This window comes from Buchnera aphidicola (Tetraneura ulmi) (genome assembly GCF_964058925.1).
Lineage (GTDB): Bacteria > Pseudomonadota > Gammaproteobacteria > Enterobacterales > Enterobacteriaceae > Buchnera_D > Buchnera_D aphidicola_B.
In genome coordinates this window covers 273,322-388,664 of sequence record NZ_OZ060366.1, presented here as the reverse complement: position 1 = coordinate 388,664, position 115,343 = coordinate 273,322, and the positions used below count along the sequence as shown (strand labels likewise).

Genomic DNA, 115,343 nt, shown 5'->3' with positions numbered 1-115,343 from the left:
TTCTGTTCTAAATCCTATTAATGTTCTACTAGATAATAAATAATCTAATCGTATTCTTCCATTTTTATGAATTGTCATATTTTTTAGTATTCCTTTTTTTTCTCCTATGAAGTTCATAACTACTCCTTGGTGTTTGTTTTCTATATCTAAAGTTACGTTTTCAAACGGTTCTTGTAGAACTCCATTTTTTCTTGAAAATATAACTTTAGGTCTAGAAACTTCTAATTCAAATCCTTCTCTACGCATGTTTTCAATTAGTATTGATAAATGCAATTCTCCTCTTCCATGTACGCAGAACGTATTAGAATTCTCTGTTTTTTCTATTTTTAAAGCAATATTATGTATTATTTCTTTTTTTAATCTTTTATAAATTTGATGAGATGTAATGTACTTTCCTTCTCTACCAGAAAAAGGAGATTTGTTTACTGAAAAATACATTTTAATTGTTGGTTTATCTATTTTTAATTTTGGTAATGGTTTTATTGTATTTATTTCACAAATAGTATCAGAAATGTTAATTTTTTCTAATCCTGTAATTGCTACTATTGATCCTGATAATGCAGAATCACAAGGAACTCGTTTTAAACCCATATAATTCAATACTTGTTGTATTTTTCCAGTTTTAATTAAACCGTTAGTATTAACTATGTTTACTTGTTGGTTGTTTTTTATTTTTCCTTGTTTTATTCTTCCAATTCCAATTATTCCAAGATAATTATCATAATCTAATTGAGAAATTTGCATTTGTAGTGTTTTATCATAATTTTTTTTGGGTGCTGGAACATTATTTATAATTGTTTCATATATTTCATTCATATTATTTTTTATTTTATCTAGATTTTTTCCAGAATTTCCTTGAATAGCAGAACAATAAATAATTGGAAAATCTAATTGTTTTTCATTTGCATCAAGTTCTATAAAAAGTTCGAATACTTGATCTATAACCCAATTTGGACGAGCATTATCTCTATCAATTTTGTTAATTATAACAATTGGATTTAATCCATATCCAAAAGCTTTTTTAGTAACAAATCTTGTTTGAGGCATAGGTCCTTCAGTAGCATCAACTATTAATAGAACTGAATCAACCATAGACAATACTCGTTCTACTTCTCCTCCAAAATCAGAGTGACCTGGAGTATCTACAATATTTATATGATATCCATTCCATTGAATTGCAGCATTTTTAGATAAAATAGTAATTCCTCTTTCTTTTTCTAATTCGTTAGAGTCTAGTATTCTTTCTTTTTTTTCTTCGTGTTCTTTAAAGGTACCAGCTTGTTGTAGCAATTTATCAATTAAAGTTGTTTTTCCATGATCTACATGGGCTACAATAGCTATATTTCTTAAATTTTGATTCATGATTAATAATAATCCTTTTTATTTTAGTAAAATTTTATTAAATAAGGTTGTTTTTGTTTTTTTTTGTATTATTATTTTACAATATTATAAATAGTTATTAACTAAAAAAAAACTTATTGATCAGTTTTTTTAAATTGTATTATAGTCTATTTTTTTATTAGGAGTTTTTTATTGTTTAAAAAATACCAAAATACTATTTTTTTAACTAGTGTAGTTAATGTAGGAAAGAAATATTTGTTTAAATATGGGAAAGAAGTTGCTTTTTTAGGTTTTTCCAATTCTGGAAAATCGAGTTTAATAAATTTTTTATCTAATAAAAACTTTTTATCTAGAACTAGTAACAAATTAGGTTGTACTAAATCAATTAATTTTTTTGAGATTTTTTCTGGATATCGTTTAGTAGATTTACCTGGATATGGTTATTCTAAATTGTCAAAAAAAGATAAAAAAAACATAAACAACTTAATTAGAATATATTTAAAACATAGTACTTGTTTAGTAGGTGTTTTACTTATTGTTGACATTAGACGTTTGTTGCGTGATCTTGATTTTTTAATGATCAATTATTTAATTAATAACAAAAAACGTTTTTTTATTATTTTAACTAAATCTGATAAATTAAAAAAATGTTTATTAAATAAACAATTATTAATTTTAAAAAAACAGATTTCTTGTTTTTTTTATAAAATTGATATAGTTATTATTTCTACTAAAAAAAAAGAAAATATTAAAGAACTTAAAAAAAGAATCAATAATTTTTTTTTAAATAATATTGCTAAATTAAAATAATTAATTCCATTTCTCTTTAATTTTAATAGGAAATTTTAATTTCCAACTATTTTTAAATATTTTATAAATTTTTTTTATTAATTTAATATACTCTTTTTTTAATTTAAAAAAAAATAATTCATCGTTTTTTTGAAAGAGTATTTTTATTTCTAAAGGATATTTTTTTTATAATTAGTTGATTAATATTTATTATTTCTATTTTTGGAATATTTGAAATTAATCCTTGTACTGGAAGATTTATGGTTTTTTTTTTGATTTTTGAATAGAATTATTTTTTGAATTGATGTTTTTGATATTAATTTTCCTTCCAGATAAGGTTTTTATGTATCTTATTTTTTTTTAATTATTTTTTTTTAAAATAGGTATTTTATTTATTTTTTTAAAGTATATTTTTTTGAATTTTTTTAGGCTAGTGTTTAATTCCATAGATAATCAAAAGTTAATAGTTTTATAAATTAAAAAAATTTATAGTTTTTGAGAATTTTTTTATTAAAATATTTTTTATTTTTTTAAATGTTTTAGAAGATATAAAAAGATGAAATTCTTTAATTTTTTAAAATTTTTAATTAGTTTTTTTTGTTATTTGATAAATTTTTAGTTATTTTTAATTTAATTTGAGAATAATTAGTTGAAAGAATATATTTTCTTTACTTTTGAAATAAAAAATTTTCTTATTTTTTTCTTCTTTATTTTTTATAGGAATTTTTTTTAGATTTAGAAATTCAGAAGAAATTTTTTTATTAATTATTACTATTTCAGTAATAAAAAGTATTTATTTTTTTTTTATTTATTAAATTTGTTAATTTTTAATATAGTTGGATTTTATTTTTTTAAAATTGGATGTTTTAAGATATTTTTTAGAAAAGGATTAATTTTAAATAGTTTTTTTAAAATTGATTCATGAATTGATATTTTTCATTTTTTTTTAATTGCGATTTTTTTTAATAAATATTTTATTTATTTGAAGAAAAATAAAATTTTTCTTTTTCTAATTTTTATATAATATTTCTTATATTTAGTATTTTTTATTTATTTAGTTGTTTTTCTAGTTTTTTTTTATCTATTGAATTTTTTTATTTCTATTTTAGCAATTACTAATATAATTAGAATATTAATTTTTTCAAATTTTTTATTTTTTTATTTTTTTTTAATAAAAAAGTTAATTTTTTTATATGATAAAAATTTTATTTTAGATTTTTTTTTAAAAATAGAAAATAAGTTAAAAATTTTTATTTTTTTAAATAATTTTTAAATTTATTTTCTTTAATTTATTAATTTAAAACTATATTTATTTTAAAAATGCATTAATTATGTTTTCCCAATTTTTAAATTCATATTTTTTTAATAATAAAGTTATTTTTTTTATATTTATATTTTTTAGCTTTAGTTCTTTTTTTTTTATTTTAATTGGAACATTGGTATTAATAGTAGCAAGTTTTTTAGATAGAAAAGCTTTTTTTTTATTATTTTTAATGATTTGTTCAATATTTTTTGATCTTTTTATTGGTAAATTAGATATTTTTTTAATATTTTTATATATTTCTTTTAAAGAATCAAAATTTTCTAATAATAATATTGCTGTTTTTTTTCCTATTCCTCTAATTCCAGGTATATTATCTGATTTATCTCCTATTAATCCTAAAAAATCACATATTTGTTTTGGAAAAACTCCGTATTTTTTTTTTATATCTATAATTCCGAGAATTGTTTTTTTTGTTCCGTCGATTATTTTTATTTTTTTAGATACTAATTGAGCCATGTCTTTATCTTTAGTGCTTATAAAAGTTGAATAATTTTTTTTTTCATACTTTTTGCTAAGTGTTCCAATGACGTCATCTGCTTCGAATTTAGAAATTACTACTACTGGAATTCCTAAATATTTAATAATATTTATTGTATTTGAAATTTGTTTTTGTAATGGTAAAGGCATTTTTTTTCTATTAGATTTATATTTTGAAAAAAGTATTTTTCTAAAATTTTTTGCAGGTGAGTCAAAAACAACAATCAAGTTTTTAGGATTATATAAAAAAAACATTTTAGAAAGCATATTAATAAATCCAAATATTGCTCCAGTAGGTTCTTCTTTTTTATTTTTAAAAGTAGGGAAAGTATAATAAAATTTATATAAATAATATGTACCGTCGATTATTATAATTTTTGATTTTTTCATTTTTTTATTAGATATTTAATTATGTTAGTATATTCTAAAATAAAATTTTTTATAGAATCAGTATTTAGAGATTCTGTTAAAATCAAATATTTTCCATTAATAATAATTTGAGGAACATAGGACAAATAAACTTTCTTTTTTTGTTTTTTGTTTTCAGAAATAGCATTTAGTACAGAATAACTCTTCCATAATTTATCGTATTCTTTGTTTGAAATTTTTGTTTTTTTTATAAATATTTTTTTTATTGTTTTAAAGTTTATTTCATTTTTTTTTTTATTCACGAATTCAAATATTGGTAAGATGATTTTTTTTTCTGCATGTATAAGTTTAGCTATAGACCACATATGAGTTAATATTTTTTCTTGTTTGTTTTTAAAAAATTCTAAATGATAAGAATTTATTTTTACATTGTTATTTAGATTTGAATAGAGATTTAGTTCTTTTTTTAATTGATAGCAATATCTACAATTAAAAGAAAAATATTCAGTTATAGTAGTAGCATTTTTTATTCGATGAGGAAGTTTAATATAATGTTTTCCTTCTATAAAAGTTTCTGAATTTACTTTACATGAATATATTAAAATAATAAAAAAAATTATTTTTTTCATAGTTTTCCTATATATAGTAATTATTAAAAAAGATATATTTTTTTTTATAACTATAAAGTTTAATTTCTTTTTATGTATATATATATTGAACAATAATAAATTAAAATGAAAAATTATCGTACTCCTATGATGAAACAGTATTTTCTATTTAAAAAAAAATACCCAAAAATGATTATTTTTTATCAAATGGGGGATTTTTATGAAGTATTTTTTGAAGACGCTAAAAAAGTATCTTCATTATTGAATATTACTTTAACTAAACGAGGTCATTCTTCGGATAATGATATACCTATGGCTGGAGTTCCTTGTTCAAATATTAATTTTTATTTGTTACAGTTAATTAAAAATGGGGAAAAAGTAGTAATTTGCGATCAAATAAAAAATTCTTTTACAAAATTTGGAATATTAGAACGAAAAGTAGTAAGGATAATTACTCCTGGAACTGTTTTAGATGAAGAATTACTAGATGGAAATAATGATGTTTTATTAGCTGCTTTATATCAAGAAAAAGATAGATTTTCTTATTCAACTTTAGATTTAAGTTCAGGAAGATTTAAAATTTTTGAATGCCAAAATTTTGAAAGTTTACAGTCAAAAATTGAATTAACTAATCCTAATGAATTATTGTATCCTGAAAATTCTAATATAAAAAAAATAATGAAAAATAGAAAAGGGTTAAATCCTAAGCCTATTTATTATTTTGATTCATTTGTTACAAAAAATCAATTAAAAATTCATTTTGGAAAAAAAAAACTAGAAGAATTTGGAATAAAAGATGAATTTTTTAATCTCAAATCAGCAGGTTGTTTATTTAAATATGTTCAATCTATGCATAATAATTCTATTATGTCACACGTTAGAAAAATAAAATTTATCAAAGATAACGAATATATTGAAATAAATTCCTCTACAATTAAAAATTTAGAAATTATAAAAAATGTTTTAGGAACAGGAGATAATTCTTTATTATCTACTTTAGATAAAACGTCTACTAAAATGGGTAGTAGAATGCTAAAACGATGGCTTTGTTTTCCAATTAGAGACATTTCTATAATAAAAAGTAGACAAAGTAGTATTTCAGATTTAAAAAATATTTTTTTAAAAATACAAAAATATTTATCTCAAATGGGAGATTTAGAAAGAATTGTAGGAAGAATTTCTTTAAAAATTGCTTTACCTAGAGATTTTATATTATTACGAAATTCAATAGAGTTGTTTCCTAAAATAAATTTTATTTTATTAAAAACTAAAAATGAAAATTTAAAAAAAATATTAAAAAAAATAACTTTTTTTCCTAATTTATATTTTTTGTTAAAAAAATGTATAAGTGATAATCCTTCTAATTCTATACGTCATGGAGGTGTTATTGCAGAAAATTATAATTCTGAATTAGACGAATTAAGAAAATTAAAATCCATGTCTGAAAGTTTATTGAAAAACATTGAATTAGAAGAAAAAAAAAGGTTAGGGATAGAATCTTTAAAAATAGGATTTAATAGTTTAATTGGTTATTTTATTCAAATTAATAAAAAATATTCAAATATTATCCCTTTATATTATGTTAAAAAACAATCGATTAAACATTCTAATCGATATACTTTCCCTTTATTACAAAAATATCAAAAAAGATTTTTAGAATCAGAAATTAGAATAATAGCTTTAGAAAAAATGTTATATGAAGAATTATTTGATCATATGCTTCCATATATAGTTGATTTGCAAAAAGCATATATAGCAATTTCTGAGTTAGATGTTTTAACAAATTTATCAGAACGATCAGTAACTTTAAATTATATTTGTCCTAAAGTTTCCAATAAAAATATTTTATTTATAAAAAATGGAAGACATCCAGTAATAGAAAATATAATTGGAGTAAATTTTGTTAAAAATAGTGTTAAATTTTGTAAAAATAAGAGAATATTTATTATTACTGGTCCTAATATGGGAGGAAAAAGTACGTATATGCGTCAAATAGCATTAATTTCTATATTAACCTGGATTGGAAGTTTTGTTCCTGCAGAGTCTGCTACTGTTGGAATTATTGATAAAATATTTACTAGGATTGGTGCTTCTGATAATTTATCTTATGGACAATCTACTTTTATGGTTGAAATTAAAGAAATGGTTAGCATACTAAATAATGCTACAAAAAATAGTTTAGTAATAATAGATGAGATAGGTAGAGGTACTTCAATAATTGACGGTTTTTCTTTAGCCTGGTCGTGTATAAAATATTTAATTGAAAAAATAAACTGTATGACTTTATTTTCTACGCATTATTTTAAAATAACAGAATTATCTAGTAAATATAATTCTATTGAAAATTTATTTTTTAAAGTTTTAAAAAAAAATAAAAAAACATTTTTTTTATATAAAGTTCAATCTGGAGTTTCTAATAAAAGTTATGGATTATTGGTATCTTCATTGGCTGGATTACCTAAATTGGTTATTAAAGAAGCAAAAAAAAAGATGAAAGAAATAGAAAGAAACGAAATAGCTCTTAAAAAAAGGTTAAAAATTATAAAAAATTTAGAATCGTTGATTCCAGAAAAAATCTCTCCGATTGAAGCATTAAATTATATTTTTAAGATTAAAAAAATGTTAAAAAAAAATATTTATACTTATGAGTAAGTATTTTTTAGATATTATTTTTTTAAAAGAATTGATTTTTTGATAAAAATTCAATATTTACTCAACTCTAAAATATTTTTTAATAATAAGATTAAATTATTTTTTATAAAGATTTTTATTTTTAATAAATTAAATTAATAATAAAATGTATAATGTAATTATATTTTTATAAATTTAAAATTGATTTTAATTTAATTAAATAATTTTAGATTATAAGATTTTTTTTATATTGATTTAAAATTTTTTATTTAAAAAAAAATAATATAAATTTAAAAGTTATAAATTTTTAATAATTTCAGTAAAAATGTAAAAAATTCTAATGAATAAAAAATATGTTCATGTTATATATATAAATTTTTAAATTTAAATATTAAAAATATTTTTATTAAAAAATAAAAAATTAAAATAGAAATAAATTATTTTTATAGTTAAAAAAAATTATTTTTATATTTTAAATCCATTGTATATATATAATATATTTTTATTTTAGCACTTAAAAGATAAATATTTTTTTAGAATTTTCGAAATTTTTTTTAATAATCAATCTATTTTTAAAATACATATTTTTAGATTTTTTTATAAATTTTTAAATTTTTTTTAAAATAAGTAGTTTAATTTTTATTAAAAATAAATAATGTTAGTTATATTTAAATATTACTAATTAAAATTATTTTTAAAATTCATATTAATATTAATTTTAAATTTTATAAATTATTAAAAAACGTTAATTTATATTCTTGTTAGTTTTATGGATTTTACTAACAAGAACAAATTTATAAAAATTAAGTTAATAAATATATTTTTAAATTATTCAATAAAGTTATTTTTTTTATATTTTTTTATTTCTTTAAGACCGAAAAATGGAGCTTTTTTAGTACCTATTTTTTCTTCAATTCTAATTAATTGATTGTATTTGGAAGTTCTTTCTGTACGACACATTGAACCAGTTTTAATTTGTCCTGCTGCAGTTCCAACAGATAGATCTGATATAAAAGTATCTTCTGTTTCTCCTGAACGATGAGAAATAATTGTTGTATATTTAAATTTTTTTGCAAGCTCTATAGTGGATAACGTTTCTGTTAAAGTTCCTATTTGATTTAATTTAATTAAAATTGAATTTCCGATATTTTTTTTAATCCCTTCTTTTAATATATTAGAATTTGTTACGAATAAATCATCTCCAACTAATTGTATATAATTTCCTAAAATTTTTGTTTGATAATAAAACCCATCCCAATCGGATTCGCTTTGACCATCTTCTATTGAAGTAATTGGATATTTATTTACAAGTTTTTCTAGGTAATGAGTAAACTCTTTTGAAGAAAAACTTTTTTGTTCTCCTAATAAATTATATTTTTTTTTAGTTTTGTCGTATAATTCTGAAGCTGCACAATCTATAGCAAATGTGACATCTTTTCCTAAAATATAATCTGTATTTTTGATAGCTTCTATAATTATTTTGAAAGCATCTTCATTAGAATTTAAATTAGGTGAAAATCCTCCTTCGTCACCTACTGATGTACTCATTCCTTTTTTTTCTAAAATAATTTTTAGATGATGGAAAATTTCAGATCCTATTTTTATTGCTTCTTTTATGTTTTTTGCTCCAATAGGCTGAATCATAAATTCTTGTAAGTCAATGTTATTATTTGCATGTTTACCTCCGTTGATGATATTTATCATAGGTAAAGGCATAGAATATACATTTTTTGTATGATTTAGTTCAGAAATATGCTGAAATAAAGGAATTTTTTTAAAGGATGAAGCAGCTTTTGCTGCAGCTAGAGAGACAGATAGAATAGTATTAGCTCCTAAATTGGATTTATTTTCTGTATTATCTAGTTGAATCATAGTTTTATCAATTTTTTTTTGTTCTCTACAATCCATTTTAGAAATTGCGTTGTTTATGGTTGAATTAACTATTTTTACAGCTTTTTTTACTCCTTTTCCTAAAAAGTATTTTTTATTATTGTCTCGTAGTTCTAAAGCTTCTCTAGAACCAGTTGAAGCCCCAGATGGTACGGAAGATATTCCAGTTTTTCCACATTCTAAATATACTTGAGATTCTATAGTAGGATATCCTCTAGAATCGATAATTTCTCTAGCAATTATTTTAGTTATTTTGGGCATTTTTTTTCCTAAATTTTGAAATTATTCTTTTTATTTAAAGAAAACGATTTTTTTACAAAATCAATAAATAGAGGATGTCCATTTTTTGGATTTGAATTAAATTCAGGATGAAATTGACAAGCTATAAACCATGAATGATTTTTGAGTTCAAATATTTCTATTGATTTATTTTTTTTTGATTTTCCTGATAACAGTAAATCATTATTTTCTATTTCTTTTAGTAGTTTTTTATTTATTTGATATCTATGTCTATATCGTTCAACTATTTGTTTTTTTTTATATATTTCATAAACTAAACTATTTTTCTTTAGTATACATAATTGTCCTCCTAATCTCATTGTTCCTCCAAAATTCATGGAATTCATTTCTATATTTTTTTCTTCATTTCTCATTTTATGAATGATTGGAAATTTACAGTTTTTATTAAATTCAGTAGAATCAGCTTCTTTAATTCCAATTACATTTCTTATAAATTCTATTAATGCTAAATGCATTCCTAAACAAATTCCAAAGTAAGGTAAATTATTTTCTCTAGCATATTTTATTGCTAATAATTTTCCATTAATTCCTCTATTACCAAACCCTCCTGGAATTAATATTCCATCGAGTTTTTTAAAAATTTTTGTTTTTTTATTGTCTATTTTTTCTGAATCAATTAATTTTATATTAACTGAAATTTTTGTTTTTATACCAGCGTGTCTTAGAGCTTCTATTATAGATTTATATGCATCTGGTAATTCAATATATTTCCCTATCATACCAATTTTTATTTTTTTATTCGTATTAGATTCTAAAAATACAACTTTTTTCCATATAGATAAATTAGCTTTAGGTACTTTTAGTTTAAAATAGTTACAAATATAATCATCCAATCCTTGTTTATTTAAAAAAATAGGAATTTTATAAATTGAATCAGTATCTTGTAAAGAAATTACTGCTTTTTTTATAATGTTACAAAAAAGTGCGATTTTTTCTTTTTCTTTTTTAGATATTTTTTTTTCTGATCGACAAATAAGAACGTCTGGTTGAATTCCAATTGATAACAACTGTTTCACAGAATGTTGAGTAGGTTTTGTTTTAATTTCTTTAGAAACTGAAATATAAGGTAGTAGTGTTAAATGAATGTACATTACATTCTTTCTTCTTAGATCAACAGCCATTTGTCTAATAGCTTCTAAAAATGGTAGTGATTCAATATCTCCAACGGTTCCACCAATTTCAATTATCGCAATTTTTTTATTTTTTGAACCCTCAATAATTCTATTTTTTATAGCATTTGTAATATGGGGAATTATTTGAATTGTTTCTCCTAAATAATCTCCTCGTCTTTCTTTTTCTAGAACTTCAGAGTATATACTACCGGTTGTAAAATTATTTTTTTTTGTCATCTTTGTAGTAATAAATCGTTCATAATGACCTAAGTCTAAATCTGTTTCAGAACCATCTTCAGTAACAAATACTTCTCCATGTTGTATTGGACTAATAGTTCCAGGATCAACATTTATATAAGGATCTAATTTTATAATTGTTACATCCAAATTTCTAGCTTCAAGAATAGCACCTAAGGATGCAGCGGCAATACCTTTCCCTAATGAAGAAACTACTCCACCAGTTATAAAAATATAGTTAGTTTTCATTCTAGATCGAAAAGACAAAAATTAATTGTCTAGTTAGTAATACGTTAGTTTATTTTTTTAGTTAGTTTAAATTAATGAGTTTTATATTAAAATTTTGTTAAATTAAATTTTAATAATGAAATTATAACATGTGTTTTTAATTTTTAATTTCTTAATTTTCATTTTTTTATTTTAAATATTTAAAATATTTTTTTAAAGTTTGTTTTTTAAAATTTTATTTTTTTCTTAAAGAAACAATTCTATTAAAAATCCATTTTTTTTTATTATAATTTTTTTTTTCAATACAGAAATATCCTATTCTTTCAAATTGATAGTTTTTATTATAAGGTATTTTAGATATATAAGAATCAATTAGACCATTTTTTACAATTATTGAATTTTTATTTATATAGGATAAAAAGTCTTTTTTTAGTTCAGGGTTTTTTATTGTAAATAATTTTTCATATAAAAAAAATTTGGATTTTAAAGATTTTTTTTTAGATACCCAATGTAATATACATTTTATTTTTTCATTTTTTGGGTTTCTTCCTAAAGTATTTTTATCATATTTACAGTATATAGAAATAATATTATTATTCTTATCTTTTTTAATTTTTGTTGCTTGTATTACATATGCATATCGTAATCGAATTTTTGTATTTAAAGTTAAACGTTTATATTTTTTATCTTCTCTTTCTGAAAAGTCTGATCTATCTATGTATATTTCTTTAAAGAAAAAGATTTCTCTGAATCCCATTTTTGGGTTTTTAGGATGATTAGGAATTCTTATTTTCTCAGTTTTATTATCTGGATAATTTTCAATGATTATTTTTATTGGATCTAATACTGCCATAATTCTAGGAGCTATATCATTTAATTCTTTTCTTATACAAGATTCTAAAAAAGAAAATTCGATTAGACTCTCTTGTTTTGTAATTCCTATTTTATTGCAAAAGTTTTTTATAGAAGAAGCAGTATATCCTCTGTTTCTAAGTCCTGAAATAGTTGCTAATCTAGGATCATTCCAATTTTTTACAATTTTTTTTTCAATGAGAATTTGGATTTTTCTTTTAGATAGAATTGAGTATTCTAATTGTAATCTAGAAAATTCATATTGTTTAGGTTTGTTTGAGACATTAATTTTTTTTAATATCCAATCGTATAAGAATTTATTATCTGAAAATTCTAATGTACATAATGAATGAGTAATTCCTTCTATTGAATCAGAAATACAATGACTAAAATCATAAGTAGGGTAAATTAACCATTTATTAGAAGTAAGTTGATTTTTTTTTTTAAAAATAATTCTATATAAAACAGGATCCCTCATAACAATTCGAGATGAATTCATATCTATTTTAGCTCTAAGACAAGCTTTTCCTGGTAAAAAAAGACCGTCTTTCATTTTTTTAAATAAATACAAATTTTTTTTTATTGTGTTATTTTTATAAGGACTGTCTTTCCCAGTTTTGGTAAGTGTACCTCTATATTCTTGAATTTGTTTTTTTGTTAATAAATCTACGTAGGCTAAATTTTTCTTAATGAGTTGAATAGCATATTCATATATTTTTTCAAAATAATTTGAAGTATAACGTGGTTCTTTATGCCATTTAAATCCTAGCCATTTAATATCTTTTTGTATAGATGTAATAAATTCTATTTTTTCTTTTTTTGGATTTGTATCGTCAAATCTAAGATTACAATATCCATTGTAATTTTTAGCAATTCCAAAATTTAAACAAATTGTTTTTGCATGACCAATGTGTAGGTATCCATTTGGTTCTGGAGGGAATCTCGTTCTTACAAATAGATATTTTTTATTTTTTAAATCTTTGTCAATTATTTTTTTTATAAAATTGTTTTGCATTTTTTTCATCTTTATTATTTTTTTTAAACTATTTAAATTTTAGTTTTTTATTGTAGTAAGAAATATTATTTTAATAAAAAAATATTTTTTTTAAAAGAAAATTATAAGTATGTTGATGATTTTTTAAAAATATACTACACTAATCATTGTTTATAAATATAATATTTTTTTTGTATTCGGCTATGTAGCTCAGTTGGTTAGAGCACAGCACTCATAACGCTGGGGTCATGGGTTCAAATCCCGTCATAGCCAGATATTTAAAAGTTTAAATTTATTAAAAATTGTAATTTGTATTTAAATTTTTTAGCGGGAGTGGCGGAATTGGTAAACGCACCAGATTTAGGATCTGGCATCGAAAGATTTGCGAGTTCAAGTCTCGCCTTCCGTAAAATTAAAGAATTTTAAAAAATTTTAAAATATTTGGGACATAGCCAAGAGGCAAGGCACCGGTTTTTGATACCGGCATCCCTGGTTCGAATCCAGGTGTCCCAGAAGAATTTTTTAAATTTTTTAGAATATTTATTAATTAAAATTAAAGTATTATTTTTTTTTTAATTTTTTTTATTATGAAAAACAATTTTTATTAAATTTCATAATTTTTTTTGTATTGGATAATGAATAATTATAAACTTAAAGAATTAGCTGCTAAATCTGCAATAAAGTATGTAATTCCAAATTCAATTATAGGAATTGGAACTGGAACAACAGTATCTTTTTTTATTAGATTTTTGAAAGAGATAAAACATTTAATTCAGGGTGCTGTTTCTAGTTCATTAACTTCTAGTAAACTTCTAAGAAAAATTGGTATTAAATTATTTGATTTAAATGATGTTAGTTCGTTATCCATATATGTTGATGGAGCTGATGAAATTAACCCTAAAATGCAAATGATAAAAGGCGGTGGGAATGCTTTAACAAAAGAAAAGATTATTGCTGCTGTTGCAAAAAAATTTATTTGTATTATTGATGAAAATAAACAAGTAAAAGTTTTAGGAAAGTTTCCTTTATCTATAGAAGTTATTCCAATGGCTTGTTCTTATGTAATTTCTGAATTAAATAAATTAGGTGGATTTAGTAAAAAAAGAAAAAATGTAATAACTGATAATGGAAATTACATTATAGAAGTACATAAATTGAAAATTTTGAATCCTATTTTAATGGAAGAAAAAATAAATTCAATTGCAGGTGTTGTAACTGTAGGGATTTTTGCTAAAAGACCTGCTGATATAGTTTTAATAGGAAGTAGTGATGGTTTAAAAACAAATATTAATTATTAAGAAAAAATAATTTTTTATAAATTTTTTATTTTTTAAAATTATTTTTTTAAATTATTATAAAAATATAAATTTAGATTTTTAAATTTAGATATTTTTTAAAAAAAATTTTAAAAATAAGTAAATAATTTTATTAATAATTTTAAAAATTTTGATAAGTATTAAATTTTTTGAATCGAAGATTTCAAGTTTAATAGTAAGAAAAATTGAATATAATTTTTTATATTTGATTCATCAATATACAAGTTGTAATAATAATTCCATGTAATAATTTAAAAGATATTTTTATATTTAAAAGTTAATTTTTTATTATTAAAAAGGTTTTTTTAAAGATTTTATTTTTTTAAAGAGGAACTAATCAGTTGTCTCGATATTTTTTTACTTCAGAATCTGTTTCTGAAGGTCATCCAGATAAAGTTGCAGATCAAATATCAGATGCGTTACTAGACGCTTTTTTAGCACAAGATCCAATTTCTAATATAGCTTGTGAAACTTATGTAAAAACTGGAATGGTTTTAGTAGGTGGAGAGATTAAAACTTTAGCTTCTATTGATATAGAAGAAGTTATACGAGATATAATACGGAAAATTGGTTATGTTAATTTAAATTCTGGTTTTGATGCAAATTCTTGCGCTATTTTAAATACTTTTGGAAAACAGTCTTTAGATATTAGTAAAGGTATTAATAGAAATTCTTTTAATCCATACGATCAAAGAGCAGGGGATCAAGGAATTGTTTTTGGATTTGCCACTGATGAAACAGATGTTTTTATGCCAGCTCCTATTTTATATGCACATAGATTAGTGGAAAAGCATGCTAAAATTAGAAAAAAGAATTTATTTTCTTGGTTACGACCAGATGCAAAAAGTCAAGTTACTTTTGAATACGATTCAGGTAAAATTATAGGAGTAGATACAGTAGTTTTTTCAACCCAACATTCTGAAATGGTTTCATATAAAGAAATTAGGGATTTTGTTATGGAAGAAATTATTTTTTCTATAATACCAAAAGAATGGATTAGTAAAAATACTAAATTTCATATTAATCCTTCAGGAAGATTTGTTATAGGAGGACCTTTAGGAGATTGTGGTTTAACTGGAAGAAAAATAATAGTTGATACTTATGGTGGAATGGCTAGACATGGTGGTGGTTCTTTTTCTGGTAAGGATCCTTCTAAAATTGATAGGTCAGCTGCTTATGCAGCACGTTATATAGCCAAGAATATTGTTGCTGCAGGAATTTCTAAGAAATGCGAAATACAATTATCTTATGCAATTGGTGTTTCTAACCCAATATCTATTATGGTTGATACATTTGGAACAGGAAAAATAAGTAATGAAAATTTAGTTAAAATGATTAAAGAAATTTTTGATTTAAGACCTTATGGAATAATTAAAATGCTTGATCTTTTAAAACCAATTTATTTAGAAACATCTGTTTATGGTCATTTTGGAAGATCTAAATTTCCATGGGAGAAAATAGACAAAATAAAAGATATAAAAAAAGTTAGTGAGAATTTAGATTTTTAAATAAAGTTATTTTTAATAAATTTTAATTTTTAATATTAAAAAATGAATCCTATTTATGTTTTTTTATAATTAAGAATGATTAAAAATTTGAAAATAAAATCCAAAATTATATTTTTAAAATATTTATTTTGGATTTTATTTTTTTTTGCATCTGGAAGGATTCGAACCTTCTACCTCTCGGTTCGTAGCCGAGTGCTCTATCCAACTGAGCTACAGATGCAGTTTTTTAAAATTTCTTTTTTTCGGTGAGAGAGGGATTCGAACCCTCGATGCCAATAATTAATTTCACATACTCCCTTAGCAGGGGAGCGCCTTAAGCCACTCGGCCATCTCACCTAATTAAATTATTAAAAAATAATTTTTATATAATATAAAAAAAATTGGTTTTTTTATTTTTTAATTATTTTAATAATTATATTTTTTAAATATATAATTTTTATTTTATAAAAATTATTTTTTATCTTACTTTTATTTTTATAAAAAATCAAATTATTTTTTTAATTAAAAATATTCATTTAATTTTAAATTTATATATGTAAAATATATTTTTTGTATAATTAATAAAAAACCGTTATCTTTAAATATCTTTAAAAAAAATGTTTTTTTAATGAATAAATATAATTTGTTATAATTAATTTAGTTTGTATAAAAAAATTATTAAATTTTTTTTCTACGTCTTACATTGCTAATAGCAAGACGTAGTTTTATGGGGTTTTTTATTTTTGAATTTTAGATTTTTTTTCAGCTTGGATTCGTTGGTATATTTCTTCTCGATGAACTGAAATTTCTTTTGGTGCATTAATACCTAATCTAACTTGATTACCTTTTACTCCAAGTACAGTTACAGTAATTTCGTCTCCGATTACAAGCGTTTCTCCAACTCTTCGAGTTAGAATCAACATTCTATTATACTCCTTGTATAATTATAAATTTATTTAGAAGTTGTATTTAGTTTATTTTAATTAATTTTTTATTAATATGTTAATAAATTAAATTTTGAGTATTTCAAGAATCCAATTTTGGATTTTATTTGATATTTTTTTTTGAATTTTTGTTTCAATTTTTTCTCCACCACCTTCTGCTAGTTTTTCTTTTCCTCCTCCTTTTATTCTAATGTAGGTTTTTATTTGTTTTATTATTTCAACGGAAGTTATTTTATTAGTTATCTTTTCGCTAATTCCAACTATAAAATTGGATTTTTTTTTATTGTTAGTAAATAAAATTATAATTGAATTTCCTAGTATGTTTTGTGTTTTTTTTAATAAAATTCTTAAAAAATGTGGAGTACAATTATTAATTGTTGTTATTAAAAAATTTATATTTTTTATTTTTTTTGAGATTTTTTTTATTTTATGAATTAATAATTTTAATTCTTTTATTTTTATTTTTTCTATTTCTTTTTCTTTTTTTTTATTTTTTTGAATTAATTTTAGAACTTTACTATATACTTCTAATTTATTAGATTTTAAAATTTTAGAAATTTGATTTAGTTGTTTTTCTTGTTGATTTATATATTTTAAAGCTTGTATACCTGTTTTTGCTTCGATTCTAATCGTATTAGAACCTATTTTTTTTTCGGATATAATTTTAAAAAATCCAATATTTCCTGTATATTTTGTATGAGTTCCATTACATAGTTCTATAGAAGTATTTTTTATAGATACAACTCGTACTATTTTTTTATATTTTTTTTCGAATAGATATACAGCTCCATTTTTTTTTGCTTTTTCTATCTTTTCAAGATTGGTTTTTATCTTTATATTTTTGGAAATAATAATATTTATTATTTCTTCTATATTTTCTCGAACATAATTTTTAAAACTTGTTTCTTCGAACAAAAAATCGAACCTCAAACGTTTGGAATTTATTGAAGATCCTTTTTGAAATGTTTTTTTTCCTATTTCTTTTCTAATTATAGAATGTAATAAATGTGTTGCAGTATGATTATTTTGTATTAAATTTCTGTTATTGGAATCAATTTCAGAAATGATTTTTTGTTCTATTTTTATAGTTCCAGAAATTAATTTCCCAACATGTGCTATAGAGTTATTGTATTTTTTTGTATCATTTACAATAAATATTGATTGATAATCATCTTCAGATTTTAAAATTCCTATATCTCCTGTTTGTCCAGATGATTCTGGAAAAAATGTAGTTTTATTTAAAAATATAATTCCTTGTTCTCCATTTTTAATCGAGTTTTTAAATTTTCCATTTATAATAATTTTTTTTACTATTGCGTTAGTACTAGTATCATTATATCCTTCAAATAAAGTATTTATTTCAACATTAAGATCGTTTAAATATTTTTTTTTAAATTTTTTGGATCTAAAAGACATAGATTTTTGTTTATCCATCTCTTTTTTAAAAGTAGAATAATCTAATTCTATTTTTTTTTCTTTACAAAAATCTTTTGTTAAATCAATTGGAAATCCAAATGTGTCGTATAATTTGAATGCAATTTTTCCAGATAAAACATTTGTATTTGAATTAATACTAGTTTCTAATAATTTTGTTCCTCTTTCGATAGTTTTATTAAATTTAATTTCTTCGTTTTTTATTATTTCTATAATTGTTTTTTCTTTTTCTTTAAAATTTTTTTTTTCTTCGTTTAAAGATTCAATTAATACTGAGGCTAATTTATGAAAAAACATTTTTTTTAGACCAGCAGTATGGGAATATCTTAAAGCTCTTCTAATAATTCTTCTTAATACATATCCTCTACCTTCATTGTCAGGTACAATGTTTTCAAAGATAAGAAATACAGTAGATCTAATATGGTCTGATATTACGTTTAATATTTGATTATTATTTAAATTTATTCCTATATTGAAATTTTTAATAGCTTTTTTTAAAAATTTAAAAATATCAGTATCATAATTATTATTTTTATTTTGTAAAACTCTCGTTATTCTTTCTAAACCCATTCCTGTATCTACAGATGTGGTAGATAATGGTGTTATTTTATTGTTAGTTTCTTGATTATATTGTATGAAAACAATATTCCAAATTTCAATTTGGTTCAATAAATCTCTTTTAAAGTTGAGATCAATATCTTCTAGATAATTTTTTTTTTGATTATAAAAAATTTCAGTAGAAGGACCACATGGTCCGTTTTCTCCCATTGTCCAAAAATTATCTGATAAAAACTGTGAATTTTTTTTGTTTTTTACTCGAATAATTTTATTTTTTTTTAAACCAATGATATTTAGCCAAATTTCATAGGTTTCTTCATCATTTTCGTGTATTGTCACCCATAATCTATTTTTATTTATTCCGTACCAATTAGAAGAAGTTAATAGTTCCCAAGCATATTTAATTGCTTCTTTTTTAAAATATTTTCCAAAACTAAAATTTCCCAACATTTCAAAAAAAGTATGATGTCTATCACTATATCCTACATTTTCTAAATCGTTTTTTTTACCTCCTGTTCTTAAACATTTTTGAACCGTTACTAATGGATCGTAAGTAACTTTTTGTTTTCCTAAAAAAAAATCTTTGAATTGATTCATTCCTGCATTAGTAAATAGTAAACTTGGATCATTTTTTGGTATTAACGGACTACCTGTAATTATTTTATGTCCTTTTTTTTTAAAAAAGTTAAGGAACATTTGTCGTATTTCATTAGATTTTTTGTTCATTGTTTTTTTTAAAAAACATATATTATTTAAATTTAGAAAAGAAAATAAAATTTTATTTTTTCATAAAATTTTTTTATTTAGTATTTTTTAAAAGATTATTAAATATATTTTTGTTATTAAATTTTACATCATAATTAACTATTGCAAGAAACATTTTTTTTATTTTTTTTAGTTTGAGAAATTAAATCAATTTTAAAATGAGAATTTTTCATTAAAGATAATGTTTTTTTTGCATATATTGTATCTGGATAATTTTTTAATATATCTTTTCCTCTATCGATTACTATTGGATATATTTTTTTTTTGTAATAAAATTGTAAAATGGTAAATTCATGTTTGGCTAATCTGTCTTTTATGTTTACTAGTTGTTGTTGACCTATTTTAGAATATGGGCTTTTAGGGTATACAGATATTAACTTTAAAAAACTCATAAGAGCTTGAATGCTATGAATAGGATCAGTTTCACAATTATTTATTTTAAATAATCCAAATAAAAAATTTTGATCAAGAGACATATGTGACAAAGCTTCTAAATAGAGAATATAATCCATATTTGGATTATATGGATATTTTTTTTTAAACTTATAAATTTCTTTTAGTGTAAAAAAAAAATCTTTGTTAATGAAATATGAATAAATTAAATATATTTTAATTTTTTCTATGATTTTTTTTTTAAATGGTTGTTTTTCTAATTTTTTTAATTTTTTTATTGTTTCATTTATTTTTTTTTGTTTTAGTTGCTTTTTAAGAATATGAAAATTAATTTTATTCTCTTCGAGAGAAAAATTTTTTTTTATATTAACATGAGCAAAAATGTTTGTTGAATATATAATTAATATTAAAAATATAATTTTTTTTTTCATTAGCATAATTTATTTAAAATGTAAAATTAATATTTTTTATTATATAAATAAAAAAAAGTTTATTTTTTTTAAAATAAGGATAAATTTATTGAAAAAAAATACAATTAAAGAGAAGTTAAAATTAAAAGGTATTGTTCCTAAATCATTAATTATTAAAAAACGATTGGATAAAGTTTTAGTACATTTGTTTAGTTTCTATTCTCGGTCTATTTTACAAAAATTGATATTAGATGGTAAAGTAATGATCAATAATAAGTTTGTATACAAACCTTCTCAAAGATTATTTGGAGGTGAAAAAATTGTTATTTTCCCTAAAAATATTAAAGATGTTCAACCAAAAGCAGAAGATATTAAAATAAATATTATCTATGAAGATGATGATATTTTAGTAATTGATAAGTCTTCTAATTTAGTAGTACATCCTTATCCAGGAAATAATAAGGGAACGTTATTAAATGCATTAATGTTTCATAATAAAAATATAAATTATGTACCTAGATGTGGAATTGTACATCGTTTAGATAAAAATACTACTGGATTAATGGTAGTAGCTAAAAATTTCCTTTCATATAATATATTAAAAAGATTAATTAAAAATAAAAAAATAAAAAGAGAGTATAGAGCTATAGTAAATGGTAAAGTCCTTACAGGAGGTACAGTAAATCAACCGATTAGAAGACATTTAATTAATAGAATGAAAATGATTGTTCATCCTAAAGGAAGAAAGTCTATTACACATTATCGAGTTATAGAAAAATTTAGATATCATACTTATTTAAAAATTTTTTTAGAAACTGGAAGAACACATCAAATTCGAGTTCATATGTTGCATGTTCATCATAGTATTTTAGGTGATCCAACTTATAAAAATAACAAAAATAATTTTTTTTTTAAAACTTCTGATAAATTAAAAAAAAAACTTTCAAAATTTCCAAGACAAGCTTTGCATGCAAGTAAATTGTCTTTTCTTCATCCTACAAAAAAAATAAATATGTCTTGTAAATCAAGATTACCAACAGACATGCAGAATATTTTAATGTGTTTAAGAAAAAATTAATTATTCTTAAATTAAAATGGTTAAATTTTGTTTTTATTTTTTTTAAATAATCTAATAGCAGCTGTTTTAATTGCCCAAATATAACCTTCTATGCCTAGTCCACTAATTGTACCAGAAGAAATATCAGAAAACCAGGAATGTGTTCTAAAAGTTTCTCTAGAATATATATTTGAAATATGTACTTCAATAAAAGGAATTTCTACAGAAATTAAACTATCTCTTATGGCTAAACTAGTATGAGTGAATGCAGCTGGATTGATTATTATATATTGGATTTTTTTTTTAGAAGCATGTATTTTCTCAATTATTTCGTGTTCAGCATTAGATTGAAAATGGGAGATATTTATATTTAGTTTTTTTGATTCTTTATTTAATAAGTCATTTAATTGACTTAAAGTAGTTTTTCCATAAATATTTGTTTCTCTAGTTCCTAACAAATTTAAGTTAGGTCCATTTAATATAAGAATATTAAACATATTTTTCATAACTTTTAGTTTTCCAGTTTTTATATTTAAAAAATATTAATAATATTTTTTAAAAAATGTTTTTATATTATATGATAAGTTTTTATAAAATTGCTTTTATAAAAAGAATTTTTAAAATAAAAATAAAAAAATGAATTTAAAAAAATATTGAAAACATTTTATTTTATTTTTTTTTAGAAATCAATTTATTATAATTTTTGTTTAAAATTCCTTACAAAAAAATAACTTAAAGTAGGTCTTTAATGATATTAGATTTAGTAAAAAATCAATTGTTAACAGAAAACGGAATTAAAACTGAAGAAATATTATCGTTTTTAAGTGATCTTTCTAATTATGGTTCTGAATATTCTGATTTATATTTTCAATCTAAATATTATGAAAATTGGTTATTAGAAGATGAAAAAATAAAAGAGGTAAAATACGATTTAGATCAAGGTGTTGGGATAAGATCAATAAATAAAGAAACAATTAGTTTTTCTTGTTGTAATGAAATAAGTAAAAAATCTTTAGAAAATCAAGTAAATATAGTAAATAGTATTTTTTTAGATAAAGAAGTTAAAAAAAAGGATTTTTTTTTTAAAAAACCTATAATTAATAGTATATATACGAAAAATAATCCCTTAAAAAATTATAAAAACGAAGAAAAAATAAATATTTTAAAAAATGTAAATAGTATAGCTAAAAAGATTAGTAAAAATGTTGTTAAAGTTTTCGTCAGTTTAACTGGTTCTTATGAATATGTATTAATAGCTTCTACTGATGGTGTACTAACAGCAGATATACGACCCTTAGTTCGATTTTTTATACATACTTTAGTTGAAAAAAACAGTAAAAGAGAAATTGGAATGAGTGGAGGTGGAGGACGATATGATTATAGTTTTTTTCTAAAAAAAAATAATTTTGGTTGTTCCAACTTAGAATATTTCATATCTGAATCGGTACGAATCGCATTAGTTAATCTAGATGCAAAAGAAGCTCCATCTGGTACTTTTCCAGTAGTTTTAGGAAGTGGTTGGCCAGGAGTACTTTTACACGAAGCAGTAGGACATGGTCTTGAAGGTGATTTTAATAGAAGAAAAACTTCTGTTTTCACTGGAAAATTAGGTAAAATAGTTTCTTCTCCATTATGTACTGTAATTGATGATGGAACAATTGAAAACAGAAGAGGTTCTTTAAATATAGACGATGAAGGAGTAGCTAGTCAACGTAATGTTTTAATTAAGAATGGTATTTTAGTTGGATATTTACAAGACAAATTTAATGCTCGTTTGATGAATACTGTATCTACTGGAAATGGTAGAAGAGAATCTTATGCTTTTTTACCTCTCCCGAGGATGACAAATACTTATATGTTACCTGGTAAATCTGATCCTAAAGATATAATTAATAGCGTCGATTATGGGTTGTATGCAACAAATTTCTCTGGAGGACAAGTAGATATTACTTCTGGTAATTTTGTATTTTCTAGTTCAGAGGCATATTTAATAAAAAAAGGAAAAATTATTCATCCTGTAAAAAATGCTACTTTGATTGGATCTGGTATAGATGTTATGAAATCAATTTCAATGATAGGAAATGATTTGAATATGGACTTAGGAATTGGAGTTTGTTTTAAGGATGGACAAGGAATTCCTGTTGGAGTAGGTCAACCTACTGTAAAAATAGAAAGATTGACTGTTGGAGGAACAAAAAAAACTTAAATAAAAAATTTTTGTAAAAATAAAAATATTTTTATATGTATAGTATTGCAGTCTAAATTTAAAATAGTAGACTGCAAGAGTATATTATTTATTTAATTTTTTTATTTTTTCATAGCTTTTTTCTTTTATTTTTGCTGATTTTCCGGTTCTATTCCTTAAATAATATAATTTTGATTTTTTAACGTCTCCTTTTCTAATTATAGAAATTTTTTCTATAATCGGAGAATGAGTTTGAAAAACTCGTTCTACACCTTCTCCATTAGAAATTTTACGAACACAAAATGAAGAGTTTAGTTGTCTGTTTTTTTTTGAAATAACTATTCCTTCAAAGGATTGAAGTCTTTTTTTGTTACTTTCTACTACCCAGATTTCTATTTTTAAATTATCTCCAGTACTGAAGTTAGGTATAGATTTATTTATTTGTTGATTTTCTATTAAAGCTATCAATTTATTCATATAAAATTTTTCCATAATGAAAAAATGTTCTTTTTTATTTATTTATTTTTTTTTTTAGATTATAAATATATTTTTTTTCTTCATTTGTTAACGAAATTTTTTTTATAATATTAGGATATTTTTCTAAAGTTTTTTTTAGAGCTTTTAATCTTCTCCATTTTTTTATTTTTTTATGATCACCTGATAATAAAATTTTTGGGACTGTTTTATTTTCTATGGTTTTAGGACGAGTATAGTTTGGATAATCTAGAATATTTTTATAAAAAGAATCTTTTTCAAAAGATTCTTTTTTTTTTAAAACTCCTGGATAAATTCTTGTTAACGCATCAATTAATACCATTGCTGCTAATTCACCACCGCTAATAATATAATTACCAATTGAATATTCTTCTTCTATTTCCATTTCTATTATTCTTTCGTCAATTCCTTTATATCTTCCACATATAAGAATAAAATTAGGTATTTTAGATAATTTTAAAATTTCATTTTGATTTAACATTTTTCCTTGAGGAGACAAATATATGATTTTTTTTTCTCCTTTAATAAGTGATTTAATATGTCTAATAGATTTCAATAGAGGAGGTGCGGTCATTACCATACCTACTCCACCTCCATAGGGTCTATCATCTATTGATTTTCTAGAATTTTTTGAGTAATTTCGTAAATTCCATACTTTAATTTTAATTATTTTTTTTTTTATTGCTCTAGAAATGAGTCCATATTGTTTAAAATTTTCAAACATTTCTGGAAAAATACTAATGATGTTTATCCACATAAATTAAATTCTTTATATTTTATATAATTAGATTAAGTTCCATTTTACTAATATTATTTTTTTTTGAATATTAACATTTTTAATTATTTTTTCTTCAATAAATGGAATAAGAATTTTTACTTCTTTTTTGTTTTTTTTTTTATGAGAATTTATAATTAAAACATCATTGTTTCCTGTTTCTATAATATTTACAACGATTCCTAAAATTTTTAAATTAATATTAAAAACAGTACAATTGAGAATATCTTTCCAGTAGTATTCTTTTTTTTTTTTATATGGTAGAAGTACTTTTTCTTCAACCATAATGAATTGGTTGATAATTTTTGTAGCTTCAGATCTATTATTTATTTCTATTATTTTAATTAAAAAATTTTTTTTATTTTTTTTCCATGTTTCTAAATTTAATAAATTTTGTTTTTTTTTTATAAACCAGGGTTGATAGTTAAAAATGTTTTTTTTTATTTCTGTAAAAGAATCAATTTTCATCCATCCTAAAATTCCATATACTGATTTTATTTTTCCTACAATGATTGAAGATTTTTTTTTAACATAATTTATTTTCATAATTAAATAAAGTAATTAAATATATTAATATTTTTTATTTTTTTTTATTTTTTTAATTTTTTTATTAAAAATTTGATTTTTTGGGACATTTGCGCTCCTTTTCTGATCCATTTTTTTAAATTATTTAAATTTACTGATAATTTTTTAGAATTATCTTTTTCAATAGGATTAAAAAACCCGATTTTTTCTATGAATCTTCCATTTCTGAAAAAACGGTTATCTGCTATAACAATTTTATAGAAAGGTTTCTTTTTACTACCATGTCTCGCTAAACGAATTTTAACCAAAATTTATTCCTTCTTGATTGTTTAATAAATTTTATTATACTTTATTTTGGTAAAATAAAATTTATTTTATTTAAAATTGAAAATTTTATAATTTTTTATTAGATAGATTAAATCATATTTTTTATATTATTTATAATTTGACTAAAACTTTTATTTTTTATTTTTTTCATCATTTTTTTTACTTCTTCAAATTGTTTTAATACTCTATTTACTTCGTATGTTTTTGTTCCTGATCCTTTGGAAATTCTTTTTTTTCTTGATCCTTTTATAATTTCTGGATTTCTTTTTTCTTTTTCAGTCATTGAACTAATTATCGATTCTATTTTTTTGAATGTTTTTTTATCAAAATTAGTATTCATTTTATTATTTAAAATATTTTTTCTACTAATTTTATTGATTAAATTAAATATTCCATCAAAATTTTTCATCTCTTTAATTTGTATTAAAAAATGATTTAAATCAAATTTTTTTTTACTTTGAATTGTTTTTTTTAAATTTTTTGATTTAGATAAATTAATTTTTTTTTCAATATCTTTTATAATTGATAAAGTAGTTTCCATTCCTAAAATTTTACAAGCCATTTTTTTTGGATTGAATAACTCAATATCATTTAATTTTTCTCCAGTTCCAATAAATTTTATAGCTTTTCCTACAATGTATTTTACTGATAATGCAGCGCCACCTCTAGCATCACTGTCAGTTTTTGTTAAAATAATTCCAGATAGTGGTATTGTTTCGTTGAATTTTTTAGCTACGTTAATTGAATCTTGACCCATCATTGAATCAACAACAAATAGAGTTTCATTTGGATTAATAGTTTGATGCATTTCTTTAATTTCAGAAATCATATATTCGTCAATATGTAATCTTCCTGCTGTATCTATTAAAATTAGATCATAGTTTTTTCTTTTTGCATAACTTATTGCAGATTTTGCAATTTCTATTGGTTTTTGTGTATTATTTGAAGGAAAAAAATCAATTTTTATTTGTAGTGATAAAATTTCTAGTTGTTTAATTGCAGCAGCTCGATAAACATCAGTAGATGTAATTAATATTTTTTTTTTTTTTTGTTTTTTAATAAATTTTCCAATTTTTCCTATAGTAGTAGTTTTTCCCACTCCTTGTTGTCCAACAAATAAAAATATATTCAATTTTTTTTTAGAAAAATCAAGTATATTATTTTTATCTTCCATAAAATTTATTAATTCGTTTTTAATTATCTTTAAAAATTCTTGTCCTGGAGTTAAATTATTATTAATATTTTTTCCAATTATTTTTTTTTTGCTAGATTTTATAAATTTTTTTATTACAGGAAAGGAAACGTCTGCTTCTAGAAAAGACTTTCTAATTTCTCTAAGTGTGTCTTCAATATTTTCTTCTGTAATTCTTCCTTTATTAGAAATATTTCTTATTGTTTTAGCTAGTCGTTGTGCAATTGAATTAAACATCATCGTCTCAAATATTATTAGTTAATAACTAAATTGTTAATAATTATTTTTTTATTATTTAGAAATAAATTATTGTTATAAAAAAAAATCGTTTGGATTTTATTTTATATAGAAGAAGGATAATAACCTAATATTTTAATTTTTTTTTTTTTTATTAATTTTGAAATTTTAAAAATAAAAAAATTTTTAACTTTTGAATTAATGTCATTTTTTAAAAAAAATTCAATAAAAAATATCTTTTGTTCATTATTTTTTATAGAAGGTCTAGCTTCTATGTTATTAATTAGCATGTTTTCTTTGTCAATATTTGAAATTATGTCAATGATGTAATTAGATTTTATATCATTTTTTAGTATTAGAATTAATTTATTATTTTCTTTAAAAGTTGTTTTTTTTTGTTTTCCTAAAATTATAAAAGTTGTAATATTTTTTTTTTTATTATTAATATTTTTTTTTAGTATATATAAATTATGTATTTTTTTTCCTAGTTTCCCTCCTATAGCAGCTATGTTTGTTTTTTTTTCTTGAGATATTTTTTTTAATGCTTCAGCACTACTATTTGTATGTTTAATTATCCAATTTTTGTTTTTTTTTAAAAATTCACTACATTGTTTAATGGGTTGGTAATGAGAATAAATGATTTTTATGTTCTCTATTTTACATTTTTCTTTAGTTAATAAATAATGATTTATTGAAAGTTTTATTTCGTTAATAATAGATAAATTGGTATTTTGTAATAAATCATATACTTCATGAATAGCACCTGAACAGGTATTGTATATTGGCAAAATAGAAAAATTATTTTCTATTTTATTGGTTGTTTTTTTTATTATTTGAAAAAAATTTTTGCATTTTTTCATTTTTAATTTTTCTGAATTATATTTGCAATATTTTATTGCAGCTTGATGTGAATAAGATCCTTGAGGGCCTAGAAAAAATATTTTTTGTAAGTTTAGATCTTTATTTTTTTTTGTTATACATTTTTGTAGAATTACTGATTCATTTATAATAATTTTAAATATTTTTTTTACGTATTTTGAATTTATTTGTTTTTTTATGGATAAATTAATAATTTTATCCATAACTTCTTTTTCTCTTTTTTTATCTTTGATTGGTTTATTATATTTTTGTTTATATAAAGCAATACTCTTTGATACAAAACATCTTTCTTTTAACAAAAGAATAATTTTTTTGTCAATTAGATCTATTTTACTTCTTAATTTTAAAAAAGACGATTCATGATTCATATGAATTACCTGTAAGATTGTTGATAGAAAGGATATGATTGATTTTTTTAAAAAAATAAGTTTAAGATTTATATTTTTTTTAAAATATTATTAATATTTTTTTATATCAAATATATTTTTTTAATTTTAATTTAATTTTTTTCATTTTGAATATTTCTTTGTATTTTGCTTCTAAAAAATATATCATATTTTTATATTGATTTAAAAATTGAAAATTATTTTTTAGTATAATTATCTGGATAATATTAGTATGAAAACTTATTCTGCAAAAATAACAGACATAAAGCGATCTTGGTATACAGTTGATGCTTGTGGAAAGATCTTAGGAAGATTGGCAACAAATTTATCAATTATATTACGTGGTAAACATAAAGTAGAATACACGCCTCATGTTGATACAGGAGATTTTTTAATAGTTTTAAATGCTAGTAAAGTTGTAGTTAGTGGGAAAAAGAATGTAAAAAAACTATATTTTCATTATACTGGTTATGCAGGTGGACTTAAAAAAATTACGTTTAAAGAAATGTTAATTAAAAACCCAGAAAAAATAATTAAAATTGCAGTAAAAGGAATGTTACCTAAAGGTCCATTAGGTAGAAAAATGTTAAGTAAATTAAAAATTTTTTCTGGTTCTAAACATGATCATGATGCTCAACAACCTAAAATATTAAATTTTTAGTGAAGGTAAAATAAAGTACTATGAAAAATAAAAAAAGTCATTACGGTACTGGCCGTAGGAAAACTTCTTCAGCAAGAGTTTTTCTTAGTTTAGGAAATGGAAATATTATTATTAATAATAAAACGTTAGAAAAATATTTTGGTAGAAAAACTTCTTGTATGATAGTTAAACAACCATTAAATATTATAAATTTGTTAGAAAAGTTTGATTTTTATATTACTGTTAAAGGAGGTGGGGTTTCTAGTCAAGCAGGAGCTATTAGACAAGGTATTACAAGATCGTTAATAAAATATGATAATTCTTTTAGAGTAATATTACGAAAATCAGGATTTGTTACTAGAGATTCCAGAGAAGTAGAAAGAAAAAAGGTGGGTTTACGAAAATCAAGAAAGAAACCACAATTTTCAAAAAGGTGATTATTATTGCTATGTTTCTATTATTTTTTTATTTATTAATTTTTTTAGTTATTTTTTTAAAACCCGGATTATTTTTTATTACCGGGTTCTTGAATATTTTTATTGTAATTTTTTTATTTTTATTCAAAAAAATATATTTCTCAAAATAAAAAATTAGTATTAAATTTTTATTCATCTTTTTTTGTTTTTTTATCTTTTTTTAAAAATTTTGATAAATTGATACATAAATTTTTAATTCCCTTTTTTTTTTTTACAGAAATAAAATAAATCTTCTCTTTTTGTTTTATTTTTTTGAAAATTTTTGTAATTTTATTTTTTAATTTTTCTTTTTCAACTAAATCAATTTTATTAAAAATTAACCATATTGTTTTTAAAAATATTTTTTTTTTATATTTTTTAATTTCTTTTAATATTATTTTTATGTTTTCTATTGGTTTAGAATTGTCATTTGGAGCTATATCCACGATATGTAAAATAATTTTACATCTTTCTAAATGTTTTAAAAATTTTAATCCTAATCCAATTCCATTTGAAGCACCTTTAATAATTCCAGGTATATCTGCTATAACAAATTTTGGTTGGTTTTTTACTTTTACAACTCCTAAAGTTGGTTTTAGAGTAGTAAATGGATAATTATCTACTTTTGGATTTGCTGCTGAAATAGATTTAATCAGTGAAGATTTTCCAGCATTAGGTAATCCTAATGTTCCAACATCAGCTAAAAGAATTAATTCTAATTTTATTTTTCTAGATTCCCCTTTTTTTCCCTTGGTATATTTTTTAGGTGTTCGATTGGTAGATGATTTAAATCTAGTATTACCAATTCCATGCCATCCTCCTTTAGCAATTAGAATTTTTTCACTTTTTTTCGTCATATCTAAAATTATTTCATCAGTATTAGAATTAATAATTCTAGTTCCTATAGGAACAAATATAGTTTTATCGGCTCCTTTTTTTCCTGAACAATTTTTAGATTTTCCATTTTCTCCATGATTTGCAAAAATTTTTTTTTTAAATCTAAAATCAACTAATGTGTTTATGTTTTTTGTTGTTTTTATCCAAATATTACCTCCATCTCCTCCATCACCTCCATCAGGACCTCCTTTTGGAATATATTTTTCTCTTCTAAAACTAATGCATCCGTTTCCTCCATTTCCTCCTATTACTTCAATAACAACTTCGTCAACGAATTTCATTTATTTCTCAATTTTTAAAATTAATTAATTATTTTTTTAATAATTATTTAAAACAGATTTTAAATACATGAAATATATTTTTTTTAATTATTTTCAATAATTTATAAAAATTTAAGAATCTACTTTTTTTCTATTATTTCAACATATGTTTTATTATTTATTCCTTTTTTACTAAATTTTACATATCCTTCTAATTTAGAAAATATTGTATGGTCTTTTCCACAACCTACGTTTTTTCCTGGATGAAATTTAGTTCCTCTTTGTTTAAGAATTATATTTCCAGGAAACACAAGTTCTCCTCCAAATTTTTTTATTCCTAGTCTTTTTGATTTTGAATCTCTTCCATTTCTACTAGAACCACCAGCTTTTTTATGTGCCATTTTTTTATCCCTTTATTTAGTTTTTAATAATTTCTGTTATTTTTACTTCAGTAAATTTTTGTCTATGTCCTTGTTGTTTTTTATAATGTTTTCTACGTTTAAATTTTATTATTTTTATTTTTTTATTTTTTTTTTGAGAAATTATAACACCTTTTACAATACAATTTTTTAAATAAGGCTTTCCTATATGAACACAATTGTTTGTATTTATCATCAATATTTGATTAAATTCAATTTTTTCTCCAGTTTTTTTTTCTATTTTTTCTGTTTTGATTGTTTTTCCTATATTTGCTTTGTATTGTTTATTTTTACAAACAAAAATTGCATACATGTTTATCTCCATAATAAGAGCTTATTTTTTATAAAGTTATTTTTTAAAATTAGTTTTTATTTTTTTTTTTTTTTTTTTTTTTTTTCCATTCTTTTTTTGTGTATGTTTCTATTGATACGGAATGAATATTCTTATTTGTAAAATATTTCATTAATGGAGAATAAATCATTTGTTGTTTTTTTACATCTGACATACCACAAAAAATGTCACTAATTGCTATTATTTCCATATAATCATTATTTCCGTTAACATAAATATCTTCTATTGATAAAGAATTTATTAGAATTGATTTTATTTTTTTAGTATCCATATTTGATTTTTAATTTATATTTTCTGTTTTTAAAATAATATTGTTGATGTAATTTTTTTTAAAATTAAACAGTTTATTAATTACTTTAATAGTAATTATTTAAATGTTAAAAATTAATATTTATTGATATAATTATTTTTTCATATATTTAAAATAAATATTACCATATTAGTATTTAAGATCTTTCATATCAAGTTTTTTATAAAAATTCAATTGCATTTTTAATTTAATCAAGTTAATTTCATAATTAATTTTTTTTAGGACATGTTTATTTGGATTTTTTGGTGTAGTTATTGTTTTTACTACATAAAATATATATATTTGTTCATTTTAGAAAATTTATTAAATTTAGTATTAGAAATACTAACTATTTTAAATAAATTTAGAATATTAATTAAATTTATATTTAAAAAAAGGTAATTTATAAATTATGAAAATTAATCATATTCCAATGACTGTATCTGGTCTTGAAAAATTACAAACAGAATTAAAATATTTGAAAAATAAAATACGACCAAAAATAATTTCTGAAATAGCAAAAGCAAGAGAATATGGAGATTTAAAGGAAAATGCAGAATATCACTCTGCTAGAGAAGAACAAAGTTTTTGTGAAGGTAGAATTAAAGAAATAGAAAACAAATTATCATATTCTCAAATAATAGATGTTACTAAAATTACAAATACAGGAAAAGTAATTTTTGGTGCAACAGTAACTGTTTTAAATTTAAAAATTAATAAAGAATTTACATATTGTATTGTAGGTGATGAAGAATCTGATTTAAAAAAAAATTTTATTTCTATAAATTCTCCAATAGCTAGAGGATTAATTGGAAAAAAAAAAGAAGAAGTTGTTTCTATTAAAACTCCTCGAGGAAATGTTGGATATAGAATTTTAGATATACAACATAAATAAGAATTTTTTTTGGTATTTAAAAAATAATTTTATGATTGTTAAAAAACGTTCTCATAGTTCAAAATTATGGTTATCTGAACATTTCAAAGATGAATATGTTAAAAAATCTCACAAAAAAAAATTGATTTCAAGAGCTTGGTTTAAATTACAAGAAATAGACAACAAAGAAAAATTATTTAAATTAGGAATGAATGTTTTAGACTTAGGATCTTCTCCTGGTAGTTGGTCAAAATATGCTTCTGAAAAAGTTGGAAAATTAGGAAAAGTTTTTTCTTGTGATATTATCCCTATGAATTTTATACCAAATGTCAATTTTATTCAGGGAGATTTAAGAAAAGCTAGCAATTTTAAAAAATTGTTATTATTAATAAAAAATACAAAAATTAATACAGTAATATCGGATATGTCGCCAAATACTAGCGGATGTTCATTAATTGATTTACCGAAAATATTTCATTTAGGAGGTATTTCTATTTCAATTTCAAAAGTAGTACTTTCAAATAATGGAAAACTTGTATTAAAAACGTTTCAGGGAACAGGATTTGATAAATTTTTAAAGAAAATTAGTGCTTTATTTCTAAATGTTAAAATTCGAAAACCTAATGCTTCAAGAGGTCGTTCTCGAGAAGTATTTATTGTAGCATCTAAGTTAAAAAAAAAATAAATTTTTTTTATGCTAATATTTAATACAAATTGTACTGTGAGGTTAATCCATTGAATGACATGGGTAAAAACCTGATCCTTTGGTTTTTTGTTGCTGTTGTATTGATTTCAATTTTTAATAACGTTAATTTTAATGAAGAAAAAATCAATATAAGAGATTATTCAACTTTTTTATCAGAAGTAAACCAAGATCAAGTTAATGAAGCACATATTGATGGTCAAAAAATTAGTGTAATTAGAAAAGATGGTGGTAAATATGTAACTATGATTCCAATTCATGATCCAAAATTATTGGATAATTTATTGATAAAAAAGGTTAAGACTGTTGGAAATTTTCCAATTGAACCTAGTTTATTAACTTCAATTTTTATATCTTGGTTTCCAATGTTATTGTTAATTGGATTATGGTTTTTTTTTATGAAACAAATGCAATTAGGAGGAGGTAAAGGAGCAATATCTTTTGGAAAAAGTAAAGCTAGAATGTTAGAAGAAAAGAATAATAAAACAAGTTTTTTGGATGTAGCTGGTTGTGATGAAGCTAAAGAAGAAGTTAAAGAATTAGTAGAATATTTAAAAGAACCTGCTAAATTTAAAAAATTAGGTGGAAAAATACCCAAAGGATTATTAATGGTAGGTCCACCTGGTACGGGAAAAACATTATTAGCTAAAGCAATTGCTGGAGAAGCCAAAGTTCCTTTTTTTACAATTTCAGGTTCTGATTTTGTAGAAATGTTTGTTGGAGTTGGAGCTTCTCGTGTAAGAGATATGTTTGAAAATTCTAGAAAATCAGCTCCTTGTATAATTTTTATTGATGAAATCGATGCTGTAGGAAGACATAGAGGGTCTGGTTTTGGAGGGGGACATGACGAAAGAGAACAAACTTTGAATCAGATGTTGGTAGAAATGGATGGGTTCGAAGATAATGAAGGGATTTTATTAGTTGCTGCAACTAATAGACCAGATGTTTTAGATCCAGCTTTGTTAAGACCGGGTCGTTTCGACAGACAAATTATAGTTCCATTACCCGATATACGTGGTAGAGAACAAATATTAAAAGTACATATGAAAAAAGTTCCATTAGATGAAAAAGTTATAGCAATGGTTATTGCTAGAGGTACTCCAGGTTTTTCTGGAGCTGATTTAGCTAATTTAGTAAATGAAGCAGCTTTATCTTCAGCAAGAAATAACAAATTAGTAGTATCTATGAAAGAATTGGAACAAGCTAAAGACAAAATTATCATGGGTAGTGAAAGAAGATCAATGGTTATGACTGATTTACAAAAGGAATCAACTGCATATCATGAAGCAGGTCATGTGATAGTTGGTCGTTTAGTACCAGATCACGATCCTGCACACAAAGTTACTATAATACCTAGAGGAAATGCATTAGGAGTAACTTTTTTTCTTCCAAAAGAAGATGTTTTGAGTATTAGTAAGAAAAAATTAGAAAGTCAAATATCAACTTTATATGGAGGAAGATTAGCAGAGGAAATTATTTATGGAATTGATTGTGTATCAACTGGTTCTTCTAATGATATAAAATTAGCAACTACTATTGCTAAAAATATGATTACTCAGTGGGGCTTTTCAGATAAATTAGGGCCTTTGTTATATACAGAAGAAGAAGGAGATACATTTTTAGAAAGAACTGCAAATAAATTTAAAAATATGTCTAATGAAACTGCAAAAATAATTGATGAAGAAGTTCGATTTTTAATAAAAAATAATTATAATAGATCTAAAAAAATATTAAAAGAAAATATAGACATATTGCATGCTATGAAAGACGCATTAATAAAATATGAAACTATAGATTCAGATCAAATAGATGACTTAATGAATCGAAAAGAAGTAAGATCTAATCTTAGGTAAAATATAAAAATGATAATTAAATATATTTTTAGTTTAATTATTTTTAATTAAAATAAATAGTATTATATATAATGGTCTTTATTTTTTAAAATACATTATTTTAGATAAAAATAAAATTATTGAAATAAGAAAAAATTAATTATTTTTTAAAATAATTTATTTTTAATTTGGAGAAAATTAATTTATGTACGATTTTTTTTTACAATTTTTTTTATTTCCTCATTTTTTTTAATTATTATGATTGTTTTTAATAACAATACGAATGATAGTTCTGTTTCATCTGCTGAATTAAATTCTCTAGAAAAGATGATATATCGAAATAGTACTAGTAATCATTTTTTAATAATGGTAACTGGATTGCTAGCCATTGTTTTTTTTGTTTCGTCTTTATTTCTATGCAGAATAATTACTTGTCATGAAACAAATAGTTTATTATCGAATTCGATAAGTGAAAAAAAAACTCCTAAATAATAATTTTTTTGGAAAATTTTTTTTAATTAAATTCATTTAGATCTTTCTTTTAGAACCGAGGTGGTGAAATAGGTAAACACGCTACTTTGAGGAAGTAGTGCTTACAATTTTATAAAAGCTTACGGGTTCAATTCCCGTCCTCGGTATAAAATTTTTTTTTAAAATTATTTTTCTATTTTCGAAAGTTTTTTTTTGATTAAAATTGTTTTAATTATATTTGAAATATTTTTCGAAAAGGGTTAAACATTAAAACCCCGAAATTCAATCGGGGTTTTTTATTGCTATAAAAAAATTAAAAGATATGAATTATTAGTATTTTTAATTTTGTTTTTAATATTAATTTTTTTTAAAATTTATAAAAATAGTATTTATTTTTTTTAAGTATTTAATTTAATTATTTCTAATAATCTCTTTTTTAATTTTAAATGGCTTTCAAAAGGTAATTTATTAATTTTCTTTTAAATTAATAGTAGAACTAATGATGTTGGAATTAGTATTTTTAAAATTGGTTAGTATCACTATTGATTAATTTAGAAAAATAAATCAAGGTTAATTAAAATGAAAAAAGACATTCTGTCTGTTGTAGAAGCTGTTTCAAATGAAAAATCCTTACCTAGAGAAAAAATTTTTGAAGCTTTAGAAATTGCATTAGCCACAGCAACAAAAAAAAAATATGAACGAGATGTGGATATTCGAGTTGATATAGATAGAAAAACTGGAAATTTTAGAACTTTTCGTCGTTGGATAGTGGTTAAAGACGTTTCTAACCCTACTCGAGAAATTACTTTTGAAGCAGCATATTTTTATGATAGTAAAGCTAATATTCATGATTATGTAGAAGATGAAATTAATTCAGTAGATTTTGATAGAATTACAACCCAAACAGCTAAACAAGTTATTGTACAGAAAGTTCGTGAAGCTGAAAGAGCTATGATAGTTGAAGAGTTTAAGGATCATATAGGGGAAATTCTAACAGGTATTGTAAAGAAAATAAATAGAGAAAGTATAATTTTAGATTTAGGAGATAATGCTGAAGCAATTCTAATAAAAGAAGACATGTTACCAAGAGAAAATTTTCGTCCAGGAGATCGTGTTCGTGGTATTTTATATCGTATTGCTCCAGATTCTAAAGGAGTGCAATTATTTATTAGCAGATCTAGAGATGAAATGCTAATTGGTTTGTTTAAAATTGAAGTTCCTGAAATAGGTGAAGAATTAATTGAAATAAAAGCAACTGCTAGAGATCCAGGTTCTAGAGCAAAAATTGCAGTAAAAACAAATGATAAAAGAATTGATCCAGTCGGTGCTTGTGTAGGAATGAGAGGTGCTAGAGTTCAAGCGGTTTCAAGTGAATTATACGGAGAAAGAATTGACATTGTATTGTGGGATGATAATGCACCTCAATTTGTTATTAATTCAATGTCTCCTGCTGAAGTGTCTTCTATTGTTGTAGATGAAGATAATCATACAATGGACATTGCAGTTGAAGTTAGTAACTTAGCACAATCAATTGGAAGAAATGGACAAAATGTTCGCTTAGCTTCACAGTTGACTGGTTGGGAGTTGAATGTGATGACTATAGAAGAATTAAATAATAAAAATGAGAAAGAATTTTTGGTAATAATAAATAATTTTAAAAAAAAATTGAATATTACAGAAAAGGTTGCAAAAATTTTAGTAAATGAAGGTTTTTCTAAAATAGAAGAATTAGTTTTAATTACTTCTAAAGATATTTTAAAAATAAAAGAAATCAATGAAGAAAAATTTTCTATAATACAGAAAAAAGCTCGATTAGCATTGATTAATTGTATAAGTAAGAAAAAAAACCCAACAGAAAAATTAATTTTAGATAAAAGAATTTTAGAATTAGAGGGTATGAACAAAATTATTGCTGTTAAGTTATTCAAAAGAAATATACATACAATTGAAAACTTAGCTGAACAAAGCATAGATGATTTAAAGGATATTAAATCCTTGAATTCTACAGAAGCAGGTAAATTAATTATGTTAGCTAGAAATGCTTGTTTTTGGTTTGATAAAAACATCGAAGTATAAAGGGAAATGGTATGATTGATAAAATAAAATTAAAAATTTTAGCAAATGAAATAAAAACTCCTATTGAAGTTTTAGTAAAAAAATTAAATACATGTGGAATAAAAAAAAAAAAAGATGATTTTATTACAGTTCAAGAGAAAAAATATTTTTTAAATTTTATAAATAAAAATAAAATTTTTGATAATGAAACTTTCACTTTACAAAAAAAAACTCGTAGTATAATAAATATTTCTAGTATAACAGGAAAAAAAAAAATTATTAAAGTAGAAACAAGAAAGAAACAAATGTATCTTAGAAGTGAATTACAAGAAAAATTAAATTTAAACATTAATTCTAATTTAAAAAATGTAGAAGAATATAAAATAGAAAAAAAAATAAAAGAAAAAAATATTAGAAAAAAAGATTTAAAAAAAAGATCTTTTTTAAAATTAAAAAATTCTAAAAAATACGATTCCTTACCTATTTTTTTAAAAAAAAATAAAATTACAACCGATAATTGTAAAAAAGAAGATATAATGATAGAAAACAATAAAAAAAATAAATTTTTCAAGAATTCTATTAAAATTAAAAAAAAGAAAAAAATTTTAAATAAAAATTTAAAAGATTTGAAAATAAATTCACAATCATTTTTAGAAAAAGACAATAATTCGGATAAAAATATTGAATTAAATAATTCAAAACAAAAAATGAATAATATTAATAAAAATAGTGTTTTAAATCCTAAAAAAAATGGAAAAGAAAAAAATGAAAAAATAAATTTTTCTATTTCTAAGAAAAAAAATAGAATTTTTAATCAAAAAAAAACTATTGTTTTACAACAAAAATTTAAAAAACCACTTTATACAGTAAATAAAGATGTAGTTATAAGAAATGAAATGACTGTTTCTGAATTAGCAAAAAAAATGGCGGTAAAGACTTCTGAAGTAATTAAAGCTATGGCTAAATTAGGTAAATTTTTTAGTAAAGAGCAATTTTTAAATAAAGAACTGTCACAGATTATTGCTGAAGAAATGGGCCATAAAGTTATTGTTAAATTTAAGAATAACTTTGAAGAAGAATTAATAAATAATTGTCTTAATTCAAATAAATTAAAAAAAAATAGACCACCAGTAGTAACAGTAATGGGCCATGTAGATCATGGAAAAACAACTTTATTAGATTATATTCGATCAACTAATACAGTTAAACAAGAATCAGGTGGTATAACTCAACATATTGGTGCTTATCATGTAAGTACTAAAAATAACAATTCAATTACTTTTTTGGATACTCCTGGACATTCGGCTTTTACAGCTATGCGAGCTAGAGGTGCGAATATTACTGATATTATAGTTTTAGTTGTTGCATTAGATGATGGTATTAAACCACAAACAATAGAAGCGATAAATCATGCTAAATTAGCTAAAGTTCCAGTAATAGTTGCAATTAATAAAATTGATAAAATAAATTCCAATAATGTTGAAGAAATAAAAAACCAATTAACGAATTATGGGATAGTTTCGGAAGATTGGGGTGGTGATAACATATTTATTAATATTTCTGCAAAAACAGGGAAAGGAATAAATGAATTACTCGATGCAATTTCACTACAGGCTGAAATGTTAGAATTACATACATTTATTGATGGAATGGCCACTGGAGTTGTTATTGAATCTTATTTAGATAAAGGTAGAGGTCCATTAGCTACAGTAATAATTAAAAATGGAAAATTAAAAAAAGGAGATGTAGTTTTATGTGGATTTGAATATGGGAAGATAAGAGCTATTTTGAATGAAAATAAAAAATTTATTAATTATATCAATGCTTCTATTCCAGTAGAAATATTAGGTTTATCAGGTGTTCCTATTGCAGGAGATTTATTAACAGTTGTTAAAAATGAAAAAATAGCTAGAGAAATTTCAACAAAGAGAAAAGAAAAAATTCGTTCTAAAAAATTTGAAATAAATAATAAAATAAATTTAGAAAATATATTCGAAAATATGAATAAAGAAAAACCAAAAGAATTAAATATTATTTTAAAGACCGATTGTCAAGGTTCGTTAGAGGCTATTAATGATAGTTTATTAAAAGAAAAATATATTAATGAAAATAGTGTAAAGTTAAATATAATTAGTTCTGGAGTAGGAGGAATTACTGAAACTGATGCTTCATTATCGATTGCATCTAATGCAATAATTTTAGGTTTTAATGTTCGTGCAGATTCTTCTGCTAATAGAATTATTAATTTAGAAAAGTTAGATGTACGATATTATTCAGTTATTTATGATTTATTAAATGAAGTTAAATCTTCTCTTATCGGAAAATTATCTCCTGAAATTAAGCAAAAAATAATTGGATCAGCAGAAGTTAGAAGTGTTTTTAAATCTCCTAAATATGGGAATATTGCTGGTTGTATGGTAATTAATGGAATTATCAAAAAAAATTCTCCAATTAGAGTATTAAGAAATAATATTGTTATATATACAGGAGAATTGGAATCTTTGCGTAGATTTAAAGAAGATGTAAATGAAATACGTAATAATATGGAATGTGGAATTGGAATTAAAAATTATTACGATGTTAGTATTAAAGATATAATTGAAGTATATGAATTAATTGAAGTTTAAAAATATAGATTTATATTCATTAACAATTAAGTAATAAAAAATATTTTAAATAGGAAATAATATTGAAAAAGAAACCATATAGAAATTTTCAATTATCAGAGGAGATGAGAAAAGAAATATCTAAAATTTTACAAATATATTGTAATGATTCTAGGATAAATAAATTAAATGTTAGCATAGTAGAAGTTTTAATAAATAAAGATTTTTCTATTGCTAAAGTGTTTTTTACTATTTTTAATGTATCGAATAAGGAAGAGGTAATAAAAATATTACAGAATTCTTCTAGTTATATTAAAAAAAAATTAGGAAAAAATCTTCTTTTTCGTATAGTTCCGAAGATAAAATTTATATATGATAGTTCTTTTATAGAAGGTATTAGAATTTCTAAAATAATAAATAAAGTTATTAAAAAAAATAAATGAATAGAAATTGAATAGGATTTCATTGTTATATGAATTTATCTAAAATAGTTAATAATGGAGTGTTATTATTGGATAAGCCAAAATTACATTCTTCCAATTCTGTTTTACAATACGTAAAGAAAATATTCAAAATTAAAAAAGCTGGCTATATTGGAACATTAGATCCGTTAGCAACAGGAATGTTACCTATATGTTTTGGTGAATCTACAAAATTTTTAAAATATTTATCAAATGCGAAAAAACGTTATTTAGTAATAGCTAAATTAGGTGTGCAAACTACAACTTTCGATTCGTTAGGAGAAGTCATAAAAAAAACTTCAATTATAAATATTAAAAAAGATTTTTTAAAAAGATGTTTAAAAAAATTTATAGGTAAAATAGAGCAAATTCCTCCCATGTATTCTGCTTTAAAACACAAAGGTATTCCTTTATATAAATATGCCCGTAAAGGAATTACAATATTTCGAAAGACTAGAAAAATTACAATCTATGAGTTAGACTACATCATACATAATAATAATTTTATTAAATTAAAAATTTTATGTTCTACAGGAACGTATGTTAGAACTCTTATAGATGATTTAGGAAAATTATTAGGATGTGGTGCTCATATAGTTTATTTGCGTAGATTAGAAGTTTCATTTTATTTAGAAAATCAACTAGTAAGTTTAAATATAATAAATAGAATTAAAAACTACTTTTATAGAAGTAATTCTTTGAGTTATTTAAATTTTTTTAGAAAAATAATTCTTCCTACAGATAGTCTATTATCTAATTTTCCTATATTTAAATTAAACGATTGTTTTTCTTTTGATTTTAGTTGTGGAAAAAAAATTAGTATTTTTATTAAAAAAAAAAATAAAACTAAATTAGTTAGAGTTTTAAAAAAAAGTAATAACAAATTTCTTGGAGTTGGGAAAATTCAAGAAAATAATCTTCTTATTCCAATAAGATTAATTTCTAGTTTTTAAAAATAATATATTAAACTATATAAGTTGATATTGATGAGGAATTCAATGAATTACGATTTAAAAAAAAAAAAAAAGATAATTAAAAAATTTGGAAAAAACGAATTAGATACAGGTGATACATCAGTACAGATAGCGTTATTGACTAATAAAATAAATTATTTACAAAAACATTTTAATTACCATAAAAAAGATCATTGTAGTCGTCGTGGACTGTTGAAAATGGTTTCTCATCGTCGTAAATTATTAGATTATTTAAAGGTAAAATATGTATCTAAATACATTTCTTTAATTGAAAATTTAGGGTTAAGACGATAAATTTATATTTTTTTTATAATTTAGAGGTTTTAAAAAAAATATTTAGATTTTTTTAAAGTATTTTTTTATATTATAAAAATAAAATTTTATTTTTTTTATTTAATGAAGAAGTTCGCTTTATCTTAAGGACGTTATTTTGTTTAATCCTATTGTACGTAAATTTAAGTATGGAGAACATACTGTTACTATAGAAACAGGAATTTTAGCTAGACAGGCAACTGCTGCTATCATGATAAATATGAATGATACATCTGTTTTGGTAACTGTAGTTGAAGAAAAAAAACAACAAATAAAAACTAATTATTTGCCATTGACTATCAGTTATCAAGAAAGAACATATGCAGCTGGAAAAATACCAGGTGGTTTTTTTAGAAGAGAAGGAAGACCTAGTGAAAATGAAATATTGATTGCTAGGCTTATTGATCGTCCTATTCGTCCTTTGTTTCCGAAGGGATTTTCTAATAACATACAAATTATAGCAACTGTAGTTTCGGTAAATCCTAAAGTTAATCCAGATATCGTAGCAATTATTGGAGCTTCAGCAGCTTTAAGTTTTTCTGGAATACCGTTTTTGGGTCCAATAGCAGCTTCTAGAGTAGCTTATATAGATAAAGAATATGTTTTGAATCCTACTATGGAAGAAATGAAAAATAGTAAACTAGATTTAGTATTATCAGGAACTAAAAAGGCCATATTAATGGTAGAAGCAGAATCAAATATGTTGAGTGAAGAAGAAATTTTAAATGCTATTTCATTCGGCCATAAAGCTCAACAAATTGTTATTGATAACATTTGTGCTCTATCTAATGAAAAAGAAAAAAAAAATTGGAATATGCAAGATTTTCAAATGAATTATTCTTTATATTTGAAAGTATCTTCATTAGTTGAAGGGAAAATTAGTGATGCTTATAAAATTTTAGAAAAGAAGAGTAGACATGATAAATTAAATATAATCAAATCAGAATTGATAGAAACATTGTGTAATGAAAATATTATAAATAATGAATTAGAAATAGAAAATTTATTTCAAGAGTTAGAAAAAAATATAGTAAGACATAAAATTTTAAAAAAAGGTACAAGAATAGATGGAAGAAAATTTAATGAAATACGAAAATTAGATGCTAGAATTGGTATTCTTCCAAGAACTCATGGATCAGCTTTATTTACTAGAGGAGAAACACAATCGTTAGTTACTACAACTTTAGGGACAGCTAGAGATGCTCAAAGTTTAGATGAGCTTCTTGGTGGAGATAGAACAGAAAATTTTCTTTTTCATTATAATTTTCCTCCCTATGCTGTAGGTGAAATAGGAGTTATAGGATCTCCTAAAAGAAGAGAAATAGGACATGGAAAACTTGCAAAAAAAAGTTTATCTGCAGTTATGCCTAGAATTGAAGAATTTCCATATACTATAAGAATAGTTTCTGAAATTACTGAATCAAATGGTTCTTCTTCAATGGCATCAGTATGTGGTGCTTCTTTAGCATTAATGGATGCAGGAGTTCCTATCAAATCTTCTGTTGCAGGAATAGCCATGGGGTTAATTAAAGAAGATGATAAATTTGTAATACTTTCTGATATTATAGGAGATGAAGACCATTTAGGAGACATGGATTTTAAAGTTGCTGGTGGAAGAGATGGAATAACTTCTTTACAAATGGACATGAAAATTGAAGGAATAAATATAAAAATAATTAGATTATCGTTATTACAAGCTAAAGTTTCTCGTTTGCATATACTAGATATTATGGAAAAAGTAATAAAATATCCAAAATTAGACATTTCAATTTTTGCTCCTAGAATTTATATATTAAAAATTAATCCAGAAAAGATAAAAGATTTGATAGGAAAGGGAGGTTCTGTTATTCGTATGTTGACTGAAGAAACTGGAACTACGATTGAGATTTCAGATGATGGAACAGTAAGAATATCATCTATAATAGAAAAAAAAGCAAAAAATGCTATTAGAAGAATAAAAGAAATTACAGCAGAAATTGAAGTTGGTACTATTTATTTAGGAAAAATAACAAGAATTGTTGATTTTGGAGTTTTTGTTTCTATTGGAATAGGGAAAGAAGGATTAGTTCACATATCTGAAATTTCAAAAAATAGAATAGGTAAGATTTCTGATTATCTTAAGGTTAATCAAAGAATATCTGTAAAGGTTTTAGAAATAGATAGACAAGGAAGGTTGCGATTAAGTATGAAAGAAACAATAAAAAAATAATTTTTTAAAAAAAATTGTTTTCTTTTTTAAATATTTATATTTATATATTAAAACATGTTTTTATGTATTTTTTTTATATTTCGTAAAAAATCTTTTTTAGAATAAATATATTTTATATTTATGAAAAAAATTTCTTTATGTATTGATTTTTTAATTTGTTTTTTAATTTTTTGTTTATTGCATAAAGATACGTGAATTGAGTGCGTAGATTATTTTTAATAATAAATTTTATATTTTTAGAATTATTTTTATGTTAAAAAAATAATTTTTATAAATATTTCCTAAAATAGATTTTTTATTTTTACATTCTTTAAATTTAAGCCAGTTGACATTTTCTAATGAGAATAAAAAAATATTTTTATAATAAATTATGTATACTGGCCTGAATTAACTTAAGAGGCACATGTACTACATGACTCGTACTGAAAAAATTACGTTTTCTGTTTTTAATTTTAAACCTTCGATTATGAAAGCATTGAATGAAATTGGTTATGTAAAACCTTCTCCGATTCAAAATGCTTGTATACCTTATCTTTTAGAAGGGAAAGATGTATTAGGAATGGCACAAACAGGTAGTGGTAAAACTGCTGCTTTTTCTTTGCCATTGTTGCAAAATATTAATTTATCTTTAAAATTCCCCCAAATTTTGGTTTTAACTCCTACAAGAGAATTAGCAATACAAGTTGCAGAAGCATTTTCGGTATTTTCAAAATATATAAACGGAATTAATGTTACTGCTTTATACGGAGGTCAAAGATATGAAGTGCAACTAAAATCTTTAAGAAATGGTTCTCAGATTGTTGTAGGTACACCAGGTAGATTATTAGATCATTTAAAAAGAGGTACATTGAACTTATCTAAATTACAAGGATTAGTTTTAGATGAAGCTGACGAAATGCTACGAATGGGTTTTATTGAAGACGTAGAATCAATTATGTCTAATATACCGAAAGATCATCAAACAGCACTTTTTTCTGCAACCATGCCTGAAATAATTCGTCGTATTTCGAGAAGATTTATGAAAAATCCTAAAGAAATAAAAATACAATCAAATATTACGACTAGACCTGATATTAAACAAAGTTATTGGATTGTATATGGAAGAAAGACAGATGGTTTAATTAGATTTTTAGAAGTGGAAGATTTTTCAGCAGTCATCATTTTTGTTCGTACAAAAAATGCAACTTTAGAAGTTTCTGAAGCATTAGAAAAAAATGGATATAATAGTGCTGCTTTAAATGGTGATATGAATCAAACATTAAGAGAACAAACCTTAGAACGTTTAAAAAATGGAAGATTAGATATTTTAATTGCAACTGATGTAGCAGCAAGAGGGTTGGATGTAGATAGAATCAGTTTCGTTATTAATTATGATATACCTATGGATGCTGAATCTTACGTACATAGAATTGGTCGTACTGGAAGAGCAGGAAGAACTGGAAGAGCTTTATTGTTTGTAGAACAAAGAGAACGTCGTTTATTACGTAATATTGAAAGGATTGTAAAATTAAATATTAAAGAAGTAAAATTACCAAATGTAGAATTATTAACTTCTTGTCGTTTAAAAAAATTTTCTGAAAAAGTAAAATTTCAATTAAAAAGTAAAGATTTAGAAGAATATAGTAAATTATTAGAAAAAATAAAGCCAGAGACGGATTTGAGTATCGAAAAATTAGCAGCAGCTTTGTTAAAAATGGCTCAGGGAGAAAGATCATTAATAGTAAAACCTGATCTTTTTATTAAAAATTTTCAAAATTTTTCTAATAAAAAAACATTTTTAAGGAATAAATTTAGTAATTCTATTTATTCTAAAAAATTTGGAAAAGAAAAAAGAAGCATTAATAATAACATGAATCTTTATAGATTAGAAGTAGGTAGAAATGATGGAATAGAAGTTCGTCATATTGTTGGAACAATTGCTAATGAAGGTAATATTAATAGTCGTAAGATAGGTAGTGTTAAAATTTTTCCTTCATTTTCTACGGTTGAATTACCAGTATTTTTATCTCAAGATTTTTTAAAATTATTTTCTAATACTCGTATATTAAATAAGTTAATAAATTTAAAATTGTTAAATGATATTAAATTTCGTAGTAATAAAAAAAAATATAGTTTTAATAATTTAAAAAACAAATCTAATACTAATCAGATTTATTCTAGAAAAAATTCTATTAATAATAGTAGGTTTTCAGTATCAACGAAACAATTTATTAATTCTAAAAAATCGATTATAGGAAAGAATAAAAATAGAATTCGTTCTTATCAAGAATAAAAAATAAATGTAATTATGAAATAATTTATTTTTAATTCTTTTAAGTTAATAAAAAAATAAACTATTTTCGTTTTGTTTTAGTATTTATTTAATGTGGTAGAAAATATTTCTACCACTGATTCTATTTTTTATAAGCCATAGCTTCAATTTCTATTTTTGAATTTTGTGGTAATGCAGATACTTCTACACAAGATCTTGTTGGAAAATTAGTTACAAAATTTTTAGTAAAAAAAGATTTATATATTTTATTTACTTTATTTATTTCTTTTATATTAGTAATGTAAATATTTATTTTTATAATATCTTTTATATCAAAATTTGATTTTTTTAGTATTATTTTAATTTTTTTTAATATTATTTTTGTTTGTTGACTTATATCTTCTGGAATTTTTTTTGAATCGATTTGATTTGGAATTTGACCAGATATTAATAAAAATTTTTCAATTAAAATTGATTGTGAATAAGGTCCTATTGGTTCAGGTACTTTTTTTTCTTTATTTTTATTTTTCATATTATTAAATTTAATTTACTAAAAATTAAAAGTACAAATTTGTTAATTTTTATTTAAAATAAAAATTAACATTGATTTTATTGTATGTAATTTATTTTCAGATTGTTCAAGAATAATTTTTTTATTTTTTCGAAATACTTTATCGGTAATTTCAATTCCATTTTTAAATCCAAATTTTTTCATAATTGTTTTTCCTAATTTTGTTTTTAGATCGTGTAAAGCAGGTAAACAATGTAAAACTCTTATTTTTGGATTTTTTGTTAATTCTAACATAGAATCATTTATTTGATATTTTTTTAGTGATAATATTTTTTCTTCCCATTTTTCTAACTTTTCATTCATAGAAACCCAAACATCTGTATATATAAAATCTACTTGATTAACTCCATCTGATATATTTTCGGTACATATAATATTTTTATTAAAAATATTATTTTTAATATTGTTGGTGTTTAAAAAAGAGAGATTTGGCCAATATTTTTTTGGAGCAACAATTCTTAATTTAAATCCTATTAAAATTGAAGCTTCAATTAGAGAATTACTAATATTATTTTTTGCATCTCCAACATATGCACAAATTATTTCTTCTATTTTTTTATTTTTAGGTAGGTTTTCTTGTATTGTAAGTAAATCAGCTAATAATTGAGTAGGATGAAATTTATTTGTAAGTGCGTTCAATACAGGTATTTTTGAAAATTTTGAAAAAGTTTCTATTGATTTTTGTTCATTTCCTCGAAATACGATTAGATCGTATAAATTACTTAATATTTCTGTAGTATCTTCTATTGATTCTTTATAGTTTAAATGAGTATCTTTTGGACCTAAATATGTAATATTTGCTCCTTGTTCAAATGATGCAACTTCAAAGGAACATCTAGTTCTAGTAGATTCTTTTTCAAAAATTAATACGATTTTTTTATTTTTTAAAAATTTTTTATTATTTTTTTTTTCTTTTTCTTTTTTTAGAAAAATAGAAAAATTAATTATTTTTTTAATTTCAGAAACAGAGTAGTCGGATAATTTTAAAAAGTTTTTTTTATATAAAGTATTCAAAAAATTCTTGCTCCTTTCATTATTTAAATATTTTTTTATTTTAGTTAATTCTTCTTTTTTAAAAGACATTTTTTTATTATACTAAAAAATAATTTATAGATTATATCTTTTTAATAAAAATTATTTAATTAAAACACAAAAAATGAGAAATTTATGAAATATTTTGTTAAAAATATAAATTTTAATAAAATTAAAACTGATTGTATTATACTTGGAATATTTAAAAATTCAAAAGAATCACTAAAAAATAAACATTTATCTGAATTAGATATTTTTTTAAATGGAAAGATTACAATTTTATCTAAAAGAGAAAATTTTTTTGGAAACTTTAATCAAACACTATTAATTAACAATTTCCATGACCTTTTTTTTAATAAAATATTATTAATAGGCTGTGGAAATGTCGAAAAATTTGATGATTTTCGTTATGAAAAAATTATAAAAAATAGTATTAAAGTACTAAATTCTATTGGTTCTTCAAGTATATTATTTTTTTTAAATGAATTAAATGTAAAAAACAGAAATATGTATTGGAAAATACGATTAGCTATAAAATATATAGAAGAAGAATTATATTTTTTTTCATATTTCAAAAAATCTTTAAAAAAAAAGAAAAATTTTGTTACTAAAATAATATTTAATAGTGTTTCTAAAAAGTATATTCCTAAAATATTACTTGCTATAAAACATGGAGTAGCAATTTCTGAAGGTATAAAAATATCAAAAGATATTAGTAATTTACCTGCAAACATATGTACTCCAATTTATTTATCTAATAAGTCTAGAGAATTATTTGAATTTGATGAATCTAAATTTTCTATAGAAGTTCTTACTGAATCAGATTTAAAAAAGAATGGTATGAATGCATATTTAGCAGTTGGATCTGGTTCTAAAAACAAGTCATTAATGACTATTATTAAATATAAAAACAGTGAAGAAAATAAAAAAAAACCAATTGTTTTGGTTGGTAAAGGGGTGACATTTGATTCTGGAGGAATATCTTTAAAACCTTCTAACAATATGCATCGAATGAAATATGATATGGCTGGAGCTGCTTCAATATATGGAATTTTATTTTCAGTTATGAAACTATCTTTACCAATTAATGTTATAGGAGTAATAGCTAGTTGTGAAAATATGTTGAGTGGTTGTTCTTTTCGTCCTGGAGATGTGTTAACTACTATGTCAAAAAAAACAGTAGAAGTATTAAATACTGATGCTGAAGGAAGATTATTATTATGTGATGTATTAACTTATGTAGAAAAATTTCAACCAGATTTAGTAATAGATATTGCAACTTTAACAGGAGCTTGTATTGTTGCTTTAGGAACAGAAATTACTGGTTTAATGAGTAATAATTCTAATTTATCAGAACAATTATTAGTTTCTGGCAAACAATCTAGAGATAAAGTATGGGAGTTGCCTATTTTAATAGAATCAAAAAAGGATTTGTACTCTAGTATTGCAGATATTGCAAATATTTCTAAAAAAGGAACAGGTGGAGCTATAACTGCAGCTTATTTTCTTTCTCAATTTTGTAAAAAATATAAATGGGCTCATTTAGATATTGCTGGTACAGCATATTCAGAAATAAAAGATAGTTCTACAGGAAGACCGGTTGATTTATTAGTTCAATTTTTATTAAATAAATGTACTGATTTTATTTCATTATTTTAAAAAAAAATATTTTATTTAATTTTATTAAAAATCAGTTTTTTAAAAATTTTTTTAATACGTTTTTTATGGATTTAAAATATGAAAAAAAAATTTATATCAAAGGAAATAGAAAGTAATTTATATGATTTTTGGGAGAAAAAAAATTTTTTTTCCCCAAATTATAAAAGTAAAAAAGGGAATTTTTGTATTGTAATTCCTCCTCCAAATATTACTGGAAAATTACATATGGGACATGCTTTTCAACAAACTTTAATGGATATAATAATAAGGTATCAACGAATAAAAGGAAAAAATACGTTTTGGCAGTCAGGTACTGATCATGCTGGAATTGCCACTCAAGTTTTAATTGAAAAAGAATTTTTTAGATTAGAAGAAAATAGAAAAATAAATACTAAAGAAAATTTCATCAAAAAAATTTGGAAATGGAAAGAAAAACTAAATTTTAAAATAAATAATCAAATGCGTCGTTTAGGAAATTCAATAGATTGGAGTAAAGAAAGATTTACTTTAGATGAAGAAATGTCAATAGCTGTTAGACAAGCTTTTATAAAATTATATGAAAAAAAATTAATTTATAAAAGTAAAAAATTATCTAATTGGGATATATCTTTAAAAACAGTAATTTCTGATTTAGAAGTCGAATATCGACAAGTATCAAGTAAAATGTGGAACATATGCTACCCTTTTGTTAAGCAAAATATAACTGATAAAACAGAATATTTAGTAGTTTCTACTACACGTCCTGAAACTTTATTTGGAGATATAGCAATTTCCGTACACCCAAGTGATATTCGTTATAAAAAACATATAGGTAAATTTGTTTCTATTCCTTTAATAAATAGAATAATACCAGTTATTTCAGATTATAAAATAGATTTAAATAAAGGTACTGGTTGTGTAAAGATAACACCAGCTCATGATTTTAAAGATTATGAAATAGCTAAAAGAAAAAATTTACCAATGATTAATATATTTAAAAAAGATGGGAAACTAAGAAATTCATTACAATTCTTTGATACCAATGGAAACCAGTTATTCGATGTTAATTTTTTCGTCCCTTCAATTTTTAAAAATTTGGATCGATGTAAACTTAGAGAAAAAGTTATTTTAGAAATTAAAAAATTAGGTTTATTAAAAGAAGAAATAAAAATAAAAAATACTGTTCCATATGGAGATCGTACTGGAACTATTATTGAACCTATGTTAACAGATCAATGGTACTTAAATACTAAACCATTATCTATATTAGCAATAGAATGTGTTAAAAAAGGAGATATAAAATTTATTCCAGAAAAATATAAGAATGTTTTTTTTTCTTGGATGGAAAATATTAATGATTGGTGTATTTCTAGACAATTATGGTGGGGACATCAAATACCTGTTTGGTATGATGAAAAAAATAATGTTTACGTTGGAAATGATGAAAAGGAAGTTAGAGAAAAATACAGAATTTCTAAAGAAACAGTCTTGAATCAAGAAAAAGATGTTTTAGATACTTGGTTTTCTTCCGGATTATGGTGTTTTGCTTCATTGGGATGGCCTAAAAAAACAGATTTATTTAAAAATTTTTATCCTACTGATATTTTGGTAACTGGTTTTGATATTATTTTTTTTTGGGTATCTAGAATGATTTTTTTAAGTACGTATCTTATTAAAGATAAATTTGGAAATTATAAAATTCCATTTAAAAGAGTTCTAGTTACTGGTTTAATTAGAGATGAATTTGGTAAAAAGATGTCAAAATCTAAAGGAAATGTTATCGATCCTTTAGATGTTATAAATGGTATTTCTCTGTCTAATTTAATAAAAAAAAGAATTAAATATATTTCCAATAAAAAATCAATAAAAAAAATTTCTGATTTTACTAAATTTAATTTTCCTAATGGAATAGAAGCTTTCGGTACAGATTCTTTGAGATTGTATTTTTCTTTTTTATCTACTCCTAAACAAGACATTCATTGGAATTATTCTAGATTAAAATTTTGTAAAAATTTTTGTACTAAATTATGGAATGCAAGTAGATTTGTACTTCTTTATCTTGAAGAAGATAATGCAAAAAAAGAAATAAAAAAAATAAGTTTCTCTTTTCCTGATTATTGGATTTTTATTGAATTAAATATATTGATAAGAGAATATTCATATGAAATGAAAAATTATCGTTTCGATGTAATAGCTCAAAAATTATATGATTTTTTCTGGAACAAATTTTGTGATTGGTATTTAGAATTTGCTAAAGTTATTAGAACAAATGGAAATAAAATAGAATTACAAGGAACAAAATATTCTTTAAAAAAAGTATTAATAACTATTTTAATCCTATTGCATCCAATTATTCCGTATATTACTGAATATATTTGGAGAGAAATAAACAAGATAGATCATCTTAGTGAAAAAGAAACAATTTTAGAAGAATCTTTTCCTGTTTTTATACCTCTAGAAATTGATAATAAAATTATTCAAAAAGAAATGATTTGGTTTCAAAAAAAAATTATTGAAATAAGAAATATTAGAATTAAAAATAATTTTCATCCTAAAATTATGGTTTCTTTATTTTTAAAAAATATCGATTCTAAAAATAAAAAATATTTTAAAAAATATGAAAACTATTTTAAAAAAATGTCTTATTTAGATGAAATTCTATTTTTTCCTGATAAAAAAATAGAATTTAATAATAAATTTCAAAAAATAGACGGTGCAGAATGTTTTATTTTAAAAAAAAATAATAAGTAACTAGAAACGTTTAATATATGTAAATTAAAATTTTTATTTTTTTTAGTTTTAATTAATTAATTTTTTATTAAATTTTTACTGATTTTTATTTTTTTTAATTTTATTTTTAGGAAATTGTACAAATGAAAAATTTACATAATTTGATTGAAAGAAAAATACTTAAAAAAAAAATTATAAATAAAATAGAAAAAAGAGTCATAGTTTCATTTTACAAATATTTTTTTATATCTGATATTTTTAGTTTTCGTAATAATTTGTATAAATTATTAGTATTTTTCAATGTTTTAGGAAGAGTATATGTATCTGAAGAAGGAATCAATGCTCAAATTAGTATTCCAAAAGAAAAGTATTTAATTTTAAAAAAAAAAATCCAAAATTTTGATTTATCTTTACGAAAAATATTTTTTAATAAAAATCAAGAAAATTATTTAGTTGAACCATTTTGGTTACTAGTTGTAAAAATAAAAAAAAAAATTGTTTCTGATGGAATTTCAAATAAATATTTAAATATTATTAAATATAGAGGTTTATATTTAAATTCAGAAAAATTTAACAAAATGTATCTTATTAATAAAAAGAAAAATAATGCAGTTTTTCTTGATATGAGGAATTCTTATGAATATGCAATAGGACGATTTGAAAATTCAATAAATATTCCTGAAGAAACTTTTAAAAATCAAATAAGAAATATTCTTAATTTTTTAGAACCTTATAAGAATAAAAAAATTGTAATGTATTGCACAGGTGGAATTAGATGTGAAAAAGCTACTTCTTGGATAAAATATCATGGATTTAAATACGTTTATCAATTAAAAAATGGAATTATTGGGTATTATAATGAAACTAAGAAAAAAAAAATACCTATGTATTTCAAAGGAAAAAATTTTGTTTTTGATGCTAGAATGGGAGAAGAAATTACAAATGATTTATTTACAAATTGTAAAATTTGTAAGTTACCATCTAATGATTATGTTAATTGTAGTTATGAAAGTTGTCATTTACTTTTTATTCAATGTTTTCAATGTTTTGATAAAATGAATGGTTGTTGTTCTCAAATTTGTTTTTCTAAATTAGAAAAAAAATCTAAAAATAGATCATTTCTTTAAAAGAAAAGATGTATTTTTATTTTAAATTTTTAATTAAAAATAATTTTTTTATTTTTTAAAAATTTTATTTTTAATTTTTTAAAAAATTTAGAAAATATTTTTTATCTTTAAAAATCTAATTATTTTTGTATTCTTTAAATATTTTTTTTAACTAATTAATAAAATTATATCCTTAATGTTCTAATATAATTTTTTTAGTAATTTTAGTTCTGAAATTTCTAAATTATTTTTTGGTTTATTAATTAATAATTAATTTACTTTAATTTAAAAATATTATTGTAATAACTAATTTAGTTTTATTTTTTTTAATAGATAAGCTTTTTACATTAATAAAGTTTTTTATTTATTAAAAATAAAATTTTTTTAAATATTTTAAAATAAATATTTTTTTATTTTTGTTTTCAAACTTTCATATAATAAATTTTCTAAAAATTTTTATTTAATTTTAATTATTTATGTTCTTGATAGAGAGTAATTGTTTTTTTATTCATATAAATTTTTAAAGAAATAGAAATATTTTTTTAAAATTTATTTTAAAAAAGAATTTTTTCTATCATTATTACTTTTAATTAAGGTTGTTTAGTTTTTTTTTATTTCAAAATTATTTAATTCTTTTTTCTAAAAGATAAATTTTCACTTTTTAATTAATATTTAATTTTTGTTAATTAAATAATTAATATTAATATTTTTAACATAAGATTTATTTTTTTTTAAAATTAAGAGGTTTTTTCTTTTTTTATAAATTATTTTTCCAATATTTAATATTTCATTTTTTATAAAAAATTTTTAAAAAAGTTGATTTTATCGATTAATATTTATATTTATTTTTTAAATAAATTTAAATTATTTTGTTTATAAAAGATTTTATTAATTAATTTTCATTACTTTTTAAAATATTTTTTATTATTAAAAAATATTTATTTTATTTCCATTTTTTTTAACATTTTTATAATTAAAAAATTATATTTTTAATATTTTATATTTTAAAAGTTTTAGAAAATTATTTTTATTTATTTAATGTATGATAATATATCTATATAGGAAAATTTATGTCGATAGTTTCTGTAATAGAAATACAAAATGATAAAGTTAAAATAGGTGAATTAATTACTATTAATGGATGGATTCGATCGAGGAGAGATTCCAAATTGGGTTTTTCTTTTATAGATGTTAATGATGGATCTTCTTGTAACCCAATTCAATGTATTGCTTATAATAATTTAAAAAATTATTATAAAGATGTATTAAAATTAACAGTAGGTTGTTCAATAACTATTTTAGGAAATTTATTTTTATCTTCTGGAAAAAAACAAAAATATGAAATTGTTATTAACAATATTAATATATTAGGATTTGTAGACAATCCAGAAAGATATCCTATTTCCTCTAAAAATCATACAGTTGAACATTTAAGAAACGTAGTTCATTTACGTTCAAGAACTAATTTTATAGGTTCAATATCTAGAATAAGGGATTTTATTTCATATGCTTTAAAATCTTTTTTATATAAAAAAAAATATGTTTGGGTGCCAACTCCTATTATTACGAGTATAGATTCAGAAGGTTTGGGAAAAATGTTCCGAGTATCAACTTTAGATTTTTATAATCTTCCAAAAGATAATGATGGAAAAATAGATTTTAGAAAAGATTTTTTTGGAAAAGAATCTTTTCTAACTGTTTCTGGACAATTAACTTTAGAAACTTATGCTTGTTCTTTATCTAAAGTGTATACATTTGGACCTACTTTTAGAGCAGAAAATTCAAACACTAGTCGTCATTTATCCGAATTTTGGATGTTGGAGTTAGAAGAGTCTTTTTTAAGTTTAGATGAAATAATTCAATTTTCTGAAAATATGTTAAAAAAACTAATTAATTTAGTATTAAAAAATTGTTATCAAGATATTAAATTTTTAGAATTAAAATCTAAAAATAAAATTTTTTGTAAATTAAATTTTTTTTTAGAGAATGATTTTATTAAAAAGGATTATGCAGAAATTATTGATATTTTAAATTTTTCTAAAAAATTTAAAGAAAAAATTAATTTTGGAACAGATTTATCTTCTGAACATGAAAAATATATTTTAAATTATTATTCTAATATTCCAATAGTTATTAAAAATCATCCAAAGAAAATAAAAGCTTTTTATATGAAGTTAAACGACGATAAAAAAACTGTTTCTTCTTTTGATTTATTGTTACCTGGAGTAGGAGAAGTAATTGGTGGATCAGAAAGAGAAGATAAATTTGATAAGTTAGAAACTAGATTAAAAGAGATGGGTATGTCTCTTCAAGATTATAGTTGGTATTTAGATCTTAGAAAATATGGTACAGTTCCTCATTCTGGATTTGGAATGGGTTTTGAGCGATTGTTATCTTATATTACTAACGTTACTAATGTTAGAGATTTAATTCCTTTTCCTAGAACTGCAAAGAATTCTCTTTTTTAAAACAAAAAATGTAGATATAACAATTTTTATAGAAAAAATTATAAATTAATTTTTTATTTTTTTTAATTTTATGAAAACAATATTTGTTTTTTAATCAAAAAGAATTATATTTATTTTAATCTAAAAATAGATCACTGTTTTTTTAAAATTATTAAAACACAAAATAAATGAATAGTGAATTTTTCGTATTTTTTAATATAACAAAATGGTAAAATAATAAATTTTTATGAAGAATTATAATTTTTTAACATTATTTTTTTTTGTATTGTTACCTTTTAATTTTTCAGAGTCTTCAGTGTTATATAATAATAAAGGTGATAAACTAGAGATTAATACTCAAATTAGAAAAAATCAAGATGTTTCTTATTCAAAAAAAAAATGTTTTATATATTTAAATAAAGATAAAGAAAATGTTTCAGTTTCTGTTTTTGCTAAGAAAAAAATAACTCAGGATTTATCTAGTTATGGTTATATTTACTATATTTCTGATTTAAATGAATTAAAATCTTTCTTTTTTAATTCTAAATTTAAAAAAAATGATTTTGGTTATTTTGGAATACGTTCTAGAAATTTTGGAGAAATTGAATATAGTCGTAATAATGGAGTTATGCATGATTTAATATATTTATTAAAAAAAAATAATATTAATAAAAATAATATAAATTTAGATCATAAAATTTTTTTAGATAAAAAAAACTATATCCTTACGTATCGAACAAATAATTCTTATTTCTCTCCTAAATTTTTAAATTTTTCTTTAGAATTTCGAGGTAATCCTTTATATTCTAGTTTTTCTACAAAAAAACATGAAAAAGAACTAAGTGGTATAGGTTATTCAATAGTTTATAATAATAAAAAAAATAATTCAGGTTTTTCTGCAGTTTTATCTTATTTTTTAAAAGATCGTCCTAAATTTAGTATAGAAGATAAAAAAGGTAAATTAACTAGTTCTTTTGGGTTGTCTACAAAATATGATTTTAAAAAATCTTATATAATACTTATTCTTGGAACAAATAAGAATATTGTAATTAATAAAAATAACAATACATTTTTGAAAAATGATGGATTAATCCAATTAGTATCAGGATATAATTTTGATAAAAACTTTAGTGCATTGGTTTCTTTTTCTAACTTACAGGGAAATGAATTATTAGTTTCAAATAAAAATATTCATCCAAAAAAAGAAAAATTTAGTTCTAATAATAAGTTTAGAATTTTAGCTGATTATAGTTTTAATAAAAATTTAGATGCTTACCTTGACTATACAATAAATTTATTGAAAATAGACAATGACTTATTTGGAATTAAACAAAAAATTTATAAAAATAATTTTTTAGGATTAGGTTTAAAATATAATTTTTAAAATTTATTTTTTAAGAAAAATCCTTGTCTTTTATTTTTGTTATTTTAAACAAAATTCTCTTCTGATTTTAAAAATTTCAAAAAATAAATGTCATAAATAAAATTAAAAAATATTTTTTATGAAAAATTATTCAGAAGAGAATTTTATACTTTTTAAAGTTTTTTTATTTTTTAAATTAATTAAATAGAAAATATTTATTTCTATAAATGTTTTTTATTTTCTAATTTATTATCCTATTGATCCTAATTTTCTACCTCCTAAAAGATGAATATGTAAGTAAGGTATTTCTTGACCACCATCTTTGTTACAATTTATTACTAACCGATAACCTTTTTTTTCTATTTTTTTTTTTTTTGCAATTTTTACAGCAATAAATATCATTTCTATGATAATATTTTTATTTTCAATATTAATTTGATTAATGTTTTTTATTTTTTTATTTGGAATTATTAAAATATGTATTGGTGCTTTTGGATTTATATCTTCAAATGCTGTTAGATTATCGTTCTGATAAATAATTTTTGACTTAATTTCTTTTTTAATAATTTTTTGAAATATATTATATTTATTTGTTTTTTTTTTCATTTTTTTATACAAATATTACGAAAAATAATAATTTTTTTAAAATTAAAAAATTAATTATATTAGTATTTTTTTTAATTTATTTTTATTATTGATTTTTCATATATTTTTCCATTTTAATTTTTATTTGATCAGATTTTGTTCCAAAAACTATCTGTATTCCTACTCCAGATATAATTACTCCTGCAGAGCCTGTTTCTTTTATTTTTTTTACATTAACTTGATTTATATCAATTACTGTTATTCTAATTCTAGTAATACAGGCATCTAAATTTTCAATATTTTTTCTCCCCCCTAAAGCTATAATTAATTTTTTTGAAATTTCATTTATGTTATTAATTTTAGAAAAAAAAATATTTTTCTCTCTTCCTGGGGTTTTTAAATTTAATTTCTTAATTAACGTGTAAAATATATAATAGTATAAAAATAAGTAAATTATTCCAAAGATAGGAAATAGCCAAATTCGATGGCTGTTTCCGCTTAAGATTAAAAAATCTATTAAACCATGAGAAAAACTAGTACCTGCTCTCATATCAAAAAAAATACATATAGTAAAAGCTAATCCAGATAAAATAGCATGTATTATATACAATAATGGAGAAATTAATAGAAAGGAAAATTCAATTGGTTCAGTAATCCCGGTTAAAAATGCTGTTAGTGCACTAGGAATCATCATTCCTGCAATTTTTGATTGATTTTCCTTTTTAGAGGATTTCCAAATAGCTAAAGCTGCTCCTGGTAAACCATACATTTTAAATAAAAATCCTCCAGAGAGTTTCCCGGCTGTTGGGTCTCCTGCCATATATCTTGCAATATCCCCATGAAAAATTTGTCCTGTTGAATTCGTATAGTTTCCAATTTGCATTTGAAATGGTACATTCCAGATATGATGTAAACCAAATGGAACTAAAGATCTTTCAATTAACCCATAAATTCCAAATGCTAACATCGGATTTTGATAAGCAGACCATTCTGAAAATAATTGAATTAAATGTCCAATTGGAGGCCATATTAAAGATAATATAATTCCTAAAATTATTGAAAAAAAACCAGAAATAATTGGTACAAATCTTTTTCCTGAAAAAAATCCTAGATATTCTGGTAAACGAATTTTATAAAATTTATTAAATAAATATGCAGATAAAATTCCTGAAAGGATGCCACCAAAAATTCCAGTATCATAAAAATTTTCTTGTTGAAAATTTGAATTTTTTATTTGTATTATTAATGGAGATATAGTTGATATAGTACTAGTCATAATTCCATATGATACAACAGCTGCTAATGCGGATACTCCATCATTTTTAGTAAATCCTAGAGCTACTCCAATAGAAAATATTAAAGGCATGTTAAAAAACACCGATGCCCCTGATTTATACATGATATTTGAAATTATAATAGGTAAAAAAGAAAATTTTACTGAACCTATTCCTAATAGAATTCCAGCAATAGGTAATACAGAAACAGGTAACATTAATGATTTACCTATTTTTTGTAAACTAGAAAATGAATTTTTTAACATTAATTTTTTCTCTTTTTTAAAATAAAAAATATAAAATTTTTTTTTGAATTTTATAAAAAATTACATATAAATAAATTTATTTTTTAATTAAAAAAATCATGTTTTTTTTTAAAATAGTATTTTATGAATTAATTTTCGGAAATAATTCATAAAAATTTTTTGTAGTAATATTGATTAGATTTTCAAACTTGATTTTTTTTATTTTAGCTACACGTTTTGCTATATAAGGTAAATATGCAGGTTGGTTTTCTTTTCCTCTATTTGGAAATGGAGATAAATATGGTGAATCAGTTTCAAGTAAAATTGATTCAAAAGGTATATAGTTTAAAACTTTTTTTATTTCATCAGTTTTATTAAAAGTAATTATTCCTGAAAATGATATATAAAATCCTAAATCTAGCAATTGTTTCGCATATTTTATTTTTTTTTCAGAAAAAGAATGAAGTATTCCTCTACAATCATTTGCTTTTTCTTCTTTTAGTATTTTAATAGTATCTTGAATAGATGATCTTGAATGTACAATTATTGGTTTTTTTGTTTTTTTAGCTATTTGAATATGATTTCTAAATGATTTTTTTTGAAATTCTATATTTGTTTTATTGTAGAAATAATCTAAACCAGTTTCTCCTATTGCAATTACTTTCTTTTTTTTTGAAAATTTTTCTAAATTTAAAGAATCGGTTTCAACTTTCTTAACATATAATGGGTGAATTCCGCAAGAATGAAAAACGTTTTTTTTTTTATTGAATTTGATATTTTTTTGAAATTTTTAATAGAAGTAGAAACGGTTAAGAAAAAATTAACTTTATTTAAAATTGCGTTTTGTAGCAGTTCATCAAGATTCATTTTTATTTTTTTTAAATTTATTCTATCTAGATGACAATGACTATCTATTAAATGCATTAGTTTTACTCTTTAAGTTTTTTATATTTTTTAAGATGTATTTAATATTTTTTTCCAGTAAAAAAATTGTTCTATTATTAATAATTCTTGATTTATTCCTGTAATAGAAACAATTCTATTGTAACATTTTATCCAAGATTTAAATGATTTATTTAAACATTTGAATGTATGTTTTTTAGAAAAGATTTTTATTAGTTCTATTTGATCTAAATTAATCAAATTTTTATTTAGATTATTTTTGTATTTTATTGAATCTAATAAAATACAACAAATACTATTAATCAATAAAAAATTATCTTTTTTAGAAATAATTGAAATTAATGGTTTTATAGTACCTTTATTTATAAATTCTTTTAATAAAAAGAAAAACTCAAGTCTTAATGTCCAAAAGATACTTTGAAATAGTTTTTTTGATTCGATAGGAGAACTATTACAAGTTCTTAATAAAATTAAATAATTATTTTGTTTTGTTATTATAAATTGATTCTTTAACCAAATAATTCCTTCTTTTTCAGTAGGAGGTGGTAAAAAATGTAATAAACATCTACTCTTCAAAGTTTCTGGAATATAATAATTATTATTATATTCAAAAAAAAACCAAGTATTTTTTGGTGGTTCTTCAATTATTTTTAGTAAAGAGTTAACAGATGCTGTTGTTAGATTTTCAGAGTTTTGAAAAAAGAAAACTTTTCCATTTTTTTGTTGCGGTGTAAGAAGAATTTTTTTTTTTAAAGAATTAATAAAATCTATTCCAATACTTTCTTCATTAGTTTCTTTTTTAATATGATACCAATCTGGATGAGAATTGGCTTCCATTAATAAACAACTTGTACATACTGAACATTTTTTTTTTTTTGAACAAAAAATCCATTTTGCAATATTCCAAACTAATTTAATAATATCCAAGTTTTGATTAGATATTATCATTCTAGCATGATGACTTTTTTTATATTTATATTGTTTAATTATTTCTAAATAAACTTTTTTGTGCCAAGAATATAAATTCATTTTTTTACTTTTTTCAACCATTTTTTAACGGTTTTATGTACTAATTCATTTACAATAGAAATTTTTTGATTTGCATTTATTTTTATTGCTGTTGGATTTAAATTTATTAATTCTAAATATTTTTTTCTTGCACGAATAAAAAAACTAATTTTTTTTTGTTCTATTCTATCTAAATATTTTCTATTTTTTTTTATTCTTTTTAACCCTATTATTGGGTCAATATCTAAATATAGAATCAAGTCTGGATATAATGGTTCTACTAAAAATTTTTTTAGGTTATTAATTAAATTTATATTTATTCTAGACCCTGCTCCCTGATAAGCTATTGAAGACATGTCAAATCTATCACTAATTATCCAACTTCCTTTTTTTAATTCCGGTTTTATTACAGTTTCAATTAATTGTGTTCTAGCTGCATACATTAATAAAAGTTCAGTTTTCTTTGTAATTTTTTCATCGATATTTTTTTCTTTTACTATTTTTCTGATTTTTTCTCCTATTTTTGTACTACCTGGTTCTCTTATTAATACGGAATTATTAATTCCAAATAATTTTAAAGATTTTTCGACTTGTTTACAAGCATTTGTTTTTCCTGATCCTTCTATTCCTTCAATTACAATAAATTTATTTTGCATATTATTTTTATTGTTTTTTTAAATAACTTTATTATTAATTAGTTAATTTTAACATATAATTATATTTTTTTTATTTTTTTATTTTTAAAATTTATAAAATATTTTATAAAAGTTTTCTAATATTTTATTGCATTAGAATTATTTTTTAATCTTTAATTAAATTTAATTTTTTGTATCTTTTAAATTTTATATTTAAAAAGAATTAATTTTAAAAATTATTTTTTAGATATTTTATTATTATTTTAAAATTACTTAGTTTTGAATAAATTAATTCAATTAACAATTTTACTTTTTATATATTTAATTGTATCTTCTATTGTTTTTATATATTGCATATCTTCATCAGGAATATTAATTTTAAATTTTTCTTCTAGATTCATAACAAATTCTATCATGTCTAAAGAGTCTGCTTCTAAATCTTTGACATAAGATGATTTTCTAGATATTTTTTCTATTTTTTTTCCTAGTTGTACAGAAATAATTTTCTTTATTTTTTTTTCAATATCTATCATATTATCTCCTAAAAAATATTCAAATACATTTTAAATAATATTAAGTTGTTTGCATTCCTCCATTAACATGAATTACTTGTCCAGTAATATATGAAGATTTATTTGAAGATAAAAATAATACAACATTAGCGATATCAGAAGCTTTTCCAAAACGTTGCATTGGTATTTTTAACAAGTATGTATTCAATTGTTTTTTGTCTAGTTTTTTAGTCATATTCGATATAATAAACCCAGGAGATACAATATTTACGGTTATTTTTCGTGATGCAACTTCTAAAGCGAGTGATTTATGAAAACCTATTAATGCAGATTTTGAGCTTGAATAGCTGATTTGCCCACTGTTTCCTATAGATCCAATAATAGACCCTATTGTAATTATTCTACCTTTTCTTTTTTTTATCATTTTTTTTATTACCGATTGTGAAAGGTAAAATACTGAAGTTAAATTAATTTTTAATGTTTCTTCCCATTCAAAATTAGAAATTTTAGATAATAAATTATTGTAATTAATTCCTATGTTATTTATTAGAATATCGATAGATCCAAATTTAGTATTTATAAAATTTATTTTTTTTTTAATATCATTAGGGTCTTTAACATTAATTATTATTCCCTCTCCACTTTTATTTAGTATTTTTTTAATTTTTTTAACTCCATTTTTAGTTCTACTAGAACCAATTACTAGTTTTCCATTTTTTGATAGTTCTTTTGCTATTTTTTGTCCTATTGTACCTGTTGCTCCAGTAACTAAAGCTATTTCTTTATTTTGATACATTTTTTTACTTCCTAATTAATTTCTTATTATTTAAAAAAAAATTTTTTTTGTCATTTAAAGAAATAGAAATAGAATTTTTTATATTTTTATTTAAATTTGATAGCACTCTACTAGTTCCAACTTCTAGAAATAAAAAAATTTTATTTTTTAAAATAAAATTTATACTTTTTTTCCAGTTTATTGGTTCTATTAATTGTCTTATTAGAGCTTTTTTTATTTTTTTATCAGATTTTTCATATTTTATATCAACATTATTGATAATTGGAAAATCAGGTTTTCTAAAAATAAAATTATTTAAAAATTTAGAAAATTTTTTTGATGCGCTTTTCATTAAAGAACAATGAGATGGAATATTAATTGATAAATGAAAAACAGCTTTAGCTCCTAATAATTTGCATATTTTTTCTATTTTATATAATTTTTTTTTATTTCCAGATACAACAATTTCAGTTTCAGAATTTACACTGGAAATAGCAACAAGCTCATTTTTAAAAAAAATATTACAAATTTTTTTTATTATATTTTCTTTTATTCCAATTATTGCCATCATAGAACCTGGATTATTTTTTGCTGCTTCTTTCATAAATTTATTTCTTTTTACAACAATGTTTAATCCATCTTTGAAAGAAATAGAATTGGAACAAACTAATGCTGAATATTCTCCTAAACTATGACCTGCCACCATATTAGGTTTTTTTTTATTTTTTTTTTCCATATATAATAAAGAGAAACTGAACTTGTTAATATCAATGCTGGTGTATATTTGTTATTTGTTAAATTATTTTTATGATTTTTACTAATATATTCCCATAAATTATAATTAATATAGTTGGAAGCTTCATCGAAAGTATTCCTAATCATAGGAAAACTTTTAGATAATTCAAATAATATATCTATTCTTTGAATACCTTGACCTGGAAATATCATTGCAAATTTCATTTCTTTATCCGTTATTTTAATAAATAAATACTTTTAATTAATTTTTTTATCGTTTTTTAGAACTAAAAAAAAGTTTTATTTTTTAATTTTTAGTTTTTAATAAATAAAATAATTTTATTATTTAAATTATTAATTTTTTAAAATATAAGAATTAGATTAATTTAAATTTATTTTTTTTTTAAATCGATAATTGTTAAATCACTTTTTTTCCTTTAAAGTATCCTTTTTTAGTTATGTGATGTCTAATATGCATTTCTTTTGAATGTTTATCTATAGATAAAGTAGGTGTTTTTATTTTATCGTGAGATCTTCTCATTCCTCGTTTAGAACGAGTTGGTTTATTTTTTTGTACTGCCATTTTTACCTCTATTTTTATATTTTAGTTTAAATTTTATATAAGTATTCCAAATAATTTTTAAATTTTTTATCTAAAGGAGCTGATAATATAATTTTTTTTTTATTTTTTGGATGTATAAATTGTATTTCTTTTGCATGTAATAGTAAATGAAATGGACCATTAGTTTTTTTTATTTTTCTGTCAAGTGTTTTAGAACCATAACGATTATCAAAAACAATTGGTGAATTTAAATGTGCAGAATGGACTCTAATTTGATGTGTTCTACCAGTTATAGGATATATATAAACAAGAGTAGTGTTATTTTTGAATCTTTTTTTTACAAAAAAATGTGTTTCTGATGGTTTTCCAAGTTTGTGCACGCATACTTTTTTTTTGTTTTTATTTATATTCAATTTTTTTTTTAATAGTGGAAAATTAATTATATTTGTTGAATTAGGCCAATTTCCATGAACTAATGCTATATATTTTTTTTTAATTTTTTTATTTCTTATTTGTTCATGCAAAAAGTTTAGAGCAAATCTTTTTTTTGACATAATTAGTAAACCGGAAGTTTCTTTATCTAATCGATGTACTAATTCTAAATTTTTGCATAATGGTCTTAATAAACGAAATTTTTCTATAATTCCTGTTGAAATACCGCTTCCTCCATGTACTGCTATTCCAGATGGTTTATTTATAATAATTAAATCATCATCCTCAAATAAAATTTTTTTTAGTAGTTTTTTGTCTGTATTTTTTTGTATATTTTTTTTTTTAATAGTATTTACATATTGTTTTTTTATTGGAGGAATTCTAATTTTATCTCCAATTTTTAATTTGTATTTTGGAAGAACTCTTTTTTTATTTACTCGAACATTTCCCTTTCTTAAAATTTTATATATTTTATTTTTTGATAGTAATTTCATATAAGAAATTAAAAAATTATCAATTCTTTGTGGAATCATTTGTTCAGTTACATTTAAAAAATGAGGTTTTTTTGTTGTTTTTATCATAATACATGTCTAAAAGACAATATTATATCTAGAATAATAGTTCTAATCAATGTTTTATAAATTAATAATTTTATTAAAAATTTTTTAAAAATTAAAAAATAAAAAAATATTAATTTATTTAGTTTTTTTTTAATATAAATTAATTTATATTTTGAATATATAATTATTTATAATAAATTTTACGTATATAAAAATTTTATAAATTTGATTTTTATTAAAACTTTTACTTTCAAATTTATTTTTTTATATTTTTTATTTATAAAAAATATTTAAACTATTTATTTTTATATATTTATATATTAAATTAATAAAAAAGAGATCATTTTTTTTTATGAAAAGAATGTTAATAAATGCTATTAATTCTAAAGAATGGAGAATAGCTTTAGTAGATGGAAAAAAATTATATAATTTAGATGTAGACAAACCTAATAGTATTAATGAAAAAAAATTAAATATATATAAAGGAATTATAGATAGACTAGAACCTAGTTTAGATGCTGTATTTATAAATTATGGTTGTAAAAGGAATGGTTTTTTACCTGTTAAAGAAATTTCTAAAAATTATTTTTATAAAAGAAATGTTACTAATAATCATATTTTTTTTTTAAAAAAAGGAATGGATTTAATTGTACAGATAGAAAAAGAAGAAGAAATGAATAAAGGTGCTTTATTAACAACATATATTAGTTTAGTTGGAAGTTTTTTAATTTTAATGCCAAATAATCCTAATGTTAGAGGAATTTCTAAAAAAATTGCAAAAGTTCATCGAAATAAATTAAAAGAAATTTTTAAATATTTAATTCGACCTAAAAATATGGGGTTAATAATTAGAACAGCTGGTTTAGGAAAATCTTTAAAAATTTTACAAAATGATTTGGATAAAAAATTAAAACAATGGAAAGTAATTACTAAAACAGCTAATACTTATTCGTCTCCAATTTTATTGGATCAAGAAAGTAACATTATTAATAGGTCTTTTAGAGATGATTTAGATCAAGACATAGAAGAAATTATAATTGATAATTTTAAAATATTAGATGATGTTTATCATAATATGAATATTTTAGGTCGTATGGATTTTTTAAATAAAATTAAAGTTTTCAATAAAAAAATTCCATTATTTAGTTATTTTCAAATTGAATCACAAATTACCTCTATATTTCAAAGAAAAATAAGATTATTTTCAGGAGGAGAAATTGTTATTGATTCCACAGAAGCATTAACTGTAATAGATGTTAATTCTTTTCAATCTAATAAAGGAACAAGAATGAAAGAAACAGCGTTAAATACTAATTTAGAAGCAGCTGATGAAATATCAAGACAAATTAGATTACGTAATTTAGGAGGTTTAATTGTAATAGATTTTATTGATATGAAATTAATTCATCATCAACGAATAGTTGAAAATAAAATAAAAAAAGAGGTAAAGAAAGATAAAGCTCGTATTCAAGTTGGTTTAATTTCTCGTTTTGGATTGTTAGAGATGTCTAGACAAAAAGTTAAACATTCAATAAATAAAATTAACGATTATATTTGTTCTAGATGTAGTGGAACAGGTATTTTAAAGAGAAATATTTTTCTTTAAAATATTTTTTTAATTAGATTTAGAATTTACTAAAAAACATTTTTTTAAGTGAGTTTATTATTTATTAAATTTTTTATTCTTTTTTGATTAATTTTATTTTTTCAAAATTTTTAACTTTTAAAAAAAATACTAATATAATTAATTTTATAAAAAATTTATTTTTTAAATATCAGAATTAAATATTTTAATTATTTCGTTCATTTCATTGATCGATGGTTGTAAATATGATTTGTAATTAGACAAATTTGATTTTTCTAAATTTATTTTTTCTTTATTTAAATTTTGTAAAGAAAAATTATTATTTAATTCATATTTATTTTTTTCTAATAACATTTTTTCTTTTTTAACTTTTAATTTTTGATTTAATTTAAGTTCTTCTATTTTTTTTTTTATTTTATTTTTATAATTTTCATAAGATTCTTCTATTGTTTCTTTATTATTTATTAATTTATAATTTTCTAAATCAATCATTTTTTTAAAATTTGAATAATCGTCAAGATCTTTATTGTTTGTTTCGAAAAAGGCGATTTTTGTTTTTTCAGTAATATTAGATGAAATAGAAAATTGATCGATTACTGTAGCAGTTGATTCAATTAAATATTTGTCATTTTGATTAAGAAATTTATTTAAATATTTAATTACTATTCCATCAAATTTTAATAATGATGAAGAATCTTTTTTCTTCTCAACTTTAAAATTAATGAATTCTTTATCATTAAATAAGTTTTTTATTTTCCATTTATTATTTCCTAAAAATTTAATTTCGTAATTCTTTGGGTTAGAAATATTTAAAACATTCCATTTTGGAAATAGTTTTATTTTACTTTTATTATTTTTGTTGGGAATAATTTTTGGATGTAATCTTGAAAAAATTCTTTTTCCAGGTTTACAATCAATATCGTAACCAAGTTGGTTAATAGTATTAAAAATACTACTAAAATTATAAATTAATTGTCCAATTTTATTTTTTGTTAATTCTAATTGTTTGTTTTTAAATTTTAAAATAGCACTTAAAGTTCCTGTAGTAATAATTGGATCTAAAATCTTCATTGTTTTTTTTTTATAAAATTGGCAACCAATGGATATGTTATTAGAAACATATAGTCCATTAGTAGGAAAAATATCTGTTTTTTTAGAGTTTTTTAATAAAATATTTTTTTTATTTAAGAATAAAAAAAAATTATTTTTTTCTTCTAAAGATTTAATTCCAGCAATTTTATTTAATTGATTTGTTAAAATTTGTCTATTTGTTATTAAATTTTTAATTGTATCTTTTTCATAAAAGATAGTAGAATTAGATTCATTTTTTATGTTATTTATTTTTGAATTTATATTTTTAATTAATAATAAATTTTTATTAATTTTTTTTATTTCCGATTTGATTTCCATATTTAAAAAAAATTCTAGTTTTGAGATAGATTCTTTAAATTCTTTTAATTTTTTAGAAATTTTATGTACAATCAAGAAAAAATTTTTTCCAATATCACCGTTAGTTGTTCTTTTATTCAAATTTTTAAAAAAATAAGGAATTAAATTAGAAAAAATAGTTTGATTTTCTTCAATTATTTTTTCTAATTTTTTATAAAGAAAAATTTCCTGTTTTTCTTTTTGTTTTTTTGAAATTAACTCATCAACTATATTGAATAAATATTCGGGTTTTTTAAGAAATAAATTTTTGTATTCGATTTTTTTTTTATTTATTTTTTTGTTGTATTTATTTTTTTTTATTTCATTGTTTGTTTTTTTTAGTAAATTGATAAAGTTTACTTTTTGATTTTTTATTTTTTGCATAATGATTCCAAAAAAAAAATGAAAAACTACTATTAATTATATTTTATTAAATATATTTAATTGATTTTTTTTAAACATTTATTTTTTTTGACATTGTTAATTGTTTTTCAATCATTGAAGCTAATCCTATTCCTTTGTTTGAAATAATTTGTGAAATTGCTCCATGATATATTTCAGTGTACATTCTTTCTTGATCACTATTAAATAATGATTCTTCATTTGATTTTTCTGGAAATGATATTTTCAATATCATTTGTATAAATAATCCTTCAATCATTTTTCCTATTTCTAAATTTTTGTTAGTACCTACATTAATTTTTTTTTCAAAAATATTTAGCCTATTTTTTGTGTAATTATTATATTCAGTTGTGTTTTTAATTGGTAGTAAAAAATTTCTTGTCATTATATAATCTCTAATTTAGCGGTTATACAACCTGCATTTTTCATTGATTTTAAAATAAATATCAGTTCTTCTGGTTTAGTTCCTAAAGACTGTAATGCTCTTATTATGTTTATTAAGTTACTATTATACGAATTAAATTTATTTTCTTTATTAATTGAATAATTTTTATTTTTAATAAAAGAATTTATATTGTTTTCATAATTTTTTATTATCTTTTGATTTATTAATATTGATATTTTTTTATGTGATATATTACAAGAATTTATTTTTATATTTCCGTTAGAAACCACAGTTCCAGTTTTTGAATTTATAATTATTTTTTCACCTTTTTTAGGAAGAAAAACATTAATATTTTGTATTTCACATATCATTTTAATTTTTTTATTTTGGTTTTTTGGAAGAGCTATTTTTATAGTTCTTGCATCAATTGGAGTTGCAATATTATTGAATTTTTTATTAATGTAATTACTAATTATTTGGGATGTAGAAAAATCTTCTTTATTTAATTGTAAGTAAATTAAACCATTCGTTTCAATTTTATTATTCATTGTTTTTTTTACAGTAGCCCCTAGAATAATTTTACCTACATTAGAATGGGGATTTGGAAATTGAAAGTAAAAAAAATTGTTTTTTTTACTTTTTGCTTCTTCAATTAATACATGTCCTTGTGCAGTAGCATAAATTTTATTATTACTTGCCCGTAAAGGAGTCATTATAAGGATTCCACCTTCTAAACTTTGTGCTGTTCCAATAGAAGAAACATGTACATTCATTTTTTGTCCAACATAGCTGAATTTAGGTAAAGTTGCTGTTACCATTACAGAAGCTGTATTCTTTGGATTAATTTTAGAATTAGAAGAAATAGATATTCCTAATCTAGATAGCATACCAAATAAACTTTGGTTAGTTAAAGGAGATTGTTTAGTTTCATCTCCAGACCCATTTAATCCAACTACTAATCCATATCCTATAAGTTTATTTTCTTGTATACTTTGTTGTATAGTAGTTAAATTTCTTATTTTATCAGAATATGCAGGAATAGAAATAAAAGTAAATAATAAAATTATATAGACTTTAAAAAATATATTTTTTTTCATAAATTTTCCTAATAAAAAAAAATCTAATTATTTTTTAGTTCTTTTAAAATATTTTTTTAAAAACTAACATTTAATTTTTAATTAATGTTAGTTGTATTTTTATTTTAAAAGTATTTATTAAAAAAATTAGTAGATTTTGTTTTATAAAACGTTTTTATAAAGGCCATATTTTGAAAAACCAACGTTGCAACCAACCCATTTTATTTATTGAATTTGTATAATTGTTGTTCACGTATTCTATATTAGCATTAGCAATTTGTGTTGAAATTACGGAATTATCTTTATCAATAGTTCTTGGATTTACTATTCCAGTAAATTTTATGTATTCGGTTCCTTTGTTTATTGTGATTCTTTTTTCTCCTTCAACTTTTAAATTTCCATTAGATAATATTTCATTAATTGTTACTGTAATTACTCCTTCTAATATATTTTTAGAAGTAGAGTTACCTAAACCAGAATAATTATTTTTTGTTTCTCCATTAAATTCGTTTTTTTTAATATTTTTTTTATGCATTATTCCTATAGGATTTGGAAAAGGAGTCATGGCAATGTAGCTATCTCCTTCTTTAGCAATGTTTTCCGAAGAACTATTGCTAGCACTTACGTTTTCTTCTAATACAACAGTCATGGTGTCGCCGACGTTATGTGGTTGATAATCTTCAAATAAAGACAATTCTTCATTTGTAGTAAAATTTGTTTTTTCTTTATTATCATAAATAGAACATTTTTTTGAATTTTTTAAAAATTTACTATTTGGAACAACAGAACATCCACCTAGAAGTAATGCAATTATTGCTACAAAAAAAAAATTATAGCTTTTTAATAAAAAATATTTATGCACAATTAAATACCTTTTTAATAATTTATTTTAAATAATATTTTTTTTGATAATTAAAACTTATATTTTTGTTTATAATTGAGTTAATTTTTGTAGCATTTGATCAGAACTATTTATCGACTTACTGTTGATTTCGTAAGCTCTTTGAGTTTGAATCATATTTACTAATTCTTCTGCTACATTAACATTTGAAGTTTCTATGTAACCTTGATTAATAGTACCTAAACCATTACGGCCTGGAATTCCTTGTATAGGTGGTCCTGAAGATATTGTTTCTTTAAACATATTTTCTCCTATGTTAGACAGTCCACCGTTATTTATAAAATTCACTAGATTTATTTGTCCAACTGAAGTACTATTTATTTCTTGTTCTGTATTAACAGAAACAGCACCATCTCTATTTACATTTATAGAAAGTGCATTTGGTGCAATTATTATTGAAGGTTGTATTATAAATCCAGAATTGTTAACAAGATAACCATCTTCATTTATTTCAAAAGAACCATCTCTTGTATAAGCAGTACTACCATCTGGAAGTTTTATTTGAAAGAAACCTACTCCACTGATAGATAGATCTTTATTTGAATCTGTTTTAGCTAAATTTCCTTGAGTATATATTTTTTTTGTAGAGACTGGTCTTACTCCTGTTCCAATTTGTAAACTATTTGGAATGTTTCCATCTTTTTCTAATTTAGAACCAGGTTGTTGAATTGTTTGATACATAAGATCTTCAAAAACAGCTCTTGATCGTTTAAACCCATTTGTACTAACATTTGCTAAATTATTAGATATAACATCCATGTTTATTTGTTGTGCATCTAAACCGGTTTTTGCTATCCATAAAGAAGGAATCATTTTTTATCTCTCTCTATTGTTTTTTAATAGTTATTTGTTGTATTTAATATAGAGTTAGCTTTTTGTTCATTTTCATTGCATAAATTAATCATTTTCATCTGCATTTCAAATTGTCTAGTATTATCAATCATTTCTACAAGATTTTCAGTCAAATTCACATTACTATCCTCCAATGCTCCTTGAATTATTTTAGCATCCTTGTTTTTTATAAAAACATCTTTTTTATTTTTATTTATTTTTTCTTCCAATTGAAAGAATCCGTTTTTATTTTTTTTTATTTTTGATACGTTTATGTTTATTATTTTTATTTTTCCTATTTTTTGTTTATGTTTTTTATTGTTGTTATAACTGGTTATTGTAATAGTACCATCTGTTGAGAAAGTAGGAATACAATTGATTGGAATATAAATAAATTTTCCGTTTTTATCTATAACCTTGCATTGATTAATAGTAAGTTGTCCTAAATTATTAATTTCTAATTTACCATTTCTAGTGTATAGTTCTTTATTTTTATTATCCTTGACTACAAACCAACCTGCATTTTTTATTGCTAAATTTAAAGGATCGTGTGTATCCCTTATAAATCCGTTAGAAAAATCATATTTAGGGATGTTTGATAAAAAAGAATAAGAATTGGATTTAGTTATTTTACCATCATTAATTGGAGAATTCAAAATTGTTCTTAATTGAGATTTGAAACCAGAAGTTGATACATTAGCTAAATTGTTAGCTAGTATTTCTGATTTTTTTAATATCTTATTAGCTGTTAATATAGAAGTATTAATTGTATTATTCATTTTTATATATTCTCTAAAAATTTTTTATTCTATTTAAAATTACTGAGTAATATTTCAAACATTTTATCCTGTGTTTTCATTGATTGTACAACAGATTGATAGTTTTTTTGTGCTTCTATCATATTAGAAAGTTCATTTTTTACATTAACATTAGAAGTTTCCAATGATCCTACATTCAACGTATCATTATTATTTTCTATTGAAGTTTTTATTTTTTTTTGATCCCAATTTTTTTTAATAGACCAAAAATCATTTCCTTTTTTTTCCAATGCATTTAAGTTATAAAAATTAATTATTGGTATTTTACCAATTATTTTTTGTTGTTTATTATCATAATTAGCAATTATGGTTCCATTATTTTCGACATTAAATTTATACAAATTTCCAGAAGGGTAGCCATCTTGCAAAAAATTAATTTTTTTTCTATTATTTAAATTTTCTAAAAAAGATACATTATCTATATACATTTTAAAATATTCTGTTCTTTTTTGGTTTTCTAATGAAGCTAATTTTATATTTACTGGATTTTTATAATTGATTGAAATTCCATCTAAATCACAACTTAATAAAATGTTTTCTGATCTAACATTTTTACCGTCTGTTTCATCAATTGGGTATATGTTCCAAACAGTTTGAGTTAATTTTTTAAAATATAAACCTATTTGATGAATTTTACCCTTTTTATCAAAAACAAATTCAGTTTTTTTAAAATTATAGGTATTTGTTTTATTAGGATAAAAATCGTTTTTTTTTGTTTTTTCTTCTTTATTTAATGTAATTACTAAATTAAATTTACTAGTTTTTTTTGCTTCCATGATTTTATTTATTTTTTTAAAACTAATTGGTTCCATTTTAGAATTATAAAAATTATTTTTATTTTTCTTTAAATATCCAGTTAAATACATTCCATTATGGTTAACGATATTTTTATTTTTATCAAGAAAAAAATGTCCATTTTTAGTATAAAAAATAGAATTAGAAGAATCTTGAACTTTAAAAAAACCATTTTTTTCGTTAATAGAAAAATCTAAACTTTTTCCAGTTTTTTTTATTTTACCTACAGTAAAATCTATTTTATTATTTTTTTTTAATAAAACCCCTGATCCTATATTCAGTTCATTTAATCCTAATTTTTTTGGAAAAGAATCGTTAAATTCTAATTTTTCTTTCTTGTATCCATTTATTGAACTAGCATTAGATATATTTTTTGTAATTAAATTAATTTTTTCTTCAAATGTTTTTAATGTATTTATATATTTTGAAAAAATCATAGTTCAATACCTTTAAAAAAAATAATTTTATAAAAATGAATTTATTAATTTTTTCTAGAAAATCTTTTTAATATCGTTTATTTCTATATTTTTCATGTTTCCTAAATCGATAATAGGTTTTTTTGTAGGATTTGTAATTCCTTGTATTATAGAATAATTTAATATTGTGCCTATTTTTGGGTCTTTAAAATCATTTTCTTTATCTATTTTAATTTCATAGTTTCCAACTGGTAAATTTAGATTTTTGTCATCTATAGATAGAAAATGGATTCCTGATTTCATATTTTTTAAATGTTTTATGAATTTATTACTTCTATTTTTAATATCAACAATTTTTAAATTTAGTTTTTTTGTATCTTTGAATAGTTCAATTCCACAAAATAAATTTATATTTTTAGTTTTTTTGAATTTTGAACTAGGAATTAATATTTTTTTTCCAATTAAAGATGACATATTAAAAATATTATTTATTTTATTTTTTTCTTTTATTTGTTCTATTTGATTATTAATTTTTTCAAGATTATTATTTGTTTTAATTACTGCTAATTGATTTATTAATTCCGAATTTTTTATTGGATTCATTGGATCTTGATTTTTTATTTGTGTAATTAACAAGTTAATAAAATCTTTTTGCATCATTTCATTAAAATTTATTTTTTTTAAAGAATTTTGATTGCTAATTAAATTAAATTTTGTATTAATATCTGTATTAATCATTGTTGTTTCTCTTTGTTTTAATTTTAAATTTAAAAATTAATGTTGACCTATTGAAATTGTTTTCATTAATAATGATTTAGCGGTATTAACTACTTCTACATTAGCTTGATAGTTTCTTGATGCTGAAATACTTTCTATAATTTCTGAAACTACGTTAACATTAGATTTTTGTATAAAACCATCTTTGTCTGATAAAGGATTATTAGGATCATATATTTTTTTAAAATTTTCTGAAGAATTTACTATTCGGTCTATTTTGACCCCTCCAATATATTTATTTTCACTGCTGAATTTTAACAATACTTTTTTTGCAATATATGGATATGATTTTCCGTTTTTTCTAGTTATGCTATCTGTATTTGCTATATTTGTAGAAATAACGTTTATTTTTTTTTCTTGTGCTTCCATAGCTGATCCAGCTATATAAAATATATTTGATAATGACATAGTTTTCTTATCCTTGTGTAACAGTATACATATCTTTAATTTGAGAATTTAGAATAGTTAACAATACTTGATATTGAATAGAATTATCTGCAAATTTCGTTCTCTCTTTATTCATATTAACTGTATTAACATTATTATTTGATTGATTTCTATTTTTACTTATAGTATGTATTTTAATATATGGAATTAAATTTCTGTAAAAATTTTTATTAGATTTTTTTGTTAATTTTAAAAAATTAAGGTTCTTTTTACGATTTTTAATTAAACTTTTCATAGTTTTGTAAAAATCAATATCCTTTGCTTTATAATTAGGAGTTTCTGAATTAGCAATATTTGTTGCTAGCAATTCTTGTCTTAATGCTCTTATTGTTAATGCTGTTTCACTCATTTGTAAAAAATTTTGTATTCCAGAAAACATTTTTTTATAACCTTTTGAATTAAATAAGTATTAATAGAAAATTAAATATCAATATATTAATATGAATAGATAGTATCTATCAATAGAATAAATATTATTTTTTAAAAAATATTTTATATTGAGATATTAGGAACATAAAAATGAAAAATATCTTAAAAATTTTTTTTATTATCTTAATTTCTTGTTTTGTATGTGATGTACAAGCTAAAATAGATAATAAAAAAAGTGATAGTAATATAAATTTTTTAAATAAAAAAAATAATTTTTCAAAAAAAATAATTTCTTTTTTTAAGAAAAGAGACATTTTTCATCATAAATTTATTTCGGTAAAAATTAAAAATTTATCTAGAATTAAAAATTTTTGTAATTTTCCTAAAGTAGTTGTATACCCTAATTCTCCAATTTGGGGTGATATAATTGCAAAAGTTTTTTGCAATGGTGTTTATCAAAATATTTTTGTTAAAGTTACTTCGAAAGGAAAATATATTGCTTCAAATTCAAAAATAAATTTGGGTAGTGTAATTTCTGAATCAGATTTAATTACAAAAATTGGAAAATTAGAAGAATTACCATCAGATGTTTGTTTTAAGAAAGATCAAATATTAAAAAAAATTAGTTCTAAAAATATTTCTATAGGTGAACCAATTACATTATCAATGTTTCGAGAACCATGGAAAGTTCATGTAAACCAAACTGTTTCAGTAATTTTTATAGGGCAAGATTTTATAATTATTAATCAAGGTAAAGCATTAAAAAATGCTTTTGAAAAAGATATTATTAATGTAGCCATAGATGGTAATAACAATACTATAATAGAAGGTATAGTAAATAATAACGGGGAAATTATTTATTTAAGAAACATTTACTAATTAAAATTTTCTTTTAAAATATTAAATTTTTTACAAAAATAAAAATTAATTTTGGAGAGGGAGGGATTCGAACTCTCGGATGATTTCTCATCGGCGGTTTTCAAGACCGCTGCTTTAAACCACTCAGCCACCCCTCCTTAACATTTTAAAAATCATATTTTAAAAAATAATTATATTATCTAAAAAATTATATCATTTAACAGTTTAAAAAAAAAGAAAAAAAAATTATTTTTTCATTTTTTTAAATATATAAGATGTTTATCTTGATAAATAATTTATTTTTATTTAGAATAACTTAAGTAGGACGCGTTGGCAGATTGGTTATGCATCGGATTGCAAATCCGAATAACTCGGTTCGATTCCGGGATGCGTCTAAATAAAAAATCTATAAAAAAGAAAGCCCGGGTGGTGAAATCGGTAGACACAAGGGACTTAAAATCCCTCGGCTTTTTAGCTTTGCGGGTTCAAGTCCCGCTCCGGGTAATTTTTATTTCTTAATAGGTTTTGTTAATTTATAAACTGTATACGATTTATTTTTTTTGAAAATTTTTACAAATTTAAAATATTTTTTTGAAAATTTTTTATAAGATAAGCAAGATAAAGAAACAAATCGGAGTTCACCTTCTTTATTCAAATAATTTATAGATTTTTTTATTATCTGTTCTACTATTTTTGTTGTTATTTTATTTCCTTCATGAATTGGAGGATTGGATATAATGAAGTCAAATTTTTCTTTAATATTTGAAAATAAATTACTTGTTAAGATTTTTACTTTAACATTTTTTATTTTAAAATTTTCTATACTAGATATTATTGAATAATAATCTGAATCTATTAGAGTAAGTGAAATTTTATCTTTACAAATTTTAGATAAAAATAAACTTAAAATTCCTGATCCGCATCCTAAATCCAATACTTTTCCTTTTATTTTTTTAGAAAATGTAGATGCTAATAAAATTGTTCCCTTATCTATTCCAGAATAATCGAAAACTCCTGGTAAACTTTTTATTTTTAAATCTTTTATGTAATATGTATTAAAAAATTTTTTAAAAAAAAATGGATGGTTTAATAATTTTTTAGTATAACCACTAAAACAAGAACAACTTTGAACTGAATCAATTTTTTTTAAATTTATCCATTTTTTTAATAAGTGGACACAACTTCTTACTCCAAATGAATTTTTTCCAAGAATTAAAACTTTTGTATTATTTTTTAAATGATTAAAAAAGAAATGTAATTGGAATAATGCTTCTTTTTTATTTCTAGTCCAGAAATATATAAAAAAATTACTTTTTAAAAAAATTTTTTCATTAGAAACTAAACCAAAATGGGTTTTTCCTATAAAATTTAATTTTTCAAAAAAATGATATTTTGTAGTAAATATATTAATTTTTTTAAAATTAAAACCATCAATAATACTAGGTTGAACGTTTCCGGATAAAATTATATTTTTGTATAAAAATTTATTAATTTGTCTTAAAAAAATTTTTTTTTCTTTATTTTCTTTATTTTTGAATTTCATTGTTTATTTTTTTTAAAAAAGAATGTTTATTTTAAAATATTTTAGTATTTTAAAAAAAAATAGTATTATTTTGTAATATGGCAAAAAAAAATGAAAAATATTCCAATTAAAATTCAAGGAAATGTTTTTACTTTCATGGTTCTTTATTTACTCAATGATAATATAGAAATTGTAAAAAATGCATTACAAAAAAAAATAAAATTATTTCCTTCTTTTTTTAAAGAAGCTCCTATTGCTATAAACATTTCTAATTTATCAAGAAAAGTGAATTTAAAAGAAATGATAAAAGAAATTGTTTCTTCAAATTTGAATGTTATAGGTTTTACAGGATGCAAAGATTTATTTTTAAAAAAAATTATAAAAAAATTAGGTTATCCTATTTTTTCAGACAAGAATAAAATTTTTTATGATAATCAATTATCTTCTCCAAAGATATTTTCTTCTAAATTAGTTAAACTAAAAAAGAACTATATAATTGATACTCCTGTTAGATCGGGTCAAACTATATATGCAAGATCTGCTGATTTAATTGTAACTAACAATGTTAATCCTGGTGCTGAACTAATAGCAGATGGAAACGTTCATATATATGGTTTTATGAAAGGAAGAGTTTTAGCAGGAGCTAATGGAAATAGGAATAGTCAAATTTTTTGCACAAAGTTGTTTTCAGAGTTAGTGTCAATTTCTGGAGAATACGTTTTATTAGATGAAATTAAAAAAAAAATATTGGGAAAAACTGTTAGAATTTTTTTAAAAAATGATAAATTAAAAATTAATCTTTTAGATTAAAAATTTATTAGGATAAAAAATGAGTAAAATTATTGTTGTTACTTCAGGAAAAGGTGGGGTTGGCAAAACAACGACTAGTGCAGCGATATCCACTGGATTAGCTTTAGAAGGTAAAAAAACAGTTGTTATAGATTTTGATATTGGATTGAGAAATTTAGATTTGATAATGGGATGTGAAAGAAGAGTTGTTTATGATTTTATTAATGTCATTCAAGGGGATGCTAAATTAAATCAAGCATTGATACGGGACAAAAATTATGAGAATCTGTTTATTCTACCAGCTTCTCAAACTAAATCTAAAAATTCTTTAACTAAAGAAGGAGTAAAAAAAATAATTTATGAATTAATTGAGATGGATTTTAGTTTTATTATTTGTGATTCTCCTGCTGGAATAGATAAAGGAGCGATTTTATCTATGTATTTTTCTGATATAGCGATTTTAGTTACTAATCCAGAAATATCTTCTGTTCGTGACTCTGATCGAGTGCTAGGAATTTTATCTTCTAAATCGTATCGATCAGAAAAAAATTTAAAACCAATTAAAGAATACCTATTAATAACCAGATACGAACCTACTAGAGTTAAAACAGGTGAAATGTTAAGTGTTACAGATATTTCAGAAATATTAAGAGTTCCACTTATAGGAGTGGTTCCTGAAGACTTCAATGTTTTAAATTCTTCTAATCAAGGAATTTCAGTTATTTTAAATTCTAATTCTAAAGCAGGAAATGCATATTTTGATGTTGTAAATAGAATAATTGGGAAAAACATACCATTTCGTTTTATTAAAGAGGAAAAAAAAAGTTTTTTTCAACGTTTATTTGGGAGATAGTTCAAAATGTCTGTATTAAATTTATTTTTGTCTTTAAAAAAAAATAGTGCATTTATAGCAAAAAAAAGATTGCAAATAATCGTTTCAAACAACAGAAAAAATATTATTTTTGAACCAGACTATTTGCCTAATTTAAAAAAAGAAATTTTATTGGTAATTTCAAAATATATAAAAATTAATAATCCAAAGATAATTTCTATAAAATATAAAAAAGAAAAAAAATCTATTACTCCTATTGTTATTAAATTAAATATAATTATTTCTGATAAATAAATTTATATTTATTTAAATTTATTAAATTTATATAAAAACACCATTTATTATTTTTTTTAAATATCAAAAAATAAATATTTTTAATATAAGTAATTTACTTTTATATTTTTGACATTTTTAAAGTTTTCTTTATTTTGATAAAATAAATTAGCAAATGGAAGAATATCAACTGCGTTAGGAATTGTAATTTTCATAAATTTTATTTTTTTATGTTTTTCAAAATCTTTTTTTTTAAAACTATTTCCTATCGCAGTCCATTCATCATTTAAATTTAAATTTTTTATATTAATATCATTTTTATTCAATAACCGTTCTTCACCTTCTAATTCAAAAACCCCATTTTTATTATTTATAAAATATTTTCCTAAAAACGTTTTATTTTTATTAAAATTCATAAATACTAATACTTTATCGATTAAATATAATCTTTTTGACTGCTCTGCTAAAACGGATAGTGTAGAAACACTGATTAATGGAATTTTTTTTATTATAGAAATACTTTTAGATACACAGATAGCTGTTCTTATCCCTGTTAATTCACCTGGACCATGAGTCACTCCTATTAAGCTAATTTCATTTAAATTAATTGAATTTCTTTTTAATATTTTTTGAATCATAGGTAGAATTTTTTTCGTTTGATTTCGATTACATTTTTCAAATAAAGAATCAATATAATCGTTAATTAATAATGCTACTGAACAACAATTTATTGAAGTATCCAAAGATAAAATTATTTTTGTCATTTTTTTATACATAAATTAAATTTTTTTTATTCTTACTAAATTTATTCTATATTCTGTAACTTCTAAAATATGAAATTGTAATGGTGGAATTTCGATGATTTCACCAGGAACAGGTAATTGTCCTTTATGAGATATTAAAAAACCGTTTAAAGATGCATAATTTTCTTCTTGAATTAGATTTTCTGTGTTTAATAGTTGTTGTAAAGAATGTAAATCTGTTCCACCCTTAACCAACCAACTACCGTCTTTTTCAAAAATTATTTCTGGAGTTTCATCAGCATCAGGAAACTCTCCAGCAATTGCTTCTAATACATCTAATGGAGTTATTAAACCTTGTATTACTCCGAATTCATTACTTACAATTACCAAGCTACCTCTAGAATTTTTTAAAACACCTAAAAGTTTTATAGTATCTAATGTATCAGGAATAATTATTGGAGGTGTTTTAGAAGAGAAAATATTTATGTCATCTTTTTTTTCTAAAATCATTAATAATTCTTTAGCTCGTACAATTCCAACTATTTCATCTAATTCACCTCTACAAATTGGAAATAGACTATGAGGAGTATCTAATAATTGATTTCTAATTTCTTTATTACTATTTTCTAGATTTACCCAAGAAATTTCAGATCTTGGAGTCATAATACTACGAATAGAACGAAAAGCTAATGTTAAAACTCCATTTATCATATATTTTTCTTCATCTTTGAAAGCTTTATAAATAGATTTAGAATATTTTTTTTTCTGATTACCTATAGTATTAGGTAATTCCATAATCTTTTTACCATTTTTATTTTTTTCTCCTAACATTAATTTAAGAATAGATTCTGTAACTCTTTGTCTAATTGGACGTTTAGATTGATATTTAATGATTTTTTGTTTAGAAATTTGATTAAATAATTCGATTAAAACTGAAAAACTGATAGCTGTGTATAAATATCCCTTTGGTATAAAAAAACCAATTGATTCTGCAATTAATGATACACCAATCATTAATAAAAAACTTAAGCATAATACCACTACTGAAGGATGAAGATTTATAAATTTAGTTAATTGTTTTGAAGCTAATAACATAAAAATCATTGCTACTATAACTGCTGACATCATTATTGGTAATGAATTAACCATTCCTACAGCTGTAATTACAGAATCTAATGAAAATATAGCATCTAATACTACTATTTGTAGTACTATAGTCCAAAAATTTGAATAATTTTTTTCATTAAAAGATTCATTTTTTTGATATTCTAATCTTTCATGTAGTTCAATAGTAGATTTAAATAATAAAAAAGAACCTCCAAATAATAAAATTAAATCTCTTCCTGATAAATTAAAATATTTATTTTGGATGATTGGATGAGTTAAAGTAATTATCCAAGAAATTGAAGCTAATAGAATTAATCGCATTACCAATGCAAAACTTAATCCAATAATTCTAGCTTTGTCTCTACTATTCGGTGAAAGTTTATCTATTAAAAAAGAGATAAATACTAAATTATCAATACTTAAAACTATTTCTAAAATAATTAATGTAAATAGGGGTATCCAAGTAGATGTTTTAAAAAAAAAATCCATTGAACTCTCTGTTATATATAATTTAATTAATATTAATAGTTTATTATTGAAATTTTACTAAACTAGTATAGTTTTAAAAAATAAAAAAAATTTAAAAATACTATTTAATTGATAATTATTTCATGAAGACTAAACTATTTTAAAAAAATCAAAAATAAAAAAAATAAAAAAAACAAAAGCCACAGCTTATTTTGTGCTAGGCTTTTTTCTAAAATTTAATATTTATTTTCAAAGATACATTATCTATATAATCTATAATATTTTTAAAAGATTATATTGAAAGAACATTAATTGCAGCTGGACCTTTTTGACCATCCTGTATTTCAAATTCAACGTTTTGTCCTTCAGATAAAGTTTTAAAACCATTACCTTGAATAGAAGAAAAATGTACAAAAACATCTTTGCTACCATCAGAAGGAGTTATAAAACCAAATCCTTTGGATTCATTAAACCACTTAACTTGTCCTTTTATCTTTTCCATTTAAAAATTTCCTCACTTAGTTTTATAATAATTAAAATTATGAATGTTATTGCATGAGGCATTTATTTTAGATTCAGCAAGGAAAGCTGTATTAACTTCTTTACTTTGAATTTTTAACTTTATTTAAGCCTTTCATACAAAAAACAATAAACTTCTAAAATTTTAATTCTTAATTAGTTTTTATTACATCCTTATTATATCGATTTGAAAAAAAAATACAAGATAATAAAATTTTTTGATTTTTTTTTTTATTATAATAAAAAAAAATTTTTTTTTACATATATTTTTCTTGAGATAAAGCTTTTATTCTAATTTCTAATGGAGGATGAGATTGAAATAAAAAAGAAAAATTATTTGACTTTCCATTAATATAAGATGTAGAAATACAATCAGATGTATTTAATATTTGAGAATTTTTCATACTTTTTAAAGCAGATATCATATTTTCTTTTCCGACTATATTAGCAGATCCAGCATCTGCACGGAATTCTCGATATCTAGAAAAACTAAATACTATTATACTAGCTAATATGCTAAATAAAATTTCTAAAACATTTGTAAGTAAAAAATATAAAATTGGATGTTGATTTTCTCCTTCTGAATTATTTTCTTTTTTATACGAATTATTTAAAAAAAATCCTGCAATTATACGAGAGATAAAAAATATAAAAGTATTTATTACTCCTTGAATTAAAGTCATTGTGACCATATCACCACTTTTTATATGACTAATCTCATGTGCTAAAACTGCTTCTATTTCTTTAAAGTTCATACTTTTTAACAAACCAGTAGAAACTGCTACTAGCGAAGAATTTTTCCTGTATCCTGTGGCAAAAGCATTTATTTCTATAGATTCGTAAATAGCAAGTTCAGGAGTTGTTATTTTAACTTTTTTAGATAGATAAAAAAGTTTGTTTATTAACCAATTTTCAATATCATTTTTTGGATATTTAATGATTCTCCCTCCAACTAAACTTAATGCAATCCATTTAGACATTAATAATGAAACAATTGCACCTGAAAATCCAAAAATCCCTGAAAAAAGAATTAAATTATATAAATTTTTTGAATGAATTGGAGTAAAACTTAAAATTACAGCAAAAAATAACATTACTGATAGATTAGTTAGTAAAAAAAGAATAATTCTTTTCATATTATAATTTCCTAAAAATATTTTTTTATATTAAAAAATCGATCTTTTTTTATTAATTTTAATTTTATTAATAGAATTTTTAGTAAATGGATTAATTTTTTAGTTGTTATTTTTTTATTATTATTATTTTTTTGAATAAACATTCGAATATTAATTTAAACAACTATTGATCAAACAAAATTGATGCTTGATCAATTTAAAATTTTTTATTTGGATATTTTACCTTAAATAATATTTTTTTAAAATATTAATGATTTTTGTAATTTAATTTTTAATTAATTATTTATTTTTTAATTCCAAGATCGACCATCTTGATTCATCATTTGTTTTGATGAAGTTGGCCCCCAAGTACCTGCTGAATATAATTCGGGCTTAATTTTGTTTTTTTCCCAAATTTTAATAATTGAATCAACCCATTTCCAAGCTTCTTCTACTTCGTCTCTTCGAACAAATAAAGATTGAATACCTTTCATACTTTCAAGTAATAATCTTTCGTATGCGTCTATTATATGATTTTTTTTAAAATTTTCTAAATAATTAAATTGTAGTTTTGAATCAACTAAATGATTAGTAGATTTATTAAAACCAGGAAATTTATTTAAAATATGAATATCAATTCCTTCGTTTGGTTGCAATCTAATTGTTAACTTATTTTGATTTAAATTAGGAATAGATTTTTTAAAAATATTTATAGGTAACTTTTTGAAAAAAATTGATATTTCAGAATATTTTTTTTTCATTCTTTTACCTGTTCGTAAATAAAATGGTACTCCAAACCATCTCCAATTATCTACATTAACTTTAATTGCTATAAAAGTTTCTGTATTACTATTTTGGTTAGACCCTTTTTCGTTTATATAAGACGGAACATATACTCCTTTAATAAATCCTGATGAATATTGTCCTCGAATTGTTTTTTTTTTAATATTTTTGGAGTTTATTGGACGTAAGGATTTTAGCACTTTTACTTTTTCATCTCTTATGCTGTCAGTACAAAAATTCATAGGAGGAGACATTGCAATAATGCTTAATATTTGTAATAAGTGATTTTGTACCATATCTCTCATTTGTCCAGTTTTATCAAAATAATCCCATCTTCCTTCAATTCCTATCTCTTCAGCAACTGTAATTTGAATATGATCAATTGTTTTATTACTCCAATTATTATAAAAAATAGAATTTGCAAATCGAAGATACAATAAATTTAATATTGTTTCTTTTCCAAGATAGTGATCTATTCTAAAAATTTGAGATTCATTAAAATATTTTCCAATTTGATTATTTATTTCTTTTGAAGTTTTTAGTGAAGTTCCAATTGGTTTTTCTATAATTATTCTCGAATTTGGTTTATTTAATTTAGCTAAACCTAATCCTTGACAAATAATTCCATAAATATTTGGAGGAACTGCAAAATAATTTATTGTTACTCTATTTTTTTGATCTATAAGAAATTGTAATTTAGAAAATTCTTCTGTTTTATTAACATCTAAATTACAAAATTTAAGTCTATTACATAATTTGTTCCAAATTGTTTCATTTATTTTTTCTTTCATAAAAATTTCAAGTGATTTTCGAACTATTTTTTTATATTCTAATTCATTCCAATTAGCTCTACCTACACCTATTATTTTTGTATTTAAATCTAGTTTTTTATTTTTTTCTAAATGATAAAGAGAAGGCATTAATTTTCTTTTTGCTAAATCTCCTTTTGCCCCAAAAATAATTATATCACATCCCTTTCTTAAGTTCTTTGACATTTTTTAATAACCTTCCATTATATTTCAAATAAAAAAATGTTTAAAATTGAATATTTAATAAATTTTTAAAATAATATTTTTCTAATTTTAAATTAAGTAAACATTACTATTAATTCTTTTATAAAAAAAACTATTAGTCAAATCTAAAAATAATTATTAAAGAAATTGTTTATTTTTATAAACTATTTAATTTTATATTATTAAGAAAAGGAATCAAAATTCTTTCTTTTTATAATTATTTGTTAAAATTAGAAAAAATAACTTAATTTTTAAATTTTTTAGTAATTTGTTTAATAATAATATGTGTATTTATTTAATAAATATCTAATAATCGAAAAAATTTGTATAATACTTTTATTATGTTTTAGAAAATACCATAAACCCTTGACTAATAATGTTTAAATAATTATTTTTAATAAAATAATTTTTAAAATATAAATTTTAAAATAGGAGAAAATCGTGTTAAAACGCCTTAGAAGAACTAAAATAGTTGTAACACTAGGTCCTTCTACAGATAAAGATAATAATTTAGAAAAAGTTATTAAATCAGGAGCTAATGTATTAAGATTAAATTTTTCTCATGGAACTAGTGAAGAACATATATTTCGTGCTAAAAAAGTTTTTGAAATTATGAATAAATTGAAATGTCATGTAGCTTTATTAGGAGATTTACAAGGTCCTAAGATTAGAATTTTAGGTTTTGTATCAGAAAAAGTTTGTTTAAATTCTGGAGAACAATTTGTATTGGATACTGATTTAAATTTTAGTGAAGGTGATAAAAATAAAGTTGGTGTCGATTATAAAAGATTGCCATTGGATGTTAATTGTGAAGATATACTTTTATTAGATGATGGTCGAATACAATTAAAAGTGTTAAAATCAACAAGAAGAAAAATTTATACTAAAGTAATAATTGGAGGTATTTTATCTAAAAATAAAGGAATAAACAAATTAGGTGGGGGGTTATCTGCCAAATCCCTAACTAATAAAGATAAAAAAGATATTTGTTTAGCTACAAATATTGGAGTTGATTATTTAGCTATATCCTTTCCAAGATCTGCAAAAGATATTCGAATAGCTAGAAAAATAGTTGAAGAAACTGGTAGTTTTGCAAAAATTATAGCAAAGATAGAACGTGCGGAAGCAGTAGCTACAGAAAAAGACATTGAAGAGATAATATTAGCATCAGATGCAATTATGGTTGCAAGAGGAGATCTCGGAGTTGAAATAGGAGATCCTGAATTAGTTGGAATTCAGAAAACTCTCATTAGAAGAGCAAGACAGTTAAACAGAGTTGTAATTACAGCTACGCAAATGATGGAATCTATGATTTTTAAACCATTACCAACAAGAGCAGAAGTAATGGACGTGGCTAACGCTGTTCTAGATGGAACTGATGCTGTTATGTTATCTGCTGAAACAGCAACTGGAAAATACCCTGTTGAAACAGTAACTGCAATGTCTAGAGTATGTAAAGGAGCGGAAACTATTCCTAGTATAAATGTTTCTAGACATCGTTTAGACATTCAATTTAGTAGTATAGAGGAAGCTATTTCTATGTCAGCAATGTATTCTGCAAATCATTTAAAAGGAGTTTCAGCAATAATTACCATGACTGAATCGGGTAGAACAGCATTAATGACGTCTAGAATCACTTCTGGTCTACCGATTTTTGCGATGTCTCGTCATCAAAATACATTAAAATTATCAACTTTGTATAGAGGTGTTACACCAATATATTTTGATAGTAATAAAGAAGGAGTTTCTGCAGCTACAGAAGCTGTATTATTACTGAAAGAAAAAAAATTTTTAACAAAAGGAGAAGTGGTTATAATTACTCAGGGAGATATTATGAGTGCTATAGGTAAAACTAATACAATTAGAATTTTAGTAGTTGAATAAAATTTAAAATTTTAAAAAAATATTTTTTAAAATAAAAAAAATATTTTTACCAAAAAATCATATATAAAATGAAAACTTTAGTTAACATAAAAAATGTTTCCGTTGAAATTAGAAATAAATCAATATTATCGAATATTTCTTTTTTAATAAAATCTAATAAAATAGTTACTGTAATTGGGTCAAATGGGGCTGGAAAATCTACTCTTGTACGAACAATTTTAGGTTTAGTAAAACCTAGTGTTGGAACTATAAAGTTCTTAAAACCAGTACGTATAGGATATGTACCTCAAAAGTTATATTTTAGAGTTCCTTTTCCAATTACAGTCAATCGTTTTATGAAACTATTTAAATCTTTAAATTATTCATATTCCAATTTTATTATAGAAAAATTAAAAATAAGTCATTTAAAAAACCATTTAATACAAGAATTATCTGGCGGAGAATTACAAAAAGTATTATTAGCTAGATCGTTGTTAAATAATCCTAATTTTTTAATATTGGATGAACCTACTCAAGGTTTAGATATAAATGGACAAATTTTTTTGTATCATATAATTAATAAAATAAAAAAAAAACTTAAATGTTCAATTTTAATGATTTCTCATGATTTAAATTTAGTTATGGCCAGAACTGATGAAGTAATTTGTTTAAATAATCACATTTGTTGTTCAGGAACTCCAGATGTAGTTTCTAAAAATAAACATTTTATTTCTATGTTTGGAAAAATACATAGTAAAGAAATAGCTTTGTATAAACATGAACATCATCATATTCATTCGTAGTAATAAAGTGTTTTTTAAAAGTAAAGTTAAAAAGGAAAGTTTTAATAATGATATTTTCATTTTTCCCTAGCTGGTTAGCAGGTTTATTTTTATCTTTTTTAACAGCACCAATAGGTTCTTTTATAATCTGGAGAAGAATGTCTTGTTTTGGAGATACTTTATCTCATTCTTCTCTTTTAGGGTTTTCAATAAGTATTTTATTCCATATAAATCCATTATTGGTGTTATTGATATTTATATTTTTTTTATCTATTATTTCAGCTTTATTAGAACATAATTCAAATCTTTCTTTAGATGTTATTTTTTCTATAATTTCATATACTTTTCTTTCTTTGGGATTAATAATAATTAGTATTATACCAAATGAAAAAAAAATTGATATTAATGATTATTTTTTTGGAAATATTTTATTTGTATCTTTTTATGATTTATTTTTTTTATTATTAAACGTTTTTTTTTTACTAATGATATTAATTTATAATTGGAAATCAATGTTAGCAGTAACTATAAATCCCGAATTAGCTAAAATAGATGGAATAAATATATTTAAAAATCAATTTATTTTAATATTTATAACAGGAATGACAATAGCTATATCAATTAAGTTTGTAGGAGTATTAATTATAACTTCATTATTAGTAATTCCAGCTTCTACTTCTCAAAGATTTTCTAGATCTCCAGAAAAAATGATTTTCATTTCTATATTAATTAGTATTCTTTCAACTACTATGGGATTGTTTATTTCAATTTATTATGATATTCCAACTAGTCCAACTATAGTTCTTTGTGAATCTTTTATATTTTTTTTTAGTCAATTTATAAAAACAAAAAATCAAAATAATTTTCTATATTAAATAAATTTTATAAATTATTATTTATATTTTTTATTATTTTGAAATTTATTCAAATTTCAAAATAATAAAAAATTATAAAATTTCTTTTAGCATATCATTGCTAATATAATCAGGAGAATTAGTCATCGGACAAATAGCAGAAGTAGTTTTTGGAAAAGCAATAGTATCTCTAATACTATTAGAATTAGTAAGTAACATAATTATTCTATCCAATCCTAATGCAATTCCTGCATGTATAGGTGCACCATATGTTAGTGATTCTAAAAAAAAACCAAATTTTTCTAGTTGTTCTTTCTCTGAAATTCCAATTAATTTAAAAATAGTTTTTTGTACTTCAAAATTATGGTTTCTAACTGACCCACCTGCAATTTCATATCCATTAATTACTAAATCATAAGATTTTGATATTATTGTTTCTGGTTTTCTTTTCATTGTTTCTATATTGGAATTTTTAGGTTGAGTAAATGGATGATGTAAACAACATAATTTTCCATCTTTTTCTTTTTTAAACATTGGAAAATCAGTTATCCAAACAGGTTTAAATTCATTTGGATTTACTAAATTTAATTTTATTCCTATTTCCATTCTCAACTTATTTAGTACATTATTTACTGTTTTTGAAATACCAATTACGATTATTATTAAATCTTTGGATTTTGCATTAATTTTTTTAATTATTTTTAAAATTATTTTTTTTTTTGTATAATTTTTTAATATTGAACAATCAAAATCATAATTTTCTGATAATTTTTTTTCTTTGACTAATATTGTTATTAATTCATAAAATCCATATTTTTTTTTTAATTCTTCTTTTAGAACTTTTATTTTTTTTTCTTTTAAAACAATTCCATTTGGAACACAAATAGCAGCGATACGTGTTTTTTTTGTAGATTCAATATTTTTTTTTATAAAATCTAAATTTTCAACTTCTTGTAGCAAATCTTTTAAATCAAATAATTTCATTGGATTGCGTAAATCTGGTTTATCTGTTCCATAATCTTTTATAGATTGAGTAAAAGTTATTTTTTTTATTTTTTCAAAAGTAATATTTTTTATTTTTAACCATATAAAAGATATAAGATTTTCTACAATTTTTTGTATTTTTTGTTCACTTATAAAAGCTGCTTCAATGTCAATTTGAGAAAATTCTGGTTGTCTATCAGAACGTAAATCTTCATCTCTAAAACATTTTGTTATTTGATAATATTTATCAATTCCAGAAATCATCAGAAGTTGTTTAAACAACTGAGGTGACTGAGGTAGTGCATAAAACTTTTTTTTATGTATTCTGCTAGGTATTAAATAATTTCTAGCTCCTTCTGGAGTAATTTTTGTAAGAATAGGAGTTTCAATTTGCATGAATTTTTTTGATTGCATGTATTTGTGAATAAGAAGAATTGTTTTACTACGTATTTTTAATTTCTTTAATAATTCTAATTTTCTTAATTCTAAATATCTGTATTTTAAAGAAATATCTTCTGAATTAATTTTAGAATTATCTATTGGAATTGGTTGAGATGCATTAATTATAGTTAATTTTTTTACTAATACTTCGATAAATCCTGTTTTTATTGATTTGTTTATATTTTTTAAATTTCTTCTTTTCACTATTCCAAACACTTGGATACAAAATTCGTTTTTTAGTTTTTTTGCTACTTTAAATAATTTTTTATTTTCTTCTAAAAAAGTTATTTGAATTATTCCACTCCAATCTCTCATATTTAAAAAGATAATTTTGCTTAAATTTCTATAACTATGAACCCATCCACATAAAGTTACAAATTTGTCTATATTAATTTCTTTCAATTCACCACAATAATGAGTTCGCATAAATATTAATACCTATTAATAATTACTAAAAAATTAAAATTTATTTATCGAATTTTTTATTTATTTGCGTTTTTTTATCTACTACGAAATATAATTCTACCTTTATTTAAATCATAAGTAGTTAATTCTACAGTAACCTTATCTCCAGTTAAAATTCTAATGTAATTTTTTCTCATTTTTCCAGAAATATGAGCAATTACATTATGTCCATTTTCCAATTTAACTTTAAACATGGTATTTGGTAATGTATCTGTTATTACACCTTGCATTTCTATATTTTTTTCTTTAGGCATATTTTTCTCATTTAAATATGATTTATATTAAAAATTAAAAGAATTTTTTTATTAATATTATTTATTTTCTTTTTCTAAATATTCTTTAGCATCTAAAGCTGCCATACATCCTGTTGCAGCGGCTGTAATAGCTTGTTTATAACAATTATCAATAACGTCTCCTGCTGCGAATATTCCAGGTATATTGGTTTGAGTTGAGTTTTTTATCAAAATTTTTTGTACTGAAATATATCCTTTTTTAGTTTTTAATTGATTTGAAAAAATCTTTGTATTTGGAATATGACCAATAGCAATAAAAAGCCCTGAAATTTTTATTTCTGAATAAATATTTTTATGGTTTTTAATTTTTATTCCAGAAACACAATTTTCTTTTCCAAAAATTTCATATACGATGCTATTTTTATGAAAAATGACTTTTTTAGATTCTATTTTTTTCTTTAATCTATTTATTAAAATTTTCTCTGCTTTAAAATTTTCTTTTCGATGTATTAAATGTATTTTTGACACAATATTAGAAAGATATAAAACTTCTTCAATAGCTGTATTTCCACCACCTACTATTGCTATATCTTTATTTTTATAAAATATTCCATCACAAGTTGCGCAGGATGAAACACCTTTTCCCATATATTCTTTTTCTGATTTAAGTCCTAAATATTTTGCATAAGAACCAGTAGCAATAATAACTGAATTAGAAATGTAAATATTTTCTTCTCCAAATAGAAAAAAAGGTTTATGCATAAAATTTACTTTTTTTATAATATCAAAAACAATTTTAGTTTTTAGTTTTTTACTGTGTTTATTCATTCTGTCCATTAATTGAATACCAGTAATATTTTTGTAATCTCCTGGCCAATTTTCAATTGTATTTGTAGTAATTAGCTGTCCTCCTGGAGTAGGACCAGTAACTAAAATTGGATTTAAATTGGATCTAGCTGCATAAATAGCAGCAGTATATCCTGAAGGACCTGATCCTAATATTAGTAAATTACTTCTAACTATTTTTTTTTTTTTCATATTTTTTAAAATTATATAATTTTCTTAGATGATTTAATGGTTGAGTAGTATATGAATTTCTAAATGATAAATCCTTAAAAAAAATATTATCTAAAAAAATTAAAATATAACATTTTTACAAAAAAAAATATAGAACTATTCAAAATATTTTTTTATAAATAAAAATAATAATTAAATTATTAGAGAAAATTTAAAAATATTTGTATAATTTTAGTATTAAAATACTAAAAAGACTAATCTTTGACTATGTTGGATAATAAATTACTAAAATTTAAATTAGAAGAAGTAAAAAAAAAATTATTACGAAGAAATTTTTTTTTAGACTCTGAAAAAATAATTTCATTAGAAAAAGAAAGAAAAAAGATACAATTAAAAACAGAGAATCTACAAGCTAAACGAAATTTACTTTCAAAATTGATTGGTAATTCCAAAGTTTTAAAACAGGATACAACTTTACTTTATAGTAAAAGTATTACGTTACAAAAAAAATTAAATAATTTTAAAAAAAAATTAGCTGAAATAAAACAAAAAATAAAAAAAATTTTTTTAGAATTTCCAAACATTCCTGATGATTCAATTCCAAATGGAGAAAATGAAAATAATAATAAAAAAATATTAAATTGGGGTGAAATACCAAAATTTAAATTTTTGGTTAAAGATCATATTAAACTAGGGAAAGAAAGAAATGGATTTGATTGGAATGCTGCTGCTCTTATTTCTGGATCTCGTTTTTCTATAATGAAAGGAAATATTGCAAAACTTCATCGAGCATTAGGTCAATTTATGATAGATTTACATACTGAAAAACATGGCTATTTAGAAACTTATGTGCCTTATTTAGTAAACAGACATTGTTTATATGGAACTGGACAGTTACCAAAATTTTCTAAAGATTTATTTCATATAGAAAAAAAAACTGATCAAAAACATTCTAAATATATTTTAATTCCTACTGCAGAAGTACCATTGACTAATATTGTACAAAATAAAATTCTAGAAGAACATGAATTACCAATTAAATTAGTGGCAAAAACTCCTTGTTTTAGACTAGAATCTGCTTCTTATGGAAAAGATGTAAAAGGATTAATTCGTCTGCATCAATTTGAAAAAGTTGAATTAGTACAAATTGTAAAACCCGAAACATCGATGCATATGTTAGAACAACTAACACTAAATGCTGAAAAAGTATTAAAATTATTAGAATTACCATATCAGAAAAAAATATTATGTTGTGGTGATTTAAGTTTTAGTGCTTCTAAAACTTATGATTTAGAAGTATGGTTTCCAGCACAAAATACTTATAGAGAAGTATCATCTTGTTCAAATATGTTAGATTTTCAATCTAGAAGAATGAGGTCTAGATATAGAAATTCAAATAAAAAAATATTTTTTTTACATACACTAAATGGTTCTGGATTAGCAATAGGAAGAACATTAGCAGCTATATTAGAAAACAATCAGTTAGAAAATGGAAAAATTCTAATTCCAACTGTTCTTCAAAAAAGATATATGAATGGAATTAAATACATATAATCATTGATCGTAAAAAAAATAATTTAACTTTTTATCTTGGGAGAATAATGATGAAAAAAATTCATAATTTTAGTGCTGGACCAGCAATGTTACCTAAAGAAGTATTAATGGAAGCAAAAAATAATTTTTGTAATTGGGAAAAAAATGGTTTTTCTATAATGGAAATTAGTCATAGAAGTCATTTTTTTTTAAAAGTTGTTGAAGAAATAGAAATAAATATTAGAGAATTATTAAATATTCCAAATAATTATCAAGTATTATTTTGTCCTGGAGGTGCTAGAGGTCAATTTTCTGCTATTCCTATGAATTTGCTAAATAAAAATGATAAAGCAGACTATATTGATAGTGGATATTGGTCACATTTAGCTGCAATAGAATCTTCTAAATATTGTTATTCTAATATAATTGATGTTAAAAAAAAAGAAGAAAAAAGAAGTATTTTATCTATGAAAAATTGGGGCATCTCAGATAATTCAGTTTACATACATTACTGTCCTAATGAAACTATTAGTGGAATAGCTATTTATGAACAACCCAATTTTTATGGAAAAACAATTATATGTGATTTTTCTTCTTTTATTTTTTCAAAAGTAATTGATATTAAAAAATATTCTTTAATTTATGCTAGTTCTCAAAAGAATATTGGTCCTGCAGGTATGACTATTGTTATCATAATAGATGATTTAATTAAAAAAGCTCAAAAAATCACTCCTTCAATTTTAAATTATAAAATTTTGTTAAAAAATCGTTCTATGTTTAATACTCCAGTCACATTTTCTTGGTATTTGTCGGGATTAGTTTTCAAATGGATTAAAAAAAGAGGAGGAGTAAAAAATATAGAACTATTAAATCAAAAAAAAGCTAAATATTTATATTCAGTAATAGATTCTAGTAACATATATATAAATGATATTCATCCAAAAAATCGATCTATAACTAATGTAGTATTTAAATTACAAGGAATAAATTTAGAAAAAAAATTTTTAATAGAATCTGAAAAAGAAGGATTTCTTTTTTTAAAAAATCACTATATAGAAGGAGGTATTAGAGCTTCTATTTATAATTCAATGAGTGTTAAATCTGTTAAATCTTTAGCTGAATTCATGGTTTTTTTTGAAAAACGATACGGTTGATTTAAAATTTGTTCAATATTAAAAATATTCTTTTTCAAATCAATTTACGGAGGATTATTGTAATGTCTGATAGTTTAGTTTTAAATCCAATTAAATTTGTAAATGGTAATGTTGTTCTTCCTGGTTCTAAAAGTATTTCTAATAGAGTCATATTATTATCTTCTTTATCAAAAGGTATCACAAATATTAAAAATTTATTAAATAGTGAAGACACACAACATATGTTGAATGCACTAAAAATAGTAGGTGTATCATATTTTTTATCAAAGGATAAAAAATCGTGTCAAATATATGGAAATGGAACTAATTTTTTAAAACAAAAAAAAACTATAAATTTATTTTTAGGTAATGCTGGAACTGCAATCAGACCTTTAATTTCATTATTTTCTTTGTATAAAAACGAAATTTTTATAACTGGAGATAATAGTATGAAAAATCGACCAATAGAACATTTAGTGGATGCTTTAAGACAAGGAGGAGCTGAAATTTCTTACGAAAGAAAAAAAAATTATCCTCCTGTATTAGTTAAAGGAGGTTTTATTGGAGGAAAAATAGAATTAAAGGGAAATGTTTCTAGTCAATTCTTGACTTCTATTTTAATAATGGCTCCATTAGCTATTTTAAATACAAAAATTGAAATAATAGGAAACTTAGTATCTAAACCATATGTTGAAATGACGATTAAATTAATGAAAATTTTTGGGGTTAACATAATTAACAATAATTATAAATCTTTTTTCATTAAAGGAAATAGTGAATATAAAACTCCTGGGGTGTATGAAATTGAAGGAGATGCGAGTTCTGCTTCTTATTTTTTAGCTGCTGGTGCTATAAAGGGTGGGACAGTTACAGTACATGGAGTAGGTAAAAATAGTATACAGGGAGATATATATTTTGCAAAAGTACTTAAAAAAATTGGAGCAGTTGTTTCTTTTGGTGAAAATTTTATTTCTTGTAGTAAGGGAGAGCTAAAAAGTGTTAACTTAGACTTGAATAATATACCAGATGCAGCTATGACTGTAGCTATTATTTCTCTTTTTTGTTCTGGAACTACATGTATTAAAAATATTTATAATTGGAAAGTTAAGGAAACAAATCGATTAAAAGCTATGGCAAACGAATTAAGAAAAATTGGTGCAACAGTAAAACAAGGTAATGATTATTTGATTATTACCCCCCCTAAAAAATTTTTATATAGTGCTATTGAGACATACAATGATCATAGAATAGCTATGTGTTTTTCTTTAATTGCATTATCTAATGTTTCTACTAAGATTATTAATCCTAATTGTGTTAACAAAACTTTTCCAAATTATTTTAAAGAACTAAGTTCTATAAGTCATTATTAAAAAATAAATATATTATTTTGTTAACATTTTTATTTTTTTAAAAATAATTTGATTAAAGATTATAAATAATTAAAGTTGAAAACTTTATTTAAAAATTTTTAATCTTAAATTTAGTTAACAATTAAAATCTATAAAAAATAAATTTTTTAAAATAATCTAATTGTTGCAAGAATGTTTCTTTAATGTTAATTTTAATAAATTTTATTAAGAATTTTAAAAAATTTAAAATTTTTTAAAATCAATAATCTTTTTTTTTAAGAACTTTTTAAATTTATTTATATTTTTTTTAAATAAAAATTATTTAAACATATTTTTTTTAAAAAATAAAATAAAAAATAAAATTTTACCAATATATAATCACTCCATAATATGGATTTGAACTGGGATAAATCATAATTTCAATTAACAAGAAGTTAATTAGAAATTAATACGATATGTAAATAAAAATATTAATATGAAAGAATCTTTCCATCAACTTTTTGAAGAATCTTTACAAAAAATAAAAACACAACCTGGTTCTATAATTAATGGAATTGTCGTATCTATAGATAAAGAGACAGTAGTAGTAGATGCAGGATTAAAATCTGAATCGTCTATTCCAATAGAACAATTTAAAAACAATAAAGGAAAAACAGATGTAAAAATAGGAGATTTAGTAGAAGTTGCATTAGACGCAATAGAAGATGGTTTTGGAGAAACTATTTTATCAAGAGAAAAGGCTAAAAGACATGCTGCTTGGATAAAATTAGAAAATTCTTTTTTTAATTCAAGTACTGTAGTAGGAGTTATCAACGGAAAAGTTAAAGGTGGTTTTACTGTTGAATTAAACGATATACGAGCATTTCTACCTGGTTCTTTAGTAGATGTAAGACCAATACGAGATACAATTCATCTCGAAGGAAAAGAATTAGATTTCAAAGTGATAAAATTAGATAAAAAGAGGAATAATGTAGTTGTATCTAGAAGAGCTGTAATAGAATTAGAAAATAGTGTGGAAAGAAGTGCTTTATTGGAAAGTTTAAAAGAAGGAATAAATATAAAAGGAATTGTAAAAAATTTAACTGATTATGGAGCTTTTATTGATTTAGGAGGAGTAGATGGATTATTACACATAACTGATATGGCTTGGAAAAGAGTAAAACATCCAAGTGAAATTGTTAGTGTAGGAGAAGAAATAGTTGTTCAAATATTGAAATTTGATCGTGAAAAAACTAGAGTTTCTTTAGGATTGAAACAATTAGGTTTAGACCCATGGATAGAAATATCTAAAAAATACCCAGAAGGTTCTAAAATAACTGGAAGGGTAACTAATTTAACTGAATATGGATGTTTTGTTGAAATTCAAGAAGGAGTTGAAGGATTAGTTCATGTATCTGAAATGGATTGGACGAATAAAAATGTGCATCCATCAAAAGTAGTTCAAGTTAATAAAAAAGTTGATGTTATGATTTTAGATATTGATGAAGAAAGAAGAAGAATTTCTTTAGGAATTAAACAATGTTTAGAAAACCCATGGAAATTATTTGAAAAATCATATAAAAAAGGTGATAAAGTAAATGGAAAAATTAAATCTATAACTGATTTTGGAATTTTTATTGGTTTAGATGGAAATATAGATGGATTAGTACATTTATCAGATATATCTTGGAATTCTACAGGAGAAGAAGCAGTAAAAAAATATAAAAAAGGAGACTCTATTGTAGCTGTAGTACTACAAGTAGATTCTGAAAGAGAAAGAATTTCTTTAGGTATAAAACAAATAAAAGAAGATATATTCAATCGTTATTTAAAAAATAAAAAAATAGGTTCAATGATATCTTTAGAAATAATATCTGTAGAAAAGGAAACAATATTAACAAAAATTAATGAAGAATTAATAGGAAAAATAAATTTAAAAAATATATTAATTCAAATAAAAAAAATAAATGAATTAAAAGTTAATGATATTATTAAATTAAAAATAATTAGTATTAATAGAAAAAAAAGAATTTTAAATATTTTAATATTGAATAAATTGTATCCAATAAATATGGAAAATATTATTTCTTTAAATAAAGAAGATAATAATCAAAAATTAGAAAAACAACAAATGTTGTCTACAACTTTAGAATTATTGAAATTTTCTAATAAAGATAAAAATTTATAAATTCTTAAATTTTTATAGATTTGATAATTCATAAAAAAATTGTTTTTTTAGTTTCTAAATTAAAAAAAAATATTTTAAAAATATAAAAAAGGATTCTATGAATAAATCAGAATTATTAAAAAAAATAGCTAAAAAAAAACTAATATTTCTAGAAAGATTGTTGAAAAAATGATCAAAAGGATAATTAACTATATTTTAAAATCTTTGTCTAATGGTAAAAGAATAGAAATTAGAGGTTTTGGAAGTTTTACATTAAGATATAGAAAACCTAGAATTGGAAGGAATCCAAAAAATGGAAATTTACTACAACTAGAAGAAAAATATATTCCGTATTTTAAGCCTGGGAAACAACTTAGAGATAGAATAAATATTTTTAATAAAAATTTAAAAAAAAATAATAATAAATTCTTTTAATTGTAAAAAAAAAATAATTTAAGAAATTGGAAAATAAGCTTTTATTGATTTAAATCATAGCTTATTTTTCATTCATATAATATACATTCAACATAAAATTAAAAAAAATGACTATTTTAACTAAAAAAAAAATAATAATTGCTAACTGGAAATTAAATGGAAATTTAATTTTGATTAAAAATCTATTAGAAAAAATTTCTTTGATACCTGGATATATTTTAAAAAGTATCGATTTAATATTATTACCACCTCATGTTTATCTATTAGAAGTAAAAAGAAATTTATTTAAAAAAGATGAAATATACATAGGAGCTCAAAATATAGATAAACATTTTTTTGGAGCGTATACCGGAGAAACATCCGTATTAATGTTACAAGATATCGGAGTTAAATATGTTTTAATAGGACATTCTGAAAGAAAAAAATATCACTTAGAAAGTGAAAAATCTATTTCAGAAAAATTTAAAATAGTAAAATCATGTAATTTAATTCCTATTTTATGTATTGGAGAAACAAAAAAAGAGAAACAATTAGGACAAACAGAAATTATTTGTAAGAAACAAATTGACGAGATATTTAATTTACTAGAACACAAAGATGAAACGTTTAATAATTCGATTATTGCATACGAACCAATTTGGTCAATTGGAACTGGTCAAATCCCTGAATTAAAAGAAATAAATGAAATTATTTCATTTATTAAAAATTACATCAAAAAAAAAATATTTCCAAAAAAGGTGAAAAATTTTTTTGTTATTTATGGTGGATCAGTAAATTCAAATAATGTTCAAAGAATATTTAAAAAAGGAGGTTCAGATGGTCTTTTAGTTGGAGCAGCATCTTTATCTCATAAAGATTTTTCAAAAATTATTTATAATTCATACTATACAAATAAAAAAGAAAATATTTAATCGATAAAAAATATTTTCTTATTTGAAATTTATTTAATTAAAATTAAATAAAAAAATAGAATTTTTTATATACAAAAAATAGATATTAAAAAAATAGATTTAATATAGTTTTTTTGCTGTTTCTAACCAATCTTTCTTAAATGGTTTTTTCATATTATTTAAAGCATCAGTTATGTCATGATTAACCATTTTTTCATTTTGTACACCAACACATCTTCCACCATATCCATCTAATAATAAATCAATAGAATAAGATCCCATTCTAGAGGCTAAAATACGATCAAATACTACTGGAGCTCCTCCTCTTTGGATATGCCCTAGTATTGTTGCCCTTGTTTCTCTTTTTGTGTTTTTTTCAATATATTTGGCTAATTTATTTACATCACAAATGTATTCTGTTATTGCCACAATAGCGTGTTTTTTTCCTTTTTCAATTCCTATTTTTATTTCTTTTAATAATTCTTCTTTTGTTGAAGAAATTTCCGGTATTACAATAAATTCACATCCACCAGCAATAGCAGCAGCTAATGTTAAGTCACCACAAAATCTACCCATTACTTCCACAATAGAAATTCTTTGATGAGAGGATGAAGTATCTCTAAGTCTATCAATAGCTTCTACTACAGTTTCTAATGCTGTAAAATATCCAATTGTGTAATCTGTCCCAGCAACATCATTATCGATAGTTCCAGGTATACCAATGCATGGAATGCCTAGTTTGGTTAACGAATTTGCACCAATATAAGAACCATCTCCTCCAATTACTATTAATACATCAATTTTTCTATTTTTTAAATTTTTAATAGATAAAATTTGTATTTTTTTTTTACAAAATTCTGGAAATCTAGCTGAACCAAGAAATGTACCACCTTTATTAATTATATCTGATACACTGTATCTATCAAGTTTTTTCATTCTATCTTGATATAATCCAAGGTATCCATCATATATTCCATATACTTCTAAACCTTCTGAAATTGCTCGTCTAACAACACCTCTTATTGCTGCATTCATACCAGGAGAATCACCTCCACTTGTCAAAACTCCAATTTTTTTTATCATTTTTTTATCTCTCAATATTTGAATTAATACGATTAAATTCTTTTTTAAGAAACATTTTTTATGTTTATTCACAATTTTAATAAAATAAAAAAATAAGTTGTTTTTAAAATTTAATTTTTATAAAAAATATTTTTTTATAACATGAATTTGTTTATCAAATTCGTATATTAATGGTTTTCCAGTAGGAACATTTACATCAGCAATATCAGAATCATTTATTTTACTTAAATATTTTATTAGTGCTCTTAAAGAATTTCCATGAGCTACAATTAATATTTTTTTTCCATTTTTTAAATTTGGTAAAATTTTCTTATTCCAATATAAAACTACTCTTTCAAAAGTTTTTTCTAAACTTTCAGATTTAGGTAAATCATTTTTTTTAATCTTTAAATAACGATTGTCAAATCCTGAAAATGAAAAATTTTCTTTTATTTTAGGTGGAAAACTCTTATAACTTCTACGCCATAAATATAATTGTTCTGATCCATACTTTTTTTCTGTATCTGTTTTATTTAATCCTTGTAAGGAACCGTAATGTCTTTCATTCAAAAACCATGTTTTTTTACATGGGATCCAAGATAATTCCAATTCGTCTAAGATAATATTTAAAGTATTTATAGCTCTTTTTAAAAAAGAAGTATATGAATAATCAAAATTAAATTTTTTATCTTTTAATAATTTACCAGCTTTTATTGCTTCATTAATTCCATTTTTAGATAATTTGACATCATACCATCCTGTAAATTTATTTTTTTGATTCCATTCACTTTCTCCATGTCTGACTAAAACTAATTTTTTTACTAACATTTTAAACTCCATAACTTATAAAATAAAAATAGAACATTAATTTTTAAAATTTATAAAAATAATAACAATAAAAAACTACTAATTTAGAAAGAATTTTTATATAAAAAATCATTATATTTTTAATACAATTCTAGAAAAATCTTCTAGTATGTCTTTGATTGAATTTAAAAAACATATTGCTAGTTTTCCATCTATTAATCTATGATCATAAGAAAGAGATAAGTAAACCATTGGAAAAATTTTTATTGTTCCATTATCAACGATTGGACGATCTTTAATATTATTAATACCTAATATAGCAGATTGCGGGTAATTGATGATAGGAGTTGAAATAAGAGAACCAAATATTCCACCATTGCTAATAGTAAAAGTTCCATTGGATAAATCATCCAAAGTTAATGAACCTTCTTCTCCCTTTAATACAAATTGTTTAATTTTTTTTTCTATTTCATCCATGTTCATTAAATCTGCATTTTTTAATATTGGAGTTACTAATCCTTTTTTTGTGGCAACAGCTATATTCACATCATAATAATTATACTGTATTATGTTTTCTTCTTTAATAGAAGAATTAATTTCAGGGTATTTTATTAAAGACTCGACTACTGATTTTACATAAAAAGGCATATATCCTAATCGAATTCCATAGTTCTCCAAAAATTTCTTTTCATATTTTCGTCTTAATTCTATTATATGTTTCATATTTACTTCATTAATAGTAGTTGTCATAACTGTGTTATTATTAGAAAATAATAGTTTTTCAGAAATTTTTTTTCTAATTCTTGACATTGGAATTACATTTTTGTTCCTTTTTTTTTTATCTTTAGTATTTTTACTTTTTAGATGGTTATTTATATTATTTTTTTTCAAAATAGTTTCTTCAAGATCAATTTTTTTTTGATTTTTTTTAAATTCTATTTTTTTTATTTTAAGTAATCGTCTATTAGAAGGAGACAAAGAGATTTGATCGAAATTTTTATTTTTATTTTTTTCTTCCAAATCAATCATAGATTTTGATTTTTTTTCTATATTATCATTTTTTTTTGAAAAAAAAGATGTATTTTCTGTATTTATTTTTCCTATTACTTGATTAGATTTTACAATACTTCCTTTTTTTTCTAAAATAACTTCTAAAAATCCATCTACTACAGCAGTTATTTCTAAAGTAATTTTATCAGTTTCAATATCTACAATAGCTTCATTTTTTTTAACTCTTTCACCAATTTTTTTATGCCAAACTACTATTGATGCATCATTAACTGATTCTGGAAGATCGGGTACAGAAATAGTATAAATATTTCTTTTTTTCATTATGAAATTAATCCTATTATTAATAACTAAAGATTAAAAACAGACTCTATAATCTTTCTTTGTTGTTTTTTATGAACATATATATATCCAACAGCAGTTACAGAAGATCTAGGTCTTCCTATAAAAATTAAATTATTACAATAATTTGGAATAATTTTTTTAAAATTATATTGAATATGTTGCCATGATCCTTGATTTTCAGGTTCTTCTTGACACCAGATTATTTTTTTTACAAAATTTACTTTTTTAAATAAATTTTGTATTTCTTTTTTAGGAAACGGATATAATTGTTCAATTCGACAAAAAATTATTCCTTTAATTTTATTTTTTATTTGATAAGAAATTAAATCATAAAAAACTTTCCCAGTACAAAAAACAATTTTTTTGAAATTTTTTTTACAACTACTATAATTTTCAATTATTATTTTTTTAAATTTTCCATTTGACAAATCTTTTAAATGAGTTTTTGATAAAGGATTTCTTAAAAGAGATTTAGGTGTCATAATAATTAATGGAATCGAAATATTTTTTTCTATTTGTCTTAAAAGTAAATGAAAGATTTGACCAGCTGTAGTTGGAACACATATTTGCATATTATTCTCAGCAGATAATTGAAGAAATCTTTCAATTCTAGCAGATGAATGCTCTGGTCCTTGTCCTTCATATCCATGAGGTAAAAAAATAACTAAATTTGAACTATATCCCCATTTTTGTTTACTAGAACTAATAAATTGATCAATTACTACTTGTGCTGAATTTATAAAATCTCCAAATTGAGCTTCCCAAACTGTTAATGAAGATTTCTTAACAGTAGAAAACCCATATTCAAAAGCTAAAGTAGATAATTCTGATAAAACAGAATCATAAATACGAAAATTACCCTGGTTTTCACAAATATTTTTTAAAGGAATATAAATAGATTGATTATCCTGATTATGAATTACTGCATGTCTATGAAAAAATGTTCCTCTTTGAGTATCTTCTCCAATAATTCTACAAGATATTCCTTTTTTTAAAAAAATAGCATATGCAAGGCATTCACTACCACCCCAATCAAATGGAATATTTCCTAATGCCATTTCTATTCTTTCATTATATATTTTTTTTACTCTATGATGCATAGAAACATAATTAGGAATTTTATTAATTTTTAAAGCAATTTTTTTTAATTTTTCATAAGATAAATCAAATTTTTCTTTTAAACAAAAATGATGTGTATTAGGTTGGTTTTTTTTAATAACAGTTACTATTTCTTTTATAGATTTTTCATAACATAAATCCATTTTTTTTGTATAATTTATTAAAATTTTATCCTTTTCTATTATATTTATAATTTTTTCTTTTTCTAATTTTTTATAAAAAATAGAAGTAACAGTAGGATGAACAGCTATTTTCTTATACATTTTAGGTTGAGTTACTGTAGGATCATCCACTTCGTTATGTCCACGACGTCTATATCCAACTAAATCAATAAAAACGTCTTTCTTAAAAGTTTTTCGATAAATGCAAGCTAATTTAGTAACAAAAACAACTGCTTCAGGATCATCTGCATTGACATGAAATACAGGAGAATTTATCATTTTTGCAACGTCAGTAGAATATTTAGTCGATCTCAAATCTATGTTTTTAGAAGTAGTAAAACCAATTTGGTTGTTTAAAATAATATGAATTGTACCTCCAACAGAAAACGCACGAGTTTGAGACATATTTAATGTTTCTTGTATTACTCCCTGTCCTGAAATAGCAGCATCACCATGAATAGAAATTGGAATTATTTTTTCTTGGTAATTGGTTATATTTTGTTCTTGTATATTTTCTATTTCAGCACGAGCTACTCCCATAATAAATGGATTAATAATTTCTAAATGTGATGGATTAGGTTTTAAAGAAAATATAAATTTCTCATTTGAATCATTTAAAATTTCTAGATCTCTTCCAATATGATATTTCACATCTCCATTTTTATTAGGATCATAATAATTATTAGAAAACTCAAAAAATAATTCTTCAATTGGTTTTTTAAAAACATTTACTAAAACATTTAATCTTCCTCTATGAGCCATTCCTAATATAATTTTAAAAATTTTATTTTTTTTAGAAAAATTAATAATTTCATTTAAAATAGGAATCAAAGATTCTAAACCTTCTAATGAAAATCTTTTAATTCCTGGAAAATTTTTAGCAAGAAATTGTTCTAATATTTCTGATTTAATCAATGTTCTTAACAATTCTATTTTTTTTTTTGAATTTAAAAAAAAATTTTCATCACAATTATTTATTTTTTCATATAACCATTTTTTTTCTTTTTTTGATTGAACATGCATATATTCAAATCCAATAGAACCACAATAGTTATTTAACAATTTTTTATACAGTTTATTTACATTAATAGTAGAATTTTTTTTTGAAAAATTAGAAGTGTTTAATTTATAAGATAAATCTTTATTAGAAAAACAATATGATTTTATATCTAATGATTTTTCTTTTTCTTTTTTAAAATTTTTTAATGGATTTATTTTTGAATATAAATGACCATATTTTTGAAACGAAGAAATTAATTTTTTAATTTTATTTTTTATAGATACATTTTTTTTTATTAATTTTTCACTATTGTCGTCTATTAATAATTTATCTAAAAAAATATCATTTTTTTTTTTTTTAGAAAATAAATTTAAATTTTCATTTTTTTTTTTTATTTCAAGAAACACAGAAGACCAACTATGATGCACTGAGTTTGGATTAGATAAATATTTAGAATACATATTTTCGATATAAGAAGAACTAGTTTGAGTCATCCAAAAAAAAGATCTATTTTTTTTTTTCATTTATACAATTACCTTTTTATTTTAAATAATTTTTTGTATAAAATTATTAAAAATAAACTATTTTAAATAGTTATCTAAGTTTTTTTTAAAATTCAAATTTTTTAAAAAATTTTTTTTAATTAAATAATTATTAATTTAGAATATTTTTTAAATTGATATTTAATTTATAGATATAAAAATTATGCTGGATTATTTATATCAACAAATTTGCATTCAAGATTGTATTTTTCCCTAATCCAATTATTTAATTCTAGTATTCCAAATTTTTCACTTGCATGATGACCTATTGAAAAGAAGTGAATATTATTTTCATTAGCACAATGCATTGTATCTTCTGAAATTTCACCAGTTATATAAGCATCTACTTGAAAATTTAAAGCTTCATATATATATGATTGTCCCTTTCCTGAACACCAAGCAACTGTATTAATTTTTTTTGGAGAATTATCACCATAACAATATATAGGTTTTTTTCCAAATTTTTTTTGAATTAATTTATATAATTCATTTCCAGAAATATGTTTTTTAAATTTTCCAAGAAGTCCAAATTTAGAAAAAGAACCTAAAATTTTAATATTTAATTTTTTAGCTATTTGTGCATTGTTTCCAATTTTAGGATGAACATCTAAGGGAAGATGCCAACTGTATAAATTAATATTATTCACTAATATGGTTTTTATTCTGTTTTTTTTCATTCCTACAATAGATTTATTTTCACCTTTCCAAAAATATCCATGATGTACAATTAAAGCATGTGATTTCGTTTTTACTGTATAATCTAATAATTTTTGACAAGCTGTTACTCCGAAAATAATTTTTTTTACTTGAGAACAACCTTCTATTTGCAAACCATTTGGAGAAAAATCGTTAAATCTTTTGGAATTTAATTTTTTATTAATTATATATTCTAATATAAAATTATTCATATTCTTTTTTATATTTTTCTTAAATAAGTTAAATTTTTTAAATATTTTTATATAGTTATTTTTTATGTTTTTTTTTAAATTAATATTTTTATATATCATTAATTTTTATAAATCGCAATTAATTTATTTATTCTATAACTTTATGTTAATGAAAAAATTTCATGTTTAAAACATTTTAAAAAAAACTATAATTTAAAAAATTTTCAATTAAAATTAACTGTTTAATTAATAATTAAAAAAAATAAAAAATTAAAAAATAGTTTTTTTAATTATATGTACTATAATTAAAATTATTTATAAGATATTTTAAAAAACAGATATTTATTCTAAATATTTAATTAAAAATAAATATCTAACATTTAATTTAAAATACATAAAAAAATTCAGCTAAAATTTAGCTATTTTTATATTAAAAAAAATCTATAGTAAATAAATATATTGAGGTTGAAATGAAAAAAATAGGAATTTTTTATGGTAGTGATACGGGTAATACTGAATTTGTAGCAAATCAAATTAAAGAATGCTTCCAAAAAAAAAATATAATTATTAATGATATATCAAATTGTACAAAACAAGATTTAGAAAAATTTTCGATTTTAATTATTGGTTCACCAACTTGGTATTATGGAGAAATTCAATCAGATTGGGAAGACTTTTTACCTATTTTAAAAACAATAAATTTTAAGAATAAAAAAATTGCTTTATTCGGTTGTGGTGATCAAGAAGATTATTCTGAATATTTTTGCGATGCAATAGGAATATTATATAATATTTTTAGAGAAAAAGAAGCTATAATGATAGGAAAATGGGAAAATAAAGGTTATTCTTTTGATTCTTCAAAAGCTTTATTAAATAAAAAATATTTTTGTGGAATGACTATTGATGAAGACAGACAAGCAAAAAAAACAAAAAATAGAATCCAAAAATGGGTTAATCAAATTAATCTAGAAATACATTCTATTTAGTTCTGATTTATATTAAATTTTTTTAAAAAATTTATAATAATTAATTATCGTAATTTTTATTTTTTTTAATAATTTTTAAAAAATATAGACATCCATTAATTATATCTTAGGATAAAATTATAATTAAAAATTTAACTAAATTATATCCCTCCAGATTTATTCAATGGATGAATACTAATTTTTTATTAAAAGTTATTTTAAATAATATATATTTAAATAGAAATTAAATTAATTAAATCCAATACTTTGCTAGAATAACCTGTTTCATTATCATACCATGAAACTAATTTCATAAATTTATTATTTAATAATAAGCTAGACTTAGCATCAAATATTGATGTTAGTTCACTACCATTAAAATCACTAGATACGACATCATCTTCGGTATATCCTAAAATTCCTTTTAATTCATTCAATGATTTATTTTTAATAAGAGAACAAACATTTTTATAATTTACAACGTTTTTAACTCTAACTGTAAAATCTACAACTGAGACATTTGAAATAGGTACTCGAAAAGCAATTCCTGTTAATTTTCCATTTAAATCAGGTAAAACCTTTCCAACAGCTTTAGCTGCTCCTGTAGATGATGGAATGATATTTTGTAAAATTCCTCTTCCTCCTCGCCAATCTTTAACAGATGGACTATCAACAGTTTTTTGTGTTGCTGTAGTAGCATGAACGGTAGTCATTAATCCTTCAATAATAAAAAAATTTTCATGTATTATTTTTGCAATAGGAGCTAAGCAATTAGTAGTACAAGAAGCATTAGATACAATTTTTTCACCTTTATAGGAATCAAAATTAACACCATTAACAAACATTGGAGTATCATCTTGAGAAGGTCCTGTAATAACAACTTTTTTAGCTCCTGAAATGATATGCCCATATGCTAGTTTTCTAGTTAAAAACAATCCAGTAGATTCTACTACTACATCAACAGAAAAATCACCCCAATTTATTTTTTTTGGTTCTTTTTCAGAAAATATTACAATTTTTTTTCCATTTATAATTAAAAAATTCTTTCCAACAGTAATTGATTCATTATATTGACCGTGAGTAGAATCATATTTCAATAAATAAGCAATATATTCAGGACTAATAAGATCATTAATTGCTACAATTTCTATATTTTTTCGTTTTTTTGCTAATCGAAATACAATTCTCCCAATTCTTCCAAAACCGTTAATACCTACTTTTATAGTCATTATTCCTCCGAAAAATTTTTAAAATTATCTTAAATTTATTTATTAAATTTACTTTAAACAAAAAACTTGTTGTTTATGTATAGATTCAACTTAATAAAAAATACTAAGTTGTTATTTTTATATTTTTTTATACATATTTTTATATATAAAACAAAATAGAATTTCAAATTCTATTTTTTATTTCTATGTTTTATATATAAAATTCCAAAAAAAATCGTTAAAAATCCTAAAGAAAAAATAATTAATATCGAAAAAAAAACATTTTTTATTTCTAAACATATAGGAATATATTTTAAAAAGTATATTTCTTTTATATTAGTTATAGATTTTAAAAAATAATTTATCTTTTTTGTAAAATAATAAAAATTATAAACTATAAAAAAACTAATTATTACTCCTAAAATTAATCCTTCAATAATAAATCTAAATCCATAGATATAGCATATTAATTGAATAACTGAATTTTGTACACCAATGGATTTTAAGATCTTTATTTCTTTTTTTTTTTTTAATAATAAAATAGTAGAAATAGAAGAAATTCCAATTGAAGATATTAAAAAAATTAATATGACAACAATATAAATAATTGTTTTCATACTTTTAATATCATAATAAAGATATCCATATTCATTCTTCCAAGAATAAATAAAAAAAGTTTTTTTTCTTATTTTAGATAAAATTAAACTTTCTACGTCTTCTGATAAAAAAGGATCTTTAATTTTAATTTCTAATCCAGAATATTTATCTTTTCCAGTTTTTAAATATTTTTGTAAATCGGCCATTGGTATAAAAATTATTTTTTTATCAAGAAAACTATTCGATTTAAAAAATCCTATTACTTTTAATTTTATAGATTTAAAAGATTTTTTTTTTTAGAACCATATGAACTAGAAATAAACAAATTAATATGATTTTTTAATTTAATTTTTAATGATTTTGCTAAATCAAACCCTATAATTACTTGATGAGAATTGTTTTTAATTTTTTTTAACATATTAGTATTTATATATTTAGAAATATGATTAATTTTTTTTTTGTTAGAAAAACTAAAACTATTAACTTGTACTGTTTCTATGTTTTTTTTTGAATTTAAAACACCATAAATACGAATATATGGATTTACTGTAACAATATTATTGCTTGCAGATTTAACAATATTTTTTATAAATTTAAATCTATAAAAATTATTGTTTTTACATTCTATATTTATATGTCCAATTGTAGATAAAATTTTTTCATTTAATTCCTTTTTAAACCCATTTATAATACTAAAACTTACTAAAAAAATAATCATACCAAGAATGATTCCAATTTTAGAAATTAACAAAGTCAATTTCTGTATACCATTTCTGTTTTTTCCTTTATAAAACCGGTTAGAAATAAGAAAAGATAAAATTATTTTCTTTTTTATAGACAAATTATTTTTTATCAAATAATTCTCCAGATATCATAATTTTTTGTTTAGGAAGACTTTCTGCAAGAAATTTATCATGAGTAACGATAACAAATGAACTATTATTGATGTAATTCAACTCTTTTAACATATCAAAAACTAATTTTGTATTCCTACTATCTAAACTTCCAGTTGGTTCGTCAGCTAGAACTAAACTAGGATTATTAACCAATGCTCGAGCTATTGCTACTCGTTGTCTTTCTCCTCCAGAAATATTTGAAGGATAACAATAAATTTTTTTTTGCAATCCTACTAAAGATAATATTTCTTTTGATTTAACTATAGATTTTTTCATGCTTTTTCCAGAAATTAATAAAGGTAAAGATACATTCTCTAACAAGTTAAAATCAAGCAATAAATTATAATTTTGATATATGAAACCTATTTTTTTATTTCGTAATACAGCTCTTTGATCAGAATTCATTTTTAGAATAGATTTTCTATCAAAAAAAATTTCTCCTTTAGTAGGTATTTCTAAAAAACCCAATAAATACAAAAAAGTACTCTTTCCAGAACCAGAATCACCTATGATAGAGATCATATCTCCTCTTTTAATTTTTAAACATACATTTCTGAGAATGTATTTTTTTTTATTGAAGCTATATTTTTTATAAACATTATAACATTCTAATAAAAATGGTATTTTATTCATTTGACAATACCTTAATAGGTTTTATTTTTGTCATTTTAAAAAAAGGATAAAAAATAGAAAAAAAACTAAAAAAAATAGTAATTTTAATAAAAAAAGAAATATCTGAAATTAAAATGATTGGTTTAATCGTTAGTAAATCTATATCAGTAAACATTAATTGCATAAAAAAATTAATATTTTTAGTAATTAATATTCCAAATAAATTTCCAAATAATAATCCTAAAAAACAATTTATTAAAAATTGTAAAAAAAATATAAAAAAAATATCCTTTTTTTTAATTCCCAAAGTTAATAAAATCGAAAAATCTTTTTCTTTTTCAATTATATTTAAATTCATCAATATAAAAATATTTATAATTCCTATTAAAAAAACTAAAAAAAATAAAAAATTACAAATATTTTTCTCTAAAATAATTAAAAAATACAATTCTTTTTCTTGTTCTTTCCAAGTTGTAACTAAAAAATTAATATTGTTATATTTATTTTTAAATTTCTGAACTAAAAGTGGATTATTTAACCAAATTTTCCATTCTTGAGACATTTCTTTGATCATGTTTAATATTTTTTCATCATTTTTATAAAATAATATAATTTGATTCTGATCAAAAATATTATCTGAAACAAAAAACCCAGAAAAACAAAAATGGTTTTTTTTTGAATAAGAGAAATCATTGTTTAATTCATTAAATTCTGGAAAAAATAAATAAAATGTTTCTCCTAAAGAAATATTTAAAGATTTTGCAAGATTTTTATTTAGAAAAATTCGATTTGTTGAATTATCAAATTTTGAATGATAATAACTATATTTATAGTTATTAAAAAAAAATTTATTTTCTTTATTTACTATTATTAAATTTCCAACATCAAAATTACGATTAGTATAAATAATTACTTTCTTTTCAGCTATTGGAATAATTTTATTAATATTATTTGAAAAAAAAAAAAATGGTTTTTTTTTAATATAAATATTTTTTTTTATAGAAATATTAATATGAGACGATAAATTTGAAATATTAGAAGTAATTTTACTATTTAATCCATTCATAATCGAAGAAGAAATAATTAATCCAGATACGGAAATAACAATTCCTAAAATAGATATATTATTAATAATATGTCCAAAAAAAAAATTTCTTTTTTTAAAAAAAAATCTTAACACAATAAAAAAAATAACATTTTTAATGTCAAAATATGTTCTTTTTATATTCATATGTTTTTCATGTATAAAAATATTTATTAATTTATAAAAAAAAATAAAATTCTAAAACGTGATCTTATTGTATTACTTTTATTATTGTATATTCAGAAAATAAATATTTAAAATATCCAATTTTAACTTCTTAAAGTTATTAAGTAATTTTATTTTTATAAAATATATCAATCTATTAACTTTTAACTATTTAAAATTATTATTTAAAAATACGTTTTAAAAAAAAAAAATCATATATATAATATTCAAATTAAAATAAAAAAAACACATAAAAAATTGGAAATTAATCAAATTGTTGTACATTTAGAACATGGAATAGGTAGATATAAAGGATTAACTACAATTCAAAATAATGGAGTTGAAGGAGAATATTTTATTATTGAATATGCTAAAAAAACAAAATTATATGTTCCTATTTCTTCTTTAAATTTAATTACAAAATATCAAAATAAAACAAAAAAAGATATAACTTTAAATAAATTGGGAAACGAAAATTGGTCTAAAAATAAAAAAAAAATAATAAAAGAAATTTATGACGATGCTGCATTACTATTAGATATTTATGCAAATAGAGCTACTCAGTTAGGATTTTCTTTTTTTTTAAATAAAAAAGAATTCAACTTTTTTTGTAGTAAATGTCCTTTTAAAGTAACAATTGATCAAAAAAAAGCTATTGATGATGTCATTCACGATATGAAAAAAAAATATCCAATGGATCGATTAATTTGTGGAGATGTTGGATTTGGAAAAACTGAAGTTGCAATGAGGGCTTGTTTCTTAGCAGTAAACAACAAAAAACAAGTAATTATTCTTGTTCCTACTACATTATTAGTACAACAACATTATGATAATTTTATCGATCGATTTTCGTATCTTGACGTTAAAATAAAAAAATTATCTAGATTTTGTACAAAAAAAGAAGTATATAAAGTAATTTCTGGAATAAAATCGGGAAATATAAATATTGTTATTGCTACTCATCAAATTTTATTTAAAGATTTAGAATGGTCTGACTTAGGATTATTGATTATTGATGAAGAACATAGATTTGGAGTTTCTCAAAAAGAAAAAATAAAATCTTTATTTTTAAATATTGATATATTAACTTTAACAGCTACTCCAATACCTAGAACTTTAAATATGGCTATTCATGGAATGAGAGATTTGTCTATTATAGCCACTCCTCCTGAAAAAAAAATCCCAGTTAAAACTTTTGTTAAAAAATATGACCTTAAATTAATAAGAAAAACAATTTTAAAAGAAATAAAAAGAGGAGGGCAAGTCTATTATTTGTATAACAAAGTTAAAAGTATAAATAGATTTTCTAAAATGTTGTCAAAATTAATACCAGAATCAAAAATAAAAGTAGCACATGGAAAAATGAATAAAACAGAACTAGAAACAATTATGAATGATTTTAGAAAACATCTTTTTAATGTTTTAATATGTACTACAATTATAGAAACTGGGATTGATATTCCAAGAGCTAATACAATGTTAGTGCATCAATCAAATCAATTTGGATTATCTCAATTACATCAACTAAGAGGAAGAATAGGAAGAACAGATAAAAAATCATATATTTGGTTATTAGTAGAACATTATGAAAGTATTAATTATGATGCAAAAAAAAGATTAGAATCAATCAGCTTACATCAAAAATTAGGATCCGGTTTTATTTTGTCTAAAAAAGATCTGGAAATTCGCGGAATTGGTAAAATATTAGGAAAAGATCAAAGTGGACATATAGAAAGTATTGGACCGATTCTCTATGAAAAGATTTTTAAAAAAGCTGTTTCATCTCTTAAAAAAGGAGAAAAATTTTCTTTAAAAACAATATTTCAATTACATACTGAAATAGAATTATGCATACCTGCTTTGTTACCTACAAAATATATTTTTAATATAAATAATAGAATTAAATTCTATAGAAAAATAGCTATTGCTAATAATATAGAAAAAATAAAAATACTAAAAAACAAAATAATAAAAAAATTTGGAAAAATGCCAATTTTTGCTAAAAATTTATTAAATATTTCTAAAATTCGAATTTATGCTACAAAATTAGGAATAAAAAAAATTTATTTTAATGAAAAAGGGGGTATTATTGAATTTAATGATATTAATTCAATAAATTTTAAAAATTTATTACAAAAAATTAACTCAAAACCTAGTAAATGGAAAATCGTTAATTCTAAAAAAATTAAATTTTTAAAAAAAATAGAAAACGGAAATCAAAGAATATCGTGGATAAAAAATTTTATAAATTTATTAAAAAAAAAAAAATAATTTTTCAACAAAAAATTTTAAATTCAACTAACCAAAAAAATAATAAAAATTAAATTTTTATTTAAGATAATTAAGATTATAAAATATGAAACAAATTTTATATATATCTTGTCCAGAAGATCAATGCATAGAAGTATGGAGTCTTTTTCAAGATGGTAATTTATTTTTATTACAAGTAGTACAAACAAATGGAGAAGTACAACCTTTAACAATTTCAAAAAAAAAAAAATTATTATATGCAGGAATTAGACCTGATTGTGCAATCATAACTTATAAAATTAAAAAAAACGGACTCCTAAAAAAAATATATACAACACCAATAAAAAATACACTAAACTATATTTCTATTGATGAAAAAAATGAATTTTTATTATGTAGTTCATACGGATCAAATACTTTAATTTTATGCAAAATTAATAATTTTGGAATTCCTGAAAAACCAAAAAAAATTTTTAAAAATATATTTGGATGTCATTCAGTTGTTATTTCTAAAAATAATAATTATATTTTTACAACATCACTTAAATCAGATAAAATTTATTTTTTT

The 115,343-nt window shown here is 21.6% G+C and carries 103 protein-coding genes, 9 tRNA genes and 1 pseudogene (2 of these 113 only partly in view); 47 read left to right on the top strand and 66 right to left on the bottom strand.

The annotated features are described in order from the left end of the window. A protein-coding gene (gene typA, locus AB4W66_RS01790) for a translational GTPase TypA (RefSeq protein WP_367674739.1) crosses the window boundary here: on the bottom strand, window positions 1-1,362 show its 5' portion. It extends 462 nt beyond the left edge of the window; 1,362 of the gene's 1,824 nt are visible here — the first part of the coding sequence; the start codon lies at window positions 1,360-1,362; the stop codon falls past the left edge of the window. Between the two features lie 171 nt (window positions 1,363-1,533). Between typA and yihA the strand changes: the two genes are divergently transcribed. Further along, entirely contained in the window at window positions 1,534-2,151 is a 618-nt protein-coding gene (gene yihA, locus AB4W66_RS01785) for a ribosome biogenesis GTP-binding protein YihA/YsxC (protein WP_367674738.1), read from the top strand. Window positions 2,152-3,439: 1,288 nt separating this feature from the next. Here the strand turns inward: yihA and AB4W66_RS01780 are convergent. Together AB4W66_RS01780 and AB4W66_RS01775 are read right to left on the bottom strand one after the other, a co-directional pair. Beyond that, on the bottom strand, window positions 3,440-4,321 hold the full coding sequence (locus AB4W66_RS01780) for a 5'-3' exonuclease H3TH domain-containing protein (RefSeq protein WP_367674737.1): 882 nt from the start codon (window positions 4,319-4,321) through the stop codon (window positions 3,440-3,442). Beyond that, window positions 4,318-4,929, bottom strand: coding sequence for a DsbA family protein (locus AB4W66_RS01775; RefSeq protein WP_367674736.1), 612 nt, complete (start codon window positions 4,927-4,929; stop codon window positions 4,318-4,320). The genes AB4W66_RS01780 and AB4W66_RS01775 overlap by 4 nt, the downstream gene beginning before the upstream one ends. A gap of 105 nt (window positions 4,930-5,034) precedes the next feature. Between AB4W66_RS01775 and mutS the strand changes: the two genes are divergently transcribed. After that, window positions 5,035-7,560 (top strand): DNA mismatch repair protein MutS, encoded by a 2,526-nt coding sequence (gene mutS / locus AB4W66_RS01770; protein ID WP_367674735.1) that lies wholly within the window; start codon window positions 5,035-5,037, stop codon window positions 7,558-7,560. 807 nt (window positions 7,561-8,367) lie between these two features. On the opposite strand, the gene eno is transcribed toward mutS, so the two are convergent. The 3 genes from eno to glnS form a co-directional block, all read right to left on the bottom strand. After that, the gene (eno, locus tag AB4W66_RS01765) at window positions 8,368-9,690 is read right to left on the bottom strand and encodes a phosphopyruvate hydratase (RefSeq protein ID WP_367674734.1); all 1,323 of its coding nucleotides are present in this window, start codon (window positions 9,688-9,690) and stop codon (window positions 8,368-8,370) included. Window positions 9,691-9,698: 8 nt separating this feature from the next. Further along, complete coding sequence (locus tag AB4W66_RS01760) at window positions 9,699-11,327, bottom strand: CTP synthase (protein ID WP_367675085.1); 1,629 nt, start codon at window positions 11,325-11,327, stop codon at window positions 9,699-9,701. Between the two features lie 214 nt (window positions 11,328-11,541). Next, complete coding sequence (gene glnS, locus AB4W66_RS01755) at window positions 11,542-13,182, bottom strand: glutamine--tRNA ligase (RefSeq protein ID WP_367674733.1); 1,641 nt, start codon at window positions 13,180-13,182, stop codon at window positions 11,542-11,544. 169 nt (window positions 13,183-13,351) lie between these two features. Between glnS and AB4W66_RS01750 the strand changes: the two genes are divergently transcribed. The 5 genes from AB4W66_RS01750 to metK all read left to right on the top strand — a co-directional run bounded on the left by AB4W66_RS01750 (window position 13,352) and on the right by metK (window position 15,976). Beyond that, window positions 13,352-13,425: transfer RNA gene (locus AB4W66_RS01750), tRNA-Met, on the top strand. A 54-nt stretch (window positions 13,426-13,479) separates the two neighbouring features. Next, window positions 13,480-13,561 (top strand) — tRNA-Leu (locus AB4W66_RS01745). Between the two features lie 33 nt (window positions 13,562-13,594). Then, a tRNA-Gln gene (locus AB4W66_RS01740) sits at window positions 13,595-13,665 on the top strand. Window positions 13,666-13,787: 122 nt separating this feature from the next. After that, window positions 13,788-14,450: a ribose-5-phosphate isomerase RpiA gene (gene rpiA, locus AB4W66_RS01735; RefSeq protein WP_367674732.1), complete on the top strand. Its 663-nt coding sequence runs from the start codon at window positions 13,788-13,790 to the stop codon at window positions 14,448-14,450. A gap of 359 nt (window positions 14,451-14,809) precedes the next feature. Beyond that, window positions 14,810-15,976 (top strand): methionine adenosyltransferase, encoded by a 1,167-nt coding sequence (gene metK, locus AB4W66_RS01730; RefSeq protein WP_367674731.1) that lies wholly within the window; start codon window positions 14,810-14,812, stop codon window positions 15,974-15,976. A gap of 146 nt (window positions 15,977-16,122) precedes the next feature. Here the strand turns inward: metK and AB4W66_RS01725 are convergent. The 5 genes from AB4W66_RS01725 to bamD all read right to left on the bottom strand — a co-directional run bounded on the left by AB4W66_RS01725 (window position 16,123) and on the right by bamD (window position 20,480). Then, a tRNA-Arg gene (locus tag AB4W66_RS01725) sits at window positions 16,123-16,196 on the bottom strand. A gap of 23 nt (window positions 16,197-16,219) precedes the next feature. After that, window positions 16,220-16,312 (bottom strand) — tRNA-Ser (locus AB4W66_RS01720). A 380-nt stretch (window positions 16,313-16,692) separates the two neighbouring features. Beyond that, window positions 16,693-16,878, bottom strand: a complete 186-nt coding sequence (gene csrA / locus AB4W66_RS01715) for a carbon storage regulator CsrA (protein ID WP_367674730.1) — start codon at window positions 16,876-16,878, stop codon at window positions 16,693-16,695. Window positions 16,879-16,965: 87 nt separating this feature from the next. Next, complete coding sequence (gene alaS, locus AB4W66_RS01710) at window positions 16,966-19,617, bottom strand: alanine--tRNA ligase (protein WP_367674729.1); 2,652 nt, start codon at window positions 19,615-19,617, stop codon at window positions 16,966-16,968. Window positions 19,618-19,751: 134 nt separating this feature from the next. Continuing rightward, window positions 19,752-20,480 carry an outer membrane protein assembly factor BamD gene (gene bamD, locus AB4W66_RS01705; RefSeq protein ID WP_367674728.1) on the bottom strand — a complete coding sequence of 243 codons (729 nt, stop codon included), beginning with the start codon at window positions 20,478-20,480 and terminating at the stop codon, window positions 19,752-19,754. A gap of 103 nt (window positions 20,481-20,583) precedes the next feature. Here bamD and rluD point away from each other — a divergent pair, with 103 nt between their 5' ends. Further along, window positions 20,584-21,537 (top strand): 23S rRNA pseudouridine(1911/1915/1917) synthase RluD, encoded by a 954-nt coding sequence (gene rluD / locus AB4W66_RS01700; protein WP_367675084.1) that lies wholly within the window; start codon window positions 20,584-20,586, stop codon window positions 21,535-21,537. 20 nt (window positions 21,538-21,557) lie between these two features. On the opposite strand, the gene aroQ is transcribed toward rluD, so the two are convergent. Further along, the gene (gene aroQ / locus AB4W66_RS01695; RefSeq protein ID WP_367674727.1) at window positions 21,558-22,022 is read right to left on the bottom strand and encodes a type II 3-dehydroquinate dehydratase; all 465 of its coding nucleotides are present in this window, start codon (window positions 22,020-22,022) and stop codon (window positions 21,558-21,560) included. A 242-nt stretch (window positions 22,023-22,264) separates the two neighbouring features. Here aroQ and tldD point away from each other — a divergent pair, with 242 nt between their 5' ends. Further along, window positions 22,265-23,722: a metalloprotease TldD gene (gene tldD, locus AB4W66_RS01690; protein WP_367674726.1), complete on the top strand. Its 1,458-nt coding sequence runs from the start codon at window positions 22,265-22,267 to the stop codon at window positions 23,720-23,722. A gap of 84 nt (window positions 23,723-23,806) precedes the next feature. Here the strand turns inward: tldD and rplS are convergent, their stop codons facing one another. The 6 genes from rplS to AB4W66_RS01660 all read right to left on the bottom strand — a co-directional run bounded on the left by rplS (window position 23,807) and on the right by AB4W66_RS01660 (window position 28,499). After that, complete coding sequence (gene rplS, locus AB4W66_RS01685) at window positions 23,807-24,178, bottom strand: 50S ribosomal protein L19 (RefSeq protein ID WP_367674725.1); 372 nt, start codon at window positions 24,176-24,178, stop codon at window positions 23,807-23,809. Between the two features lie 34 nt (window positions 24,179-24,212). Next, window positions 24,213-24,953, bottom strand: coding sequence for a tRNA (guanosine(37)-N1)-methyltransferase TrmD (gene trmD, locus AB4W66_RS01680; protein WP_367674724.1), 741 nt, complete (start codon window positions 24,951-24,953; stop codon window positions 24,213-24,215). Window positions 24,954-24,980: 27 nt separating this feature from the next. Beyond that, window positions 24,981-25,517: a ribosome maturation factor RimM gene (rimM, locus tag AB4W66_RS01675; RefSeq protein WP_367674723.1), complete on the bottom strand. Its 537-nt coding sequence runs from the start codon at window positions 25,515-25,517 to the stop codon at window positions 24,981-24,983. A 44-nt stretch (window positions 25,518-25,561) separates the two neighbouring features. Next, a complete protein-coding gene (rpsP, locus tag AB4W66_RS01670; protein ID WP_367674722.1) occupies window positions 25,562-25,804 on the bottom strand; it encodes a 30S ribosomal protein S16 in 243 nt (80 codons plus the stop codon). 107 nt (window positions 25,805-25,911) lie between these two features. Continuing rightward, window positions 25,912-27,252: a signal recognition particle protein gene (gene ffh, locus AB4W66_RS01665; RefSeq protein ID WP_367674721.1), complete on the bottom strand. Its 1,341-nt coding sequence runs from the start codon at window positions 27,250-27,252 to the stop codon at window positions 25,912-25,914. A gap of 104 nt (window positions 27,253-27,356) precedes the next feature. Next, entirely contained in the window at window positions 27,357-28,499 is a 1,143-nt protein-coding gene (locus AB4W66_RS01660; protein WP_367674720.1) for a prephenate dehydratase domain-containing protein, read from the bottom strand. A 250-nt stretch (window positions 28,500-28,749) separates the two neighbouring features. On the opposite strand from AB4W66_RS01660, the gene rplM reads away from it, so the two are divergent. Then, the gene (rplM, locus tag AB4W66_RS01655; RefSeq protein WP_367674719.1) at window positions 28,750-29,178 is read left to right on the top strand and encodes a 50S ribosomal protein L13; all 429 of its coding nucleotides are present in this window, start codon (window positions 28,750-28,752) and stop codon (window positions 29,176-29,178) included. Window positions 29,179-29,198: 20 nt separating this feature from the next. Further along, entirely contained in the window at window positions 29,199-29,594 is a 396-nt protein-coding gene (gene rpsI, locus AB4W66_RS01650; RefSeq protein WP_367674718.1) for a 30S ribosomal protein S9, read from the top strand. A 167-nt stretch (window positions 29,595-29,761) separates the two neighbouring features. On the opposite strand, the gene cgtA is transcribed toward rpsI, so the two are convergent. The 4 genes from cgtA to AB4W66_RS01630 all read right to left on the bottom strand — a co-directional run bounded on the left by cgtA (window position 29,762) and on the right by AB4W66_RS01630 (window position 31,811). Continuing rightward, entirely contained in the window at window positions 29,762-30,790 is a 1,029-nt protein-coding gene (gene cgtA, locus AB4W66_RS01645; RefSeq protein WP_367674717.1) for an Obg family GTPase CgtA, read from the bottom strand. A gap of 119 nt (window positions 30,791-30,909) precedes the next feature. Beyond that, on the bottom strand, window positions 30,910-31,170 hold the full coding sequence (gene rpmA / locus AB4W66_RS01640) for a 50S ribosomal protein L27 (protein ID WP_367674716.1): 261 nt from the start codon (window positions 31,168-31,170) through the stop codon (window positions 30,910-30,912). A 16-nt stretch (window positions 31,171-31,186) separates the two neighbouring features. Beyond that, entirely contained in the window at window positions 31,187-31,513 is a 327-nt protein-coding gene (gene rplU / locus AB4W66_RS01635) for a 50S ribosomal protein L21 (RefSeq protein WP_367674715.1), read from the bottom strand. 37 nt (window positions 31,514-31,550) lie between these two features. Further along, window positions 31,551-31,811 carry a BolA family protein gene (locus tag AB4W66_RS01630; protein WP_367674714.1) on the bottom strand — a complete coding sequence of 87 codons (261 nt, stop codon included), beginning with the start codon at window positions 31,809-31,811 and terminating at the stop codon, window positions 31,551-31,553. A 430-nt stretch (window positions 31,812-32,241) separates the two neighbouring features. Here AB4W66_RS01630 and greA point away from each other — a divergent pair, with 430 nt between their 5' ends. The 12 genes from greA to AB4W66_RS01570 all read left to right on the top strand — a co-directional run bounded on the left by greA (window position 32,242) and on the right by AB4W66_RS01570 (window position 46,598). After that, window positions 32,242-32,724: a transcription elongation factor GreA gene (gene greA / locus AB4W66_RS01625; protein WP_367674713.1), complete on the top strand. Its 483-nt coding sequence runs from the start codon at window positions 32,242-32,244 to the stop codon at window positions 32,722-32,724. A 31-nt stretch (window positions 32,725-32,755) separates the two neighbouring features. Beyond that, complete coding sequence (locus tag AB4W66_RS01620; RefSeq protein ID WP_367674712.1) at window positions 32,756-33,388, top strand: RlmE family RNA methyltransferase; 633 nt, start codon at window positions 32,756-32,758, stop codon at window positions 33,386-33,388. Window positions 33,389-33,447: 59 nt separating this feature from the next. Continuing rightward, a complete protein-coding gene (gene ftsH / locus AB4W66_RS01615) occupies window positions 33,448-35,259 on the top strand; it encodes an ATP-dependent zinc metalloprotease FtsH (RefSeq protein WP_367674711.1) in 1,812 nt (603 codons plus the stop codon). A 237-nt stretch (window positions 35,260-35,496) separates the two neighbouring features. Continuing rightward, a complete protein-coding gene (locus AB4W66_RS01610; protein WP_367674710.1) occupies window positions 35,497-35,730 on the top strand; it encodes a hypothetical protein in 234 nt (77 codons plus the stop codon). A gap of 54 nt (window positions 35,731-35,784) precedes the next feature. Next, window positions 35,785-35,876 (top strand) — tRNA-Leu (locus AB4W66_RS01605). 412 nt (window positions 35,877-36,288) lie between these two features. Then, window positions 36,289-37,785: a transcription termination factor NusA gene (gene nusA, locus AB4W66_RS01600; protein ID WP_367674709.1), complete on the top strand. Its 1,497-nt coding sequence runs from the start codon at window positions 36,289-36,291 to the stop codon at window positions 37,783-37,785. Between the two features lie 14 nt (window positions 37,786-37,799). Further along, entirely contained in the window at window positions 37,800-40,391 is a 2,592-nt protein-coding gene (gene infB, locus AB4W66_RS01595; protein ID WP_367675083.1) for a translation initiation factor IF-2, read from the top strand. A gap of 62 nt (window positions 40,392-40,453) precedes the next feature. Next, on the top strand, window positions 40,454-40,813 hold the full coding sequence (gene rbfA / locus AB4W66_RS01590) for a 30S ribosome-binding factor RbfA (RefSeq protein ID WP_367674708.1): 360 nt from the start codon (window positions 40,454-40,456) through the stop codon (window positions 40,811-40,813). A gap of 29 nt (window positions 40,814-40,842) precedes the next feature. Further along, the gene (gene truB, locus AB4W66_RS01585) at window positions 40,843-41,784 is read left to right on the top strand and encodes a tRNA pseudouridine(55) synthase TruB (protein WP_367674707.1); all 942 of its coding nucleotides are present in this window, start codon (window positions 40,843-40,845) and stop codon (window positions 41,782-41,784) included. 45 nt (window positions 41,785-41,829) lie between these two features. Then, window positions 41,830-42,099 (top strand): 30S ribosomal protein S15, encoded by a 270-nt coding sequence (gene rpsO / locus AB4W66_RS01580; RefSeq protein WP_367674706.1) that lies wholly within the window; start codon window positions 41,830-41,832, stop codon window positions 42,097-42,099. Window positions 42,100-42,235: 136 nt separating this feature from the next. Then, window positions 42,236-44,326, top strand: coding sequence for a polyribonucleotide nucleotidyltransferase (gene pnp, locus AB4W66_RS01575; RefSeq protein ID WP_367674705.1), 2,091 nt, complete (start codon window positions 42,236-42,238; stop codon window positions 44,324-44,326). A 412-nt stretch (window positions 44,327-44,738) separates the two neighbouring features. Next, the gene (locus tag AB4W66_RS01570; protein ID WP_367674704.1) at window positions 44,739-46,598 is read left to right on the top strand and encodes a DEAD/DEAH box helicase; all 1,860 of its coding nucleotides are present in this window, start codon (window positions 44,739-44,741) and stop codon (window positions 46,596-46,598) included. A 121-nt stretch (window positions 46,599-46,719) separates the two neighbouring features. Here AB4W66_RS01570 and AB4W66_RS01565 read toward each other — a convergent pair whose 3' ends face one another. Both AB4W66_RS01565 and argF read right to left on the bottom strand, forming a co-directional pair. Next, the gene (locus AB4W66_RS01565) at window positions 46,720-47,109 is read right to left on the bottom strand and encodes a Rid family detoxifying hydrolase (RefSeq protein ID WP_367674703.1); all 390 of its coding nucleotides are present in this window, start codon (window positions 47,107-47,109) and stop codon (window positions 46,720-46,722) included. Between the two features lie 42 nt (window positions 47,110-47,151). Beyond that, entirely contained in the window at window positions 47,152-48,162 is a 1,011-nt protein-coding gene (gene argF, locus AB4W66_RS01560) for an ornithine carbamoyltransferase (RefSeq protein ID WP_367675082.1), read from the bottom strand. A gap of 153 nt (window positions 48,163-48,315) precedes the next feature. Here argF and AB4W66_RS01555 point away from each other — a divergent pair, with 153 nt between their 5' ends. The 5 genes from AB4W66_RS01555 to AB4W66_RS01535 all read left to right on the top strand — a co-directional run bounded on the left by AB4W66_RS01555 (window position 48,316) and on the right by AB4W66_RS01535 (window position 57,485). Continuing rightward, window positions 48,316-49,839, top strand: a complete 1,524-nt coding sequence (locus AB4W66_RS01555; RefSeq protein ID WP_367674702.1) for a leucyl aminopeptidase — start codon at window positions 48,316-48,318, stop codon at window positions 49,837-49,839. Window positions 49,840-49,917: 78 nt separating this feature from the next. Then, window positions 49,918-52,569 (top strand): valine--tRNA ligase, encoded by a 2,652-nt coding sequence (locus tag AB4W66_RS01550; RefSeq protein ID WP_367674701.1) that lies wholly within the window; start codon window positions 49,918-49,920, stop codon window positions 52,567-52,569. A 122-nt stretch (window positions 52,570-52,691) separates the two neighbouring features. Further along, entirely contained in the window at window positions 52,692-53,675 is a 984-nt protein-coding gene (locus tag AB4W66_RS01545; protein ID WP_367674700.1) for a rhodanese-related sulfurtransferase, read from the top strand. 1,049 nt (window positions 53,676-54,724) lie between these two features. After that, window positions 54,725-56,122, top strand: a complete 1,398-nt coding sequence (gene asnS, locus AB4W66_RS01540; RefSeq protein ID WP_367674699.1) for an asparagine--tRNA ligase — start codon at window positions 54,725-54,727, stop codon at window positions 56,120-56,122. A gap of 226 nt (window positions 56,123-56,348) precedes the next feature. After that, the gene (locus AB4W66_RS01535; RefSeq protein WP_367674698.1) at window positions 56,349-57,485 is read left to right on the top strand and encodes a porin; all 1,137 of its coding nucleotides are present in this window, start codon (window positions 56,349-56,351) and stop codon (window positions 57,483-57,485) included. Between the two features lie 228 nt (window positions 57,486-57,713). Here the strand turns inward: AB4W66_RS01535 and AB4W66_RS01530 are convergent, their stop codons facing one another. The 12 genes from AB4W66_RS01530 to AB4W66_RS01475 form a co-directional block, all read right to left on the bottom strand. Further along, on the bottom strand, window positions 57,714-58,070 hold the full coding sequence (locus AB4W66_RS01530) for an HIT domain-containing protein (RefSeq protein WP_367674697.1): 357 nt from the start codon (window positions 58,068-58,070) through the stop codon (window positions 57,714-57,716). Window positions 58,071-58,155: 85 nt separating this feature from the next. Further along, window positions 58,156-59,589 carry a PTS glucose transporter subunit IIBC gene (gene ptsG, locus AB4W66_RS01525; RefSeq protein WP_367674696.1) on the bottom strand — a complete coding sequence of 478 codons (1,434 nt, stop codon included), beginning with the start codon at window positions 59,587-59,589 and terminating at the stop codon, window positions 58,156-58,158. A gap of 121 nt (window positions 59,590-59,710) precedes the next feature. Further along, window positions 59,711-60,301 (bottom strand): TatD family hydrolase, encoded by a 591-nt coding sequence (locus AB4W66_RS01520; RefSeq protein ID WP_367675081.1) that lies wholly within the window; start codon window positions 60,299-60,301, stop codon window positions 59,711-59,713. After that, entirely contained in the window at window positions 60,259-60,492 is a 234-nt protein-coding gene (locus AB4W66_RS01515; RefSeq protein WP_367674695.1) for a hypothetical protein, read from the bottom strand. Before AB4W66_RS01515 ends, AB4W66_RS01520 begins: the two co-directional genes overlap by 43 nt. Window positions 60,493-60,522: 30 nt before the next feature. Then, complete coding sequence (locus tag AB4W66_RS01510; protein ID WP_367674694.1) at window positions 60,523-61,500, bottom strand: DNA polymerase III subunit delta' C-terminal domain-containing protein; 978 nt, start codon at window positions 61,498-61,500, stop codon at window positions 60,523-60,525. Next, complete coding sequence (gene tmk, locus AB4W66_RS01505) at window positions 61,497-62,135, bottom strand: dTMP kinase (RefSeq protein ID WP_367674693.1); 639 nt, start codon at window positions 62,133-62,135, stop codon at window positions 61,497-61,499. Before tmk ends, AB4W66_RS01510 begins: the two co-directional genes overlap by 4 nt. Before the next feature lie 272 nt (window positions 62,136-62,407). Beyond that, a complete protein-coding gene (acpP, locus tag AB4W66_RS01500) occupies window positions 62,408-62,647 on the bottom strand; it encodes an acyl carrier protein (protein ID WP_367674692.1) in 240 nt (79 codons plus the stop codon). A 40-nt stretch (window positions 62,648-62,687) separates the two neighbouring features. Beyond that, on the bottom strand, window positions 62,688-63,422 hold the full coding sequence (fabG, locus tag AB4W66_RS01495; RefSeq protein WP_367674691.1) for a 3-oxoacyl-ACP reductase FabG: 735 nt from the start codon (window positions 63,420-63,422) through the stop codon (window positions 62,688-62,690). Window positions 63,423-63,426: 4 nt separating this feature from the next. Further along, window positions 63,427-64,107 carry an ACP S-malonyltransferase gene (locus AB4W66_RS01490; protein WP_367674690.1) on the bottom strand — a complete coding sequence of 227 codons (681 nt, stop codon included), beginning with the start codon at window positions 64,105-64,107 and terminating at the stop codon, window positions 63,427-63,429. Continuing rightward, on the bottom strand, window positions 64,086-64,361 hold the full coding sequence (locus AB4W66_RS01485) for a hypothetical protein (protein WP_367674689.1): 276 nt from the start codon (window positions 64,359-64,361) through the stop codon (window positions 64,086-64,088). Before AB4W66_RS01485 ends, AB4W66_RS01490 begins: the two co-directional genes overlap by 22 nt. A 193-nt stretch (window positions 64,362-64,554) precedes the next feature. Continuing rightward, window positions 64,555-64,719, bottom strand: a complete 165-nt coding sequence (rpmF, locus tag AB4W66_RS01480) for a 50S ribosomal protein L32 (RefSeq protein ID WP_367674688.1) — start codon at window positions 64,717-64,719, stop codon at window positions 64,555-64,557. A 26-nt stretch (window positions 64,720-64,745) separates the two neighbouring features. Next, a complete protein-coding gene (locus AB4W66_RS01475; protein WP_367674687.1) occupies window positions 64,746-65,711 on the bottom strand; it encodes an RluA family pseudouridine synthase in 966 nt (321 codons plus the stop codon). Window positions 65,712-66,042: 331 nt separating this feature from the next. On the opposite strand from AB4W66_RS01475, the gene AB4W66_RS01470 reads away from it, so the two are divergent. Continuing rightward, a complete protein-coding gene (locus AB4W66_RS01470; RefSeq protein ID WP_367674686.1) occupies window positions 66,043-67,296 on the top strand; it encodes an Rne/Rng family ribonuclease in 1,254 nt (417 codons plus the stop codon). A gap of 162 nt (window positions 67,297-67,458) precedes the next feature. Here AB4W66_RS01470 and AB4W66_RS01465 read toward each other — a convergent pair whose 3' ends face one another. The 10 genes from AB4W66_RS01465 to flgB form a co-directional block, all read right to left on the bottom strand. Further along, on the bottom strand, window positions 67,459-69,087 hold the full coding sequence (locus AB4W66_RS01465) for a FlgK family flagellar hook-associated protein (protein WP_367674685.1): 1,629 nt from the start codon (window positions 69,085-69,087) through the stop codon (window positions 67,459-67,461). Between the two features lie 70 nt (window positions 69,088-69,157). After that, entirely contained in the window at window positions 69,158-69,490 is a 333-nt protein-coding gene (locus tag AB4W66_RS01460) for a rod-binding protein (RefSeq protein ID WP_367674684.1), read from the bottom strand. Beyond that, window positions 69,490-70,587 carry a flagellar basal body P-ring protein FlgI gene (gene flgI, locus AB4W66_RS01455; protein ID WP_367674683.1) on the bottom strand — a complete coding sequence of 366 codons (1,098 nt, stop codon included), beginning with the start codon at window positions 70,585-70,587 and terminating at the stop codon, window positions 69,490-69,492. The genes AB4W66_RS01460 and flgI overlap by 1 nt, the downstream gene beginning before the upstream one ends. 154 nt (window positions 70,588-70,741) lie before the next feature. Further along, window positions 70,742-71,428, bottom strand: coding sequence for a flagellar basal body L-ring protein FlgH (locus AB4W66_RS01450; RefSeq protein ID WP_367674682.1), 687 nt, complete (start codon window positions 71,426-71,428; stop codon window positions 70,742-70,744). A gap of 69 nt (window positions 71,429-71,497) precedes the next feature. Next, window positions 71,498-72,280 (bottom strand): flagellar basal-body rod protein FlgG, encoded by a 783-nt coding sequence (gene flgG, locus AB4W66_RS01445; RefSeq protein WP_367674681.1) that lies wholly within the window; start codon window positions 72,278-72,280, stop codon window positions 71,498-71,500. Window positions 72,281-72,303: 23 nt separating this feature from the next. Then, window positions 72,304-73,077: a flagellar basal body rod protein FlgF gene (flgF, locus tag AB4W66_RS01440; RefSeq protein WP_367674680.1), complete on the bottom strand. Its 774-nt coding sequence runs from the start codon at window positions 73,075-73,077 to the stop codon at window positions 72,304-72,306. Window positions 73,078-73,106: 29 nt separating this feature from the next. Then, on the bottom strand, window positions 73,107-74,348 hold the full coding sequence (locus tag AB4W66_RS01435; RefSeq protein WP_367674679.1) for a flagellar hook-basal body complex protein: 1,242 nt from the start codon (window positions 74,346-74,348) through the stop codon (window positions 73,107-73,109). Between the two features lie 54 nt (window positions 74,349-74,402). Beyond that, complete coding sequence (locus AB4W66_RS01430; RefSeq protein ID WP_367674678.1) at window positions 74,403-75,065, bottom strand: flagellar hook assembly protein FlgD; 663 nt, start codon at window positions 75,063-75,065, stop codon at window positions 74,403-74,405. Window positions 75,066-75,101: 36 nt separating this feature from the next. After that, a complete protein-coding gene (gene flgC, locus AB4W66_RS01425) occupies window positions 75,102-75,512 on the bottom strand; it encodes a flagellar basal body rod protein FlgC (protein ID WP_367674677.1) in 411 nt (136 codons plus the stop codon). A 7-nt stretch (window positions 75,513-75,519) separates the two neighbouring features. Beyond that, a complete protein-coding gene (flgB, locus tag AB4W66_RS01420) occupies window positions 75,520-75,930 on the bottom strand; it encodes a flagellar basal body rod protein FlgB (protein WP_367674676.1) in 411 nt (136 codons plus the stop codon). 140 nt (window positions 75,931-76,070) lie between these two features. Here flgB and flgA point away from each other — a divergent pair, with 140 nt between their 5' ends. After that, window positions 76,071-76,799: a flagellar basal body P-ring formation chaperone FlgA gene (flgA, locus tag AB4W66_RS01415; protein WP_367674675.1), complete on the top strand. Its 729-nt coding sequence runs from the start codon at window positions 76,071-76,073 to the stop codon at window positions 76,797-76,799. A gap of 52 nt (window positions 76,800-76,851) precedes the next feature. Here flgA and AB4W66_RS01410 read toward each other — a convergent pair. Then, window positions 76,852-76,936, bottom strand: a tRNA-Ser gene (locus AB4W66_RS01410). Between the two features lie 166 nt (window positions 76,937-77,102). On the opposite strand from AB4W66_RS01410, the gene AB4W66_RS01405 reads away from it, so the two are divergent. Next, window positions 77,103-77,173, top strand: a tRNA-Cys gene (locus AB4W66_RS01405). Window positions 77,174-77,198: 25 nt separating this feature from the next. Beyond that, window positions 77,199-77,282, top strand: a tRNA-Leu gene (locus AB4W66_RS01400). A gap of 4 nt (window positions 77,283-77,286) precedes the next feature. On the opposite strand, the gene AB4W66_RS01395 is transcribed toward AB4W66_RS01400, so the two are convergent. Continuing rightward, window positions 77,287-78,321 (bottom strand): methyltransferase, encoded by a 1,035-nt coding sequence (locus AB4W66_RS01395; RefSeq protein WP_367674674.1) that lies wholly within the window; start codon window positions 78,319-78,321, stop codon window positions 77,287-77,289. Between the two features lie 90 nt (window positions 78,322-78,411). Here AB4W66_RS01395 and minC point away from each other — a divergent pair, with 90 nt between their 5' ends. From minC to minE, 3 genes are read left to right on the top strand one after another with little or no spacing between them, the layout of a single operon-like run. Then, window positions 78,412-79,110, top strand: coding sequence for a septum site-determining protein MinC (gene minC, locus AB4W66_RS01390; protein WP_367674673.1), 699 nt, complete (start codon window positions 78,412-78,414; stop codon window positions 79,108-79,110). 19 nt (window positions 79,111-79,129) lie between these two features. Beyond that, the gene (minD, locus tag AB4W66_RS01385) at window positions 79,130-79,942 is read left to right on the top strand and encodes a septum site-determining protein MinD (RefSeq protein ID WP_367674672.1); all 813 of its coding nucleotides are present in this window, start codon (window positions 79,130-79,132) and stop codon (window positions 79,940-79,942) included. A gap of 6 nt (window positions 79,943-79,948) precedes the next feature. After that, window positions 79,949-80,215 (top strand): cell division topological specificity factor MinE, encoded by a 267-nt coding sequence (gene minE, locus AB4W66_RS01380; RefSeq protein ID WP_367674671.1) that lies wholly within the window; start codon window positions 79,949-79,951, stop codon window positions 80,213-80,215. A gap of 80 nt (window positions 80,216-80,295) precedes the next feature. Here the strand turns inward: minE and tsaB are convergent, their stop codons facing one another. The 5 genes from tsaB to zwf all read right to left on the bottom strand — a co-directional run bounded on the left by tsaB (window position 80,296) and on the right by zwf (window position 85,924). Beyond that, window positions 80,296-80,970, bottom strand: a complete 675-nt coding sequence (gene tsaB, locus AB4W66_RS01375; protein WP_367674670.1) for a tRNA (adenosine(37)-N6)-threonylcarbamoyltransferase complex dimerization subunit type 1 TsaB — start codon at window positions 80,968-80,970, stop codon at window positions 80,296-80,298. Between the two features lie 3 nt (window positions 80,971-80,973). Then, the gene (locus AB4W66_RS01370) at window positions 80,974-82,533 is read right to left on the bottom strand and encodes a TerC family protein (protein ID WP_367674669.1); all 1,560 of its coding nucleotides are present in this window, start codon (window positions 82,531-82,533) and stop codon (window positions 80,974-80,976) included. A 271-nt stretch (window positions 82,534-82,804) separates the two neighbouring features. Next, window positions 82,805-83,014, bottom strand: a complete 210-nt coding sequence (cspC, locus tag AB4W66_RS01365) for a cold shock-like protein CspC (protein ID WP_367674668.1) — start codon at window positions 83,012-83,014, stop codon at window positions 82,805-82,807. Window positions 83,015-83,288: 274 nt separating this feature from the next. Beyond that, entirely contained in the window at window positions 83,289-84,167 is an 879-nt protein-coding gene (gene htpX / locus AB4W66_RS01360; RefSeq protein WP_367674667.1) for a protease HtpX, read from the bottom strand. 290 nt (window positions 84,168-84,457) lie between these two features. Then, window positions 84,458-85,924 carry a glucose-6-phosphate dehydrogenase gene (gene zwf / locus AB4W66_RS01355; RefSeq protein ID WP_367674666.1) on the bottom strand — a complete coding sequence of 489 codons (1,467 nt, stop codon included), beginning with the start codon at window positions 85,922-85,924 and terminating at the stop codon, window positions 84,458-84,460. Between the two features lie 459 nt (window positions 85,925-86,383). Between zwf and pyk the strand changes: the two genes are divergently transcribed. The 3 genes from pyk (at window position 86,384) to AB4W66_RS01340 (ending at window position 89,462) form a co-directional block, all read left to right on the top strand. After that, on the top strand, window positions 86,384-87,826 hold the full coding sequence (gene pyk, locus AB4W66_RS01350; protein WP_367674665.1) for a pyruvate kinase: 1,443 nt from the start codon (window positions 86,384-86,386) through the stop codon (window positions 87,824-87,826). Window positions 87,827-87,894: 68 nt separating this feature from the next. Beyond that, complete coding sequence (gene znuC / locus AB4W66_RS01345; protein ID WP_367674664.1) at window positions 87,895-88,608, top strand: zinc ABC transporter ATP-binding protein ZnuC; 714 nt, start codon at window positions 87,895-87,897, stop codon at window positions 88,606-88,608. Window positions 88,609-88,655: 47 nt separating this feature from the next. Next, on the top strand, window positions 88,656-89,462 hold the full coding sequence (locus AB4W66_RS01340) for an iron chelate uptake ABC transporter family permease subunit (protein ID WP_367674663.1): 807 nt from the start codon (window positions 88,656-88,658) through the stop codon (window positions 89,460-89,462). A 72-nt stretch (window positions 89,463-89,534) separates the two neighbouring features. Here AB4W66_RS01340 and aspS read toward each other — a convergent pair whose 3' ends face one another. The 3 genes from aspS to trxB all read right to left on the bottom strand — a co-directional run bounded on the left by aspS (window position 89,535) and on the right by trxB (window position 92,602). Next, window positions 89,535-91,292, bottom strand: coding sequence for an aspartate--tRNA ligase (gene aspS / locus AB4W66_RS01335; RefSeq protein ID WP_367674662.1), 1,758 nt, complete (start codon window positions 91,290-91,292; stop codon window positions 89,535-89,537). A gap of 74 nt (window positions 91,293-91,366) precedes the next feature. Continuing rightward, window positions 91,367-91,585, bottom strand: coding sequence for a translation initiation factor IF-1 (gene infA / locus AB4W66_RS01330; protein ID WP_367674661.1), 219 nt, complete (start codon window positions 91,583-91,585; stop codon window positions 91,367-91,369). Between the two features lie 57 nt (window positions 91,586-91,642). Beyond that, on the bottom strand, window positions 91,643-92,602 hold the full coding sequence (gene trxB / locus AB4W66_RS01325) for a thioredoxin-disulfide reductase (RefSeq protein WP_367674660.1): 960 nt from the start codon (window positions 92,600-92,602) through the stop codon (window positions 91,643-91,645). Window positions 92,603-92,848: 246 nt separating this feature from the next. Between trxB and serS the strand changes: the two genes are divergently transcribed. From serS to tpiA, 6 genes and pseudogenes are all read left to right on the top strand, one after another. Beyond that, the gene (gene serS, locus AB4W66_RS01320) at window positions 92,849-94,135 is read left to right on the top strand and encodes a serine--tRNA ligase (RefSeq protein ID WP_367674659.1); all 1,287 of its coding nucleotides are present in this window, start codon (window positions 92,849-92,851) and stop codon (window positions 94,133-94,135) included. A 50-nt stretch (window positions 94,136-94,185) separates the two neighbouring features. Continuing rightward, on the top strand, window positions 94,186-95,268 hold the full coding sequence (serC, locus tag AB4W66_RS01315; protein WP_367674658.1) for a 3-phosphoserine/phosphohydroxythreonine transaminase: 1,083 nt from the start codon (window positions 94,186-94,188) through the stop codon (window positions 95,266-95,268). A gap of 62 nt (window positions 95,269-95,330) precedes the next feature. Further along, the gene (aroA, locus tag AB4W66_RS01310; RefSeq protein ID WP_367674657.1) at window positions 95,331-96,617 is read left to right on the top strand and encodes a 3-phosphoshikimate 1-carboxyvinyltransferase; all 1,287 of its coding nucleotides are present in this window, start codon (window positions 95,331-95,333) and stop codon (window positions 96,615-96,617) included. A gap of 454 nt (window positions 96,618-97,071) precedes the next feature. After that, entirely contained in the window at window positions 97,072-98,763 is a 1,692-nt protein-coding gene (gene rpsA / locus AB4W66_RS01305; RefSeq protein ID WP_367674656.1) for a 30S ribosomal protein S1, read from the top strand. Window positions 98,764-98,860: 97 nt separating this feature from the next. Further along, window positions 98,861-99,177 (top strand): annotated as a pseudogene (locus tag AB4W66_RS01300) (integration host factor subunit beta). A 107-nt stretch (window positions 99,178-99,284) separates the two neighbouring features. Further along, window positions 99,285-100,088 (top strand): triose-phosphate isomerase, encoded by an 804-nt coding sequence (tpiA, locus tag AB4W66_RS01295; RefSeq protein WP_367674655.1) that lies wholly within the window; start codon window positions 99,285-99,287, stop codon window positions 100,086-100,088. Window positions 100,089-100,187: 99 nt separating this feature from the next. On the opposite strand, the gene pfkA is transcribed toward tpiA, so the two are convergent. From pfkA to AB4W66_RS01270, 5 genes are all read right to left on the bottom strand, one after another. Next, a complete protein-coding gene (gene pfkA, locus AB4W66_RS01290; protein ID WP_367674654.1) occupies window positions 100,188-101,150 on the bottom strand; it encodes a 6-phosphofructokinase in 963 nt (320 codons plus the stop codon). 117 nt (window positions 101,151-101,267) lie between these two features. After that, window positions 101,268-101,957, bottom strand: a complete 690-nt coding sequence (gene gpmA, locus AB4W66_RS01285) for a 2,3-diphosphoglycerate-dependent phosphoglycerate mutase (protein ID WP_367674653.1) — start codon at window positions 101,955-101,957, stop codon at window positions 101,268-101,270. 111 nt (window positions 101,958-102,068) lie between these two features. Beyond that, the gene (gene sucB, locus AB4W66_RS01280; RefSeq protein WP_367674652.1) at window positions 102,069-103,268 is read right to left on the bottom strand and encodes a dihydrolipoyllysine-residue succinyltransferase; all 1,200 of its coding nucleotides are present in this window, start codon (window positions 103,266-103,268) and stop codon (window positions 102,069-102,071) included. Window positions 103,269-103,294: 26 nt separating this feature from the next. Next, the gene (locus tag AB4W66_RS01275; protein ID WP_367674651.1) at window positions 103,295-106,093 is read right to left on the bottom strand and encodes a 2-oxoglutarate dehydrogenase E1 component; all 2,799 of its coding nucleotides are present in this window, start codon (window positions 106,091-106,093) and stop codon (window positions 103,295-103,297) included. A 179-nt stretch (window positions 106,094-106,272) separates the two neighbouring features. Then, window positions 106,273-107,019 (bottom strand): Nif3-like dinuclear metal center hexameric protein, encoded by a 747-nt coding sequence (locus AB4W66_RS01270; RefSeq protein ID WP_367674650.1) that lies wholly within the window; start codon window positions 107,017-107,019, stop codon window positions 106,273-106,275. 449 nt (window positions 107,020-107,468) lie between these two features. On the opposite strand from AB4W66_RS01270, the gene fldA reads away from it, so the two are divergent. Further along, window positions 107,469-107,984 (top strand): flavodoxin FldA, encoded by a 516-nt coding sequence (gene fldA, locus AB4W66_RS01265; RefSeq protein WP_367674649.1) that lies wholly within the window; start codon window positions 107,469-107,471, stop codon window positions 107,982-107,984. A gap of 212 nt (window positions 107,985-108,196) precedes the next feature. Here the strand turns inward: fldA and gap are convergent, their stop codons facing one another. The 5 genes from gap to AB4W66_RS01240 form a co-directional block, all read right to left on the bottom strand. Continuing rightward, window positions 108,197-109,192 carry a type I glyceraldehyde-3-phosphate dehydrogenase gene (gene gap / locus AB4W66_RS01260; protein WP_367674648.1) on the bottom strand — a complete coding sequence of 332 codons (996 nt, stop codon included), beginning with the start codon at window positions 109,190-109,192 and terminating at the stop codon, window positions 108,197-108,199. Between the two features lie 170 nt (window positions 109,193-109,362). Continuing rightward, window positions 109,363-109,974 carry an FtsX-like permease family protein gene (locus tag AB4W66_RS01255; protein ID WP_367674647.1) on the bottom strand — a complete coding sequence of 204 codons (612 nt, stop codon included), beginning with the start codon at window positions 109,972-109,974 and terminating at the stop codon, window positions 109,363-109,365. Window positions 109,975-110,039: 65 nt separating this feature from the next. Further along, window positions 110,040-110,624 carry a hypothetical protein gene (locus AB4W66_RS01250; protein WP_367674646.1) on the bottom strand — a complete coding sequence of 195 codons (585 nt, stop codon included), beginning with the start codon at window positions 110,622-110,624 and terminating at the stop codon, window positions 110,040-110,042. After that, the gene (locus AB4W66_RS01245) at window positions 110,611-111,297 is read right to left on the bottom strand and encodes an ATP-binding cassette domain-containing protein (protein WP_367674645.1); all 687 of its coding nucleotides are present in this window, start codon (window positions 111,295-111,297) and stop codon (window positions 110,611-110,613) included. The genes AB4W66_RS01250 and AB4W66_RS01245 overlap by 14 nt, the downstream gene beginning before the upstream one ends. Then, window positions 111,290-112,507 carry an ABC transporter permease gene (locus tag AB4W66_RS01240; RefSeq protein ID WP_367674644.1) on the bottom strand — a complete coding sequence of 406 codons (1,218 nt, stop codon included), beginning with the start codon at window positions 112,505-112,507 and terminating at the stop codon, window positions 111,290-111,292. Before AB4W66_RS01240 ends, AB4W66_RS01245 begins: the two co-directional genes overlap by 8 nt. A 234-nt stretch (window positions 112,508-112,741) precedes the next feature. Here AB4W66_RS01240 and mfd point away from each other — a divergent pair, with 234 nt between their 5' ends. Together mfd and AB4W66_RS01230 are read left to right on the top strand one after the other, a co-directional pair. Then, window positions 112,742-114,796, top strand: a complete 2,055-nt coding sequence (mfd, locus tag AB4W66_RS01235) for a transcription-repair coupling factor (RefSeq protein ID WP_367675080.1) — start codon at window positions 112,742-112,744, stop codon at window positions 114,794-114,796. A gap of 85 nt (window positions 114,797-114,881) precedes the next feature. Next, window positions 114,882-115,343, top strand: the start of a protein-coding gene (locus tag AB4W66_RS01230) for a beta-propeller fold lactonase family protein (RefSeq protein ID WP_367674643.1). 540 nt of this gene lie beyond the right edge of the window; only the first 462 of its 1,002 coding nucleotides appear in the window; the start codon lies at window positions 114,882-114,884; its stop codon lies beyond the right edge, outside the window.

Coding starts and splice junctions, on each gene's coding strand:
- AB4W66_RS01780 (WP_367674737.1), bottom strand. CDS start 4,321: ATGAAAAAATCAAAAATTATAATAATCGACGGTACATATTATTTATAT.
- AB4W66_RS01775 (WP_367674736.1), bottom strand. CDS start 4,929: ATGAAAAAAATAATTTTTTTTATTATTTTAATATATTCATGTAAAGTA.
- mutS (WP_367674735.1), top strand. CDS start 5,035: ATGAAAAATTATCGTACTCCTATGATGAAACAGTATTTTCTATTTAAA.
- eno (WP_367674734.1), bottom strand. CDS start 9,690: ATGCCCAAAATAACTAAAATAATTGCTAGAGAAATTATCGATTCTAGA.
- AB4W66_RS01760 (WP_367675085.1), bottom strand. CDS start 11,327: ATGAAAACTAACTATATTTTTATAACTGGTGGAGTAGTTTCTTCATTA.
- glnS (WP_367674733.1), bottom strand. CDS start 13,182: ATGAAAAAAATGCAAAACAATTTTATAAAAAAAATAATTGACAAAGAT.
- rpiA (WP_367674732.1), top strand. CDS start 13,788: ATGAATAATTATAAACTTAAAGAATTAGCTGCTAAATCTGCAATAAAG.
- csrA (WP_367674730.1), bottom strand. CDS start 16,878: ATGTTGATTCTAACTCGAAGAGTTGGAGAAACGCTTGTAATCGGAGAC.
- alaS (WP_367674729.1), bottom strand. CDS start 19,617: ATGAACAAAAAATCTAATGAAATACGACAAATGTTCCTTAACTTTTTT.
- bamD (WP_367674728.1), bottom strand. CDS start 20,480: ATGAAAAAAAAAATTATATTTTTAATATTAATTATATATTCAACAAAC.
- aroQ (WP_367674727.1), bottom strand. CDS start 22,022: ATGAAAAATATGTTTAATATTCTTATATTAAATGGACCTAACTTAAAT.
- tldD (WP_367674726.1), top strand. CDS start 22,265: ATGATATTAGATTTAGTAAAAAATCAATTGTTAACAGAAAACGGAATT.
- rplS (WP_367674725.1), bottom strand. CDS start 24,178: ATGAATAAATTGATAGCTTTAATAGAAAATCAACAAATAAATAAATCT.
- trmD (WP_367674724.1), bottom strand. CDS start 24,953: ATGTGGATAAACATCATTAGTATTTTTCCAGAAATGTTTGAAAATTTT.
- rimM (WP_367674723.1), bottom strand. CDS start 25,517: ATGAAAATAAATTATGTTAAAAAAAAATCTTCAATCATTGTAGGAAAA.
- ffh (WP_367674721.1), bottom strand. CDS start 27,252: ATGTTTAATTCAATTGCACAACGACTAGCTAAAACAATAAGAAATATT.
- AB4W66_RS01660 (WP_367674720.1), bottom strand. CDS start 28,499: ATGAATCATGAATCGTCTTTTTTAAAATTAAGAAGTAAAATAGATCTA.
- rplM (WP_367674719.1), top strand. CDS start 28,750: ATGAAAACTTATTCTGCAAAAATAACAGACATAAAGCGATCTTGGTAT.
- rpsI (WP_367674718.1), top strand. CDS start 29,199: ATGAAAAATAAAAAAAGTCATTACGGTACTGGCCGTAGGAAAACTTCT.
- cgtA (WP_367674717.1), bottom strand. CDS start 30,790: ATGAAATTCGTTGACGAAGTTGTTATTGAAGTAATAGGAGGAAATGGA.
- rpmA (WP_367674716.1), bottom strand. CDS start 31,170: ATGGCACATAAAAAAGCTGGTGGTTCTAGTAGAAATGGAAGAGATTCA.
- rplU (WP_367674715.1), bottom strand. CDS start 31,513: ATGGAGATAAACATGTATGCAATTTTTGTTTGTAAAAATAAACAATAC.
- AB4W66_RS01630 (WP_367674714.1), bottom strand. CDS start 31,811: ATGGATACTAAAAAAATAAAATCAATTCTAATAAATTCTTTATCAATA.
- greA (WP_367674713.1), top strand. CDS start 32,242: ATGAAAATTAATCATATTCCAATGACTGTATCTGGTCTTGAAAAATTA.
- AB4W66_RS01620 (WP_367674712.1), top strand. CDS start 32,756: ATGATTGTTAAAAAACGTTCTCATAGTTCAAAATTATGGTTATCTGAA.
- ftsH (WP_367674711.1), top strand. CDS start 33,448: ATGGGTAAAAACCTGATCCTTTGGTTTTTTGTTGCTGTTGTATTGATT.
- AB4W66_RS01610 (WP_367674710.1), top strand. CDS start 35,497: ATGATTGTTTTTAATAACAATACGAATGATAGTTCTGTTTCATCTGCT.
- nusA (WP_367674709.1), top strand. CDS start 36,289: ATGAAAAAAGACATTCTGTCTGTTGTAGAAGCTGTTTCAAATGAAAAA.
- truB (WP_367674707.1), top strand. CDS start 40,843: ATGAATTTATCTAAAATAGTTAATAATGGAGTGTTATTATTGGATAAG.
- rpsO (WP_367674706.1), top strand. CDS start 41,830: ATGAATTACGATTTAAAAAAAAAAAAAAAGATAATTAAAAAATTTGGA.
- AB4W66_RS01570 (WP_367674704.1), top strand. CDS start 44,739: ATGACTCGTACTGAAAAAATTACGTTTTCTGTTTTTAATTTTAAACCT.
- AB4W66_RS01565 (WP_367674703.1), bottom strand. CDS start 47,109: ATGAAAAATAAAAATAAAGAAAAAAAAGTACCTGAACCAATAGGACCT.
- AB4W66_RS01555 (WP_367674702.1), top strand. CDS start 48,316: ATGAAATATTTTGTTAAAAATATAAATTTTAATAAAATTAAAACTGAT.
- AB4W66_RS01550 (WP_367674701.1), top strand. CDS start 49,918: ATGAAAAAAAAATTTATATCAAAGGAAATAGAAAGTAATTTATATGAT.
- AB4W66_RS01545 (WP_367674700.1), top strand. CDS start 52,692: ATGAAAAATTTACATAATTTGATTGAAAGAAAAATACTTAAAAAAAAA.
- asnS (WP_367674699.1), top strand. CDS start 54,725: ATGTCGATAGTTTCTGTAATAGAAATACAAAATGATAAAGTTAAAATA.
- AB4W66_RS01535 (WP_367674698.1), top strand. CDS start 56,349: ATGAAGAATTATAATTTTTTAACATTATTTTTTTTTGTATTGTTACCT.
- AB4W66_RS01530 (WP_367674697.1), bottom strand. CDS start 58,070: ATGAAAAAAAAAACAAATAAATATAATATATTTCAAAAAATTATTAAA.
- ptsG (WP_367674696.1), bottom strand. CDS start 59,589: ATGTTAAAAAATTCATTTTCTAGTTTACAAAAAATAGGTAAATCATTA.
- AB4W66_RS01515 (WP_367674695.1), bottom strand. CDS start 60,492: ATGCATTTAATAGATAGTCATTGTCATCTAGATAGAATAAATTTAAAA.
- AB4W66_RS01510 (WP_367674694.1), bottom strand. CDS start 61,500: ATGAATTTATATTCTTGGCACAAAAAAGTTTATTTAGAAATAATTAAA.
- tmk (WP_367674693.1), bottom strand. CDS start 62,135: ATGCAAAATAAATTTATTGTAATTGAAGGAATAGAAGGATCAGGAAAA.
- acpP (WP_367674692.1), bottom strand. CDS start 62,647: ATGATAGATATTGAAAAAAAAATAAAGAAAATTATTTCTGTACAACTA.
- fabG (WP_367674691.1), bottom strand. CDS start 63,422: ATGTATCAAAATAAAGAAATAGCTTTAGTTACTGGAGCAACAGGTACA.
- AB4W66_RS01490 (WP_367674690.1), bottom strand. CDS start 64,107: ATGGTGGCAGGTCATAGTTTAGGAGAATATTCAGCATTAGTTTGTTCC.
- AB4W66_RS01485 (WP_367674689.1), bottom strand. CDS start 64,361: ATGAAATTTGCAATGATATTTCCAGGTCAAGGTATTCAAAGAATAGAT.
- rpmF (WP_367674688.1), bottom strand. CDS start 64,719: ATGGCAGTACAAAAAAATAAACCAACTCGTTCTAAACGAGGAATGAGA.
- AB4W66_RS01475 (WP_367674687.1), bottom strand. CDS start 65,711: ATGATAAAAACAACAAAAAAACCTCATTTTTTAAATGTAACTGAACAA.
- AB4W66_RS01470 (WP_367674686.1), top strand. CDS start 66,043: ATGAAAAGAATGTTAATAAATGCTATTAATTCTAAAGAATGGAGAATA.
- AB4W66_RS01465 (WP_367674685.1), bottom strand. CDS start 69,087: ATGCAAAAAATAAAAAATCAAAAAGTAAACTTTATCAATTTACTAAAA.
- AB4W66_RS01460 (WP_367674684.1), bottom strand. CDS start 69,490: ATGACAAGAAATTTTTTACTACCAATTAAAAACACAACTGAATATAAT.
- flgI (WP_367674683.1), bottom strand. CDS start 70,587: ATGAAAAAAAATATATTTTTTAAAGTCTATATAATTTTATTATTTACT.
- flgG (WP_367674681.1), bottom strand. CDS start 72,280: ATGATTCCTTCTTTATGGATAGCAAAAACCGGTTTAGATGCACAACAA.
- flgF (WP_367674680.1), bottom strand. CDS start 73,077: ATGAATAATACAATTAATACTTCTATATTAACAGCTAATAAGATATTA.
- AB4W66_RS01435 (WP_367674679.1), bottom strand. CDS start 74,348: ATGATTTTTTCAAAATATATAAATACATTAAAAACATTTGAAGAAAAA.
- AB4W66_RS01430 (WP_367674678.1), bottom strand. CDS start 75,065: ATGATTAATACAGATATTAATACAAAATTTAATTTAATTAGCAATCAA.
- flgC (WP_367674677.1), bottom strand. CDS start 75,512: ATGTCATTATCAAATATATTTTATATAGCTGGATCAGCTATGGAAGCA.
- flgB (WP_367674676.1), bottom strand. CDS start 75,930: ATGTTTTCTGGAATACAAAATTTTTTACAAATGAGTGAAACAGCATTA.
- flgA (WP_367674675.1), top strand. CDS start 76,071: ATGAAAAATATCTTAAAAATTTTTTTTATTATCTTAATTTCTTGTTTT.
- AB4W66_RS01395 (WP_367674674.1), bottom strand. CDS start 78,321: ATGAAATTCAAAAATAAAGAAAATAAAGAAAAAAAAATTTTTTTAAGA.
- minC (WP_367674673.1), top strand. CDS start 78,412: ATGAAAAATATTCCAATTAAAATTCAAGGAAATGTTTTTACTTTCATG.
- minD (WP_367674672.1), top strand. CDS start 79,130: ATGAGTAAAATTATTGTTGTTACTTCAGGAAAAGGTGGGGTTGGCAAA.
- minE (WP_367674671.1), top strand. CDS start 79,949: ATGTCTGTATTAAATTTATTTTTGTCTTTAAAAAAAAATAGTGCATTT.
- tsaB (WP_367674670.1), bottom strand. CDS start 80,970: ATGTATAAAAAAATGACAAAAATAATTTTATCTTTGGATACTTCAATA.
- AB4W66_RS01370 (WP_367674669.1), bottom strand. CDS start 82,533: ATGGATTTTTTTTTTAAAACATCTACTTGGATACCCCTATTTACATTA.
- cspC (WP_367674668.1), bottom strand. CDS start 83,014: ATGGAAAAGATAAAAGGACAAGTTAAGTGGTTTAATGAATCCAAAGGA.
- htpX (WP_367674667.1), bottom strand. CDS start 84,167: ATGAAAAGAATTATTCTTTTTTTACTAACTAATCTATCAGTAATGTTA.
- zwf (WP_367674666.1), bottom strand. CDS start 85,924: ATGTCAAAGAACTTAAGAAAGGGATGTGATATAATTATTTTTGGGGCA.
- znuC (WP_367674664.1), top strand. CDS start 87,895: ATGAAAACTTTAGTTAACATAAAAAATGTTTCCGTTGAAATTAGAAAT.
- AB4W66_RS01340 (WP_367674663.1), top strand. CDS start 88,656: ATGATATTTTCATTTTTCCCTAGCTGGTTAGCAGGTTTATTTTTATCT.
- aspS (WP_367674662.1), bottom strand. CDS start 91,292: ATGCGAACTCATTATTGTGGTGAATTGAAAGAAATTAATATAGACAAA.
- infA (WP_367674661.1), bottom strand. CDS start 91,585: ATGCCTAAAGAAAAAAATATAGAAATGCAAGGTGTAATAACAGATACA.
- trxB (WP_367674660.1), bottom strand. CDS start 92,602: ATGAAAAAAAAAAAAATAGTTAGAAGTAATTTACTAATATTAGGATCA.
- serS (WP_367674659.1), top strand. CDS start 92,849: ATGTTGGATAATAAATTACTAAAATTTAAATTAGAAGAAGTAAAAAAA.
- serC (WP_367674658.1), top strand. CDS start 94,186: ATGAAAAAAATTCATAATTTTAGTGCTGGACCAGCAATGTTACCTAAA.
- aroA (WP_367674657.1), top strand. CDS start 95,331: ATGTCTGATAGTTTAGTTTTAAATCCAATTAAATTTGTAAATGGTAAT.
- rpsA (WP_367674656.1), top strand. CDS start 97,072: ATGAAAGAATCTTTCCATCAACTTTTTGAAGAATCTTTACAAAAAATA.
- tpiA (WP_367674655.1), top strand. CDS start 99,285: ATGACTATTTTAACTAAAAAAAAAATAATAATTGCTAACTGGAAATTA.
- pfkA (WP_367674654.1), bottom strand. CDS start 101,150: ATGATAAAAAAAATTGGAGTTTTGACAAGTGGAGGTGATTCTCCTGGT.
- gpmA (WP_367674653.1), bottom strand. CDS start 101,957: ATGTTAGTAAAAAAATTAGTTTTAGTCAGACATGGAGAAAGTGAATGG.
- sucB (WP_367674652.1), bottom strand. CDS start 103,268: ATGAAAAAAAGAAATATTTATACTATTTCTGTACCCGATCTTCCAGAA.
- AB4W66_RS01275 (WP_367674651.1), bottom strand. CDS start 106,093: ATGAAAAAAAAAAATAGATCTTTTTTTTGGATGACTCAAACTAGTTCT.
- AB4W66_RS01270 (WP_367674650.1), bottom strand. CDS start 107,019: ATGAATAATTTTATATTAGAATATATAATTAATAAAAAATTAAATTCC.
- fldA (WP_367674649.1), top strand. CDS start 107,469: ATGAAAAAAATAGGAATTTTTTATGGTAGTGATACGGGTAATACTGAA.
- gap (WP_367674648.1), bottom strand. CDS start 109,192: ATGACTATAAAAGTAGGTATTAACGGTTTTGGAAGAATTGGGAGAATT.
- AB4W66_RS01255 (WP_367674647.1), bottom strand. CDS start 109,974: ATGGCCGATTTACAAAAATATTTAAAAACTGGAAAAGATAAATATTCT.
- AB4W66_RS01245 (WP_367674645.1), bottom strand. CDS start 111,297: ATGAATAAAATACCATTTTTATTAGAATGTTATAATGTTTATAAAAAA.
- AB4W66_RS01240 (WP_367674644.1), bottom strand. CDS start 112,507: ATGAATATAAAAAGAACATATTTTGACATTAAAAATGTTATTTTTTTT.